Here is a 115,343-nt window from a genome sequence, read left to right as displayed (position 1 = left end):
TTGATGGCCAATGTATCGCCCGTAACCTCAGTCCGGGCGGCAGTGCTGACCTGCTGATCCTGACCTGGTTTCTGGCGCAGTTCCCTCATCATTTCCCCCACAAAAATAATAACGGTGTTATTGAACCAATAACAGCTCTAGGAGTATCTCTATGTTGAAGTCGCAAGAGAAAATATGGAAAGCGATAGCGCCTTTTTTGGTGCTGGCCATACTGCTGTTGATCCCAACCCCAGAGGGGATGCCACCACAAGCCTGGCGTTATTTTGCCATTTTTGTCGCGATGATTGTCGGTATGATTTTAGAACCCATCCCAGCGACCGCGATAAGTTTTATTGCAGTGACCATTTGCGTTTTAACCTCTGATTGGGTGCTATTCAGTGCCGCTGAAGTGGCGGACACCAGTTTTAAAGGTGGTAAAGAAGCGCTGAAATGGGGGTTGGCAGGGTTCTCCAGTACCACTGTCTGGCTGGTATTCGGTGCATTTATCTTTGCATTGGGTTATGAAGCCACCGGATTGGGCCGTCGGATAGCCTTGTTTATGGTGAAATTCATGGGCAAACGCACCCTGACTCTTGGTTATGCCATTGTCATAATTGATATTTTGCTAGCACCGTTTACCCCATCGAATACTGCCCGTACCGGTGGCACGGTGTTCCCGGTGGTGAAAAACCTGCCGCCGCTGTTTGACTCTTTTCCTAATGATCCGTCGTCACGGCGTATCGGCGGTTATTTGATGTGGATGATGGTGATCGGAACCAGTATCAGTTCCTCCATGTTTGTGACCGGTGCCGCGCCTAACGTGCTGGGCATTGAATTTGTCAATAAAATAGCCGGTGTTCATATTGGCTGGATGCAGTGGTTCCTGGCATTCCTGCCGGTCGGGTTAATCTTACTGATTGTCGCTCCGTGGCTCTCTTATGTGCTGTATAAGCCGGGCGTGACCAAAAGTAATGAAGTGGCTGCTTGGGCGCAAACGGCGTTGACAGAAATGGGGGCGCTAACCCGTAAAGAGATGATATTGATAGGGTTGGTACTACTCAGCCTGTGCTTGTGGGTATTTGGCGGCGCATTCATTGATGCTACCGCTGTAGGTTTATTAGCGGTATCCCTGATGTTAGCGCTGCATGTAGTGTCGTGGAAAGATATCACTAAATACTCCAGTGCCTGGAATACGCTGGTTAATCTGGCAACTTTGGTTGTTATGGCAAATGGTTTGACCCGTTCCGGATTTATCGACTGGTTTGCCAACACCATGAGCACCCATCTGGATGGCTTCTCACCGAACATGACTGTCGTGGCGCTGGTGTTGGTGTTCTATTTCTCCCATTATCTGTTTGCCAGCCTGTCAGCGCATACCGCAACCATGCTGCCAGTCATCCTGGCGGTAGGGAAAGGGCTGAGTGGCGTGCCAATGGAGCATCTCTCCATGCTACTGGTGTTATCCATCGGGATTATGGGGGTTCTAACGCCATATGCCACCGGGCCGGGTGTGATTATTTACGGCTGCGGCTACGTGAAATCAAAAGATTACTGGCGTTTAGGTGGGATCATGGGGGTACTCTATATCTCCATGTTACTGCTGGTGGGCTGGCCAATCATGAGCTTGTGGTATTGATCCAAAGGCAGTAATAAGGAGGCGGGCCGGTCAGCGGCCCAACTCATCAGTAGCGGGTGAAATGCCTTTCGATATTGTGATGAGATGGCTTAACAACTACTATGAAAGGCGATTAATTAAGATAATTAGGATAGCGCGTGACGCCGGTATTTATCCGTAACTTTACCTTTGCAGCACTGCCCGCCAACGGTTTAAATCATCAACCGCCATTTCATGGGCTTTTAGCAAAATGTGATTTTGATATCAATGAATACCGGGATGAGCTGTTTGCCGTTTATGGCATTCACTTTCCTGGTCGTTTGCAAAAAACGGTCACTAAACGGCGGGCCGAATATCTGGCGGGGCGTTTTGTTGCCCGTCAGGTATTAAATTTATTGGCGGTTCGCGATTATCCGTTAACCAATGGTGTGGATCGTGCCCCTGTGTGGCCGGCGGGCTTAATTGGCAGTATCAGCCATAATAGCCAGCGTGCTATATGTGCCGCCCAAATTATCACACCGGCAATGGAGTGTTCAGTTGAACCCCGCAGCATGCATGGTCTTGGTTTGGATATTGAGGCCCTGATTGCAGTCGAAAGAGCGAAAGATTTGTGGCCCGGTATCCTCAGTGAGGATGAATATCGTCGCTTACAAGAAGGGCCGTTGCCCTTTAATCAGTTACTGACGCTGGCTTTTTCAGCCAAAGAAAGCTTGTTTAAAGCGATATATCCACAGCTAGGGCGCTACTTTGATTTTCTTGAAGCACGTTTTTTGAGCTATTCACTTACCTCAGGATATTTCGAATTACAGCTATTACGTGAACTGAGTGATGATTTCCCCGCAGGGCGCTGCTTCACCGGCTGCTTCAGTATGAGTGAGGGTGATATCCAGACATTTATCGCCTATTAGTCTGTTGGATTACAGCATTTTTCATCATTTTCATCTTTTTAAATTGGAAACTTTCACGGAGATAAGCTAAATATTTTGCTACCGACTCTGTTTATTTGATAGGACATCATGAAATATATAGTGCTATTGATTTTCATCTTGTGCGTAGCCTATGTGCATTTTCGTGGGAGAGTTCGTTATCCGTTCTGGCGTCAACTCTCAGATCATTCAACATTTGTTTCACCAATCAATGTCTTTATGTATCTCTTTTCGCGCACCCCCACGACGCCCTATTTAAAGCCGGAGCTTTTCCCTGAATTGGAGTTACTGCGTGAGAACTGGCAGCAAATCAAGGATGAGGGCAAAGCGTTGATGGAGGTTCAGCAAATTAAAGCATCGGATAAATATAATGATGCCGGTTTTAACTCTTTTTTTAAAACTTGGCTGGAAACGATTCTATCTGAAATGGTATGAAGACAGCCATCCATCAGCCATGACACTTTGTCCTTATACCACAGAGCTATTACGCGGATTACCGTCAGTCAAAGCCGCGATGTTTGCCGAATTACCCGATGGTAGCCGTTTGCCACGGCACCGTGACCCCTATGCTGGCTCACTGCGTTATCATCTTGGTCTTATCACACCGAATGATGACCGCTGTTTTATTGATGTGGATGGCACTCCCTATAGCTGGCGTGATGGTGACGGGGTATTGTTCGACGAAACATATATTCACTATGCAGAAAATCAGAGTGGTCAAGACCGACTTATCTTGTTTTGTGATATTGAACGGCCAATGCGTTATCGATGGGCTCAAGGCGTTAACCATTGGTTGGGGCGCAATCTCATGAGCGCTGCCACTGCACCAAACGAAGAAGGGGATCGTACCGGTGGTGTTAATCGGGCATTTAAATACATCTATGCGGTGCGTAAGGTGGGTAAACGGCTAAAAGCCTGGAACCGTAGGATTTATTATCTGATTAAATGGTTATTATTTGGTGGTATCGCCGCGGTGATTTTTTATGCGCTGTGAAGCCTGATGAGTAAAAATAGATTTTCAAATAGCGAGAAGCCCGCTTAAATTCCCTCCAGCGGGTTTTTTATGCACTAATACCGCCTGCTGTTGTGGGCTGAGTTCGACCACACAACCTCTGCTTCTAACAAGCTCTTCTTTTCTGGTAAAAAATCAAAATATTAATTAATTTTTTAATTTCATTAAATTAATTTCTTGGAATTAAAATGTCGATTTCATCACAAAAAAAAGAAAAACTCTTTCAGTAATTATTTTTTGATAATTAATGAGTAATCATACAATTACCATTGTAATATCCTTTTTATTCAATGTGTTATCTTATTTTTATACTATATAAAATAAGATTACTGATTTTTTAATTTTTCTTTTAATGAAATTTTAATATTAAAATGTGATCGTTATGGAATTTTAATTTCAACTTAGGTGGTATGTTGTTTATCGATAGGTTACATGTCTGTGTGCTGCCAGTTCTGGATAGGCAAAGGCAGATAGCGAATCATTCATTGATAGCCTTTTTCGTATTTTCAGGAAGGCAGAATGAGTAAGTCAGGGCGGTATTGGCTAGCAGCGGTAAGTTTAGTTTAAGAATAATGTTAGAGGAGGACGCCAGATAACCACAATTTAATAAGGAATTTAGCATCACACTCTGTAATAAAGTTTATTTGGCTTCAACAACTGCATTTATTTAATGAATAAATCAGAGTGTCAAAAAGTTCTTCATCACTGCACTGTTTTAGGTGGCGGAGAGTTGCTTTTTTTTACCCCTTTTTGGCATTAAATGGATAATCAAAATAAAAAGGTAACGCTATGTCGTTAATGATGAATCTCAATGTGCAGCAGAGAAAACGATTACATCAAATAACATTAGTCGCTACATTTGGTGGCTTGCTTTTTGGTTATGATACGGGTGTTATTAATGGTGCTTTTTCATCACTGAAAGAGAATATGGCGCTGACACCCATGACCGTAGGACTGGTAATGAGTGTGCTCTTGGTCGGAGCCGCTATTGGTAGTATTTTTGGCGGGAAACTGGCTGACTTTTTTGGTCGCAGAAAATATTTACTCTATCTCTCCTTTGTTTTCTTTTTTGGCGCATTATTATGTGCGATCTCGCCTAATATCACCTGTCTCTTGATTGCACGATTTATACTTGGCTATGCCGTGGGCGGGGCATCAGTCACGGCACCCACGTTTATATCTGAAGTTGCGCCAACTGAGATGCGGGGCAAGCTGACAGGATTGAACGAAGTGGCTATCGTCATTGGCCAATTAGCTGCATTTGCCGTAAATGCTGTCATCGGTATTGTCTGGGGGCACTTACCCGAAGTCTGGCGTTATATGTTATTAGTTCAGACTATCCCGGCAATTTGCTTGTTAGTTGGAATGTGGCGTTCGCCAGAAAGCCCCCGTTGGTTGGTCAGCAAGAATCGTCGAGAAGAAGCCTTAGCTATTTTAAAACAAATTCGGCCTGAGCATCGTGCTATTAAAGAATTTGAAGATATCGTGACGTTAATTGATATAGAAAATGAAAAGAAATTGTACGCTAAGAATGACTTGGCTATTATTTTCCAAACGCCTTGGATCTTAAAATTAATCTTGGTAGGCATAGTCTGGGCTGCATTGCAGCAAACTACCGGGGTTAACGTTATCATGTATTATGGTACGGAAATTCTCAATGCCGCAGGGTTCTCTGAGAGAATGTCACTGATATGTAATGTACTAAATGGCGTCTTTTCTGTCGGTGGTATGGTGGTTGGTGTTATGTTCTTGGTTGATCGTTTTAAACGAAAGACACTGATTATTTATGGTTTTGCTCTGATGGCAACACTACATCTGATTATTGCTGGTGCAGATTATTACTTGGTTGGTGAAGTCAAGGCTACGGTCATTTGGTTGCTGGGGGCATTATTTGTTGGTGTGATGCAAGGGACAATGGGCTTTCTGACCTGGGTCGTATTGGCTGAACTTTTCCCCTTGAAAATTCGTGGGTTATCTATGGGGATCTCGGTATTCTTCATGTGGATCATGAATGCGATTGTCAGCTATTTATTTCCGGTGCTTCAGGCGAAACTAGGCTTGGGGCCTGTCTTCCTGATATTTGCGCTCATCAATTACCTGGCGATAATATTTGTTGTCACCGCTTTACCAGAAACATCCAATAAATCATTAGAGCAATTAGAAGAAGAACTGTCTGCGGGGAATTCATAACATCATATGCGATAACATAAGTTATATCGCAAAGGGGACAGGCAATGATAGATACTATAACTGTTGAAAACCTACACTTAGGATGTCAGGCAAAAAACAAGGCTGACGTTTTATCTATGGTAGGCAAAGAGTTCAAGGCGAAAGGTTATATCAGCCAAGACTGCGTCTCATTTCTCAATGAGAGAGAGCAACAAGTCTCTACATTCTTGGGAAATGGTATTACCTTGCCCCATCTTCCTAAATCAGCCACAAACATTATCCTTAAAACAGGTGTTGAGATTTTTCAATTCCCTGACGGCGTCATCTGGGATAGAAGCAACGTGATGTTTATTGCTATCGGGGTTATTGCTAAAGAAAAAGAGCATATTGATGTACTAAAAGATATTGCGTCGATTTTTAGCGATGAAATCATCGCAAATGCACTGTCATTAATCTCAAGCAAACAGGATTTCCTGCGTATTCTGAATCGTAAGTAGTGATGGATGATGAAATAACAAGAAAGCCGCTTAAGTTTCCTTAAGCGGCTTTCTTTAATTTGGCTCCTCTGACTGGACTCGAACCAGTGACATACGGATTAACAGTCCGCCGTTCTACCAACTGAACTACAGAGGAATTGTTCCAACGGGGCGCATGATATCCAGCACGCCGGATACTGTCAACGCTAAATTAGGCTATTATGTTTGACTGCTCATCATCTGAACAGATGTGCTAAAAATAACGACATAAACCGAGTGAATCCAAGAGATCCTATTATTTATCGGTGCGTTCTAGTCGCAAGCCCCCTGGCAATTAATCAAGCCGTTATGTATTTTTAAAATTTTAACTCTCCGCCAGTTGAGTCTCCAGGCGTTTTAATCTGGTTAACGGGTCCTGACGGTAGAATGCGCAAAAATGTTGATAAACAGTAGGGAAGCGACCCTCCAATAATTCTGGTGCGCTGAAAAAATACTCTGAGAGTACGGCAAAACATTCAGCCGGATCACTAGCAGCGTAGGCATCCATGCTAGCCCCGTCGATACCGACTAAATCTATCTCATCTTGAATAGAGTCCATCGCCTTATGCAGGTCATATTCCCATGCGGCCACATCGCGCATGGCAATAGGGGGAACTCCATTTGAATTACCGCCATTGCGCATATCCAGCTTATGAGCCGCTTCATGAATGACCAAATTAAATCCCGATAAATCAAAAGAGTCTTGAATATCTTGCCAATTCAGAACGATCGGCCCTTGTTCCCAACTTTGGCCCGATTGTATGCTTTGACCAGAATGCACCAGCCCAAGGTCATCTTGCCAATCATCTTCCACGACAAATGGCGACGGGTAAATAAGCACTTCATGGAAACCATCCAACCACCTGGCACCCAACTCCATAACAGGCAGAGCAAAGAGTAGCGTGAGCCGAGCTTGCATTAATGGGGTCAATTCCAACCCTTGCAAAGGCACGAAACGCTTTTGTTGCAGTAACTGGCTGGCAACAGAGACAAGGCGTTGCAGTTCCTGCTCATTCAATGGAGCCAATAGCGGTATATTCAGGGCTTCCTGCCACTGTGCCAGTATTTCTGCTTGCGGTTGATTTGCTTTCCACAGCCACTTAATCATCAGGTTGCTCACAAAGTGATAATTCGAACGTCTAAAGCAGGAAGGTGTGGCTGCCAACATGCCGCAAAAGAGGGTATGTTGGCAACCATTATCATCGATATTTGCCGCACGGTTTAATGAGGCGGCCTTTAACCGTGGAGGGAGTAACCTCTTTGAGAATGGAATCCTCTCTACATCATTATTCAAGCACTTATAGGAAATTCTTTCAACGATCCCTATCACATTTGGTATTTGCCAGCCCTTTGAATGCAGGCGATTATCACCAGTGACATAGCTTCTTCGATTGTAATGTTGGTGACACTGTAGAAGGTATATGGAGTACGGCCTTTTTCTGACGATGGCATAGATACTATTGTCAGGTGTCATTGGATTATCCGAACCAATACCTGTTGGATGAACTATCGTGCCGCCGTGGGCAGCATTCTAATTTGTTGGAACCACTAAACGGTGATGCATGACGGGGAAAATGTTTAGCCGTAAATTAGGTGTTCATGTTGAAGTATATTGATTTTTATGTGTATTCGTAGAAGGACAAAGTAAACATGAATTAACCTTAATAAACATCCCATATTATAAAAAGGATGATGACACAATTATGTTAATTAACATGCTTACTATTAGTTTGGTTGTCATTTGCTGGGCAGAAAATAAGAATATGCTTAGATTATAAGTATCAATATTAATATTTCTTTGTATTTTTATTTTGATGTTTTTTTAATTGTATGATTTATAGGCTTTTTTTATATCTTTTCCTGTGGGGGAAAAGAAATAAACGTTTTTCCTTATGATTATCTCACCATATAAACTGCTTTTTTATGTAAAAAACACGACTTATAGATGATATTTAGCTTAAAAAACATATCATTTTCATACCTTAATCTTGTTTTCGTAGGAATATTCCTACCCCAAGTCAGCCTGTGTTCTGATATACAGTTAAGTTAATAAGATGTTTAATCGCCGCATAAATTTTGAATTCATTTTTTTTATTTTTTGTTAATAAATTGTGGTTGAATTCAATTTCCGGACTTAGTTTCTGGCCCATAAAAAATCTCTTTTTACTCAGTGATAAATATTTTATATAAGGATTATTAAATGAAAAAGCAACTGGCTAAAATTACTGTATTGTCTTCTTTAATTTTAGGTATTAACGTTGCCAATGCAGCAGCACCAACCGCAGAATTAAAAGTAACGGGTACTTTGACAGTGCCAAGCTGCACCGTTGTTGCTCCAGCGAATGGTGTTTATGATATCGGTAAACTCTCTTCTTCTTTAGTTAAGTCAGGTACAGCGACTACTGTGTTGGCCCCGATCACCAAGTCTTGGACAGTAAACTGTGACGCCGATACTTACCTGAACTTTACTCCGGTAGATAACCGCGCAGCAACGTCGAGCGCAGTTGCTACGACTAACTTCGGTTTAGGGACTGTGAATACTACCGGTAAAATCGGTTACTACACAGCACAAATCAAGAATGGTAATGTTGATGGTAAAGCATCTAGCTTATTTACCTCTGCAACATCAACATTTACTTTGACCCCAACTGCGAACCTGACAACCGGTATGCGTACTGGCTGGTCTTCCGCGGCCAATACGCAGAGTACGGGTAAAATATTTACTGCTGATATCACTGTAACACCTGTTTTGGCCGGCACGACCACGATGGCCGGTCCGATCACTGAAGACGCAGAGATCGATGGTTCAATGACGATGAACTTTGCATTCGGTATCTAATGACTGCATGGTTTTTTTAACTAAAGAGCGTCATTTTTTAGTGATAAATTAATGCGCTCTTTGGTTCATGTCTGGCAATATTTATGAATGAATGCTGGCGATACTAATATATTGGGTTTATTTCTCATTTTATGAAAAAATATATTATCAATTTAACTGCATTGACATCTTTATTTTTGACCATTGTCGCGGTTCAGGCAGCTCCCCCTTCTGCGGAATTAAAAGTGAAAGGGAAGATTGGTGTGCCTAGTTGTATTGTGGTTTCACCTGATAATGGTATTTATAATTTAGGACAGATTTCTTCAACACAGGTAAAGCCAGGTACTACAGTGAATACTTTACCCAGTATGACGAAAACTTGGACAGTCAATTGTGACGCAGTAACCTATTTAAGCTACACCAGCGTTGATAATCGGTTGACTTCTGTCAGTGATACATCGACTGCTCGTAACTATGGGCTGGGTAATGTTAATCGAACAGGTAAAATTGGTTTTTATACCGCTATCATAAGTAATCCCTCTGTTGATGGACAAAGCTCTTCACTGTATTACGCTCAGGGAAGTGGTGCCGGAACAGCAAATACCAGTGCATATTTAGTTACGGGCTATCGTTACGGTTGGTCTAATTCTACGGCTGTTGCTACCGCAGGAAAGACATTCAATGCTGATATTACTGTTGCGCCAGTATTGGCCGGAACAACCACAATGAATGGGCCTATTACCGAAGATACCAATATTGACGGTTCTCTGACTATGAATTTTGCTTTTGGCATATAGCTATATGCCTCAATAAGGCAAGGGTGGTCATTTTACAATAATCTTCCGCATTGCTTTGCCCATAAAAATCCTAGAACAAGCTATTGTATATGACCTCATGGCGAGAATAGATATTGCGGTAATCATGTGTAGCATACGTTATTGCTGATAAATAAACCGCTAGCCTTTTTTCCAGGGAATCGCTGTGAACGTCCGTCGTAATTACTTTCAGTTTACAGCACTCATCTTATCTATTTTTCCTATGGCGGTCTTCCCCGCGATAAAAGATAATGCAGTTGCTTTTGACGTGAAGACACTGGAAGCATTAGGTTACTCCGCTGAATTAGCAGACTTTTTCAGTAGCAGTGATAAATTTCTACCCGGCCAACATGATGTCACTATTATCATCAATGCCAGTAAGACCTATCGTGTTGAAGCTACATTCGACAGCGAGGGTAAATTGTGTGCAGATAAAAAATTACTGATGTCATTAAAGTTACACGCTAAAGATAGCGATGATAGTTGCAAGAATATTGAGACTCTGTGGCCAGGAGTGGTTGTCAATTTATTCCCCGGTCAATTTCGTGTGGAATTAACATTGCCGCAAGAAGCTTTTGATCCTGAAATAGAGGGTGAGGATTATCAGCGGGGTGGTCATGCATTATTACTTAACTATAATATGTTCGGTCAACGCATCGAAAGTAACAGCAATGATGTTAACCTTTTTCAAGGGCAATTCGAGCCTGGCATTAATTTCAATAATTGGGTGCTGCGAAATAGGGGTTCCTACACTTATAACCAAGGGATTAGTCAGTATGATAATCAAGAAACCTATGCATTACGTTCTATCGAATCACTAAAATCTGTAGTTCAGTTGGGTGAGTTTGGTTTAGTCGGTGATACATTTTCGGGGCTGCCGGTTTCGGGTATTCAGTTGTATTCTGATAATGCACAACTTAATAATACTCAGTTAATCGTCCCGATTGAGGGGATTGCCAATACTAACGCCACTATCGAAATTCGCCAGCGTGGGAGGGTTATTTATCGTACCGTGGTGGCACCAGGCCCTTTTTCATTATCTAATATTAGTAATTTCTCCAGTGGTGTGGTCACGGATGTTGATGTTATTGAAGAGGATGGTACCCAGCAGCACTTTACCGTTTCAAATGCACTCGATCCTAATGTTGATCAACAGGCGAGTACTTATCAATTGGTGGTAGGCCGTTATCGCGATACTTTGGCTAATGGCAACGGTCAGTCACCACTATTAGCATCAGGTGAAATGTCGCTCAATCCGGCGAATGCTTTTCGTCTGACCACTGCCGGGCTACTTTCCACTGATTATCAAAATATCAGTATCCAGAATCTCTATAGTGGTTTAAATAATGCCTGGTTTTCAGCCGCGGCAAGTTATACCAATACCCAGGATGTTGGGCAGGGATACCAATTTTCAGTTCAAAATCAATTAGCAATCAATGGTAATTTAAGTGCGTCATTATCATCGGTATATAATTCGGCCAATTATTGGTCACCGGATAATGCCTTGAGCAGTGGAAATAATTTAAATGACCTGATGCATGGCAAATTAAAGAACTCAACCTCGGCTGCGGTAACTTGGGCGCATCCACGTTGGGGCGCATTTTCCTACGTATTGTCTAATACTATGTATTATCAAGCGGCAGACAGTGTTTCTCATACATTTTCAGCCAGTGAACAATTTGGTCGGGTAACGACCACGCTAAGTTTTCAATCCAATTCACAAGGGAATAATACGCTGTATGCCAGTATCAGTTTGCCTTTGGGGCGAGGGTCTTTAAGTGGTCGTATGCAACGCAATAACGGTAATATGACACTGGGTAGCACTTATCAAAGCGCTTGGGGTGACAACAAAGGTTACTCGGTGGGTATCACAGGTAGCGATAGCCAACGGCGTATCAACGGCACTGTGAATATAAAAACTGCCTATTCACAATTAGCAGGTGGCCTTTCTCAGGCGACCAACAATAGTCGCTCCGCGTATCTTTCATCTAGTGGTTCCGTGGCTTATGCAAATAGCACCTTTGCCACCTCGTCGTCAGCGATTGGCGATACTTTTGCTGTGGTGAACGTGCCAAACCAATCGAATTTACGTATTTCTTCGCCGAGCAGTGGTATGGCGATTACCGATTACGCAGGAACGGCATTGCTGCCTTCGGTGATGCCATACACGGCTTCGAAAGCCCAAATAAGTACCCAAACATTGCCGCTAAATATTCGTCTAAACAGTACCAGTGCAGATTTAATGATGACGCGTGGCACCGTAGCAACACGTAATTTTGAAGCGACGGAAACTCGGCAATTGCTGCTGACTATTCGCGATAGCCAAGGGAAAATGATTCCGATTGGTGCCAACGTTCTTGATGAAAAAGGCAATTTTCAGGGGACAATTATTGGTGATGGGAATTTTATGCTCGAAAATAAGGCTATTGGCATGACGCTACGTATCAAGCCTGCTAACAGTAGTGAGTGTGTCGTTAATTATCGCGAACCAGAAAAATTTGCCCCGGATACGTTATATGAGGCCGTTGATGGGGTTTGTCAGTGAATAATCCGTTAATGACAACGGTAAGAAATGCAGTAAATATCTTCTGAATATAGGATCTATTATGCACAATATGATGAGTAGTAATTGCACAACGTCTGCATCCACAACGTTGCTTAGTCGTATTAAAAAGGTAATGGTTTTTAATCTATGGCTACTATTGAGTTGCTGGACAACAACGTCTTATGCTTCTTTTAAATTAGAAAGTACTTCTGTTATTTTGAAAGAGAGTGAGGGTCGCACCAGTTTCACTATTGATAATACTTCTGGCAATCCAATTCTGCTGGTGACTAAAGTGGTTGATTTGGATGGTAATGCATTGAGCAAACAAATTCTTATTTCTCCTCCAGTGACTCGCATTGAAGCTGGGCAGAGCCAGCAGGTTAACTTTGTCTTAAAGAAAGGCACGGTGCTTGATACGGAGGTGCTGCTAAAAGCGTCATTTGAAGGGGTTGAGCAGGTTCAGGGGAACGCGACTGTGATGCCTATTCGCCAGGAAATAGGATTTCTTATTCAACCGAATGCAGTGCCACAAATAAAAACGCCGTGGCAAGAGTTGGTTTTTTCAGTTTCAGGAAATAACCTGATCATCAAAAACCCGAGCAAACATGTGGTTCGCTTAGGGCCTCAGGTGATTTTAGTGCCGGGAAATGAAGTAGTGGCTTTAGGTAATCCGTATATTTTGCCAGGTGTTAGCAAACAATTCCCAATTAAGTCGTCACCAAGTTCTGTTAACGTCACACCACTGAGCCGTTATGGTTTCGTACAAGCAGAAGTAGCGATGCCTGTTACGGACTAATGCTATTTAGAAACCGCCATATATGCCGTATCTAAATATGTAGGATAATATCTACTTCTTCTCGTGCAATAGTCGAAGGCCCATCGCTCTTACATGGATAGGGCTTCATCATGGGAATATCCGTCGTGGTACTTTAGTGCGTTCCAACTGTGGTTGGTATTGGTGGACGCACCTTTGACGAACTTAATATTTACGCGTTAAAAAACGAAAGCAGGTTTTCACCGCCTGCTTTTTGAATTCAATTTAGAGGGTAGGTTCTTGATTTCCTATTTGTGTGACGACCAGTTCCACCTGCTGCTGCTGTAATAACTCAGCCAATTGCAGCGGTGGAGCAATGTCGGTAAACAGTGCTGTGGCTTTCGCGACATTACCAATCTCCACTGCCGCTGATGCATGGAACTTAGTATGGTCTGCTGCCAGAAAGATATGGCGGGTATGAGCCATCATCGCTTTCACCACCGTGGCCTCATTGACATCAAATTCCAGTAAACTGCCATCAGTATCAATGGCCCCCATACTGGTAATCAGGTAATCAGCACGAAATCCCTCAACAAAGGAAACGGCACTGGGGCCAATGATGCCACCATTATTTGGCCGTAATGTACCGCCCGGAACCATTACCTCAAAATCGGTATTTTTATACAGGATATGTGCAACCCGAAGGCTGTTAGTAATAATCCGTAGATGGCTGTGATTCATTAGCGCGCGAGCAATGTGTTCAACCGTGGTGCCGATGGTGATAAATACCGTTGAACGATCGGGAATGTAATCGGCAATCGCTTCGGCAATGGCCATTTTTTCTGTGGTATAAGAGAGTTCCCGCTGTTCAAAGGCCGTATTCACCACACTGGAAGCGCGGCCTGCACCACCGTGATGGCGTGTAATCAGCCCTTGCTCGCTGAGCTTACGGATATCACGACGCACCGTTTGAGTCGAAACATCCAGCAATTGTGCCAGTTCATCAATATTCATATAGCCGCGGCTGGCGATCAGCTGAATCAGTTGATCGTGGCGCGGGTTCCCGGTCAGTTCTGTCAGACTCATGCTTAGCTCTCTTTAATTCGTCATACCATTGTCTATTTTATACATATTGCGCCAGGAAAGAGTCAGTTTGATCACAATCAGGTATTCCAGCCCTTCCGCCGGGGCGTGTACATTTTAAGGCGGCAACCGCATTAGCATAGTTTACTGCACAGTTTATACCGTGCTTTTTACTGAGTGCCACCGCCAATGCGCCATGAAAAACATCCCCGGCACCGGTGGTATCGACGACTTTTACCTCAAAACCCGCTTGATGTTGCAGCTGTCCATTCTCCAACCAGTAGCAGCCCCTTTTGCCACAGGTGACATAGACATGTCCGTTTGTGTCACTTTTCGCCCTCACCAGAGCGGATGTAATATTATTATCACCGGTCATTCGGCGTAAGCCGGGTTCAGAAAATGCCACATGGTCAGCCAGGGCCACCAAAGGGCGGATATCCTGTGGCGTGACATCGGCATCAAGCAAGGTTGTTACACCCGCCTGGCGTGCTAAGGTAAATGCGGTTAACGCACCCTGATGCCAACGAACATCAGCTAATACGGTGTCATATTGTCTAAAATCGATCTCCGCTAACCACTGTGCATCTTCTGGTAAATCAGGGCTTGGATAGTTGATGATGATGCGTTCCCCCTGACTGTCGACCAGCACCGCAGACTGCGATGAGCCAGCACCACAATAGCGGCGACTCAGCGCGGTGTTTACGCCATAACTTTCCAGTTCCTCCAGCAAGCTATTGCCAGTGGCGTCATCACCTACGCGGCCAATAAAATCAACCTTTGCTCCCAACCGCGCAGCCGCAACAGCGGCCGTTGCCGCTGGCCCTCCACCAATTTCACGATAATCACGCGCCACATATTTCCCTCCACCGTTGGGCAGCGCTGTCAGGTAATAGAGCCGGTCTTGGACCGTAATGCCTACACATGCAATTCGGGTCATGGTCTGAGTTCCTTGTTTAGCCCAAAAGGGGCTACTGATCACGATGTGACCATTTTAATTCGTTCAAATGTTAAAAGAGTGACACATGTCAATTTTTTGACTATAAATTACAAATACGATCAAAAACAATCAAAAAAGTTCAGATCTTTAACTAGAAAATGACATCAGGTGACAGGAGAGACTAATGGCACAAGTAGCATTTATCGGATTAGGGCAAATGGGGACTCCTATGGCCCGTAATCTGATTAAACATGGGCATCAGTTGAATGTTTTCGATATTAGCCTCGCCGCCGTCGCGGAATTAGTTGCTCTGGGCGCGACGGGTTGCCAGAACGCAGCACTGGCCGCTGAGGGGGCGGAGTTTGTTATCACCATGCTACCGAATGGCGATTTGGTACGTGAGGTGCTGTTTGCACCCGATGGCGTTTGCCGCAGCTTGTCGCCCAAGGCATTGGTGATTGATATGTCTACCATTCATCCATTGCAAACGGACCGGCTGATACAAGATATGCAGAGCAACGGGTTCAGCTTTATGGATGCCCCGGTGGGGCGCACTTCAGATCATGCTCAGGCTGGCACACTGCTGATTCTGGCAGGCGGCACGCCACAGCAGGTAGAACGGGCAACGCCGTTACTGATGGCGATGGGAACAGAGCTTATCAACGCAGGCGGGCCGGGGATGGGGATCCGCGTCAAGTTAATCAATAACTACATGAGTATTGCGCTCAATGCACTTTCAGCTGAGGCCGCAGTGCTGTGCGAAGCGCTGGGCTTGTCGTTTGATGTTGCGCTGCAAGTGATGAGTGGAACACCCGCAGGTAAAGGACATTTCACCACAACCTGGCCGAACAAAGTGCTGAAAGGAGATTTAACACCGGCGTTCATGATTGATTTGGCCCACAAAGATTTGGGGATAGCCCTTGATGTGGCGAACCAATTACACGTCACCATGCCAATGGGGGCCGCATCTCGCGAAGTCTACAGCCAGGCCAGAGCCAGTGGACGTGGGCGTCAGGACTGGAGTGCGATTTTACAACAGGTACGCTGCCAGTCCGGTTTACCTGAAACCAAATGATTTCTATTCATTCATTGATGATTAAGCGCCTGATACGCAGTGCGCCATAGGGAGAGAACATGTCTTATGTATCCGGTAATACTTTGATTCAACACGCATGGCAGCACGGCTATGCCATCGGTGCGTTCAGCGTCCATAACGCAGAAACCATCCGTGCGATCTTACTGGCCGCCGAAGAGGAACAGGCTCCGGTGATGCTGCAAATTGGCCAAAAAGTCATCAGCGTTATGGGGCTAAAACCGATGAAAGAGATGATCGATGCGTTTATGCATGACATCACTGTGCCCGTCTGTATTCACCTTGATCACAGCCGCAGTTTTGAACAGACCATGGAGGCGGTTCAGGCGGGTTTTCAGTCAGTGATGTTCGACGGCTCTCATCTTTCATTTGATGAAAATGTGCGTATTACCCGTGCGGTGGCTGATGTCGCCCACGCGCTGAATCTCGGCGTTGAAGGTGAGATAGGCAAGATAGGCGGTACTGAAGATGACATTTCAGTTGACGAAAAAGATGCCTTGATCACCAGTTGCGCCGAAGCACTTAAGTTCTCTGAACTCACGACAGTTGACTATCTGGCAGTGTCGATCGGTACTGCACATGGGATGTATAAGCAGGAGCCGAAGCTGGCGTTTGAGCGTTTGCAGGAGATGCGTGAAATTGTCAAAAAACCGATTGTTCTGCATGGGGGGTCTGGTGTGCCAGATGAGCAAATCCGCCGCGCCATTACGCTGGGTGTAGCGAAGGTCAATGTTGATACCGAATTGCGTCAGGCTTTCACCCAAGGGGTGAGTGAGGTGCTGGCCGCATCGCCGGATGAGTATGTACTGGCCGTTTCGTTGGGGCGCGGGCGCGATGTCATGCAGCAAAAAGTCATTGAAAAAATTCGCTTATTTGGCAGTCAAGGCCAGGCCGCCGCTTTCGTAGGTTAATGTGGCATATCTGTCGTACGGCATGGCTTTCTAACACTGAACGGGTAAGAGAACTGCCGTACGAAATACAAGGAAAAGGTCATGACAACAATTAAACGCCAGCCGTTTGGCGAGCATCAGGGGCAGGAAGTTTCACTATTTACCCTGACCAATAGCCGTGGCATCCGGCTTTGCGTTACTGATTACGGCTGCATCATTACTCAGCTTTGGGTGCCAGACCGCAACGGGCAGCTGGACGATATCGTAATGGGATTTGATGATTTGAAATCCTATCAGGACGGTCATCCATTTTTTGGTGCTATTGCCGGGCGCTGTGCTAACCGTATCGCCGGTGGACGTTTCAAGATTGACGGGCAGGAGTCTGTGCTGGCAACCAATGAACTGCCTACCGGCCAGCATTTGCATGGGGGTATTCGCGGATTTGATAAATATGTCTGGCAAGCACAGGAAGATGGTGATGGCATTATTTTCAGTCGCACCTCGCTGGATGGTGAAGAGGGTTATCCGGGCAATTTGCAGGTGCGCCATCGGATTGGCCTGACCGATGCCAACGTGCTGAGGTTCAGTTTTGAGGCAGAAACCGATAAGCCGACAGTCGTTAACCTGGTGAATCACAGTCACTACAACCTGAGTGGTCATACCCACCTGATTCATGATCAGCAGTTGAAAATCGACGCAGATTTTATGACGCCGGTGGATGGTGCCAGCATGTTGCCGACAGGGGAGATTAGCCGTGTTGCCGGAACCGCGTTTGATTTCCGCAATGCCCGTCGCTTAGGGGATGCCATGCAGCAGCGTCCAGCGCAGGATTTTGACGTGAATTATGTTTTGAGAAAAAACAATTTATCACCGAACAGCAACCTCGATCTGCAACCTGCGGCCACACTTATCTGCCCACACTCTGGCCGGGTAATGGATGTTTGTACTACGCAGCCAGGTATTCAGTTTTACAACGCATTCAAACTTTCCAACAAAGTGTGGAACGGTAAAGCAGGGCATCGCTATCGAGCGTTCTCGGGAGTCTGTCTGGAAACTCAAGCCTTTCCTGACAGCATTCACTATGGCCATTTTCCTGAAGTCATTCTGCGGCCAGGGCAAAAATACCAAAGCTGTACTGAGCACTGTTTTAGTGTTGTCGCTTGAGCTGCGCCAATCCGTAAGTTATTAAATTCACTGGAAGCAATATGATGAATAAAAAAGCAAAAGTGGGTGTATTGGCCTTAGGCCGAAATACTTTTGATGTGCCGTATGCAGAGGAAATGCTCGCTCAGGCGTGGAAAACGCTGAGTGCAATGGACATCGAATTGATTGGGCAACCCGCGCTGCAATTTGATGCTGAATCAGCATTACAAGCCTTGCCCGCGTTGAAGCAGGCTAATCTTGATTTACTGCTAATTTTACAGGTGACGTTTACCGATGCCTCATTGACCTGTGAAGTGGTGCGTGATTTTCCAGTGCCGACTGCCATGTGGTCGTTCCCCGAAGCGCGCACTGGGGGGCGTTTACGGTTGAATTCATTCTGCGGCGTTAACCTGGCATGTCATGCTTTGAGTCGGGAAAATATCAAGCTCCAAACCATTCATGGCCTGCCAGATGATGCCCGCGTGGTAAGTGAACTACAGCAACTGGCGCAGGCGGCGGCTATCGTCAATCGTTTTAAACAGGCCAAAGTAATGGTGATTGGCGATCATCCGCTGGGTTTTGATGCTTGTAATTACAACCAACAACAATTGACCCAACACTTGGGGTTAGTGTTGTTCGCCAGCCGGTGTCGGAATTTATCGATGAAGTCAAAGCATTACCGGATAGCGTAGCCGATGCGCCGTATCAACGCCGAGCCAAAGATTTCCCAAATTTGGCTGAAATGGATCAAACAGCCACCCGTAAAACGCTGAAAGTCTACTCAGCCCTACGTGAAAAAGCTCAATTAGAAGGTTACTCCGGTATTGCTGTTCGCTGCTGGCCGGACTTTTTCACCGATTATGGCTGCGCTGCTTGCGGTGCATTGGCGTTGATGAACGAAGATAAAGTGCCATGTGGTTGTGAGGCAGATATGTTTGGCGTGCTCTCGTCATTAATGGCGCAATGGGCCTCGGGCAATGCGGCGTTCAATACCGATCTGGTGGATATCGATCCGGTATCCAATAGTGTGGTGTTCTGGCATTGCGGCCAGGCACCGATTGAAATGGCTGATCGTGATGGGCCGGTCCAGGCCACCATCCACTCCAATCGTAAGTTACCCCTACTTTCTGAATTTGCCCTCAAACCCGGTCGTATCACCTTATGCCGCATTACGCAGGGTGAGGGCAAACTGCGCCTGATGCTGGCCGGCGGGGAGATGATCAAAGCACCGCTGGCGTTCTCGGGAACTGCCGGAACCGCTCGGTTAGATATCGATGCTGACTGCTATCGCCAACGCTTGCTGGATGCCGGTATGGAGCACCACACCTCATTGGTCTACGGTGACCACCGTCCATTGCTGCGAAAAGTCGCTCAGTTGCTCGGCCTTGAGGTGATCGAACTGACCTGATATTACCGCGTTTTGCGGGCCACATGTTCTGATAAATAGGTATCTGGATGATGTCGGATACCGTAGCAAAATCAACAGCATTTACATTATTTTGGGGTTTTATTATGACTTATCAATCTGACATTCTGCCGGGGTTGGAGTTGGCTGAGCACGATGGTGGTTTCACCCTTTCTTTCAAACAGCGTTTATTGCTGCAACATAGCGCACAGGCACCGTGCCTGTGGATTGGCCGTGGCAAAGCCGATATCGACATGTTTCGGGGTAATTTCAGTGTCAAAGATTGTCTGAGCGAAAAACTGGCGCTAACGGATACCGTTATCACCCCGCAGGGGCGTGGTTGGGATATCCACTTTAGCCGTGGTGACGTGGCGCAAACCACGCTGCATATTACCGGTGATGCGGCAGGGCGGCTGGAGATGACGCTCAGTAATAGCGATAAAGAGAATAACAGAATGTGGTTGCGTCTGGCTGCACAGCAGGAAGACCATATTTACGGCTGTGGTGAGCAGTTTTCCTATTTCAATCTGCGTGGGAAGCCTTTCCCCTTGTGGACCAGCGAGCAGGGGGTTGGCCGTAACAAACAAAGCTATGTTACCTGGCAGGCCGATTGCAAAGAAAACGCCGGTGGCGATTATTACTGGACATTCTTCCCACAACCGACATTTGTCAGCAGCCAAAAATATTACTGCCACGTTGATAACAGTTGTTACATGAATTTCGATTTTTCGTCGCCGGATTACCATGAACTGGCGATTTGGCAAGACAGCGCCGTGCTGCGTTTTGAGTGCGCTGACAGCTATATCCGTCTGTTGGAAAAACTGACAGCATTACTGGGCCGCCAGCCCGAACTGCCGGATTGGGTGTATGACGGGGTGATTCTGGGGATTCAGGGCGGTACTGAGGTGTGCCAAAAAAAAACTGGATGTGATGCGTGAACATGGTGTGAAAGTCAGCGGTATTTGGGCACAAGACTGGGAAGGTCGTCGCATTACTTCCTTTGGTAAGCGCCTGATGTGGAACTGGCGCTGGGATAGCGAGCTGTACCCAGCACTGGATAAACGTATTGCGCAGTGGAAGAACGAAGGGGTGCGTTTCCTGGGTTATATCAATCCGTATGTTGCCATTGAAAAAGAGCTGTACGCCGAAGCCGCAGAAAAGGGTTATCTAACCAAAGACTACAACGGCAACGATTACCAGGTGGAGTTTGGTGAATTCTATGCCGGAGTTGTTGATCTCACCAAACCGGCCGCCTACGACTGGTATAAAGACGTCATTAAAAAGAATCTGATTGAGTTTGGGCTTGATGGCTGGATGGCTGACTTTGGTGAATACCTGCCGACCGATACCGTGATGGACAACGGTGTTGATGCAGAAATTATGCATAACGCCTGGCCTGCTCTGTGGGCTAAGTGTAACTACGATGCGTTAACCGAAACCGGTAAATTGGGCGAAATACTGTTCTTTATGCGTGCAGGTTATACCGGTAGCCAAAAGTACTCGGTGATGATGTGGGCCGGTGACCAAAACGTCGATTGGAGCCTTGATGATGGTTTGGCGTCAGTGATACCCGCAGCGTTATCACTGGCCATGACTGGCCACGGCCTGCATCACAGTGATATCGGCGGCTATACCACCTTATTTGACATGAAACGTAGTAAAGAGCTGTTGATGCGTTGGTGTGAATTTTGTGCTTTTACCCCGTTAATGCGCACCCACGAAGGTAATCGCCCGGATGATAACTGGCAGTTTGACGGTGATATCGACACGATTCGCCAGTTTGCCCGCATGACCCATGTGTTTGCCGCGCTGAAGCCTTATATCAGACAGGCGGTGTCACTGAATTCACAATCTGGTTTACCCGTGATGCGCCCGCTATTCCTGCATTACGAAAATGACGCTCACACTTATCACCTGAAATATCAGTACTTGTTTGGCCGTGATCTGTTGGTCGCTCCGGTATATGAAGAGGGCCGTACTGACTGGACGTTGTATCTGCCAGAAGATAACTGGATAAATCTGTGGACCGGCGAACCACACGGTGGCGGGGGGGAAGTAACGCTACCGGCCCCAATAGGGAGGCCACCAGTATTCTATCGTGCGAGCAGTGAATGGGCTGAATTGTTTGCATCATTACGGGCGTTATAACACAGGGCGAAGACCTGCCTGTCGGTGGGTCTTTCAGGAGAATTACCATGAGTGAAGTACACCAAAACCCGGTCAAGTTGACCCTTCCTATGCGCGAAAAGTTCGCTTATGGGATGGGGGATGTCGGCTCTAACCTGCTGTTATGTGTGGGTACGTTGTATTTGCTGAAGTTTTATACCGATGTGCTGGAGATCCCAGCAGCCTGGGGGGGGGTGGATCTTTCTCATCTCGCGCTTTTTTACGGCTTTTACTGATATCGGTACCGGCGTGATGCTAGATAATCGTCGTAATATTGGGCTAAAAGGCAAGTTTCGCCCGTTTATTCTCTATGCATCAATGCCTGTTGCCTTGCTGGTGGTCGCCAACTTTATCGGCACCTCCTTTAGCATTACTGGTAAAACTATTACAGCAACACTGATCTTTATGACGTTTGGTTTGTTCTTCAGCATGATGAATTGTTCTTACGGCGCAATGGTTCCGGCGATGACCAAAAACCCGCAAGAGCGCGCTCAGCTTGCCGCATGGCGTCAGGGAGGGGCAACCATCGGATTGCTGTTGTGTACAGTCGGTTTTGTACCTATTTTGTCGCTGTTTGAAGGGCAGGCGCAGACTGGCTACCTGGTGGCTGCAGCTATCTTTGCCTTTGTCGGTATGTTGTGCATGTGGTGGTGTTATTCCGGCGTTAAAGAACGTTATGTTGAACTGCCAAAACCGGGTGTGCCGAAACCTGGGCTGTTGCAATCATTCAAAGCTATTACGGGTAATAAGCCGTTGTTTGTTCTCTGTATTGCCAACTTGTGCACGCTGGCAGGTTTCAATATCAAACTGGCAATTCAGATTTATTACACCCAATACGTGCTGAACGACGTCACTCTATTGTCTTATATGGGTTTTTTCAGCATGGGGTGTATTCTGCTTGGGGTATTGCTGGTGCCGACAGCCGTGAAGCGTTTTGGTAAGAAAAACGTCTATCTTGGGGGGCTGGGTTTGTGGATGTTGGGCGATGCTATGAACTATATGTGGGGGAGCACGTCGACTTTATTTGTTTTGTTCTCTTGCCTGGCATTCTTTGGCACCGCGTTCGTTAACAGCCTGAACTGGGCGCTGGTATCTGATACCGTAGAATATGGCGAGTGGAAAACGGGTGTTCGTTCAGAAGGAACGGTATACACCGGCTTTACTTTCTTTCGTAAGATCTCTCAGGGATTAGCTGGTTTCTTCCCAGGTGTGATGCTGGCTTATATTGGCTATGTGCCTAATGTGGCTCAAGGAGAAAGAACACTTGAAGGTTTAACGCAATTAATCTTCTTGTATCCGTGTGGGCTGGCTATCCTGACGGCGCTGACAATGGGCTTTTTCTACCATCTGACCGAGAAAAGTTACATTAAAATTGTCACCGAACTGGAGGCGCGTAAACGCGATGTCAGCCCGGTGGTATAAAGTCACAATATAAATAATAACGGTTAATTAATAAGACTGAACCCTACATCCCGCTTATGGCAGGCTCTGGACGCAGAATTAAATTGCACCGGAGGTAAGCGGGTTAACAATAAAAAGGACCTGTCAGATGCAACATTCAACTAACCAGAACCCAGTGACACGCAGATTACCGCTACGGGAAAAAATAGCCTATGGAATGGGGGATTTTGGTTCCAATCTGATGCTATGTATCGGGACGCTGTATTTGCTGAAGTTCTATACCGATATTCTGGGGCTTCCGGCCATTTACGGTGGCATTATTTTCTTAATTGCCAAGTTTTTTACTGCTTTTACCGATATGTTGACCGGCGTACTGTTGGATTCCCGCCGTAATATTGGTGTGAAAGGTAAGTTCCGTCCATTTATTTTATATGCCTCTTTGCCGGTGGCCTTATTGGCAGTGGCTAATTTTCTCAATACGGGTTTTAGCCTGAATATTAAAACCGTACTGGCGACGCTACTGTTTATGTTATTTGGCCTATTTTACAGCTTAATGAACTGCTCGTATGGCGCTATGGTTCCCGCGATGACCAAAAACCCTAATGAACGAGCGCATCTTGCCGCCTGGCGTCAGGGCGGAGCCACTGTAGGCTTATTATTGTGTACTGTCGCCTTTATGCCGATCCAATTGCTATTTACTTCTGCGCCAGAGAGGGGGTATCTGGTGGCGGCGCTGATATTTGTTACTTTCGGTTTGCTCTGCATGTGGTTGTGCTATTCCGGTGTCAAAGAGCGTTATGTAGAGCCGATGCCGGCACACCATAAACCGGGTATTTTCAAATCCTTCTGCGCCATATTTAAAAACCCACCGTTATTAGTTCTGTGTATTGCTAACCTGTGTACGCTGGCTGCGTTCAATATCAAACTGGCCATTCAGGTTTATTATACTCAATATGTATTACAGGATATTAATTTACTGTCCTATATGGGTTTTTTAGTATGGGTTGTATTTTGATTGGGGTGTTTCTGGTTCCAACAGCAGTGAAGTTTTTCGGTAAAAAAACCGTTTACCTCAGTGGGTTAATGTTATGGATCTTAGGCGATGTGCTCAATTATGTCTGGGGCAGCAGTTCGGTAACGTTTGTGGCATTCTCCTGTATGGCCTTCTTCGGGACTGCATTTGTGAATAGCCTGAATTGGGCGTTAGTTTCCGATACAGTGGATTACGGTGAATGGAAAACTGGCATTCGCGCTGAAGGATCGGTATATACCGGTTATACCTTCTCACGCAAGATTTCTGCTGCATTGGCCGGGTTTCTTCCGGGGATTATGTTGACTCAGATTGGCTATATTCCCAATGTGGCACAATCTGCATCGGTACTAGAGGGGTTACGTCAGTTAATATTTATCTACCCTTGTGCTTTGGCAATGATTGCAGCCGTAACGATGGGACTATTCTATAAGCTCAATGAGCAACGGTTTGTGAGAATAATTGCCGAACTGAATCTGCGAAAAACAGAAATACCGGGATGATAAGCGGTATAGCAAGTATGATTTATTTGCGTGGTAGCAAGATTAAAGACTGACATGAATTAATTCTGATTGTGCTATTTCTCTGCTGGTGATTTATGGCGGATATATAGCCATGATGATTGTTTGTCAATTTTTCATTATGTAATAAAAATAAAAAACTTAATTTATTATTATAAATAGGGATTGCCATGAATAAATATAATTCAGTTGTTTTAATTACCTCGTTGATTACCTCTGCTAGTGCATTTTCTGGCAGACCCTATCTTGAAACAAGGGAAGCTTATAACACGGCCTCGGATCAACATGAAATCATTTTACGCGGAGGCTACAATTTCGACAATGGTTCGGGTCTGATGTATACCAATGCTTATAATGCCGGTAAGATGGACCAATTAAAACACAGCTACAATGAGCTGGAAGGTTGGTATCCTCTTTTTCGCCTGACGGATAAACTCACGATTACCCCCGGTGGATTAATTAACTCAAATAGTACCGGTTCCGGTGGTGCGGCTTATATAGATCTTAATTATAAATTTTTGCCAGTTTTCAATTTGACAAGCCGTTACCGTTATAATCATCATAACTATGAGTCAAAGGATATCAATGGCTATTATGCCCACAATGATACCCACGAATTTGCCATGTACTGGAACTTCAAACTGACGGATGTACTGTCATACACCTTTGAACCACATTACTTCGTTCGGGTGAATGATTTTCACAGTCGAAATGGCAAAAGCGCACATTGGGAAATTACCAATAAATTCAGTTATAAGATGGACACTCACTGGATGCCATATATTGAATTACAATGGTTGGATCGCTGGAATGAATACAATAGTGAACAGTACCGTTTTCGCTTAGGGCTGCGTTATACGTTCTAATATAAGATACTAATATGCAGCGATAAAAGAGACGGCACCTTCGGTACCGTCTTGAAAAATCATAAATTAAGAGGTTAACGGCCTTTTTTCTTACTCAAAATTTTCAGTAAGGCACCCACGGCACAACCAATAACAACCCCCAGTATTACCCATTCAGTAAATGACATAATCAGACCTTTTCGTTTGTTTGGGCTGATTATATAAATTATTCCCCACTTGTCCATGCAGGGGGTAATCTTCACCTATAGTTTTGCTAACATCTCACGCGTGACTAACACAATGCCATTCTCTGAACGATAGAAGCGGCGTGCGTCCTCGTCTGCATTTTCACCAATCACCATACCTTCGGGAATTTTGCTGGCGCGATCAATAACGCAACGCTGTAGGCGACATGAGCGGCCAACCTCGACATCAGGAAGCAATACGCAGGAATCAATATTGCAAAATGAGTTGACTCGCACTCGGGAGAATAGCACTGAATTGACCACGACCGACCCGGATATAACACAACCACCAGAGACCAATGTATTCATTGTCATCCCGTGGCTACCAGATCTGTCTTGAACAAATTTTGCCGGTGGGAGTGGTTCGGCATAAGTTCGGATTGGCCAGTGAGGATCATACATATCTAACTCTGGCGTGATAGCAGCCTGATCGAGGTTAGCTTGCCAATAAGCATCCAATGTACCTACATCACGCCAATAATCAGGGGCATCGGGTGAGGTGGAAACACAAGAGAGCGAGAACGGATGTGCCCAAACATAGCCTTGTTCAGTGATCTTCGGCAAGATATCTTTGCCAAAATCGTGGCTGCTGTTCTCATCGATATGATCATTTGTGAGTAATTCGAACAGGAATTCAGCGTTAAAAACATAAATCCCCATACTGGCCAGGCTGCGATCTGGTTTACCGGGCAGCGTTGGTGGCTCTTGCGGTTTCTCCCAAAACATCTTCACTTGCAGCTCTTCGGAAACCTCCATCACGCCGAAGGCATGAGCGTCCTCTTTCGGCACCTCAATACAGGCTACGGTGCAGGCCGCACCGCTTTCCGAATGGTCTAATAGTATGCGTGAGTAATCCATTTTATAGATATGATCCCCGGCCAAAATCACAATATATTCAGCTTTATAGCGGCGGATAATATCCAAATTTTGAAAAACAGCATCGGCGGTGCCGGTATACCAGTGCTCTCGCCCTTGGCGCTGTTGCGCGGGTAATAAATCAACAAACTCATTCATTTCTTCGCTAAGAAATGACCAGCCATGTTGAATATGTTGTACCAAAGTATGAGATTGATACTGCGTAATTACCCCGATACGGCGGATGCCTGAGTTGAGGCAATTAGATAATGCGAAGTCGATAATGCGGTATTTTCCGCCGAAGTGAACGGCGGGTTTCGCCCTGACGGATGTAAGATCTTTAAGACGTGAGCCACGACCACCTGCAAGAATCAGTGCTACGGCTTTGTTTGGAAGTTGTCTTGCCGACATGGCTCTGTCGATATCGCCTGTTTTCCGCATGTCAGACTCCTTATGATTTATATGTATAGCCGTCGAATTAACGAGCTACACTCAACAATCCTAATATGACAAAGGCTTTCCGATGAGTAACCGGAGGGGATTTCTGCGTTATACCTCCTTATATGTATAAATGCTGTTAATACCATAATCGGCCAAATGCCAATCTCACAATGAGAAGAGAATCAAGTTTAGTGCAATTTATACTGTTTTTTGTCGATCAACCGCATGAGGAGGGATATTTTGCCGGGTTCGTTAAATATGTTAACCGCATAACTTTTTTCTGCTGCCATCTGACGGTTTGTTATTTCTGTGCATTGTTGGCCTAACGTTCGTCGACCATACTCGAACAGGTGAAAATATTGGCAGTTTTAATGAGGACATAAAATTATGACAGTATTAAAGAACAGCCTACAACTTTCTGGGCTGGTGTTGATGTTGAGCGGTTTCACAGTGACGGCGGCCCCACAACCAGCCGGTTATACCTTAGAGCGGGTGGTTATCTTGAGTCGTCACGGTGTGCGCTCTCCGACCAAACAAACTCAGTTGATGAATGACGTCACACCGGATAAGTGGCCGCAATGGCCGGTAAAAGCAGGGTATTTAACGCCTCGCGGCGCGCAATTAGTGACGCTGATGGGGCAGTTCTACGGTGACTACTTTCGTAGCAAAGGGTTATTGCTTGCGGGCTGCCCGGCAGAGGGCGTTATCTATGCACAGGCAGATATTGATCAACGAACCCGCTTGACGGGGCAGGCATTTCTTGATGGCGTGGCTCCTGATTGCGGTCTGAAAGTACATTATCAAGCAGATTTGAAAAAAACAGACCCATTGTTCCATCCGGTTGAAGCCGGTGTATGCAAATTAGATGCTGTGCAAACTCAGAAAGCCGTTGAAGAGCATCTTGGTGGGCCGTTAAGTTCGCTGGGGGAGCGCTATACCAAACCTTTTGCTCAAATGGGCGAGGTGCTGAATTTCGCGAAGTCACCTTATTGCAAGACACGGCAACAGAATGACAAAACCTGTGATTTTGCCCATTTTGCCGCGAATGAAATTAAGGTTAATAAAGAGGGGAGTAAAGTGTCGCTCAACGGCCCACTCGCCTTATCATCGACATTGGGTGAAATCTTTTTACTGCAAAACGCGCAAAACATGCCAAATGTGGCCTGGAATAGGCTGAGTGGAACAGAGAATTGGGCCTCACTTCTGTCGCTTCACAATGTGCAATTTGATTTAATGGCAAAAACGCCGTATATCGCCCGCCATAAAGGGACGCCACTGTTACAACAGATTGATGCAGCCTTAACGCTCCAACCTGACGCACTTGGGCAAACGTTGCCGCTATCGCCGCAAAGCCGGGTGCTATTCATTGGCGGCCATGATACCAATATCGCAAATATTGCAGGCATGTTGGGTGCCAGCTGGCAACTGCCGCAGCAACCGGATAATACCCCACCCGGTGGTGGTTTAGTGTTTGAGTTATGGCAGAATCCCGATAATCATCAGCGTTATGTCGCGGTGAAAATGTTCTACCAAACAATGGATCAGTTGCGAAAGGCAGAGATGTTGGATTTGAAGAACAATCCAGCCGGCATGATTTCAGTTGCTGTTGAGGGTTGTGAAAACAGTGGCGATGACAAACTGTGCCAGCTTGATACCTTCCAGAAGAAAGTTGCTCAGGTCATTGAGCCGGCTTGCCATATTTAGGGGGAGAGTATCCGGCTGACAGGAATGCCAGCCGGATATATAAAGCGTATTATTAGGTAATATATATGATTAAGCTAAATAGGCCGGGCGTAAATAACTTAGCCGGAGTGCTGTTATTGACAACCCGCTAATAGTAATAACAAGCTAACCCCGGCAAGTAAATGGCAAGATTATAAAATAATGTTATTTGCAGACAGAATATATTGATGAACAGACAATTAACCTAATCTGACCAAGTCAAAAGGAACATAGCGTTCACCGGTATGTTGCAACTCAACAACTTTTGCACGTTCAGCCTGAACAGGGGCCAGCCCTTGTGCATGGATAGCCTTGGCAACATCAACCTCCCCGGTTTGTGCAACCATGACACGTTTCCCTGGGATAATCTGGTTTCTATTTCTGTCATAGACTTTAACCATATTAACCTCCAATGATAGGTGCTATTTCACTCGGGGGAAATAATATTAATTTTTATATCGGTGATCAAGATGCTGCGTTAATTTTTTAGGCGGTTAAGCATACAAATAGTTTGGCAGGACAATCAAGTCTCATCAGAGAAACCCGCTGATGCAGCGGGTTAGATCGCCAATAATACCTTCGTCGTTATATCAGCGTTTTATTTGTCAATGTTTCCAATATTTTTAGCGGTGAATGTTGGGGGTTTTTCATTCCATCAACTGGTAGTAGGAAGGTCTGCTCTAACATAAACTGCCCCCCCATTGCGGCGTGAGGTGTTTGATCAGAAAAACAGATCCAGCTACTGCCGGAGGGAAAATCAATTGCCTGTTGCAGCCCGTTTTGCTGATAATCCAAATCTGATTTCATTTTATCATGCAACTGAAGCATCAGATGATCGTAATGGCTGCGGCGGCGCTTGGTAATACCGAGCTTATGTTGCAACCAACTACTGAGGGGGGAATAGCGCTCAAGTTGCGGCAAATAACGGCGGGCGAGCTGAGTAAAGTCTTCACCTACGCGCCATGCGCGAGGTTCGCCATACGGATTTATATTGGTAAATATGCGAATGATACGTTCACCGTAGTTGGGCCGAGAGGGAAACGCATCAACATGCAGGCGACTATCATCTTTTCTCCATGAGGTTTTGTCGCGCCAGGCTGTCACCGGGTGTAATCTGAGGCTATTGGTCGGGCTGCGCAGTACGGTGGTATATTCTGGCAGTAATTGCTTCACCAGGCTGAGGCAGCTCTGGTAATAACGCTCGAGTAACTGGCGGATTAACACAACTTTGCTTTCGTCTGTGATACCCGTTAGTACGCCTTCTAATGGTTTGAAGCTGATATTTTTGCGCTTTACGTCAACCAGTGTCGGGTCAAGCAGTTGCTTCTCCTGCTCACTCAGCCCAAAACAGAGATGCGGCAAAAAGAGTACCTTACCTTGCTCCAGTGGCTCAATAGCACTCAGATTGCCTGTTTCAATCTTGCTCCAACTGTCGTAGGGCAGCGTTTGAATCAACGAGTCTTCTGGCATCTGATTTAGGATATGGGTACTCATTGTGGGTCCATTTTAAATATCTATATAATTAGGTTAATGATAACTCTTTATTATAGGTAAAGTGAGCTTCATCACACAGATTTTAACTTTTTGTACTCTTTGTTGGCTGCACTAACGGGGGCAAGCGCCTTGTAACAGGCGACTTTTTGACAATCGAGGTATGGGTTTCCGCTTGTTCTGCCCAGCGGTCAATGATTGTATCTAATTGTTCTATCGAGTGAATATAGAGGCGACAGATAAAACAATCATCACCAGTCACCTTGTCGCACTCAATGCATTCCGGTGTTTCCTGAATGATTTTCTCTACTTTATTCAGCATTCCTACTAAGGGCGTGACGCGAACAATGGCTTGTAAGCTATAACCGAAAGCTTGGGGATCTAAATCCAGGGTGTAGCTGCGGATAATACTGTGCTCTTCAAGACGACGCAGGCGTTCAGACGTGCTGGGGGAGGAGAGGTTTACCTGCTGAGATAATTCTTTCAGTGAGACTCGTGCGTTCCCCACTAAAATTGCAATCAGTTGCTCATCAATTTTATCCATGACTACCCGCCTCTTATAATTAGGTTAAGCAGTGGATTATAGACAAAAATCTAATACGTTGGCGGTATCTGCCTAACAATTTCTATCTATCAGATAAATCGGCCCACCAGATTTAGTTTTACGGTGGGCGTGAAGAGAGCGATAACGGGGATTATCTGAGGGCAGAAGTGCTGGCAAGTGGTGCATTAGCACTGGGTTCACTGATGTGTTGTGACTTTTTTGGCAGGTAGGCCAAGTCGTAAACATCATAGAAATCTATTTCGCCTTTGTTATTAATTATATGTTTAAAACGAAGTTTAAAGTCATCACTGATATTTTTATTATTTAATATTTCGTCAATTGCCTGAGTCGATAACGCACGACTAAAGAACCACTCCCCGTTGTAGCAAACACGTAAATCAAGAATACCTATATCTTCAAACTTAAATATCGGCTTGATTTCCATCATTAAAATGGTAGACATCAGTGCAAAGAAAACGGTAAAGGCAATCATATAGCCAGAACCGAAATAGGGCGTTAAGTACATTAAGACCAAGACAAAAACATAGGAAATCAACATCGCCAGACACAGGTAGGGATGTTTGTAGACAAAATCGCTGTTAAATTTTAACCGACCGTCTCTTTTTTCTTTTAGATTTATCCGTGCGATATCGTCGATTAATATTTTTTTAATTATGTCCATAATTATGACCTTGTGATTAATGACTTATTCAAATTAAACCATTACGGCTTGTTATAGATTAGCATGGAAGGCTGAATTCAAAGTATATCAGTTTAATAAATTAGTTAGCTAAACTGTTATAGGTTGTGGTGAGTTTCTATACCATAATACTATTATGTTATAGCTGAATCTGGGGGCAATGTGAATGTCTGCTATGGTCCATCCGGTGAGATAATGCTGCTTACGCATTTTTTTTCACCGGATGAAGGGGGATAGTGATTATCTTATAACGATTAATTTTACCGCTATTAGCTATTAGCTATTAGCTATTAGCTATTAGCTATTAGCTATTACAGCTATTAACGGCGCTAAACTGTCAGAACAATCTTGCCGATATGCGTGCTGCTTTCCATCAATTCGTGAGCTTTTGACACCTGCTCCAACGGGAAGGTGCGGAAGATTTGTGGTTTCATTTTACTCTCGCCCAATAGCGGCCACACTTGTTGCTCCAACTCTCTGGCAATCAATGCTTTTTCCGCAACACTGCGCGAACGTAATGTGGAGCCTGTATGTGTCAGGCGTTTTAACAACAGCAGCATAAGGTTAAGATCTTTAGCATTGCCATTCTGTGTGCCAATTTGAACAATGCGGCCATTCATGGCTGCCGCCTCGTAATTTCGCGCGACATAATCACCGGCAATTAAATCGACAATAACATCCACGCCTTTGCCGGCGGTGGCGCGTTTAGTTTCAGCCACAAAGTCGTGGGTGTGATAATTAATGGCAACATCAGCCCCCAGCGACAGGCAGGCCTGACGCTTCTCCTCCGACCCAACAGTCACGATAACCATCTTTGCGCCAAATGCCTTACTCAGTAAGGTGGCCGTTGTCCCTATGCCAGAAGACCCACCATGAATTAACACGGTTTCACCGGCGGTAAGATGCCCACGTTGGAACAGGTTGGCCCAAACCGTAAAGAATGTTTCCGGTAAGGCCGCGGCTTCTATGGCAGTAAGCCCGGCGGGAATTCGTAAGGCATTTGTTTCGTGTATCGCGCAAAACTGTGCATAACCGCCTCCGGCGATCAATCCACACACTTTATCACCGATTTTAAAGCGGCTGACATCTGCGGCCATCGCGACAACTTCACCGGCGACTTCTAATCCTGGGATATCTGATGCCCCTGGTGGCGGTGCATAATGACCACGGCGTTGCATGACATCGGGGCGGTTAACGCCGGCGGCTGAAACTTTAACCAGAATTTCGCTGGCGGCAGGCATCGGTGTTGGGCGAGTTACTGCGCTTAAGACTTCAGGCCCACCAAACTGGCTGATTTCTATCGCGACCATATTCGCCGGGAGATGAGTTAACGATGTCATAATATTCCTCTTATCGCGTGGCGGTGCTCAATCAGACACAATGCTGATGACTGAGTCAGTATCTTAGTCTGGTAAGCGAAACAATTCATGGTGTGAATGTGCGTAAGCTGCGGGAAAGGGCAGTCTGTAAGAACTGTGAGAGGCTAAAAAAAAGCGCCCAACAGTGTGGGCGCGGAAATTTTGCAAAAGAATAATGCATGTATGGCTTACTTGCATTTGACAATCAAGACTAAGAGAGACTTGGGGCACATTGATTGTATGAATATTCTATTTTTATCGATATAGGTATAAATCCGAAATTGCGTTAAGCCATTATAGTTATGTATCAATATGTTACTTATAATTCATTTCAGCTTTTGTATTGCCAGCATACCTGATACTGATAAATCTCATTGGTCAGCAGAGCGTCAGTATGGACACTGGGGCTCCATGAATCGTCACCACCGACCCCCATATGGAAGCCATCAATGTTCAACCAGGTGCCTTGTTCTGGTTTTAGCTGATGTTGGTGGCTGGTGTTCATCAATTGCTGGGTGCTGTAACGACCTATCCCGAAATGGAACTGGCCTGTTATTGCCCAGTGGCCATAATGCATCGCGTGGGTTCCGCAACGTAAGCCATTCTCGCTGGGGAATGTATATGGTGTATGCATTTTCTCCAGCGATTGTTTCCAATGACTGTACTGTGCTGCAAGCTGGCGGTCAGGGTAGTTCTCATGCGGCCCCATCCCTAACCAGCTCACGTCAGAATTGACCTCAGATAATTGGCAACACATGCCTATTCTGGCCGGTGCAGGCAGTGACGTTGCCACTTGTACATTGACATCAATGGTCATGCGGCCTTGATTATCAAAGGAGTACAACCAGCGGCTACGCAGCAGTTCCTGTTGCTCAAATTCATAACAGTACTCGGCACGAATTTGGATTGACTGAGATAACGTATCAGCCTGTAAAGCGGCACAACGCGGTGCTAATTGATACATACCGGCTTTTTTCCAGCGTTCAACCCAGGCATGGGGATCGATATGCGTTGCTTCACTGATACCGATATCATTATCGAGCGGTGCGCGAACAAACTGATCTTGTAATGGGCTGATTAGCAGCGCTTTGTCGCCCACCCACCATTGTTCTAGCAAGCCACTCTGGCGACTAAAGTGCCAGCGCTGGTGCTGATGAGACACAATAATCGTACTTTCATTGTGATGCAGTTGCAGCTCATTGTGCTCTTCTGCCGGGTTACGTTGTGTTATCGGTGAACGCAGTGGCTGAGGTAAACGCCACTGATGCCAGGCGCACCGATGATTAGCCGCTGACCAAGGCGTCTCTTCAGCCTGCCTTACTTCAACGTTCAGCCATAAGTGGCCTGATTTGTTGAGTGAGGGTAAGTGCTCTGCCAGCAAGTAACTTTGTGAGCTTTCAGGAGCGAGTTTCAGTGGCAGGTTACCCTCCAACACGGATTCACCATCTTGTTCAATTTGCCAATACAAATGCTCATTGTCGCTGCTTCTAAATAGATATTCGCTGGTTACCTTTATCTGCAACGGGGCGGTACTGAGCAACTCGAACTGGAAGAATTGTTGTGCACACTGCGCTTCATATAAGCTCGGGTGTGGGCTACGATCGGGGAAGACCAATCCGTTCATACAGAATTGGCGGTCGTTAGGGCTATCGCCAAAATCACCACCATAGGCCCAATGAGGCTGGCCATTATCATCTTGGCGCGTCAGGCTTTGGTCGACCCAATCCCAAACAAACCCCCCTTGTAGACGTGGATATTGGCGAAACGCTTGCCAGTAACGGGCAAAACCGCCAAAACTGTTGCCCATCGCATGAGCGTACTCACATAAAATCAGCGGGCGTGATTCATTAGGTAGACCAATCCACTTTTTAATCGACCACTTTGGAACCGCCGGGAATGGCTGGTCTTCATCAACGCGGGCATACATCGGGCAAACGATATCGGTTGCTGGGGTATTCGCGCCGCCGCCTTCGTATTGCACCGGGCGCGTTGGATCGGTCGATTTAATCCAACGGTAAAGGGCATCATGGGTTGCACCGTGACCAGATTCATTGCCCAATGACCAGATAATGATACAAGGATGGTTACGATCCCGCTGCACCATGCGCGTGACCCGCTCACTGAACGCAGAAAACCACTGCGGATCGTCAGCCAACCGACTCATGGGTTGCATACCGTGCGTTTCAATATTCGCTTCATCAATAACATACAGGCCATATTGGTCGCACAGCCGGTACCATAAAGGGTGGTTTGGGTAGTGAGAACAGCGCACGGCATTAAAATTATGCTGTTTCATCAACATGATATCTTGCATCATGCTCGCTTTATCTACTGTCTGGCCTGTTTGTGGATGATGCTCGTGACGGTTTACCCCTCTTATCAAAACGGCTTTACCATTAACTTTAAGTAAACCCTGATCAATTACCACCTGACGAAAACCGACATCATAAGCCTCCGCTTCCATTAATTCTTGTCGCTCATTGAGCAGCGAAATGACGGCGCGATAGAGTGTCGGTTGCTCGGCGCTCCATAATTGTGGCTGGGTGATTCGCAGCTTCAGGCAGGTACGGTCGCTATAGTGGCCCCGCTCATCAATGGTATCCGTCCCAAGAGGTTGTTGCAGGCTACCCACTAACTCATTTGCCAACCAAAGCTCGAGGCGAATCTGATAGGTGGCGGTAATTAGTGGGTTATTGATATTCAGAAGGGGGATATTAACCGATGCCATTACCGCTAAATTAGCCGAACTGAATTCCGGAGATAAATGTGTTGTGACGTGAATGTCACGTAAATGAATATCTGGCTTATGCAGCAAACTGACATCGCGGAAAATGCCGCTCATGCGCCACATGTCCTGATCTTCCAGATAACTGCCATCACTCCAGCGCAACACCAAAACCGCAAGACGGTTATTCCCAACCTGCAAATGAGGGGTAAGATCAAACTCGGCCGGCAGGCGGCTGTCTTGTGAGTAACCCACCCATTTCCCGTTACACCACAGATAAAACGCCGAACTGACACCATCAAAAACAATGCGCGTTTGACCTGAGGCTAGCCAATCGGGTTGCAGCGTGAATTCACGCGAATAGCAGCCGGTCGGGTTCTGTTGTGGCACCCGCGGCGGATCAACCGGGATAGGGTACTGCACATTGGTATAAATTGGCGTGTCGTAACCATGCAGTTGCCAGTTGGCGGGAACCGGTATCGTTTGCGCTTCAGCCAAGTCCTGCTCAACCCAGTGGTCGGGCACTAATTCAGGTTGTGTGAAGTAGCTAAATAACCATGGACCGTTGAGTGGTTGCTGCTGTGCTGAGAGAGCATCTCGTTGGGCGTCTGTGGCATGACGCCAACTGTGAAAAGGCGGGTGTGCTTCGAGACGATGATAGTGCGTCACTTGCGGATTCTCCCAATCGCGGCGAGATAAAATGTGCGATAGGGGCAGGGCAGTCTGTTGTTGTGCCTTTAGTTGTGACGTCATGATGCGGCCTTATTGCTAAGATGACTGGTAAAACTGTGGTCGCGACATACTCGCGCTACACGCCATAAATTAATTTACAGTAATCCTGCTGATTATTCGGCATAAAAATGTGAAGCAAGTGTATAATAAGTAGCTTTTTTGGTTTCTTTTTAGGCATGAGGACCAGAATCTTCTGTTTGCTCGCTAAAAAGAGTTGCTATTAAAAGCCGGTCATGAGTTAATGCGTCTCGGCCTGTGGTACAGACCTATTTATGCACGACATCTTGAGTAAAGTGGTTCATATTTAAAGCGTTATCGTTGATAGCTCTTCACTGACGAATTTCCTTCATAGTGCCTCCATAAGTAACGACTGATAACCGGCTATAACACGCCCATGGTGGCAAAATTTTTTAATAAAGGAAATACACATGTCTAACATGATGAAAGGTCAAGTAAAGTGGTTCAACGAGTCTAAAGGCTTCGGTTTCATCACTCCAGCTGATGGCAGCAAAGACGTGTTCGTTCACTTCTCTGCAATCCAAGATCAAGGCTTCAAGACCCTGGCTGAAGGCCAGAATGTACAGTTCTCTATCGAGAACGGTGCTAAAGGTCCGTCTGCAGCAAACGTAACTGCAATCTAATTGGCCCTTGGCTGATTATAAAAAAACCCGCTAAGGCGGGTTTTTTACTTTGTACAATAAGCTAAATCTAAAACGCCTCCTCTCTTAGCCTTGTAACGCTCCATTGTCACTGCCCTCTTAGGTAAAAAATCCTTTTTTGCTCCCTGATATTTGTTCTAAGAAGTATGTCGTTATCGCTACGTAAACCTTATCATTCTCACCTAATTCTGTACTACACTAGCAGCATTAATTGATTTAAAGGTAATAGCATGAAAGTTAATGATCGGGTGACCGTAAAAACCGACGGCGGCCCTCGGCGCGAAGGGGTTGTTTTAGAGGTAGAACAGTTTAGCGAGGGTGTCATGTATTTGGTTTCATTGGAGGATTATCCGGCAGGGGTCTGGTTCTTTAATGAAATTGATAGCCATGATGGCACCTTTGTTGAACCACTACACAAGTAGCACTCATTCCTCCCTCGGTTTGTGCACAACCTAGCGCATTACATTGCCTTTTGTACTGAAATAAAACCGGAGGATGGTTTTCACTTTATCCTCCGGTTCTGCCTGGTACTCTTTCAATTTAGCTGGACTGATTTTTTGTTAACTCAGAACTTTTCCCAATTGAATGAATCATCATCTGTCTTCTTATTCACGCTGGTACTTTTCAGTTTGGTTGATTGTTTAACCGTTGGCGCAGGGCGATGGCCGTTTAGACGAAATACTGCGACAGCCTGAGTCAGTATTTCACCTTGTTGTTCCAAAGAGGCCGCCGCCGCTGAAGCTTCCTGAACCAAAGAGGCATTTTGTTGCGTAACGTCATCCATTTCAGATATTGCTTGCGCAACCTGGCTGATACCACGACTCTGCTCATCGGATGCTGATGCTATTTCGCCCATAATATCAGTAACATGAATAACAGCCGTCACGATCTCATTCATTGTTTTACCGGCATCTGAAACCAAAATGGAGCCATCACCAATGAGGTCAACTGACGCTTCAATCAAAGATTCGATCTCTTTGGCGGCATCTGCGCTGCGCTGTGCCAGATTGCGCACTTCACTGGCCACAACCGCGAATCCACGCCCTTGCTCACCGGCTCTTGCTGCCTCTACCGCTGCATTCAGTGCCAGGATATTTGTTTGAAAAGCGATGCTATTGATAACATTGGTGATTTCAGCAATTTTCATTGAACTGAGAGAGATTTTGTCCATCGTGCTGATAACATCATTCACAATATCGCCCCCTTGAACCGCTTTGCCTGACGCATTGGCTGCGAGTTGGCTGGCGTGATGGGCATTTTCAGCGTTCTGCTTCACGGTCGCGGTCAATTGTTCCATGCTGGCGGCAGTTTGCTCCAGTGCTGCCGCTTGTTGTTCGGTGCGAGCAGAAAGGTCGGTATTGCCTAATGCTATTTCGCTGGACCCCTTATAGATAGATTCAGCACTGCTACGAACGGCTTCAACCGTGGTAGATAAAGAGTCTTGCATCTGCTGAATGTTCTTACCTAACACCCCAATTTCATTACGACCAAATGAGCCGCAGGCTTGTGTCAGGTCACCTTGAGCAATGCGCTGAATGCGTTCAACCAACCAATTAATCGGGTTGATAATAACTTTACTGATCACCAAAAAGGCAATGGCCGTCAGTACGATAGCCAGAATAAAGGCACTGCCCATCAGAATATAACCGAGGCGTGCTTCCTGTTGTGCGGTCTGATTAATCAGATTAGCTTGTTCAGTACGATATTTTACCGCTTTCAGCAATGGTTCATCATAAGCCTCATCCAGCGGATTGAGTTTTTCTGCCTCAAGTGAGATAACTTCTTCGAAATGGCCTTCTTTAGTCGATGCGAGCATGGGTTTTATCCCATCATCACGATACTGCTCGTAGGCTTTTTTCAGTGGGACATCCAAAGCGGTGTCAGTTTCAGATTTAATAGGGCGGTTATAGTAGAGATCAAACATTTGTTGTGACTGTGCAATGCGTTCTGCTGCATTTTTCAAACCCTGTTGATAACCGGTAGTGTCACCAATACGTGCGGATGATGCAGCCTGAATCAAGATCAGGCGGGCTGTGCGCAGATGATTTGAACTGTTAGACAGCCCCAAACGGATGTCCAGTTCTTGCGTCGCTTGCGCCAGTGATTGGTTACTCTGTTTTAAAAAGTAGCCAGAGGTACCGATTGCTGCGGCAAATAACAGCAGTATTCCCGCCAATATAGCGATAAACAAAGTAACCAGACGCAGGTTATTAACAAATAATACTTTCGTATTATTAGGCTCTGGGGCTATTTTTATGTCCAATGGCTGATGCGTACTTCCACTTTTCATTGTTAGTTCCGTTTCTATAATCGCTGGAGGAAAATTCCTTGTCTGACGGGTATCGTTAGGTAAAGTTAATCCACCTCTTATCTTAAATTTTCTTAACAATCCTTTAAGAATCTATCGGCAACGGTCCTAAAATAGTTAGGGTTATAAATGAGATCTCAGTCGCAATTTGGCTTAATGATTCACTCTATTTCTGTAATTACGTCAATGACTTGATATGAGTCGTTGCCGACAGCGCGTGTGGTGGCAATATTTACTGCTGCTGTTGGGTAGAGAAGGGAAGTTAGGTACACCAACACGGATTAGCTCAATAGATTACGATATCTTTTTCTGCTGCAACGATGGCATTAGTATGGCTTGATGAGATGATCCTTTGGCTGCGGCAAACGCAATTTGGTTTGCTTAAGGCATCGATGGTAATGCCAATTATTTTGACTATATATTCCTATGGTTAATACTATTATTTAATTTGTCCTCGCTGGTTTAAGCTTTGTTTAGAAATATAACCTTTACATAATTATCACTCGCAATTATACTCTTGAAAAATTTCGGTGGAGAAACTAATGGACACGCAAAGTACTAGTCAAATAAGCAAGGCAAGCTAACCGATCTTTCTTCTGATTTGTTGCTTGCCGAAAAATGGCGGGCAGCACCCTCTCTTATTCCCTGAGTTGTGCAACCCCAAATGACGATTTAACTCGATAATCATTTATCGAGGGTGTTAATTTGGAATTTTATTATGTTATTTAACAGCCACGCACTATTTCCTCCAGATAGCCACACTGGTTATTGCTGAGTAATACCCTAGGGTATATAGCTCGGCACAATTACCTGTGTGCTAAATAGCACATGATTATTCTACCAATGATTATTTCATGGAGAGAATCATGGCATTAACTCCTTTTGTTGTGAATTTATTACTGGCGATGTGCTTGGGCGCATTAATTGGTGCCGAAAGACAATGGCGTCAGCGTATGGCGGGTTTGCGCACTAATGCATTAGTTGCTACCGGTGCCGCCGTCTTTATTCTTAGCTCTTATGCGACATCACCCGATAGCCCCGGTCGCATTGCTGCACAAGTTGTCTCTGGTATTGGCTTTCTGGGGGCCGGTGTCATTATGCGTGAGGGCATGAATATCCGCGGTCTTAATACGGCAGCTACGCTGTGGTGTTCTGCGGGTATTGGTGTGCTTTGCGGCCTTGGCTTGTATTGGAATGCGGTGGTTGCGACCGGTGTCATCCTGTGTGCCAATATATTATTACGTGAGGCTGCGCAGCGTATTAATATGCAGCCGCAGCAGCAAGCGGTGGATTTAGAAGTGCGTTATCGGATTCAGGTTACTTGTGGTGCCGAAGATGAAGTATTGGTCCGTACTCTAATATTACAAGCGCTAAATGGTATGGCATTACGGCTACAGTCACTCTGTAGTGCTGATATTGCCCGGCCAGGGCAATTGGAAGTCTGCGCTGAAATAATGGCGACACCAGCAGCACAAAAAGAAATTGAAAATATTGTTTGTCGCGTGAGTTTGGAACGCAGTGTTAGTGCTATTCATTGGCGTATTGCGTCTGAACTGCCTGTTTGACGGAGAATAAAATAGAGTACGAAAGTACTGTTCTATTTAATCGTAATTTTATTAGGTTATTTAAAATAACACTAACCCTTGTGGTAGTAAGGAGTTGTTATGGACGAGCACCCCGGAGTTAAGTTAACTAGCTGCTGCTAATTAAATATAATATTGGCAGCGCAATGATAGTTCAGCACATTTACCTCTCAATAATAGAGCGGGTAAGTCCTGTGCGTTTAGAATTAAAAGAGAAGCGTTATGACCAAATTTAAAAAAACAGGAACCAGCCACAGCAATAATAAAAAGCCTTTTGTTATTGCGCGGGAGGCTAAAAATAGTCTGGATCAAACATTATCCAAACTGAATGCGAATTTAACCGGGCTGACAGAAGAAGATGCCAGAGAGCGGTTGGAGTTATACGGAATTAACGAAGTTGCTCATGAGAAAGCGCCGCCCGCACTGATCCAGCTTCTGGCGGCATTTAATAATCCTTTTATTTTTGTGTTAATGATTTTAGCGGCGATCAGTTTCTTTACTGATTATTGGTTACCGCTACAGAAAGGTGAAGAAACAGACTTGGTTGGCGTTAGCATTATTGTGACGATGGTGCTAATCAGTGGGCTGCTGCGTTTTTGGCAAGAATACCGGACGAATAAAGCGGCAGAAGCGCTAAAATCAATGGTACGCACCACCGCAACAGTACTGCGTCGTAGTAGCTACAGCGCCCAACCGGTCAAACAAGAAATAGCCATTAAGGAGTTGGTGCCGGGCGATATCATTCTGTTATCCGCCGGGGATATGATCCCTGCGGATTTACGCTTGATTAAATCCAGAGATTTATTTATCAGCCAGGCTATCCTGACCGGGGAAGCCATCCCGATCGAAAAGTATGATGCAATGGCTTCTATCAGCCACAAATCAGTCGATGGGGTGGCCAATAGTGAAAGTGAATTACTTGAGTTATCGAATATTTGCCTAATGGGAACCAACGTGGCCAGCGGAACCGCGATGGCAGTGGTGGTCGCCACGGGTGGGCATACTTATTTCGGGTCGCTTGCTAAGTCCATTGTCGGCAACCGCGCTCAAACCGCATTTGACCGTGGTGTTAACAGCGTTAGTTGGTTATTGATTCGTTTCATGTTGGTGATGGTACCAATTGTATTACTGATTAATGGTTTCACTAAAGGGGATTGGACTGAAGCGGCATTGTTTGCACTGGCGGTTGCCGTTGGGCTGACACCAGAAATGCTACCGATGATTGTAAGTTCCAATCTGGCCAAAGGTGCCATTGCGATGTCACGGCGAAAAGTTGTGGTTAAGCGGCTGAACGCAATACAGAACTTTGGTGCTATGGATGTGCTGTGTACAGATAAGACCGGCACCTTGACCCAAGATCGCATCATTCTGGAACACCATATAGACGTCTTTGGTAGTAATGACAGCACGGTGTTACAACTTGCGTGGCTGAATAGTTATCATCAAAGCGGTATGCGCAATCTGATGGATCAAGCGGTTATTAAATTCAGCCGTGGTAAACCAGAAATTGATGCCTTACGTAGCTTTAATAAAGTCGATGAGCTACCGTTTGATTTCATCCGTCGCCGTCTGTCTATTGTGGTAAAAGATGAGCATCAGCACCAACGGCTAATCTGTAAAGGTGCCGTGGAGGAGATGCTCAGTACCTGTACCCATGTGCGTGAAGGTGATGAAATATACCCACTGGATGACGCCCGTCGCGCTGCATTACTGGCACTTTCTACCCAATATAATGAAGACGGTTTTCGTGTCCTGTTACTTGCCACCCGCGAGTTGGGCACTGAGCTGAGTAAATTGCCGTTAAATATTGGCGATGAGCGTGATTTGGTAGTTCAGGGCTTGCTGACTTTCCTTGACCCACCTAAAGAGAGTGCTGAAGAAGCTATTGCTGCATTGCGGGAAAATGGTGTCGCAATAAAAGTCCTGACCGGTGATAACCCGGTAATTACGGCGAAAATTTGCCGTGATGTAGGGCTTGAACCGGGCGAACCGCTGAGTGGACGTGATATCGAAATCATGGATGACGAGACGCTGGCACGCGAAGTCGAGTTGCGCACAGTGTTTACCAAACTGACTCCGATGCAGAAATCGCGCGTGTTGAAAATGTTGCAAAGCAATGGTCATACGGTCGGTTTCCTCGGGGACGGTATTAATGATGCTCCGGCGTTACGTGATGCAGATGTGGGGATCTCGGTCGATACTGGCACCGATATAGCCAAAGAGTCTGCGGATATTATTTTGTTGGAAAAAAATCTGATGGTGTTGGAAGAGGGGGTCATTATTGGCCGTGAAACCTTCGGTAATATCATCAAATATCTGAATATGACTGCCAGTTCTAACTTCGGTAACGTATTTTCAGTGCTGGTTGCCAGTGCATTTATACCGTTTTTACCGATGCTAGCTATCCACTTGCTGCTACAAAATCTGATGTATGACATTTCGCAGCTTTCCCTGCCGTGGGATAAAATGGACAAAGAGTTTTTACGTAAACCACGTAAGTGGGATTCCAAAAACATTGGCCGTTTTATGCTCTGGATCGGGCCGACCTCCTCAATTTTTGATATTACGACATTCGCTTTGATGTGGTTCGTGTTTGCCGCCAACAGTGTTGAACATCAGGCTTTGTTCCAATCAGGTTGGTTTATTGAAGGATTGCTGTCGCAGACGCTGGTGGTTCATATGCTTCGAACGCAAAAAATTCCGTTTATTCAAAGTACCGCAGCATTACCCGTGCTATTAACCACTGGGGTGATTATGGCGATTGGTATTTATATACCGTTCTCTCCATTAGGTACTTTAGTCGGATTGGTACCACTGCCGTGGGAATATTTCCCGTGGTTGGCCGGCACGCTGGTGAGCTACTGTATCGTTGCGCAACTGATGAAACAGTTTTACATCCGCCGTTTCGGTAAGTGGTTCTAACAGTTTCATTTATACCGATATAACATCAGTTGATAAAGCGCTATCCGGGGTCAGTTGACCCCGGAATCACAAGTGCTATTCGTTACTTACCCGAATGACCAGTTTGCCAAAATTCTTGCCCTCAAGCAGGCCGATAAAGGCTTGCGGTGCATTCTCCAATCCTTCCACCAGATCTTCGCGGAATTTGATTTTCCCCTGATCAACCCACTGCGTCATTTGTTGTAGGAAATCATCATAATGGTGGCCGTAGTCATCAAAGATGATGAAGCCCTGCATACGGATACGTTTGCGCAAAATAATGCTTTGCAGCAATGGCAAGCGGTCTGGCCCGTCGGGAAGTCCAGTGTCGTTATAACGTGCAATCAAACCACAGACAGGAATCCGGGCGCGTGGGTTGAGTAATGGCAATACTGCGTCGAATACTGCACCACCGACATTCTCATAATAAATATCAATTCCCGCTGCGCAGGCTGTTGCCAGTTGTTGGGTAAAATCGGTTGACCGATGGTCGATACAAGCGTCGAAACCCAATTCTTCCACCACATAACGGCATTTTTCCGTGCCGCCCGCAATCCCGATGACTTTACACCCTTTCAGTTTACCCATTTGGCCCACCACAGAACCGACGGCCCCACTTGCGGCTGCGACAACCAATGTCTCTCCTGCTTTAGGTTGACCGATATCCAACAACCCCATATAAGCGGTAAAACCGGGCATTCCCAGTACACCCAAAGCCCGTGATGGGTGGGATAGTTGTGGGCCAAGATTGCGGATACCCGAACCCTCTGAAAGTGCATAATCTTGCCAGCCACTCCCGGCCAGCACCCAATCACCCACCTGAAAATCAGGATGACGGGAAGCTTCAACCCGCGCAACTACCGCTCCAACCATCACTTCACCAATCTCAACGGGAGCCGCATAGGAGGGGGCATCACTCATCCGGCCACGCATATAAGGGTCAAGAGACAGATATCGGGTTCGAAGTAATATCTGACCGGCATCCGGTTGTGGAATAGGTTGGCTATCCAGGGTGAAGTTTTCACAACTTGGTGTGCCGTGTGGACGCGAGGCTAACAGAATTCGGCGATTGGTTGTTTTATCTTGAGGCATCAGATTCCCTTAGTTGTTTATTGAGTTAAAGGCCTATGTGTGATGAAAAGAAGGTGCGGAGTAAAAATGATAAATCGCAGTGCTATAAGACCAACTGACATATTAATGTAGAAAATAATAGTAGAACTCTGCGTAAAGGCTTCAGCTAATAGTGCTCACAGAGAACAACCACGATTTTTTCTCAGACAGATTTTTGAACGATGGAAAAGATGATCGCGGATTACAGTGGGACGATAAGCACATCCACCATGCTGGCGTTAATCAATCGGGCGGCGGAACAAGAAAACTTGTTCATTAGGTGGGTGCTGTGATTGCCACAAATCACCAGATCAATATGCTGCTGTTTGCAAATGTAAGCCATGCTATCGGCAAACTCGCCATGAACGATATTTTTGTGCTCAATTGGGTAACTGGCGTTGACTTCCAACTCTTCCATAAATAGTTGAGCCTCTTCCTGGATCACTGCGCGAAGGTCGCCGAGCATAGGGGCTGCATAGCTATTGTACATTTCGGGTTCAGTCGTCAGCGTAATTAAAGAAATTACGCCATTGTATGGTTGAACAATGGAAACGGCTTTATTAACCAGTTTTTGGCTATCAGGCGAAAGGGCAACGGCGACCAATACATTTCTATATCCCATGATTTGGCTCCCATAAGCACAACTTTTAAAGAAAGGTTAGGGGATTGCACCATTTATAAATGAGATATCAGTCACAACTTAACATTGGCTAAAAAAGAATACGATTTACAGCAATTAGTTAGTGAGAGTGTCGGTAACTTCGCGCCTGCTATGAGTTATTTTATAAACATTATTAATTATTATCACATACATTTCATTTACAATTTTTTGAGGTTTTAGGGATATGAATCCATGCTGAAAAAGAACTATCGGAAAGATATGTAGTGTAGGTTGAGTGAAATATAGAGTTACCTTTATTGCCTTTTTTAATACGTTCTGGGGTTCTCTATAAAGATAAATAGTGATCAGATTAATTATTAGTCGCTAAAAGAGTATTTTTAATCTGCATAAATATTCGTAGAAATAAAATAGTTATATTACGTTATTATATGGTTATTAAGTAATGACAGCAGCATTCAGGCGTTAGTATGGATAATTTTAGGTTATGACAGATTTTTGTTCTGCTATTTTGGTTTAGGAATGCATTTGTTCGAATTGATCTCAAAATGATAAGAATTAGGCCGATATAGATAGCTTTTTAGCTACTTTCTGACTTATGGTTGTTTTTTGAACTTACAAGTGGATGGTAAGTGATCAAAAGTAACGGGGTGAAACAACTTTATATTTTATCTTTGTGATACGCGTCACATTACATTTAAAATGAATAGCTAGTTACGTTGTATGTGCTAACGATTCGGGAGTAGAGTTGGGCCTCTTTAGGAATAATCCTAATGCTTTGTAAGTAAAGTTTTATGTCGAAGGCGAGCGATTAGATCAACGTAAAATGTACAACAGCCATACCTCTTGACATGTTATTTCATACCGGAATGGTATTTTTTGTAACCTAACGCAACTAGGCTGTAATTACCTTGAGTTTTATAGGTTCAAATTAACTGTATAACGGGAAGGATCCCAGGTCTTGGGTGATGAATTCTATCATCCAACTTATGTTTTAAAACATAATCAGTCGGGATGTGTAAGATGAGTACATCTGAATTACTCAAACATATTTATGATATTAATTTATCGTATTTGCTATTAGCACAACGGTTAATTAACGATGAAAAGGCCTCTGCGATGTTTCGCTTAGGTATTACGGATGCAATGGCCGATGCATTATCACAGTTAACTTTGCCGCAAATAGTGAAATTAGCAGAAACTAACCAATTGGTCTGCCATTTCCGTTTCAGCGATCATAATACTATCCATCATTTGACGAAAGAATCTCGCGTGGATGACTTACAGCAAATCCATACCGGTATTTTATTGTCTAGTCACTTACTCCACGAACTATCGTTAAAAGACGGTAGTTCACCTAAAAAAAGAGCATGACTAATGGCTGAGAAAAGTATTGTTCAGGAAGCCAAAGACATTCATTTGGCGATGGAGTTAATTACTTTAGGTGCGCGTCTGCAGATGCTTGAGAGCGAAACGCAACTCAGCCGAGGCCGTCTGATTAAGCTTTATAAAGAGCTAAGAGGCAGTCCGCCACCTAAGGGAATGCTACCATTTTCGACAGATTGGTTTATGACTTGGGAACAAAATATTCACTCATCGATGTTTTATAACGCCTATAGCATCTTGCTAAAAAGCGGTCAATGCACCGGTGTCGAAGCGGTAGTTAAGGCTTATCGTCTTTATTTGGAACAGTGTCCTGAGCAGTCCGGAGTGCCGCCATTACTGGCGTTGACCCGTGCCTGGACGCTGGTTCGCTTCGTTGACAGTGGCATGTTGCAACTTTCTGGTTGCAGTTGCTGTGGTGGTACTTTTATCACTCATGCACACCAACCGCGTAACAGTTTTATTTGTAGTCTTTGCCAACCACCTTCCCGCGCAGTAAAAAAACGTAAACTTTCCCCGCAACCTGCCGATATTACTTCACAACTGCTGGATGAGCAGGTTAGACGCGCAGTTTGAGTTTATTTGAGTTATCAGAATTTTTGGCTACAGCATCGGTATGGATACCGTTGCTGTAATGTTCTAAGACAACTCATTGCCCTCAAAGGGTGCTAACGCCTCACCTTCCACCCACACACTTTGCTAAGGATGTCGCGTGTTAGTTATTTTGGGTTATATCGTGGTCTTAGGTGCGGTTTTCGGTGGCTACATGATTGTCGGCGGCCACCTTGGTGCACTTTATCAACCCGCTGAATTTTTAATTATCGGCGGAGCGGGGATTGGCGCATTTATTGTGGGTAATAACGGCAAAGCGATAAAAGCCACAATGAAAGCCATGCCAAAATTGATGCATCGCTCTAAATATAACAAAGTTCTTTATATGGATTTAATGGCGCTGCTTTATCGCTTATTAGCAAAATCTCGCCAACAGGGAATGTTGTCATTGGAGCGCGATATAGAAAATCCACTGGAAAGTGAAATTTTTTCTAATTATCCACGAATTTTGGCCGATAAGTTATTAGTGGAGTTTATTACCGATTATTTACGGTTAATTGTCAGCGGGAATATGAATGCTTTTGAAATTGAAGCATTGATGGATGAAGAAATAGAAACACATGAACAAGAGTGTGAAGTTCCTGCGGGTAGTTTGGCAATGGTCGGCGATTCTCTTCCCGCATTCGGTATCGTGGCTGCGGTAATGGGGGTGGTTCATGCCCTTGCATCTGCGGATCGGCCTGCGGCCGAACTTGGAGCGTTGATTGCTCATGCGATGGTGGGGACGTTCCTGGGTATTTTGCTGGCATATGGATTCATTTCACCTTTGGCGACATTACTGCGCCAACAAAGTGCTGAAACCACGAAAATGATGCAATGCATCAAGGTGACTTTGCTGTCCAGTTTGAATGGGTACGCGCCACAAATCGCGGTGGAGTTTGGTCGTAAAACACTCTATACCACAGAGCGTCCGTCGTTCATTGAGCTCGAAGAGCATGTGCGCAGAGTGAAATCACCTGCACCGCAAGCGACAGAAGAGGACGCATGAAGCATCAGAACCACCCCGTTATTCTGGTCAAAAAGCGAAAAGCCAAGCATGGCGCGGGTCATCACGGTGGTTCATGGAAAATCGCTTACGCTGACTTTATGACCGCGATGATGGCTTTCTTTCTGGTGATGTGGTTGCTATCGGTTTCCAGCCCACAGCAGTTGACGCAAATTGCAGAATATTTTCGTACACCGCTGAAAGTGGCCTTAACCAGTGGTGATAAGAGCAGTGATAGTACCAGCGTCATTCCCGGTGGTGGTGATGACCCGACGCAACAAATAGGCGAAGTGCGCAAGCATATCGATTCGGAAGAAAGCAGGAAAGAAGAGTACCGACTCAATAAATTACGGGAAAAACTGGACCAATTGATCGAATCTGACCCAAGACTGAAAGCATTACGGCCACATCTGTTGATTAACATGATGGATGAGGGGCTAAGGATTCAAATAATTGATAGTCAGAACCGGCCGATGTTCAAGATGGGGAGCGCTCAAGTTGAGCCTTATATGCGCGATATCTTACGCGCTATCGCCCCGATTCTTAACGACATACCGAACAAGATCAGTTTATCAGGCCACACCGATGACTTGCCATATGCCACTGGTGAGCGAGGTTACAGCAACTGGGAGCTATCGGCTGACCGGGCCAATGCCTCACGACGTGAGTTACTGGCGGGTGGGTTGGACGATGGAAAAGTTTTACGCGTGGTGGGTATGGCCTCAACAATGCGACTAAAAGAACAAACATCGGACGACCCGGTCAACCGTCGTATCAGTATTTTAGTCCTCAATAAGCAAACCCAACACGATATTGAGCACGAGAATCTGGATAACAAAGCATTGGATATCGAAAAAGCGGCAAGTCTAAAGCAGCTTGATACCAGTGCTAGTGCGCCAGCTGTGGCATCACCAACCGAACAACCTGCTACGGTTGCACCAGTAGCGGTGGCTCCAGCGCCGGCCGTACCGGTAGCTGCCGGTTCAGCAACGGCAGTAGCGGTTGATGCGGTAAAAACAGCATCACCAGTGGTCACTGATGAACCGGTGAAACCAGCGCTACCGTCTGCAACAGTAACGCAGATACAACAATCGAGCACGGTGATTATTACCTCAGCGCCCCGACCAACGACATCGTTGCCAGCGGCACCTGCAAGTGATACTCCGGTCTCTCCGACAAGCCGCGACGCACAGTAGAGGTGACACCGTGAGCATGGATATTACCGCGTTTTATCAGACATTTTTTGATGAAGCAGACGAATTGCTGGCAGATATGGAACAGCATCTGTTATTGCTGGACCCGCTGGCTCCTGATAATGAACAACTCAATGCCATTTTTCGTGCTGCTCATTCGATCAAAGGTGGCGCAGCAACGTTTGGTTTTACGGTATTACAAGAGACAACCCATCTGTTGGAAAACCTGTTGGACGGTGCCCGCCGCGACGAAATGCGCCTGAGCACTGATATCATCAACCTGTTTTTGGAAACGAAAGATATTATGCAAGAACAGTTGGACGCCTATAAAACCGCTCAGGAACCCAATACGGAAAACTTTGAGTATATCTGTCAGGCATTACGGCAACTGGCGCTTGAAGCTTTAAAGCAACAAGAGGCTGCTACTCAGGTATCAGAATTAGCCAACGGCACGCCGCTATCTGCTGATACAAAAGTTACCGGTAAGTCCCCGGCGCTGGTTCAAGGCGGAATGCGCATCCTTCTGTCTGGCTTGAAAGAACAAGAAATCCCGTTAATGCTGGAAGAGTTGGGCAATCTGGGAGAAGTGAAAGATCCTCACCAGGGCAGCGATAGCCTTGAAGCGACCTTGATTACCTCTGTCAGTGAAGACGATATCAGCGCGGTATTGTGCTTTGTGCTGGAACCTGAGCAAATCACTTTCATTCAGGCCGATACAGGAAAACAGGCGGACATTGAACCGATTGTGACACCGGTCATCGCAACGCCAATGCCCGCCATCCCCACCGCCGTTACTACTATGTCGAGCAGTGCGGAATACGTAAAACCTAAAGCAAAAGCCAGCGAATCTACCAGTATTAGAGTTGCCGTTGAGAAAGTTGACCAACTCATCAATCTGGTTGGTGAATTAGTGATCACCCAATCTATGCTTGCTCAACGCTCCAGTTCACTGGATCCGGTGATTAACGGTGATTTGCTCAACAGCATGGGGCAATTGGAACGTAATGCACGCGACTTGCAAGAGTCAGTGATGTCGATTCGTATGATGCCAATGGAATATGTGTTCAGTCGTTTCCCGCGTCTGGCTCGTGATTTGGCCAGCAAGCTTAATAAGCAGGTTGAACTGACCCTATTAGGCAGTTCAACCGAACTGGATAAAAGCCTGATTGAACGCATCATCGATCCCCTAACGCATCTGGTGCGTAACAGCCTTGACCACGGTATTGAAAGCCCGGAAACCCGCATCGCTGCCGGTAAACAACCCATCGGTAACCTGACACTGTCCGCAGAACATCAGGGCGGCAACATTTGTATCGAAGTGCTTGATGATGGGGCGGGGCTTAACCGGCAAAAAATTCTGGCAAAAGCGCAATCTCAGGGGATGGCAGTCAATGATCATATGAGCGACGAAGATGTCGGGATGCTGATTTTTGCACCGGGCTTCTCCACCGCTGAACAGGTGACCGACGTTTCTGGCCGCGGTGTTGGGATGGATGTGGTTAAACGTAATATTCAAGAGATGGGCGGCCATGTGCAGGTCAGCTTCCAGGCAGGTTTGGGGACTTCTATTCGTATCCTGCTGCCATTGACGCTGGCTATTCTTGATGGGATGTCCGTAAAAGTCAGTGACGAGGTATTCATCTTGCCATTGAATGCCGTGATGGAGTCACTGCAACCATTGGCAGAAGATCTCCATCCGTTAGCCGGCGGTGAACGAGTGCTGCAAGTGCGCGGTGAATACCTGCCATTGGTCGAGTTGTACCGGGTGTTTGATGTTGAAAACGCAAAAACTGAAGCCACTCAGGGTATCGTTGTGATACTGCAAAGTGCCGGACGCCGCTACGCATTGTTGGTAGACCAATTGATTGGTCAACATCAGGTGGTAGTGAAAAATCTGGAAAGTAACTACCGGAAAGTACCGGGTATTTCCGCCGCGACCATATTGGGAGATGGCAGTGTGGCACTCATTGTTGATGTGTCAGCGTTACAGGCATTAAACCGGGAAAAGCGTGTTGTGGCGGATGATGTTGTCGCAGCATAGCCGATGCACCTGTATAAAACCCGTATAAAACCCGTATAAAACCCGTATAAAAACAGGTATGGGGGCAAAACCTGTCCTCAGCCTTAAAAACAAACATAAACACAACCTATTGATTTAAGGGTGAAAACATGGCAGGACTAGCAACCGTCACGAAGCTGGCTGGCGAAACGGTAGGACAAGAGTTCCTGATTTTTACACTGGGCGATGAAGAATACGGCATCGATATTCTGAAAGTACAAGAGATCCGTGGTTATGACCAGGTAACGCGTATTGCTAATACTCCATCGTTCATCAAGGGCGTGACTAATTTACGCGGTGTCATTGTTCCCATTATTGATTTACGTGTCAAATTTGCACAACAAGGCGTCACTTATAACGAAAATACAGTGGTGATCGTGTTGAATTTAGAGCAGCGCGTCGTGGGCATTGTGGTTGATGGCGTATCTGATGTGCTGTCATTAACCAATGAACAAATTCGCCCAGCACCTGAGTTCGCCGTGACGCTGGCGACAGAATATCTAACGGGTCTAGGCTCGCTTGGCGAACGTATGTTGATTTTGGTCGATATCGAGAAGTTGCTGAGTAGTGAAGAGATGTCGTTGATTGATGCCGTGGCAAAGGGTTAGGGTGCTCAGATTTCAGTTAATGATAATCTTGGTTGAACCCATATCATCAGACCTCCGATAAGCGCCATCGGAGGTCTGTCGTAAAGGTAAAATATATCCATAGCCCTGCATATTTTGATTTAGAATTATCGCGTTAATGGTGTATGAATTATTTTAATAAGGCCCGCATAAAAATTTCCCTGCGCATTTAATTTTAAGTATTCATTTGGTTTTATTTGTTTTGCTTCACTTGTCGTTTTTAAAAACTGACTTGTGATGGTTCCTGGTTTAGTAAGTTGACGGCCTTGGTTGATCCCAGCAAATTGAGTTCCAAAACGATTTGTTACTGAATTTACTCTCTCTTTTAATGACTCAGATGTTTTTTGTCCTTCTGTACTGCGACGGTTATGGGAGATAGTCGGTGCGGTATATGCTTTAAAAAACATGGATTTCCCCTCTATTCTTTGAAAAAAGACTTTACTATCAGCCACGATAGTAAAGTGGTTTGCAGATGGGGGGTATCAAAAAGCGCATCACTTCCGGGGTTCCGGGTTGCCTATCCTCATAATACAAACTGAATTAACGTCCCATATCAAAATAAGCCAGAACCGCTAAACAGGTTCCTCAAAATGCCAATATCGGGTATCGCCTGGCTAAAATAATCCCTCTCTTCGGTAAAGTTCCTCGATTTGATGCCGATAATACTAGTAATTGGCGTCTGGTATTTGGCGCACTCGTATTTTGACGTACTTATGAAGGGATAACATGTTCAAGCGTATGAAAGTGGTCACCAGTTTGCTGCTGGTGTTAGTGCTATTTGGTGCCTTGCAATTGGTTTCTGGCGGACTTTTCTTCAACTCGTTGAAAAATGACAAAGAAAACTTTGCTGTTTTGCAAGTTATCCGTCAGCAACAGTCGGTTTTGAATGAGAGTTGGGTAAGTCTGCTGCAAACACGCAATACACTAAACCGTGCTGGTATCCGTTACATGATGGATGTGAACCATACCGGCAGTGGCCCTACGGTCAATGATCTTTTAGCATCAGCCAAAGGGACATTAGGTGTGGCGGCAGAGCGGTTTAAAAGTTACGAACAGATCCCGTTGGATAGCCAACAGAATCCGGATTCTGCACAAAAATTAAAACAAACGTATGATCAATACTTCGGCGCACTGACCGAACTTATCCAGTTGATGGAAGCGGGCAAGATCAATGAATTCTTTGACCAGCCAACCTCCAGTTTTCAAAATGCTTTCGAGAAAGATTACAACACTTATCTAGTACAAAATGACCGCCTGTATGCCTCCGCCGTTGAAGACAGTAACCAATCCTTTAGCTTTGCGATGGGGGTGATTATTGCTGTCCTGATCGCAGTAACCACCGTGATCGTGATTGTGTGGCTGGGGATGCAGCGCATCCTAATTAACCCGCTAAAACACTTGATTGGACAGATCAAACATATCGCCAATGGTGATTTAACCCAGAACATTGAAGTGCATAGTCACAACGAAATGGGCACCTTGGCTGCCAGCTTGAAACATATGCAAGCTGAATTGATAACGACGGTCAGTCATGTGCGTTTAGGTGCGGATGCTATCTACAGTGGCGCGTCAGAAATTGCAGCGGGAAACAATGATTTGTCTGCCCGCACGGAGCAGCAGGCCGCATCATTGGAAGAAACGGCTGCCAGTATGGAGCAGTTGACCGCCACAGTGAAACAAAATGCTGAGAATGCGCGTCAGGCCAGCCAATTGGCCTTGAGCGCTTCAGAAACGGCACAGAAAGGTGGCAAGGTCGTGGCGAATGTGGTTCAGACCATGCACGACATTGCTGGAAGTTCACAGAAGATTGCCGACATTACCAGCGTAATCGACGGTATTGCGTTTCAAACGAACATTCTGGCATTGAATGCTGCGGTGGAAGCTGCGCGTGCTGGCGAGCAGGGCCGTGGCTTTGCGGTGGTCGCCGGTGAAGTGCGTAATCTGGCGCAACGCAGCGCGCAGGCAGCAAAAGAGATCAAAGGGCTGATTGAAGACTCAGTCAACCGTGTAGACATGGGATCAGTGCTGGTTGAAAGTGCCGGTGAAACGATGGGCGATATTGTAAGTGCAGTAACCCGCGTGACTGACATTATGGGCGAAATCGCATCCGCCTCCGATGAACAAAGTCGCGGTATCGATCAAGTGGGTCAGGCGGTAACGGAAATGGACCGTGTGACACAACAAAATGCTTCATTGGTGGAAGAATCAGCCTCTGCCGCCGCCGCACTGGAAGAACAAGCCAGTATGTTGACCCAATCCATGTCCGTATTTGTTCTGCGTATGGATAACGGTAATTCCACAAAAGATGTCAGAAAAACAAAGCAGCCGGCACAGGACTTGAACATCACGGCTAAAAAAATACTGGGAAGTGACCTGCAAGACAATTGGGAAACCTTCTAGTCCCCTACAACCCTTCATACTTGAAATTGCAGGGGTGTTAGCTGCGCTCACTCACCCGAATCACTTGACTGCGTAAGCTCATCGGGATTCGTTTGCTGGCTGCCTACCTGCAACTCCAATTATTTTGGGTGGAAAAAAATAGATAAAGCCGGCCAATGAGCCGGCTGAGAAGAGGTTACGATGTTTGGCCGAATCCGGATTTCTACCAGCTTTTTCCTGTTACTGATGTTTATTTGCTCTATACAGTTAATCTCAAGTGGTCTGTCATTTACGGCGTTTCGCTCAGACTATCAAAATTTAAACCGTGTGGATCTGAGCAGTCAGCAACGGGATGCATTAAGTCTCAGTTGGGTATCCTTGCTTCAGGCGCGTAATACCTTAAATCGAGCGGGGACTCGCTCGGCTCTCAAAGTCCCACAGGAGCAAGTCAATGCATTAATGGGCAACGCACGTAGCTCATTACAGAAAGCAGATCTCTATTTTAATCAGTTCCTGGCTGTGCCGCGCCTTGATGCGAGCGATACCGGCGCAGAAATGCTGGAGGCTACCCAAAACAGTTATCAGAACTTACGTACTTCGTTACGACAATTAATCGATTTTCTGGAAGCCGGTAATCTACAAGGTTTCATGGATCAACCTACCCAGAAAACGCAGGACTTGTTCGAAGCTGATTTTGTGCAGTATTTGCAGTATGCCAATGATGTCATAGCCAAAGCAGGTACTCAGAACCAGCAGGCTTATCATCTCTCCATGTGGATATTTGGTGGCGCGATTCTGATGGTGATAGTGATGGCCATTTCATCTCTTATTTGGTTGCGTAATATGTTTATGAAACCACTGACGACGATGGGGCAGCACTTTGATCGCATAGCACAAGGGGACTTGTCAGGCAGGATCTCGGTGTCAGGCCGTAATGAAATTAGTCAACTGTTTGCCAGTTTGCACATTATGCAGCAGTCGCTGATTACCACGGTCAGCCATGTGCGTGACGGTACCGAATCCATGCTTACCGGCATCCAGGAAATTTCGGCCGGTAACAATGACTTATCAGCAAGAACCGAGCAACAGGCAGCGTCATTGGAACAAACAGCGGCCAGCATGGAACAACTGACGGCTACGGTAAAACAGAATGCCGACAACGCCCGGCAGGCAACACTGTTGGCAAAAGATGCGTCAGGTACCGCCGCACGAGGCGGGGAGCTGACGAGCAGTGTAGTGACAACTATGCATGATATCGCCACCAGTTCGCAGAAAATTGGCGCTATTACCAGTGTTATTGACGGTATTGCCTTTCAAACCAATATTCTGGCACTGAATGCGGCGGTTGAAGCTGCCCGCGCTGGCGAACAGGGCCGGGGCTTCGCGGTGGTCGCCGGTGAAGTGCGTAATTTGGCACAGCGCAGTGCGCAGGCGGCAAAAGAGATTAAAGGGTTGATCGATGAATCGGTCAGCCGTGTTCGCCAGGGCTCCACACTGGTTGAAAATGCGGGTACTACCATGGAAGAGATTGTTCGCTCAGTGACTCGGGTTACCGACATTATGGGTGAAATCGCTTCCGCTTCGGATGAGCAAAGCCGGGGCATTGAGCAGGTTTCACTCGCAGTAACTCAGATGGATCAGGTCACTCAGCAAAACGCCGCATTAGTGGAAGAGGCTGCGGCTGCGGCCAACGCATTAGAGGAGCAGGCAAGTATGCTCTCCGATGCAGTGTCCGTTTTTCGTTTGGAGCAGGATAGCGACAGCGGTGAGGGGCAGGCGGCAGATGGCAGAGATAAGCAACGGGTTGTAAAAGCAACTGCCTCAAAGGAAAACCCAGATTGTCAAACGGCGTAACGAAGGCTTTGCAGTGGGGTGAGGGCGGATGAAACCATCATCGATGAAACAATCATCTTTAAATCTGGCTCCCCAGCCATCACCCCAAGAGTCAGGTTCGATACTGACCCAGATGGTTCAACGGCTGCCGCTGTCGGATGTCCACTTCCGGCGTATCTGCCAACTTATTTATCAACGGGCCGGCATCGTTCTGGCCGATCACAAGCGGGAAATGGTCTATAACCGGCTAGTTCGGCGGCTAAGATTGCTGGGCATTAACGATTTTGGTCAGTATCTGGCATTGCTGGAATCTGATCCGAATGGTGCGGAGTGGCAGGCATTTGTGAATGCATTAACCACTAACCTGACGGCATTTTTCCGTGAGGCGCACCATTTTCCGATTTTGGCTGAACATGCACGTCAGCGGTCGGGAACGTATTCTGTCTGGAGCACCGCTGCATCTACCGGTGAGGAGCCTTACTCCATCGCCATGACTCTGAGTAATGCGTTGGGGAATCGGGCCGGATCTTGTCAGGTATCGGCCAGTGATATTGATACTCAGGTACTGGAAAAAGCCACCAGTGGCGTGTATCGGCAGGATGAGTTGCGTTCGTTATCGGCACAGCAGATGCAACGTTATTTTCTGCGTGGTACTGGTCCGCATCATGGCATGGTGCGGGTGCGGCCAGAGCTTGCCAATATGATTCAGTTCCAGCAACTCAATCTGTTGGCACCAGAGTGGGCATTACCGGGGCAGTTTGACGCTATTTTTTGCCGTAATGTGATGATTTATTTTGATAAAGAGACGCAGGAACGCATTCTTCGTCGCTTTGTCCCTTTACTAAAACCTGGCGGTCTGATGTTTGCAGGCCACTCGGAGAATTTCAGTCAAATCAGTCGGGAATTTTATTTGCGCGGGCAGACCGTTTATGGACTGACCAAGGAGAGGTGATGAGTAAAATCAGAGTATTGTGCGTTGATGATTCTGCACTGATGCGTCAGCTAATGACTGAGATTATCAACAGTCACCCGGATATGGAGATGGTTGCTGCGGCACCGGACCCGCTGGTTGCCCGTGATTTAATTAAAAAATTCAACCCGCAGGTTTTGACCCTCGATGTTGAAATGCCACGGATGGATGGGCTGGATTTTCTCGAAAAGTTGATGCGCTTACGGCCAATGCCGGTGGTGATGGTTTCATCATTAACCGGTAAGAACTCTGAGATAACCATGCGTGCGCTGGAATTGGGGGCAATCGATTTTGTCACCAAACCTCAGTTGGGTATTCGGGAAGGGATGCTGGCATACAGCGAGTTAATTGCGGAGAAAATCCGCACCGCAGCCAAAGCCCGATTACCGCAGCGCGGCCCAGAACATGCACCGGTTATGCTTAGTCATACGCCGCTGCTCAGTAGTGAAAAGTTAATTGCAATTGGTGCCTCTACCGGGGGGACTGAAGCGATACGTATGGTGTTGCAGCCGTTGCCGCCAACCAGCCCGGCGCTACTGATTACTCAGCATATGCCGCCAGGTTTTACCCGTTCTTTTGCAGAACGGCTTAATAAGCTGTGTCAAATCACCGTCAAAGAGGCAGAAGACGGTGAACGTGTATTGCCGGGACATGCCTATATAGCACCAGGGGATCGGCATATGGAACTGGCTCGCAGTGGGGCGAACTATCAAGTGCGCATTCACGACGGGCCTGCGGTTAATCGCCATCGCCCCTCAGTGGATGTTCTTTTCCGCTCAGTTGCACAATACGCTGGGCGTAATGCGGTTGGTGTGATTCTGACGGGAATGGGCAATGACGGTGCGGCGGGCCTGCTGGAAATGCATCGGGCGGGCGCTTATACCATTGCGCAAAACGAGGCCAGTTGTGTGGTCTTCGGGATGCCACGCGAAGCTATAGGTATGGGCGGTGTGAATGAAGTTCTGGAGTTGAATCAGATAAGTCAGCGTATGTTGGCACAGATAAGCAGCGGCCAAGCCTTGCGAATCTAGTCCCCTGAATCCTTGACTTACAGCGGTGTTAGCAGCGCGCACTTACCTGAATCACTTACTTACGTAAGCTTATCGGGATTTGTTTGCTTGTTCCCTTGCTGTAACACCAATGTCTTTGGGGCGAAATTTTCCGGTGTAAATCGGGCGTGGTATTTAATCGCTCAGCGGTGAGCAACAAACCTTAGGAGTTGGTATGGCGGATAAGAATCTCAGATTTTTGGTGGTAGACGATTTTTCGACCATGCGTCGTATTGTCCGAAACCTGCTTAAAGAGCTGGGTTTTAACAATGTGGAAGAGGCCGAAGATGGCGTAGACGCATTGAATAAATTACGTGCGGGTGGTTTTGATTTTGTGGTTTCAGATTGGAACATGCCAAATATGGATGGCCTGGATCTGTTGAAAACTATCCGTGCCGATGGTGCTCTTGGCTCTTTACCGGTGTTGATGGTGACTGCCGAAGCTAAAAAAGAGAATATCATCGCAGCAGCACAAGCCGGTGCCAGTGGTTATGTAGTGAAACCTTTCACTGCCGCTACCTTGGAAGAGAAACTCAATAAGATTTTTGAAAAGTTGGGTATGTAAGGAGGCGAGATGAGTAACCATCAAATGCCCGCAACAGATGCGGCATCAGCCAGCGATATCATAAGCCGCATTGGTCAACTGACGCGGATGTTACGCGACAGTTTGCGCGAGTTAGGGCTGGATCAGGCGATTGCGCAAGCAGCAGAAGCGATTCCAGATGCGCGTGACCGCCTGGATTATGTCGTTCATATGACGGCCCAGGCTGCTGAAAGGGCACTAAATTGCGTTGAAGCGGCGCAACCGCGCCAAAATGAGTTAGAATCATCGGCAAAGGCGCTTACTGTTCGCTGGGATGAATGGTTCGCCAACCCAATCGAGTTATCAGATGCCCGCTCGCTGGTGAGCGACACGCGTGAATATCTGGATGTGGTGCCACAACATACCTCATTTACCAATGCGCAATTGTTAGAAATCATGATGGCGCAGGATTTCCAGGACCTTACCGGTCAGGTTATCAAGCGCATGATGGACGTGGTGCAAGAGATTGAGAAGCAACTATTGATGGTGCTGATGGAGAATATTCCAGATATGCCAGCAAAACCGCAAAAACCGGCAGACAGTTTACTCAATGGGCCACAACTGGATAAAAATGGTGCTGGCGTTATTGCCAACCAGGATCAGGTTGATGATTTGCTCGACAGTTTGGGTTTCTAAGCTGACAGTCACTTATAAAGTGCAGATGAGGAACCCCTCATCTGCCATTATCATCTTGATTTATTTATCTTTTCGATAAGCTCGTTTGATTTAAGTTGTTCTTAGCCCTCTCAAACCACATCGCTGTCATCTTTTTTCCATTCTCTGCCTGACTTATTTTATATAACACTCAACCTGTCTATTTCCTCAACAGGGGCATTTAAATGTCGACCAAGGCCGGTTATCCATTGTCAACTAACGGCACTCATTCGTGAAATAACCGCCTAATTGTCGCTTTGTTCCAACCATAGACTTGATGAATATTTGTCATCCTAGACAACAATTTTGTTATTTACTCATTTTCCGACATGGAAGCGCTCACGCTGAACAGTAACATTTACGCCAACAGAGGCCATTGCTGTGGCTGAAGATAGCGATGCAGAAAAAAGCGAGGAACCCACAGCACATAAGCTGGAAAAGGCTCGCGAAAAAGGACAGATCCCGCGCTCGCGTGAATTGACATCGATGCTGATGCTCGGAGCCGGTTTGGCTATCTTGTGGATATCCGGTGAGTCGATGGCGCGCCAGTTGGCCGCCATGATTTCCCAAGGACTGCATTTTGATCACGCCATGGTCAGTGATGATAAGCAAATGTTGCGGCAAGCCGCCATGCTATTAAAGCAAGCTGTTATGGCTTTACTACCGGTCTTTGCGGGATTGGTTATTGTGGCATTGGCAGTACCGATGCTACTGGGTGGCGTGCTATTTAGCGGCGAATCCTTCAAGTTTGACCTGCAACGCATGAGTCCTCTGGCCGGGCTAAAGCGGATGTTTTCCTCACAATCACTGGCTGAACTATTAAAGGCTATCCTCAAAGCGACGCTGGTCGGTTGGGTTACAGGGTTATTCCTTTGGCACAACTGGCCACAAATGATGCGGCTGATTTCCGCACCACCTATTGCCGCATTGAGCGATGCGCTTAATTTGATTATTTTTTGCGGATTTGTGGTGGTCTTAGGGCTACTACCGATGGTTGGTTTTGACGTATTTTACCAGATAACCAGCCATATCAAAAAGTTACGTATGACCAAACAAGAGATACGTGATGAATTTAAAGATCAAGAAGGGGATCCGCACGTCAAAGGACGTATCCGCCAGCAGCAACGGGCAATGGCTCGTCGCCGTATGATGGCTGATGTGCCCAAAGCCGATGTGATAGTCACCAACCCGACTCACTATGCGGTGGCATTGCAATATAACGAATCGAAAATGAGTGCGCCAAAAGTGCTGGCAAAAGGCGCGGGCGCGGTAGCACTGCGTATTCGTGAGCTGGGTGCCGAGCACCGTATTCCTTTATTAGAAGCCCCCCCACTGGCGCGGGCGTTATTCCGCCACAGTGAGGTCGGGCAACATATTCCTGCCACCCTTTATGCGGCGGTCGCCGAGGTCCTTGCCTGGGTTTATCAGTTGAAACGCTGGAAGCGGGAAGGCGGGCTGGTACCGAAAAAACCTGAACATCTGCCGGTGCCGGAAGCATTGGATTTTGCAACAGAGAGTGAGACTGACTAATGGCTAATTTGGCTGCCCTGCTACGTTTACCGAGCAATTTCAAAGATACGCAGTGGCAAATCCTCGCAGGACCGATCCTGATCCTGATGATTTTGTCGATGATGGTATTGCCACTGCCTCCCTTCGCGCTGGATTTGCTATTTACCTTTAATATCGCACTTTCCATCATGGTGCTATTGGTCGCCATGTTTACCCAGCGCACGCTGGATTTCGCGGCTTTCCCCACTATTTTGCTGTTTTCTACATTGCTGCGTTTATCGCTCAACGTTGCATCCACCCGTATCATTTTGATGGATGGTCACACCGGAGCCGCTGCTGCTGGACGGGTTGTCGAAGCTTTCGGCCACTTCCTGGTTGGGGGCAACTTTGCTATCGGCATTGTGGTGTTCATCATTTTGGTGATCATCAACTTTATGGTGATTACCAAAGGGGCTGGGCGTATTGCCGAAGTGGGGGCGCGCTTCGTATTGGATGGGATGCCCGGTAAACAGATGGCGATTGATGCTGACCTGAATGCCGGACTGATTGGCGAAGATGAAGCGAAAAAGCGCCGTTCAGATGTGACACAAGAAGCTGACTTCTACGGTTCGATGGACGGTGCCAGTAAGTTTGTGCGTGGTGACGCGGTCGCCGGATTGCTTATCATGGTAATAAACGTGGTCGGCGGCTTGTTGGTCGGGGTGATTCAGCATGGCATGGCGCTAGGACATGCCGCTGAAACCTATACCTTGCTGACCATCGGTGACGGCCTGGTCGCCCAAATCCCCGCGCTGGTTATCTCAACTGCCGCCGGTGTGATAGTGACCCGCGTTAGTACCGATCAGGATGTCGGTCAGCAGATGGTGACTCAGCTATTTAACAACCCGCGAGTGATGGTCTTGAGCGCCAGCGTGCTGGGTCTGCTGGGTATGGTTCCAGGGATGCCTAACTTTGTCTTCTTGCTGTTCACCGCCGCACTGCTGGCATTAGCCTGGCGTTTACGCGGCAAACAAATGCAGCAACCTGTCGCTGAGCAAGCGCCGGTCGTCCAAGACCAACAACAGGCCGCAGAAGCGACCTGGTCAGATGTGCAACTGGAAGATCCTCTTGGAATGGAGGTGGGTTACCGGCTGATTCCAATGGTTGATTTTCAGCAAAATGGTGAGTTGCTGGGGCGTATTCGCAGTATTCGCAAGAAGTTTGCTCAGGAAATGGGGTATCTGCCGCCAGTGGTGCATATTCGCGACAATTTGGAGCTGCCACCGGCGAGTTATCGGATATTGATGAAAGGGGTTGAAATCGGCAGTGGCGAGGCTCATCCAGGGCGCTGGCTGGCGATTAACCCCGGTAATGCCGCCGGAACACTGCCCGGTGAAACAACCCATGATCCTGCCTTTGGCCTGGCAGCGGTATGGATTGAAAGCGCCTTACGTGAGCAGGCGCAGATTCAGGGCTTTACGGTGGTTGAGGCCAGCACGGTGGTGGCAACGCATTTGAATCACTTGATTAGCCAGTATGCCAGTGAGTTGTTTGGTCGTCAGGAGACGCAGCAACTGCTGGACAGGGTTACCCAGGAAATGCCTAAGCTGACCGAAGATTTCGTCCCCGGCGTGGTGACACTCACTATCTTGCATAAGGTACTGCAAAATCTGCTGATGGAACGCGTTTCGATTCGCGATATGCGCACCATTATCGAGACATTGGCTGAACATGCGCCTAATCAAACGGACCCCTATGAATTAACCGCAGTGGTGCGGGTGGCATTAGGGCGCTCGATTGCCCAGCAGTGGTTCCCTGGCAGCGGTGAAATTCAGGTTATCGGGCTGGATGCAGCATTGGAGCGTCTATTATTACAGGCGTTGCAAGGCGGTGGCGGGTTAGAACCGGGTTTGGCAGACCGGCTACTGGAGCAATCCAAACAAGCGCTACAGCGGCAGGAAATGCTAGGCGCACCACCGGTATTACTGGTTAACCATGCATTGCGGGCGTTACTGGCGCGTTTCCTGCGTCGTAGTTTACCGCAGATGGTGGTGCTATCTAATCTGGAAATTGGCGATAACCGCCAGATCCGCATGACTTCAACGATAGGCGCCGCCTGATGCTGATTCGCCCCTTGGCTTTTGTGATTGGTGTGTTGCCATTATTTGCCTGTGCGGTGTCCGGCACTTGGGTGGCGGACGGTATTGGTGTCACGCAGAGCCTACGCGGAGTGGTGACCTCATCGGCAGCGCTGCAATCGCCGGTTGCACTGGCCGATAAAGATGCGCGGATCGTTTCGATAGGATGGCGCTACCAGCTCATGTCAGCAGCGCCAAATGGTTTGGAAGTGAGGCTCTGTACGTCAACCCGTTGTATGCCTCTTGACGGGGGGAGTGGACAGAGCAGTATGCTGGCAGGTGAAGCCGCCGCGAATCAACTGTTCTTTGTTTATTTCATTGCGGGCAAAGGCAGGGTGAATCCACCGCTGCAAGTGATCAGCAACCAAGTGCTGGTCAACTATCGCTAAAACCATACAAATGGGTAATAGCAAGTGATACAGAAATAGACCGGCTGTTCGGCCGCATCATCGGCCCGTGCTGTTTGACTGATTGAGAGTGCTATCGCACTACAAAAAAACCATCCCAATAGGATACTTACACGCTGTTTTTTCATTTATCCTCTTTGTAACCAAGCGTTGTTGCCTGGTTTCAGCAGACTAACGCATTACAAGCAAACAGAAAAAACCATTTTGTGAATGGGTAGGAAGCATTGGTGTGGTGATTGAATTAGACGAAACTGGGGTACCAAGCGGATATAATCCCCGGCAGTGCGGCGGGTTATATCCGTAGGGATAGTCTGTTAAATCCCAATCTTACGGCCCAGCAAACTGGCACCTTTGGATTGGCCATCGGGGCCATACAGTGATTGGCCATGACGGGTGTTCAAGACAGCCAGAGCCTGAGTGTTATGCTCAATGTGCTGTTGTAGCAACAATCCATTATGTAAGTTGCCGTAGTGCAATTCTTCGGCTAATTGCAAAATACGTTGCCAGCGTTCGGCTAATGCCGCGGCTTGGTTGTAAGGTGCTTGTACATTGATTGCTGCTTGCGTGGTGAGTCGGGCCTGATCCAGATAAGCCAGCGTGGCTAAGATTGAGCTTTTTTGCTCCGTAACACCTTGTAGTACCACGCCTTGAATCCGGCCAGAGCACAGTAACTGCTGTTCTTGTGCCACCACGGTTTTCAGTGATTCGAGCAGTTCCAGCTGCTGGTCCAGATTGGTCTGTAATCTTTCCACCACCACGTATCCTTTTATGTTTACGGCGAGCTATTTGTTGCAACTAACTGTTCTTGAGGTCATCCGCCACATTTTTTAACAAGGCATCGGCAATTTTACCGGTGTCCATCGTCAATTGACCGGAGCGAATGGCCTGTTTTAAGGTTTCTACGCGTTCAACGTTGATGTCCTGGCTGCCCGGTTGCATCAGCTTCGCCTGCGCATCACTCAATTTAACCTCGGTACCACTGACGGGGGTTTTTGTCTGGGTTGCCGGTTTGCGCGTTTGTTGCGCGATGTCACTGGTTTCCCGTGGCTGCACTTGTGTTACCGGTAATAGCGGCTGAGTGCGATCAATACTCATGGTGTTGCTCCCTTTATAGCGGGATTGACGTTTATCGACCCGCAAGACTTTTATCTTTCAGTAAAAGAATGGCGGGATTGTCACTTTTTACCCGCAGATAACTGCATAACAGTGTTATCGGCACCGGTTAAAAAAACTTTAATCACTATAACATTATCTGAATCGTACCATTGTCGGCCACAGTTCCACTGACGATTTGCCCAGACGCCATGCGTACCCGGACACTATCTTGCACCGCTGCGTTGTTCATGGCCTTGCCTGTGCTGTTAATATTGAACCCTTCGCCCTGCGCTAATATTTGTACATCCTGCCCGGCTTTAATTACCCACAGGCGGCGTAACATATTGCGCGTTAGCGGTTGCCCGGCATTAATTTGCCGCAAGCTAACCGCACCCTGTGCAAAGTGTGTGTCGAGCAGCGCACCCGGCGGCAGGGTATCGAGGCGGCCTTGTTTCATTTCAATATCCGGCATACTAATTTTCTCACCCGCAGCCAGCCGCCGAGTGGCAACGGCATAACGCCCACTGACTTGCACCTGGGTTTGAATAAAGCGCCGTTGGCCATTACAACGAACCGACAAACTGACATTCCCCCAAGGGCGGGAATGGGTTGGCAGGGTGATGTCAGGCATCCCACATTGTGGCCATTGGCTTTGGGGCGTTTTGATAATAACTGCGACCTGACTTTCTTTATCGGGATATTGCTGCTGGAAAAATTGATTTACCTGTACAGATAGATCTGCGGCTAAAGCCTGATGGATGAAGGCCTGACTGGCAAGTAGCAGCCCAAGAGCCAATGTCATGACACTATTACTTTTCATTATCATCAGTTTTCTTTTTGCCCCCGCTATTGGCTAAACCCTCGATCCTGCTAAAGACGGCTATTACCTCTTCTGCACACTAGTGTACCTGTACCTCGCTAAGGTTAAGGGAACAAATAGCGACGCATTTTGCCCTTATTCTGGCGATAGGCTTACCTATACGGCGTTTATGCTGTCGACTCCAAATTCTAACCTTGCGGGGGGACTATGCTCGACAAACTGGACGGTGCTCTGCGTTTTCAACAAGAGGCGCTTAACTTGCGCTCTCAACGCCAGGAAGTCCTGTCATCCAATATTGCAAATGCGGATACACCCGGCTTTCAGGCACGCGATATCGATTTCTCCAGCCAACTGAAAAAAGTGATGGAGCAAGGGCGAGTCAATGGTACTGGGGTATCGCTCAGTTTAACGTCAGCTCGACATATCCCGGCAAGTACGGTTCAACCGCCGGATCTGGACTTGTTATTCCGCGTACCAGACCAACCGGCGATGGATGGTAATACGGTTGATATGGACCGCGAACGTACCAACTTTGCCGATAACAGCCTGAAATATCAGACCAGCCTGACCGTTCTTGGCAGTCAGATCAAAGGGATGATGTCAGTGTTACAACAAGGATAAACGTATGTCTTTACTGAATATTTTTGATATTGCCGGTTCTGCATTATCGGCTCAATCGCAGCGGTTGAACGTCAGCGCCAGTAACATGGCCAATGCCGAAAGTGTGACCGGCCCGGATGGTCAGCCTTATCGTGCCAAGCAAGTGGTGTTTCAGGTTGCCGCTCAGGCGGGGCAGGAGACCGGCGGTGTTCGTGTGTCTCAAATCGTTGATGATCCGGCACCGGACCGTTTGGTGTTCCAGCCGGGTAACCCGCTGGCTGATGCCAAGGGCTATGTACGTATGCCTAACGTTGATGTAACCGGTGAAATGATTAACACCATTTCTGCTTCACGCAGTTATCAGGCCAACGTTGAAGTTCTGAATACTACAAAATCCTTGATGCTTAAGACGCTGACACTGGGTCAATAACAGGAGCCTGCATAGATGGCCATTACCAATTCCCTGACCAATAGCGATTACGGTATTAACAGTACTGCCGGCACCAGCTCTACCTCTGGTAGTGGCAGTACCAGTCAGGATCTGCAAAACAGCTTTTTGACCTTGCTGGTGGCGCAGTTGAAAAACCAGGACCCGACTAATCCAATGCAAAACAACGAATTGACTACGCAATTAGCGCAGATCAATACCGTGAGTGGCATTGAAAAACTGAATACCACTCTGGGTTCAATTTCCGGCCAGATTGATAGCAGCCAGTCGCTGCAAGCCAGTAGTTTGATTGGTCACGGCGTGATGATACCGGGTACGGCAATATTTACCGGCAGCAAAGATGGCACGGTGACTACCACGCCATTCGGCCTTGAGCTGGAACGTCCTGCCGATAAAGTCACCGCGACTATCAGTGACGGCAATGGTCAGGTGGTGCGTACCATTGATATCGGTAGCCTAACAGCGGGCGTGCACTCATTTACCTGGGATGGCTCACTGGACGCGGGTGGCAATGCTCCAGATGGCGCTTACACAGTAAGCATTGCCGCCAGCAATGGTGGTGAATCGTTGGTGGCAACGCCGCTGAGCTATGCCGTGGTCAATGGTGTAACCCGTGGTAGCGATGGCTCCAAGTTAGATCTCGGTCTGGCTGGCACCATCACTATGGATAAAGTGCGGCAGATTTTGTAATTCAGTGATGGCACTTATGAGTCATCACTGACGTGGTAAGCGAACCGTGTGGTGAGCCATTCAGATGTAATGGCTGGCTTCAAATTTTAAAAATAGCGTTTGATATCTTATCAATACGTCAGGTCTGTAATGGACCCCCGAATCTAACGGAGAAGAAAATGGGCTTTTCTCAAGCTGTCAGCGGTTTGAACGCAGCATCCAGTAATTTGGATGTGATCGGTAACAACATCGCCAACTCGGCGACATCAGGTTTTAAAGCCGGCTCAGTTTCTTTTGCCGATATGTTTGCGGGTTCCCAAACCGGTATGGGCGTGAAGGTTGCCGGGATTACTCAGGACTTCAATGACGGTACCCCAACCACCACCAACCGCCGTTTGGATCTGGCTATCAGCCAGAACGGTTTCTTCCGTATGCAAGACAGCAGCGGCGGTGTTTACTTTGCCCGTAACGGCCAGTTCAAACTCGATGAAAACCGCAATATCGTCAACATGCAAGGCTTGAGTTTGACCGGTTATCCGGCAACCGGTACCCCACCAACCGTTCAGCAAGGCGCGAATCCGGTGCCGCTATCTATTCCACAGGACATGATCACGGCCAAAGCAACCACATCAGGCAACATGGTCGCTAACCTGACCTCTACCCATAAAGTGATTACCGACGCATTCGACCCGCAAAAGCCAGATACCTACAGCTTTGTTAATAATATGACTACGTTTGATAGCTTGGGTAACCGCCACGATATCAATGTGTATTTTGTTAAGACCGCTGAAGATTCCACCGGTGGTAACACCTGGACGGTGTATACCAAAGACAGCAGCGCGACACTGAAAGATGTCACTAAGCCATATGATCCAACTGATCCGGCCGCCGCATCAGCGCGTGGCACAATGGTATTTGATACCAATGGTGCGCTGAAAAGTGTGACCCCAACCGGCAGTACTACCAGCACCACCGACTTCAATATGACTATCCCGATGGGTGTGGTTAATGGTGCTCCGGCACAAACCTTTGATCTGAATGTGGCGGGCAGCAAACAGCAGAACACCGGTACTGACAGTATCACGGCACAAAACCAGACGGGCTATGCCGCAGGGGAGTTCACCGGTTTCCAGGTCAATAAAGACGGTTCCGTGGTAGGAACATACTCCAACCAACAAACCCAGTTACTAGGTCAGATAGTACTGGTCAACTTCTCTAACCCTGAAGGCTTGGCCTCTCAAGGCGATAACGTCTGGAAAGAAACCCAGTCATCCGGTAACCCAATCCTTGGGACGGCGGGCGGTGGTGGTTTTGGCTCATTGACCAGTGGTGCGTTGGAATCCTCTAACGTGGATTTGAGCAAAGAACTGGTAAACATGATTGTGGCGCAGCGTAACTATCAGTCTAACGCGCAAACCATCAAAACCCAGGATCAGATCTTACAAACTCTGGTTAACCTGCGTTAATCAAACTGACGGGGCTAGCTCATGGATCACGCAATATACACCGCAATGGGGGCTGCCCGGCAGTCACTGGAAAAGCAGGCGGTTACGGCGAATAACCTGGCTAATGTGGCAACGCCAGGATTTCGCGCACAGCTAACTGCGATGCGAGCAATACCTATTGATGGACCGAGCTTGATGACCCGCACGATGGTCGCCGCATCGACGCCCGGTGTCAATATCAGTCAGGGTACGATGAACTACAGTGGCCGCCCATTGGATGTCGCCTTGCAGCAAGATGGCTATCTGGCAGTGCAACTGCCCGATGGCACTGAAGCCTATACCCGTAACGGTAACATTCAGATTTCATCCAATGGGCAAATGACGGTGCAGGGCTATCCGCTGATGGGGGATAACGGCCCGATTGAAGTGCCACCGCAGGCCGCGGTCACCATTGCCGCCGATGGCACTATCTCAGCACTCAACGCTGGCGACTCACCCAATACCATTGCTCAGCTTGGTCAGATCAAACGGGTCAAGGCGACGGCGGGTGAAGTGATGCATGGTGATGATGGGTTGTTCCATTTAACACCGGCAACACAACAGGCGCGTGGCGCGCAACTGGCAAATGATCCGCTGATCAAGATAATGCCGGGAGTGTTGGAGGGCAGCAACGTGAAAGCGGTTGAAGCCATGACAGACATGATTGCCAATGCCCGCAGTTTCGAAATGCAGATGAAAGTCATTCACAGCGTGGATGAAAACGAACAGCGCGCTAATCAGCTGTTAGCAATGGGTTAAGCGCGCAGGCGCAGAGGAATAAACTGATGATCCCATCATTATGGATTGCCAAAACCGGTTTGGATGCACAACAAACCAATATGGACGTCATCGCCAACAACCTGGCGAACGTCAGTACCAATGGTTTTAAACGCCAGCGGGCGGTTTTTGAAGATTTACTGTACCAAACCATGCGCCAACCGGGGGCGCAATCCTCCGAGCAAACTACCTTGCCATCTGGCTTACAGATTGGTACCGGGGTTCGCCCGGTGGCGACCGAGCGTTTGCACAGCCAGGGTAATCTGTCCAAAACGGATAACTCGAAAGATATCGCAATTAAAGGCGAAGGGTTCTTTCAGGTGCAAATGCCCGATGGCACCAATGCTTATACCCGTGATGGCTCTTTTCAGGTTGACCAAAACGGCCAGTTAGTGACATCAGGCGGTTTTCAGATTCAACCGGCGATCACCATTCCAGCGAATGCGCTGAAAATGACAGTGGGGCGTGACGGGATAGTCAGTGTCACTTTACCGGGGCAAACCGCCACCCAGCAGGTTGGGCAACTTACCCTCACCACATTCATTAACAACAGTGGGCTGGAAAGTGTCGGTGAGAACTTATATCAGGAAACCGCCAGCTCTGGTGCGCCGAACGAAACCACGCCAGGTCTGAACGGCGGTGGCTTGCTGTATCAAGGCTATGTTGAAACCTCTAACGTCAATGTGGCGGAAGAGTTAGTTAACATGATCCAGACGCAGCGAGCCTATGAAATCAACAGTAAAGCAGTTTCAACCTCAGATCAGATGTTGCAAAAACTGACTCAACTGTAAATCCGCTTTCAGGGGGCAATTTAGCCCCCTGACGGCCACAGAATAATGCGTATTTGAGGCTGGCTATCGCGGCCTCCAACAGGTTACAGGACTGATAATCAGAGATGGACAGAAAGCCGCTGCGCAAATCAGGTGAATTGAAATGGATCTGTATGCCGTTGACGGCGATGCTGCTCAATGGTTGCGCGTATATTCCGCATAAACCTCTGGTGGAAGGCACCACCTCAGCACAGCCCGCCCCCGCCAGTGCGCCATTGCCAAATGGTTCTATTTTTCAGGCAGCTCAGCCGATGAACTATGGTTATCAGCCTTTATTTGAAGACCGCCGCCCACGTAATATCGGTGACACGTTAACCATCACTTTGCAGGAAAACGTCAGTGCCAGCAAAAGCTCTTCAGCCAATGCCAGCCGCAATGGTTCCAGCAAATTTGGTGTGGCGACCACGCCGCGTTATCTGGAAGGATTATTGGGTAATGCGCGTGCTGATATGGATATCTCTGGTGACAATACCTTTGGTGGCAAGGGTGGCGCGAATGCCAACAACACGTTCAGCGGTACCATTACCGTGACCGTCGATCAGGTGCTGGCTAACGGCAACCTGCATGTGGTCGGTGAGAAACAGATTGCAATCAATCAGGGAACCGAATTCATCCGCTTCTCTGGGGTAGTTAACCCACGCACCATCAGCGGCAGCAATACCGTTACCTCAACCCAGGTTGCGGATGCACGTATCGAGTATGTGGGTAATGGTTATATCAATGAAGCGCAAACCATGGGCTGGTTACAGCGGTTCTTCCTTAATATCTCACCGTACTAAGAGGCCCAATGATGCGCAAACAGTCACTCTTCATTTTATGTATTACCTTGATTTCGCTGGTATGGATGCCGGCGAAAGCCGAGCGTATCCGCGATTTGGTGACCGTTCAGGGTGTGCGGGATAACGCGTTGATCGGTTATGGCCTGGTGGTCGGGCTGGATGGTTCTGGCGACCAGACCATGCAAACGCCGTTTACCACGCAAAGTCTGAGCAACATGTTGTCGCAACTGGGGATTACTGTGCCGCCGGGCACCAATATGCAGTTGAAAAATGTGGCTGCGGTGATGGTGACGGCCAAATTACCACCATTCTCCCGCGCCGGGCAGACCATTGATATTGTGGTTTCTTCAATGGGTAACGCTAAAAGTATTCGCGGCGGCACATTGCTGATGACCCCATTGAAAGGGGTGGATAATCAGGTCTATGCCCTGGCTCAGGGGAACGTGTTGGTGGGCGGTGCCGGTGCTTCATCGGGGGGGAGCAGTGTTCAGGTAAACCAATTAACCGGCGGGCGGATCAGCGGTGGGGCCACCATTGAGCGTGAATTGCCAACTACTTTTGGTACCGATGGCGTGATTAATCTGCAACTGAATAATGAAGATTTCACCCTGGCGCAGCAGGTGAGTGATGCCATTAACCGTCAGCGTGGATTTGGCTCCGCCACGGCGCTCGATGCGCGAACTATTCAGGTGCGGGTTCCGCGTGGTAACAGTTCTCAGGTGCGTTTCCTGGCTGATATCCAAAATATCCCGGTGAATGTCGATGCCGGTGATGCCAAGGTGATTATCAACTCCCGCACCGGTTCGGTAGTGATGAACCGCAACGTGGTATTGGATTCCTGTGCCGTGGCGCAAGGGAATCTCTCCGTGGTGGTGGATAAACAAAATACTGTCAGTCAGCCAGATACGCCATTTGGTGGTGGCCAGACCGTGGTGACACCTAATACCCAGATTTCGGTACAGCAGCAAGGTGGTGTGCTACAGCGGGTTAATGCCAGCCCGAACCTGAACAATGTCGTTCGCGCATTAAATTCACTGGGGGCAACGCCGATCGATCTGATGTCCATTTTGCAAGCGATGCAAAGTGCCGGCTGCTTACGGGCTAAATTGGAGATTATCTGATGAGTGATTTGATGGCTATGTCCGGGGCGGCTTATGACGCCCAATCACTGAATTCACTAAAGCGCGATGCTGCCATCGATCCACAGGGCAATCTGAAGCGGGTTGCCCAGCAGGTGGAGGGGATGTTTGTGCAGATGATGCTGAAAAGTATGCGCTCCGCGTTGCCGCAAGATGGGGTGATGAACAGTGAGCAGACCAAACTTTACACCTCGATGTACGATCAACAAATTGCGCAGCAGATGTCGGCTAAAGGATTAGGGCTGGCCGACATGATGGTTGAACAGCTCTCCGGTACCACCTCGCCGAGCGAAACCGCAGGTACGGTGCCAATGATGCTGGATAACGACGTGCTGCAAACGCTACCGGCACAGGCGCTGGCACAAATGGTACGTCGCGCCATGCCGACACCGCCAGCCAACAACTCAGCGTCATTGCCACAAGGCACCGGTAATTTCGTGGCGCGGATGTCTATTCCGGCGCAAATTGCCAGCCAGCAAAGCGGCATTCCTCATCAATTGATTGTGGCTCAGGCGGCACTGGAGTCGGGCTGGGGTCAGCGCGAAATTCCGACGGCCGACGGCAAAACCAGTTACAACGTCTTTGGCATCAAAGCGGGTAGCAACTGGGATGGGCCAGTCAGCGAAATTACTACCACCGAATATGAACAGGGTGTGGCGAAGAAAACCAAAGCTCGCTTCCGGGTATATGGCTCTTACGTGGAGGCGGTGAGTGATTATGTCAAATTACTGACACAAAACCCACGCTACGCCAATGTTGCTGCCGCCCAAAGCCCTGAACAAGGCGCTCATGCTTTGCAACGTGCCGGTTATGCGACTGATCCGCAATATGCCCAAAAACTGGTGAGTGTCATTCAGCAAATGAAGAATGCCGGCGAACAGGCGGTAAAAGCCTACAGCAGCGATTTGGGTGATCTCTTCTAATGGGTTATTTTGGGATTGGGCAGTATTCGGTCTGCAAAATCTCCAATATCTATTGGTGAGGGGAGGATAGGCAGAAGAGTAAAGCGTCCGCGCCAGGGAAGGGTTTACGGCGTCTTTATGATCTGCCTGTCCTCACTGTAACGTGCGCGACTTTATTCATTGGTTTTACTGGCAATAACACCCATATTTTCACTCAAGTTTTCTAAATTCGGGCCGATAATACCCAAAGTAATTGGAGTTGTAGCACGGCAGCAAACGAGCGAATCCCGCTGAGCTGACATCAGTCAGTGATTCGGGTGAGAGAGAGCAGCTAACATAGCTACGGCTTCAAGTAAGAAGGGTATAGATAGGCTGTGCGGGGGCTTAGGTTTCCTCAGGCAGTATCCCAATATTAATTAATGCAGGCGCTGCGTTGCTCGTCGTCTGCGGTAAAAGGATTTCTTTATGTCCAACAGTTTAATGAATACTGCGATGAGTGGTCTGAGCGCCGCGCAATATGCCCTGAGCACCGTCAGTAATAACATCACCAACTTTCAGGTGGCGGGTTACAACCGTCAGAACGCTATTTTTGCCCAAAATGGCGGAACGCTAAGTCCGGCCGGTTTTCTGGGTAACGGCGTGACGATTACCGGTGTTAATCGTGAATATAACGCCTTTATTACTAACCAGTTACGTTCTTCACAAACGCAAAGCAGCGGGTTGACTACCTATTATCAGCAAATTTCGCAAATTGATAACTTGCTGTCAAATAGCTCAAACAACCTCTCTACCACCATGCAGGGTTTTTTCAGTAACCTGCAAAATCTGGTAAGTAATGCCGGTGATGACGCTGCCCGTAAAACGGTGTTGGGTAAAGGCGAAGGTCTGGTTAATCAGTTCCAGAATGCAGACAAATATCTGCGTGATATGGATGTTGGTGTAAACCAAAAAATCACCGAAAGCGCAACGCAAATCAATAACTATGCTGAGCAAATCGCTAAGTTGAATGACCAAATTACCCGCCTACGGGGTAGCAGTGGCAGCGAGCCGAATGCGTTACTTGACCAGCGCGATCAACTGGTAACAGAACTGAACCAGATTGTCGGCGTGACGGTGACTCAGCAAGATGGCGATGCTTATAACGTCTCTTTTGCCGGGGGGCTGTCACTGGTACAAGGGCCGAATGCGTATAAAGTTGAAGCTATTCCGTCCAGCGGGGATGCGACCCGTTTAACCCTTGGCTACAAATATGGTAGCGGCGATACACTCGAAGTCGATGAACGCCGCCTGACGAACGGTAGCCTTGGTGGTACCTTGAAATTCCGCAGTGAAGCCCTGGACAGTGCCCGTAATCAATTGGGGCAACTGGCACTGGTAATGGCTGACAGCTTCAACACCCAGCATAAAGTCGGGTTTGATGCTAATGGCGATGCCGGTACTGATTTCTTCAGTTTTTCCGACCCGACCACGCTGAAAAATGCCCGCAATCAGGGTGATGCCGGTTTGAGTGTGTCTTACACTGACACCTCAAAGGTGAAGGCCAGCGATTACAGCGTTGAGTTTGACGGCACTAATTGGCAGGTTACCCGCTTATCTGATAATACCAAAGTGCCAGCGAACCCTGTACTTGATGGCAGTGGTAAAACCACCGGTCTAAGCTTTGATGGCGTGGCGGTCAGCATCGATAACGGCACTGTTGGCCCGCAGGCAAAAGACAAATTCACCGTGAAAACGGTATCTAACGTAGCGGCCAATTTGCAGGTTGCTATTTCTGACTCCAGCAAGATTGCGGCTGCGGGAACCAAAGATGGCGGTGCCAGCGATAATACTAACGCACAAGCGTTATTAGATCTGCAAACCAAGAAACTGGTGGATGGCAAAGCGACACTCTCGGGTGCCTATGCCGGTTTAGTCAGTAACGTCGGTAACCAGACCGCTACTGCGAAAACCAACAGCACGGCGCAGGCTAATATCGTCAAACAGTTGACCGCCGAGCAGCAATCTATTTCTGGGGTAAACCTGGATGAAGAGTACGGCGATTTGCAGCGTTTCCAGCAATATTATCTGGCGAATGCGCAGGTTATTCAAACTGCCTCGACGCTATTTAATGCGCTTCTGGGTCTGCGTGGTTAAGTGATTACCTGCGGTTATTTGTCGTGCCGTAACTTATTTTATATCGAGTTAAGCCCGTATTATTGTTGAGAGACATTCGCGGGCTTGGCAATTGCTAAAAGGAACTGACATCGTGCGCTTAAGTACCAGCATGTTGTATCAGCAAAATATGCAGGGCGTGACTAACGCCCAATCACTTTGGATGCAGTCGGGCCAACAACTTTCTACGGGTAAGCGCGTCGTCAACCCATCGGATGACCCGATGTCCGCTTCTCAGGCCGTTATGGTATCGCAAGCTGAGTCAGAAAATAGCCAATACGCACTCGCACGCAGCTTTGCACGCCAGAGTTCATCATTGGAAACAACGGTTTTGGCACAAGCTACCAGTACCATTCAGTCGATTCAAAGTATTATTATCAGTGCTAAAAGTGACATATTGAGTGACGATGATCGCGCTTCTTATGCCACTCAGTTACAGGGTTTGAAAGACCAGTTAGTCAATCAGGCTAACACCACTGATGGCAACGGTCGTTACATCTTTGGTGGCTTCAAAAGTGACAAGCCTCCTTTTGCGGTCAGCGCAACTGGTGCGGTAACTTATCAAGGTGGCGATGTAGCGATTGAACAAAAAAGTGGATGCCAATCGCTCAATTACGGTTGGGCATACCGGTTCCAGTGTTTTTATGGCTCTGACCAGTAACGCAAAACCAGAGCCTGATGACGCGATGGGGACACCGGTTGCCTCTGAAGCTAATATCTTCAATACCATTGATACCGTGTTGAACTCGCTGAAGGTGCCTTTGCAGGGTGCAACAGATGCAGTTAAAGATCAGGCCAATGCGGATATGGACAAAGGTATCCGCGGGATGGCTAACTCATTGAATAATGTCTTGTCTGTGCAGGCAGAAATTGGTACTCAACTACAAGAACTGGATAATCTGGACAGTTTGGGCAGTGACCGCACGCTTATCAATAAACAACGATTAAGCGATTTGGTGGATGTCGATTGGACTGCGACCATCTCATCCTATGTGATGCAGCAGGCGGCGTTACAGGCCTCGTATACCACGTTCACCAATATGCAGGGCTTGTCGCTGTTCCAACTGAATAAGTAACTCGTCTATGGCCCGTAGGCTTGCCCTGCGGGTTGTATCCCCTCAATAGCGTTAACCCGCCATACCACTCAACACCCCAGCCAGCCGGTCAAAAATTTCGCCGAATAAATGTTCTGCGAAGGGGGCCAGCAGCGGCATCATTAATCCCATTGAAATAATACCAATGGTTAAGGTGAGCGGGAAACCTATCACGAACACCGAGAGTTGTGGTGTCATGCGGTTGAGCATCCCTAACGCCATATTCAGGGTTAGCAGCAGGGTTATCATTGGCAACGCCAACATTAGCCCGCTCATAAAGATTAAAGAACCGACTTGAGTTAATGCCAGAAAACCGTTGCCATTGAGGGGTTCTAATTGAATAGGGATCGTATGAAAACTGTCTGCCAGCAATGAAATTAACCATAAGTGGCCATCAAAGGATAAGAACAGCAGCATTGCCAGTAAGTTAAGGAGTCGTGCCAGTACCGGCATATTCGGGCCGCCGGAGGGGTCGAAGAAGGTCGCAAAGGATAATCCCATCTGCAAACCAATCACTTCACCGGCCAGGCGGATCGCGGCAAAGGCAAATTGCATGGTCAGGCCAATCGCAACACCAATAAGCACTTGTTGGCCAGCAACCCAGATTGCGCCAATGGAGGCGATAGGAATATTGACTGGCGGCAGGGAGGGAGCAATCAGAAAGGTAATCAATACGCCTAAGCCGATCTTAACTTTGCGGTTTATCTGCTTCTCATTCAATATCGGTGCCGTGCTGATCAGCGCCAGTACGCGGATAAGTGGCCAGAAGTACTGGCTGACCAATGCGCTAAGTTGAGTGGTATCAATAGATAACATGTTTAACCAATCAACGTGGGCAGGCTGGTAAACAGATTACGCATGTAGTCCAGAATTAGATTTAGCATCCACGGGCCGGCAATCACCATTGTGGTAAAAACCGCCAGTATTTTGGGGATAAATGACAGCGTCATTTCGTTGATCTGGGTGGCGGCCTGTAACAGACTGACAATCAGGCCGCTTATCAGTGCGGCTAATAACAAGGGTGCCGCCAGAGCAAGGGCGATTTTCATTGCCTCAACGCCGAGGGCCATTACTGATTCAGGTGTCATGACAGTCTACCTTAGCTATAAAAACTCTGTGCCAGAGAACCCAGTAGCAACTGCCAACCATCAACCAGGACAAATAGCATTAGCTTGAAGGGCAGCGAAATACTGGCCGGGGGCACCATCATCATCCCCAATGCCATTAGCACGCTGGCTACCACCAGATCGATAATCAGGAAGGGAATAAACACGGTAAAACCGATTTGGAAGGCGGTTTTTAGCTCGCTGGTGACATAAGCAGGTAGCAGAATGCGCATCGGTACCACCTCCGGCCCTTCCAATGGCGGCAGATTGGCTAGACGGGCGTACAGGGCTAGATCAGATTCACGCGTTTGGCGCAGCATAAATTCACGCAACGGTTGCGCGCCTTTATCTATTGCCACTTCCATGCTTATTTTGTCCTGACTGAATGGCAGATAAGCATCCTGATACACCTTGTCAAACACCGGTGACATAATAAAAAAGGTCAGAAATAGCGTCAGACCGAGCATCACCTGATTCGGTGGAGCAGAAGGGGTGCCCAAGGCGTTGCGCAGCAAGCCAAGCACGATAATGATGCGGGTAAAACTGGTCATCATCAGCAAAGCGGCGGGCAGGAAGCTCAGCGTGGTGATAAAAACCAGCGTTTGCACCGGTAAAGACCAGCTTTGGCCACCGTTTGCCAGTGGCTGGCTGATAATGCCGGGCAATTGAGCCAAGGCCGCCGGAGAGCAGAGTAGGGTGAGCAGCAGCAAAGAGACTTTATTTATGAGTGGACGTAAAGACATCATGCTGATTTTTCCGGATGTTTCAGGATTTTGTTCAGTAACTGGCGGAAATCAGCCGGTTTTGTGCCGCCTACCGACAGCGGATTATCTGTCTCTTCGACCGGCGGGCGCACCAGCGTGTGCAGTGGTGTAACTTGTTGTGCGGTAACACCCAGCACCAGCCAGGTATTATCCACTTCGACAATGACCACCCGCTCACGCTGGCCAACCTGACAACTGGCGCGTACATTCAATAGCTTGCTGTTACGTGCCTGCGGCGCAAAACCTAAACGGCGCACCAGCCAGGCGGCGCACAGAATGAGCAGTAAGATCCCCCCCAGCACACTGCCTACTTGCGTTAAAACACTACCGGCAGGCATCGCAGCAGGGGCTGATTGCACCGCAATACCAGGGTGGCTGGCGGCAAAGCCGGTTGTCGGTGTTTGCTGTAGGGCGGCGGTTGTCTCTGCCACCGAGCTAACAGGCTGTATCTCAGCGCTCATTAGCGGCTCAGGCGACGCATACGTTCGGACGGTGTAATAATGTCTGTGATGCGCACGCCGTATTTGTCAGCGACTACCACCACTTCACCTTGAGCAATCAGATAACCGTTAATCAGAATATCCAGTGGCTCACCCGCCAGGCCATCAAGGGAGACTACCGAACCTTGGGACAGGCGCAGTAACTCTTTAATGGTCATTTTGGTGCGACCCAGTTCAACGGTCAGCTTTACCGGGATATCCAGAATTAAATCGATATCTTGCAGGTTACCCAGTGCGTCCGGCGCTTCCAGCGATTTGAATACGCCTTCGGTTGTGGCCGCTGGTTTCTCTGCTGCCTGCTGCTCATCAAACGCATCAGCCCACAGGGAGTCAACGGATTCCTTTCCATCACCAGACGGAAGCTTAGGGTCACTCATTGGGCTGTTCCTCATTCAGAGCATTCAAAATAGGGTTAATCAAATGTTCAACTCGCAGGGCATATTGTCCGTTTAATGTCCCGTACTGACTGGTCAGTACCGGTACGCCGTCGACATGGCCAATCAGTCGATCCGGTTTATCTATCGGTAACACATCACCCGGTTGTAGCTTTAGGATCTGCGACAGGCGCAGGGGGATATCGACGAAATTTGCCACCAACTCCAGCTCGGAATGCTGCACCTGTTTAACCAGCGTTTCACGCCAGTGGCTATCTTCCTGACGCGAGTTTTCCAGCGGCGGATTGGTTAGCAATTCACGCAACGGTTCTATCATGGCGAACGGAATACAGATGTTGAACTCGCCGCTCAACGCCCCGATCTCCACCTGAAAAGGGGTCGTGACCACGATATCGTTGGGGGAGGTGGTGATATTGGTGAATTTCACCTGTATTTCAGAACGGACATATTCCACATCAATTTTATAGATAGGCGCCCAGGCATCACGGTAGGCATCCAGCGCCAGCCGTAACATACGGTTAATCACGCGTTGTTCGGTGTGGGTAAACTCACGGCCTTCCACTTTTGTCGGGAAGCGACCATCGCCGCCAAACAGGTTATCAACCGCAATAAACACCAGGCTTGGGGCGAAAACGAACAACGCCGTTCCCCGTAGCGGTTTGAGGTGAATCAGGTTGAGATTGGTCGGTACGGGCAGATTGCGGGCAAAGTCATGATATGGCTGAATTTTTATCGGGCCAACGGTGATGTCTGGACTGCGGCGCAACAGGTTAAACAGCCCCATGCGGAACTGACGGGCAAACCGTTCATTGATGATCTCCAGCGCATGTAGGCGCTCGCGCACTACACGTCGCTGGGTGGTCGGATCGTAAGGTTTAACGTCTGTTTCATTACCGGCCACCGCCACTGGCTCTTCGCCACCGCTATCACCGTTTAACAGTGCGTCAATCTCTGCTTGTGAAAGAATGCTATCGCCCATAATGATTATCGCAGTATAAATGCGGTAAACAGCACATCGCTGATTACCTGATTAGGTTGACCTTTAACCATTGGCGGGCTAAGTACGTTTTTAATTTCAGCCACTAAGCGCTGTTTGCCTTCCTCATTAGAGAGACTATCGGCTGACTGACGGGAAAGCAGCAATAGCAAGCGGCTGCGTACTTCGGGCAGGTAGTCGTTGAGTTTGGCGCGCGTGGTATCATCTGGCAGCCTTAACGTTAATCCGATATAAAGCACGCGATCCAGATTGTTATCTGGTGTGATCAGGTTGACCGTAAAGGTTTCCAACGGCATAAATACCGGGATAACAGGAACAGCTTTCGCTGTGGTGGGTTTACTCTTATTGAGAACCCACCAGCTATAACCGCCGCCCGCACTGGCTGCGACCGCAACCAGCACCAGCAGAATCACCCAAATCGAACTTTTACGCTTGGCCGGGAAGGTATTATCAGACATGGAGAAGACAAATTCCTGTTTCGGTATCAAACCGGTGAATCACGATAATATCTTGGGGCAACTTACCCCAAGGTATCCGAATTATTACTGACGATTATCCCGCGTATCTTCAATGCCAATAGGCAGAATAGGCGGAGAAAAACGGCCCAACTTGCCCGTTTGTCCTTTTTTGGCGAGAATCACCTCAATATTAGGCGAAAATATCAACGCCCCCATTGCCGTTAGCTAATGACTGCAACGCCGCAGGGGTGACCAATGGCGTTGAGGCGAGCGAGTCAGCGGTTGCCAATTCGCCATAAGCTGGCTGCCGGCCGGAGGCAAAGCCTTGCTGATTCTGCTGGTTTTGCTGTTGCGCCTGCTGCCATTGGCCTTCGCTACCAACGCTGCTTTGACCCAATTGAATTCCACTTTCGGCCAACGCACTGCGTAAGCTCGGCATTGCGGCCTCAAGTGCAGCACGCACCTGACTGTGTGCTGAGGCAAAATGCAATTGTGCCTGGTTATCGTCCATTTTCAGGCTGATCTGCAATGCCCCCAACTCTTGCGGATGCAGGCGTAATTCGGCATTTTGCTGGCCATTACGACTGAACATCACCACCTGTTGATTCAGTGATTGCTGCCACTCCTGACTACCCAATTGCGCACTTAAATGACCGCTGACCGGTGCACTGACCAACGAACTCGTCGTCGCAGGCATCACCAGGCTGGAAACCGGCGGCAGAGAGGGGGTGATCGTCGTTGATGTTAAAAGTGTTTTATCGGCACTGGCTCCGCTGAGGGCGTTTTCTACCTGCGCGGTCAACGGGGTTGCTTTGGCGGTGATACTGCTATCGACATCTTGTGCATTCAAACGCAGCAACTTATCTTGTGCGGTTGTTTTGGTTTTAGCCGAGATACCCGGTAGCAAGTCACTGCCTGCTGTGGTTTTATCACTCTTTACATTGCCCACGGTGCTGCCAATCAGTGCCGCCAGGCCTTTGTCCTGCGAGGTTAGTCCGACCAGTGTAGCCGCATCTTGTTGGGTACTGCCTGCATTGCTCAGGTTGCTGCTATCCGCTATTGCAGTTTTTTGCCCACGGCTGGCGCTGCCAAGCGTGGTGGCAACCTGATGCGGTAGCATTGCCAGCAAGGTTTGCAATGCGCTAAGAGAGGTACTATCGCTGGTTTTATCTGAGGCACTATCATCTTTGACGGTGGTTTTTTTTACTATCCGCCGTGTCACCAGTTTGCCCTGCATGGGTCAGACCGGCAGGCAGGGTGGCGCTGATGTCGCCTAGCGCGGCCAATAACTGATTTAGTTTGCTGCTACCGGTGGTTGATTTCCCACCATCATCATCAGCAGTGATATCGGTTGTTGCTGCCAAAGAGGACTTCAGCGTCGAGGCATCCAGCGCCGTTAACTCTTTGCCTAACTGGTCACCCAATAATCGGGCAAAATCGGCGGGCAAGCCTGCATCGGTGAACAATGCGGCAATAGATGAAGACGATGCACCTTCAGTTTCACTGGTGGTCACCGTGGCAGGCAATAGGGACAGATTCATTAATTAGGACTCCTTTGTGAGGCGCGCTGAGCGAACTCATCCATCAATTTTTGATCCAAACGGTTTTCAAGCAGGCGCTGTGAGGTGTCAGCCCGTTCCTGCAAGGTTTCAAACGCATTCAACCGCTGCTGCTTTTCTTGCCAATGCTTCACTGCCTGTTCAACTTTGTCATTCCACTGCGCCAACTGAGTACGGTGTTGGTCGATAGCCAGTTCTAATGTCTGGATAAACTGCTGATAATTCTGCCAACTGGACGATGCCATGCCGTTGCTTAGTGTGTCATTTAACCGCATCCGGTACTCATCCTGATAAGTCAGTAACATCGTCAGTTGCTGTTCAGCATTTTGGTACGAGAGGCGTACCTGCCCCAATCGGGTGCTCGCTTGTTCGACCCCCTTCTGGGCCAGTTCGCACAAGGTGACGAGAGGTGATTGACTTTTCATCGTATTATTCCTATGACAAAGTGCAGCATTCCGAGTACCGGCTATCATCTTGATTCCGGTTTATTAGCCAGGAAACAGGCTTTTCAGGTGCTGGCAGGCATCGTCGTAGCTGCTGCGCTCAAACATGCCTTGCTGCAAGAAGATCTCCATTTGTGGATAGAGGGCGATTGCCTTGTCCAATAATGGGTCACTACCGGCGGCATAGGCTCCGACGCTCACCAGATCGCGGTTACGCTGGAAACTTGCCAGCAGTTGTTTAAATTGGCGAACCTGGCTGTAATGGTTTTCATCTATCAGTGAGGTCATGGCACGGCTGATGGAGGCTTCAATATCGATGGCCGGATAGTGGCCGGATTCGGCCAGACGGCGGGACAACACCACATGCCCGTCAAGGATGGCGCGCGCTGAGTCAGCAATCGGGTCTTGTTGATCATCGCCCTCAGTCAGTACCGTATAAAATGCCGTAATCGAACCGCCACCGGAGACGCCATTACCCGCTCGTTCAACCAGTGCCGGTAATTTGGCAAATACGGAGGGCGGGTAACCTTTGGTGGCTGGAGGCTCACCGATCGCCAGTGCTATCTCACGTTGTGCCATCGCATAGCGGGTAAGGGAGTCCATGATCAGCAGCACATGTTGGCCACGATCGCGAAAATCTTCGGCAATCCGCGTGGCATAAGCCGCACCCTGCATACGCAGTAACGGCGATACGTCAGCTGGAGCCGCGATGACGACGGAGCGTGCACGCCCCTCAGCACCTAAAATATTCTCGATAAAATCTTTGACTTCACGACCACGTTCACCAATCAGGCCAACCACAATCACATCGGCTTTGGTGTAACGGGCCATCATCCCCAACAGCACACTCTTACCGACACCGGAGCCGGCGAACAACCCCATACGCTGTCCGCGCCCCACTGTGAGCAGGGCGTTAATGGTGCGCACGCCAACATCTAATACCTGCTCGATAGCGGTACGCTGTAATGGGTTAATTGGTGGAGTGATGAGCGGTGCACGATAGCCGGTTTCAGGTGCCGGTAGGCCGTCGAGGGGTTTGGCGCTGCCATCCAGTACCCTGCCGAGAAGTTCCGGGCCGAGGGGCAATTGTTTGCTGGCAGAAGTACCGCCGGAAGTGATCCGCGCATAGACTCTGGCTCCGGGTACAATGCCTTCTACCTCTTCTAATGGCATCAGAAACAGGCGTTGACCATTAAAACCGACCACCTCACTTTCAACTTCCTGCACTTCGCCGCCATCATGACGTTCAATCAGGCACGTCGCCCCCAGTGGCAGTTGCAGGCCGGTGGCCTCCAGAACCAAGCCGGTGGCGCGGGTCAAACGCCCGTAACGGCGGATGGTGGTTGATTGACTGATGCGTTCCTCGAATTTATCCAGAGAAGAAAGCCAGCGGCCAAGGCGAATGGTCATCATAATTCTCCTGGTGCCGCCAAGCGGCACAGTTCATGCCAACGGGTTGCCAGGCTGGCATCCAGGTCACCTTCCTCAGCACTGACTTTGCAGCCGCCCGCATGAACCTGGCTGTCACCCAATAAGCGCCAGCCATGCAGGCTCAAGGTCGAGCCTAAGCGTTGTTCAACCACGGCTAAATCATTCGGATTCACCCGTAATTGCGGCTTACCGGCAAACATGGGTTCCTGCTGAAGCATTTGCTGGATTTGCGCTAGCAACGCCGTGCCATCACAAATCGCCGGTTGCCCCAGAATCTGCTTCGCTGCCGCCAGCGCCATTTGCATCAAACGTGAGGCGATAACACTGTCCAGCGCATCAAGGGTGTTTTGGAAATCTTCCACCATGAGTTGCCAGTGGGCGGTCATCGGTGCCAAATCTTTCTGAGCATCGGCCAGTGCCTGCTGATGGCCTTCGGCCAGACCGGTTTGGTAGCCTTTATCCAGCCCCTCTTGCAGCCCTTTGGCAAAACCTTGCTGACGGCCCTGTTTCTCTGCTTCAAGTTGCAAATTGACCAACACTTGATGCTCATCAACGTCGGTGGGAGTCGCGTTAGCATCCACCTCATCGGTAAACAACATACTGAGGTCCGGCGCAGAAATTTGTGTCGGCGTCTCAGATGGGCTGGCAAAATCGTTGAGTGACCACGGTTGCCAGGGCAGGGCGTTAATCCCATCAGACATAGATATCCTCGCCACCACCAATTACTATCTCGCCACTTTCCGCCAGACGACGGACGATAAGCAAGATGGCTTTCTGTTCGTTTTCGACCAGCGACATACGTACCGGCCCACGGGTTGCCAAATCGTCGCGCAAGATTTCCGCTGCACGCAGTGACATATTGCTGAGGAAACGCTCGCGCAATGCTTGATCGGCACCTTTCAAGGCAATCAGCAGCGATTCGTTGTCGATCTCTTGCAGTAAACGCTGAATACTGCGGTCGTCGACACTGACCAGATTTTCGAACAGGAACATTTCGTCGATGATTTTCTGTGCCAGTTCACCATCGTATTCGCGCATAGCATCCATAACGGTCTCTTCCTGCTGAGTTTTCATCAGGTTGATAATCTCAGCCGCCGTGCGGATACCGCCCATTTTGCTGCGTTTAAGATTCTGACCATCGAGCAGGTTGTTTAACACTTCGGTCAATTCAGCCAGTGCTGCGGGCTGAACACCGCCGAAGGTGGCGATACGCAACATGACATCATTGCGTAACCGTTCATCGAACAGCGCCAGAATATCGGCCGCCTGAGCGCGTTTAAGATGAACCAGAATGGTGGCGATGATCTGCGGATGTTCGTCGCGGATCAGGTCAGCCGCCATCTGTGGCTCCATAAAGTTGAGGGTTTCCATGCCGCTGGTGGTTTCGCGTGATTCGAGAATGTCTTCCAGCAAACTGGAAGCCCGCTCCTCGCCCAGCGCTTTTATCAGCACGGTGCGCAGGTAGTCGCTGGCGTTAACACTCAGTGCTGCGTATTGTTCAGCATCGTCTTCAAATTCAGCTAAGACATCGATCAGTTGCTGATGAGAAACCTGACGCATACTGGCCATAGTGGTACTGAGTTGCTGCACTTCGCGCGAGGATAAGTGCTTGAACACCTCTGCGGCGTGGTCTTCACCCAGGGTCATTAGCATGATGGCGCTTTTTTCAGTTCCGGTCAGGCTCATTGGTCATTACTCATCCATTGACGGATAACCAGCGCAACAACACGAGGGTCTTTATCCGCAAGTTCGCGTATACGCTGGGCCTGAACTTCAGCACTTACTTTTTGCTGATTTTTCTTACGCAGGGCCAGCTCTTCTTTACTCTGTTTCGCTGTTTCAGACGCTGCCGCTGTCTGAACAATGTTATTGACCGATGCCGCGGCATTATCTGCAACTTGCTTCTTGGCTATCATTGGACGAACCAGTTTGCGCCACAAGATCCACGCCACCAGTAGAATCAGCAGATAACGACCCGCATTCAGCAGTTGATCAAAGAATGACGGCTGTTGCCAGAAGGGTAGGGAATGACCACCGGTATCGTCGGATGCGCTAAAGGGCGTATTCACTACATTTAACGTGTCGCCCCGTGTTGTGGAGAAGCCCATTGCTTCACGGGTCAGAGATTCAACCTGTGCCAGTTGATCTTTGGTCAAAGCAATGGGTTTACCGGCTTTATCACTGCCGTAATTGACCACCACGGCCACCGATAAGCGCTGCACCATACCTGCTTGCTGCTGGGTGTGGCGGATAGTGCGGTTGACTTCAAAGTTAGTGGTTTGATCGTGGCGGCTATTGCTTGAGGTCGCACTCGATTTCGCGGCGGTCGTGGTCGCTGGGCGATTAGCGGTATTGGCTGTGTTCGCGGTTGCCCCCGCCGCAGGAGCCGCCTGAGGCGCTTCAATTGGCGCGACGGGTGCAATTGGCGGTTGATTAGATAAGGCTCCCGGCACACCACCGACATTTGTGCCACCTAATTGTTCGCTGGTGCTGACTTGTTGGGAACGAACCGCGCCCTGATTGGCATCTTGGTTGGGTTTGTACTCTTCGTCGGTTTGCTCTCGGTTGGCAAAATCAACTTGAGCGGTGACTTGCGCATGAACATTACCGTTGCCAACCATGGGGGCCAGAATGTTTTCAATCCGGCGTTGGAAACGGTTCTCGACTTCGTTGGTAAACTTAAGCTGCGCGGCATTTAAATCACGGCCTGCGCTATCGGACTGGGTCAGTAAACGGCCCATTTGGTCAACGACGGTCACATTACCTGGCGGCAACCCCGCTACGCTGCTGGAAACCATGTACACGATGGCATTGATTTGGCCATCATCCAAGGCACGGCCGGGTTGCAGGGCGAGGGTTACCGATGCCGTAGGGGATTTTTGTTCACGGACAAACAGTGAGGGTTTTGGCATCGCCAAATGAACCCGCACATTCATCACTGGGCCAAGGGTGCCGATGGTTCGAGATAATTCGCCTTCTAATGCGCGTTGATAGTTGATTTGCTCGCTAAATTGGCTGATGCCAAATTTTTCCTGATCCAGCAATTCAAAACCAACCGCGCCGCCTTTCGGTAAGCCTTGTTGTGCCAAACGCAGGCGGGTTTCATGCACCTTTTCCGCCGGAACCAACAATGCTCCGCCATTATCAGCGAACCGATAAGGAATATTCAGTTGTGTCAGTTGGGTGACAATATCACCCCCGTCACGGTCACTCAGATTGCTATAAAGGACACGGTAGTCCGGGCTTTTAGCCCACAGCATCAATGCAACAATGATAGCGACAGCCGCTGCTGCCGCTATCAGCAGCGGGATCTTGGGATTCGCGCGCAGGCGTGTCAGTGTCGCCGTAAAGGTGTTTTCACGATTTTCACCGCCAGTTATCGAGGCATTCATACACGTCCTTGGCCAAGCTGAACAACGTTTGAGTTAATATTCTTTATGTAAGCAGTGTGTCGAAACAAAGCAGACTCCCAAGTGGCGATGAGCAATAAAACATCAATAGCTGTTCTCCCCTTTTATGGGCAGGCCATTATTTGCTGTAAGTGATGAATTCGATGGCTCAATAAGCCGGTATTTTTGTGTCTAATTAGCCGCTTTAGCACAAAAATGATGTGTTAGGGTGTCATCCTGAAAAAAGTGATATGGCGTCATCGACTGAAATATTCTGAGGGTATGTATGTCTGTTCAAGGTATTGAAGGCGTTTTACAGCAGTTGCAGGTGAGTGCTTTGCAGGCATCAGGTTCGGTAAAAACACTGCCAGCTGAAGCTGGCTTCGCCAGTGAGCTAAAAGCTGCCATTGGCAAAATTAGTGACAATCAGCAACATGCGCGAACTCAAGCGCAGAATTTCACACTAGGCGTACCCGGCGTTGGCCTGAATGATGTGATGGTAGATATGCAGAAGTCATCAGTATCATTGCAACTCGGTATTCAGGTGCGTAATAAGTTGGTTTCTGCCTATCAAGAAGTAATGAATATGGGCGTGTGAATTGACTTATACGGTTTCATGCGACAGCGCCCATAGATACAGCGATGCGGTGGTGCCGTAAGGCGCATAGCGGCGGCGATAGCGCTCAAAACGCTCACGCGGCAGTGTTTTGTGGTGATATAAATTCATCATGCCGCGGCGGATAGCTAAATCCCCCCAACTGACAACATCGGGTCGTGCGAGTGAGGAGATCAACAGCATTTCGGCGGTCCAGATACCGACACCATCAAGGCGTGAAAGCTGGCTAATAACTTCATCATCAGATAGCAGTGAAATAGAGGATAAATCCAGTGAGCCATTAAGCGCAGCATCAGCGGCCCCCTTAATGTAACCGGCCTTTCTCATGGTCATGCCACAACGCTGGATAGCTTCCACTGTTGTTGCTGCAACCGTCATTGGTGTTACCGTGCCCAGTAGTGCTCGCAGGCGTGCATTGACCGTTAGCGCGGCTTTGACCGAGATTTGCTGGTCAATAATATTTCTTATCAGCGCAGAAAACAGGTCACGAGATAACGGGCGCGTTATCATCCCTAGCCGTTCAATCGCTGCCGCCATTTTCTTGTCTCGCTGCTTGAGATGATTTATCTCTGTTTCACCATAGATATAAAACACGCGCTGACTCCAATTTGTATCAGACCGAGTAATAGCTGATTGTGAGTAATAAATCGCCATTCAGCCTAGCCTGAATAACCGCCTATTACCCTCCATTTATTGCGGTTAGAGTAAACTAAGGCAAAGAGATATCCTGATGACCGATCCTCTGTAATAGGGCAGAAACATCAATCGTATCTACTTTATCGGCTTGCAAATGCACGATGGCATATTCATGCCAGATACCGGATTGTAGGAACAAAATAAACAGTTCCCGGTCCAGATGATTCTCATTCACCATATTAACCATAATATTCAATGCGTCAGATAACATTTTCCCCGGCTTATAAGGGCGGTCAGCTGCCGTGAGTGCTTCAAATACATCGGCGATGGCCATCATTCTGACGGGAATACTCATTTGCTTGTAGTTAAGTTGATAGGGATAGCCTTTACCGTCCATACGTTCATGATGCCCACCTGCTATAACCGGCACATTAGACATGGTACGCGGAAACGGCAGTTTTTTTAGCATCACGATAGTTTGCATAATATGTTCGTTAATCTTGTAGCGATCTTCCTCGGTAAGAGTTCCGCGTCGAATACTTAGATTATAGATCTCGCCCCGGTTATAGAGGAACGTAGGTTCCGGAACTTTAAAATCATAATACTCCGGACGTTTATCTTTACTGCTACGGTAAATAATGTGTTCTTCTTTATCTGCCAGCATTGGCTCCTCTACCGGCAGGATAGGGACAGGTTGTCGAGCTTTACGCATACGTTCCTCAGCAGAAATACCAGCCGTATCATCTAATGTTCTGGTCCAATGATAATCCGCAATCTGCTGAATTCGAGCGATTGCCTCATCAGACATAAATTCCCCCCCTACATTACAGTGAGCGATAAAGTAGAAGTCCTCATCTAATTGGCTTAATTCATCATTCAGTTTTTTTTGTGCGGCATCTGGTATATCGGTAGCACTGTAATGACGTAAGAACTCGATTTCTTTTTCGCGTTTTAATACTTCAAACCGCATACGAATTTCATGAATTCTGTCATAGATTAACTCCAGCTTCGTCGATTTATCGACCACAAATTCGGGCGTGGTTATTTTGCCGCAATCATGCAACCAACAAGCCGTATGCAGCTCCTCCCACTCATTTTCGGATAAATCAAAATTGGCAAAAGGCCCCTCTTTGGTATTTACTGCGGCACGAGCGAGCATTTTTGTTATTTCTGGAACACGTTGGCAGTGCCCGCCGGTATAGGCACTCTTGGCATCAATCGCTCCGGCAATCAGTTCTATAAAGGCGTTGAGAAGATTTTTCTGCTCTTGCAATAGCCGTTGGGCTTCGACTGATACGGATAAGCTGCCTACCAAAGCATTAACTAGTTGAATTTTTGAGCGTTCTCGATCGGCATTCAATTCGTAAGGATTGAATAATAGTAAGAAGCCTAATAGCTGGTCATCGTGTGTTTGCATCGGAACAGCCACAAAATGCAGCGGTAAATAGGGCTGTATAAAATCACGCAATTGGCTGAATATATTGTCTTTATTAAGCGTTCCAGTGACGGTTTTGCCTTCTAAGACCGGTTTGAGTGTGGTGGAATTAACTCCCTCAATCAGCAACGAGGACATAGTTGAAACCGGAATATTTTTACCATCCCAGCGAAATGCTGTTGGTGTAAATGTTTCCCCATTCTTATCGGCCAGAAAAATAATCCCACCGGTCATGGCGGCGATATCCGTTGTTTCGTTGAGCAGCCCCTGCATTTGGCGGAAGAAATTACTTTCCGCAGTCAACATATTACCCATTGAAATAAACTGTTTGAGTGTCGACTTCATTTTCGACATTGATTTGTGCAGTTCATCAACCTCTTCAATTACCGAATGTTCTAATTCACGTTCCTCAAAATACAGATTGCTAATGGCATCAGCATCCTGACGTAGGCGAATAAGAGGTTGGGATATTTTTAGTGAAAAATACCAGACTATTGGCAAACTGAGCAGCAAAAGGATAAATGCAATTAAAGTGGAGTGATTGCGGATAGAGTTAGCATCGGCGGTGAGGTAGTCTGCTGGGGTTGCAATCACCAACTGGTATTTATTACTGCTGTTGTTGATATCGACGATTGAACCAAACCATTGCTGGTTTTGTGCTTCAAACATTATGCTACTGCTGTTGTTACTTAGCGCTGCATTATTTTGTGCAGGAACCCTATTTTTGTAGGAATATTATTTTTCGCGTCTAACAAGACCTGTAATACGGGAGATTTCTTGGCTAAACTTGGTTCATTGACCACTGAACTGGCGTTATTTTTTGTTTTTGGCAGACTGGCAATAACCTCACCACGAGAGTTGATAATAATAGCCTGGCTGCCGGGGGGGAGATTTTGTCTGACTAAAAACTGCGACAGTGAAGCCAAAGAAACATCAAGTCCAATAATTGCCTGTTTATTCTCCGCCTGGCGGCTATAAGTAAAGCCAGCTTCACCTGTCCCTTTAAATATATAAATAGGAGAAGTGATAAGTGTGGGACTTGCCGATGCTAAAATAAACCAATCACGACGGCGCGGATCATAGTTGTCGTTATCTCGTGGCATAACTGAGATAACCTGTAACTGGCTAGTGAGATAAATAAATTGCTTATCTGGCAAACTGTCTAAAAAACGATTGCTTTGCACCATCCATGCGGCATTGTCAGGGGCATGGAATAATAAACGGTTATCGTCGGTCAGGCGACGTAGCATAAACATATCACCATTGATGTAAGCACTATACACAGCGCTGGCGTAGTTATTCTGCTTTAAAATCTCAACGAATTTACTAATAAAAGCCATTCGTTGCTCAAGAGTGGTTAGTTCTGTTATCTGCATACTGGCGAGAATATTTACCGACATCATCATTGGGCGGGTGACGGCATCTAACTCGGCAGCAATCGCTGTGCCGGTTTTTTGATACTGACGATTAGTGCTGATCTCAGTCAATTTTGTCAGTTGACTGTGGCCGTAAATAATAATTACCGTGCCGATTGAGACGATCAGCAAAGTAAATAGAGCCGCAATCTGAATATGCAAAGGATAGCGGTTTTTGAGTCCGAACAGGTTACTTAGCATCACAACCTTCCCAGAAGTTTAATATTTATTCTTGTTTAATAGTAGGAGGTACTGGCGTAACTGACATATTGCGCTTATATTCAGTAACTTATGATTAACTAATTGATTTGTAGTATTTTTTAATATCAACGTTCTGTTTTTGGTGGAAAAACCTAATCATCGTTAGAAAAATAAAGGTTTAATGCGCCAAATATCAAAAAGCAGTATTTAGCAGTCCAGAATATTGTTGTTAAAAAGGATATAATGAGCGGAAGAATAAATGTGATGCTTAAGTATCAGGTCGGGATGTCAAAATTCTCGAGCGCAAGGCCAGAGGTGGTCCCACCGTTTTTTGGTGTCAGGAGTATGAAGGCTTGAAAAAGCCATTATAAGAATCAAGTGGTGGATCATTATCCGCAGGTTGTAAGCGGTGATGACCACGAATAGCGGTTGGAGCAAAACCAAACCGCTTACGAAAACGTTCTGCAAAGCGTGAAGAACTCTCGTAACCCACCTGGCTGGCAATCAGTGAAATGGGCCAATCAGTACCTTGTAATAAACGCAACGCACTGGTCATTCGTACGTCGATCATCAAATCACGCAATAATGTATTTTCTGCTGCCAGCTTCCGACGTAATACGACCTCGCTCATCGCCATATACTCTGCTACTTCTGAGGCTGACCATACTTTATGCGGGTCAATAGCCAGACAACGGCGTACTTTTTCACTTAGCGTATTGCTTTCATTTAATATGAATTTGACACCACGTTGTGCCAACCAAAGTAACAGTTCAAGCATTCTATGCCTGATTATTGTAGGTGGAATATTGCCGTTATCTGATATTGCTTTAAAAGTATTCCCGAAAGTATTAATAAACTCGGGTGCCAAATTACGGATCGGCATTACACCCGGAATAAGCTCTAGCCCCGCCGACGCAGGGTGGTTGGCAAAGGTTGCTATCAAACACGGGTCGCAACGAAGTTGGTGGCTAAAGAATAAGCCAGCATCCGATAAGCTATTAATTACGTTAATAGTTTGCCCACTATTTACTGCGACTATCTCACCTGCCTGAATCATGCATTCTTGATTATCCCAGCGGATTACCTTGTGTCCACGGTTAACCATAATGAGCAACGGTTGTTCGACATAAACTGAAGTGAGCAGTAGCTCTGTGTGCTGAATAACATGCGCTGAGCTACCAACACCTGGACAAAATTTAATTGTACGTTCCATCGATATTCATTTCACAGTTTTGGTCTGAGAATATCTTTACGCTTTGAATGGCAGACTAGCAACTTATTTTAATGGAAATTTACCGTAACTGACTATTCTTGCGAAAAAGTATTAGGAGTGAGAATAATAGCCAATGCATGTAATTAGTTCTCAACAAGCCGTCCATATGTAACTATTTATATAACCAGTCGCTACTGTGTTTCACCCAAAAGTAATGCATGGTCAGGGAATTGACCATAGGTATTATTTACCGACTGCTGCCGGGTAGATTGTCCTACCAGTTCACTTAATTCATCCAGGCGGCGTTGTAACAGGCGCTTAATTTCCATTTCATTCTCCAAGATGGCTTTTAACTTATCCCGTAACAACTCTTGCAATACGGAGGATGAACAAGAAGAAATGGTGGTTTTAGCAACACCTTCGATAGCTTTGAGATAAGTCATTTCTAGATCAACCAGCGCATCCCAATTCCCCTCAATTGCCAATGCAAGCATTTGCTCACTGAAAGTCAGGATTTGTTGATATTCGGACAAAAGGTGCTGGTGACGTTCCATTAAATGGGGTCCTAATCAGGTTGATAATTTGGGCCGATCTGCCGCCAGGCATCCGCAATGTTTTCGAGCAGGACAGAAACTTCATTAATAGCCTGTTCGTCATTATGCAAGTTAGCATACAGTAAGCGCCGTGTCATATAGTCATACAATGCTGACAAGTTCTCGGCCAATTCACCACCTTTTTCCATGTCCAGCCCTGCGCTCAGTCCATTATCAATGATATTAATGGCTTTGGACAATGCAGCACCTTTGGCCGGAATATCGCCTTGATTCATCAATATGCGTGCACGAACCAGGGCGCTTTGCGCCCCGTCGAATAACATCACGATCAATTGATGAGGGCTAGCGCTCATTACGCCACTTTCCATTCCTACCTGTGCGTAAGCCTGGACACCTGATCGGTTGTACATGATCTATCCTTTATGAAGAAAATTGCTGAGTTAAGAAATTGCCGGTGTTGGTTAATGAACTCACCAATTTATCCAATTGGGTAAATTGTGCTTTATACCGTTCAATGGTAGCGTTAATGCTGTCAGTGGTCGAGATGACCTGTTTCTCTAATGATTTTAGTGATTTATTGATTCCATCTGTGGCTGTTTTTAATGAGCCTTTAGTGGTATCTAACGCAGTATTGAGCAGATTATCCATTTGAGTTGCAAAACCTGTGGTTTTACCGTCACCGACAAAAAATGCAGTCACGTTATTAGGTTGGTCAGTCAACGCTTTATCAAGTTTTTTGGAATCAATAACTAATTTTCCATCAAGATCTTGAGTAATTCCCATTGCAGCCAGTGTTTTTACATCACCCCCTTGCGCAGAGGCTAACTGACTTTTTAGCTGGGTCTGAATACTGCGTAATGTGCCATCCCCGACCAATGCGCCATTGCTGGTCGATTGATCTTTACCCGGTTCAACTGCGGTATATTTGGTTAAAGAGGCGAACGTTGTTTGTAGTGAGTTATAAGAATCTACGAACGTTTGAATCGCCGCTTTTGTTGCTGTGGAGTCACGCGAGATAGTCAGTTGTTCCGGTTCATCTTTTTTTGTCACCGCTTTCAAGGTTAGAGTTACACCTTGTGGAGCGTCAGTAATGGTGTTGCTTTGGCGGGTAATTGCCACACCATTAACTGTTAATTTTGCATCTTCTGCTTTGACTTTTTGTGTCATAGCACCGCTGCCACCGGTACTGCTCGGTGTGTAATTGAGCAAATTATTTAGGGTGTCATCTCCGCTGACGCTGACTGTCATTTCTGATTTAGTGCCTGTTTCCTTTGACGTTAACGCCAGGTAATAGGTGTCATCATCCGCTTTCATGATACTGGCAGTAACGCTACCTTCTTGCTTATTAATCGCATCGCGAATACCGGTCAACGAGGTCTGTTCACTGGTTAGCTTAACTTCTAATGGCTTGGTTTGACCGGGTTGCTTAATCGTTATGGTACGGCTGTCGTTACCATTACCCAGCTTATCTGTCACGTTTGGAACATCAGTAGAAAGCAGTGATTGCGCTTTGGCCAGGTTAGTTACTTCGATAGTGTAACTCCCTGACGTCGCGCCACTACCGGTAGTCGCTGCAAATGCCGTATTCGTGCTGACCACCGAGGTGGTCGCCAGTGTATCGGCTTTTTTCAGGGCAGCCGATGCAGTTTCTAATTTTGCTAGCGCGCTTTGTAAGACACCGTAAGCGGTGAGTTTACCTTTATAGCTGGTCTGTTGGCTGGTTAGCGGAGTTAAACGAGTCTGTTCTGAGGCACTTAACTTATCCAGTAAAGTGCCTAACTCCATATTTGAACCGATACCCAGAGAACTGATACTTGCCATTTCTAATCCTTAATATTCAAGTGTCGTTACAGGGGTTATCGGCCAAGGAGTTAAAAAGTTTACACATAAAATAGAATTTATGATGGGAAGAATAACGGGGGATAACAGGGGGTTATTTGCCCCATTGAATAGAGTGTTAATTAGAAAAGAGATAAATAATAATTTTAAGGAAATTTAAAAATTATTTGTCGTAATGTCTAAAGGTTCCTTGAAGATCGCCGATACAAGTTGGGACGGTGATGAAGCCGTGGGCAGTAAGCCCAAACCATAACCCAATAAGCATTTAAGGAATATCACTATGGCGGTAATTAACACTAACACCCTGTCTCTGACGACTCAGAACAACATGAATAAATCACAGTCCTCTTTAGGCACCGCCATTGAGCGTTTGTCTTCTGGTCTGCGTATTAACAGTGCAAAAGATGATGCTGCGGGTCAGGCAATCGCTAACCGCTTCACTTCTAACATCAAAGGTCTGACTCAGGCTTCTCGTAACGCAAACGATGGTATCTCTCTGGCGCAGACAACTGAAGGTGCGTTGGGCGAAATCAACAACAACTTACAGCGTGTTCGTGAGCTGAGTGTTCAGGCTGCAACCGGTTCTAACTCATCTTCTGACCTGAAATCAATTCAGGACGAAATTCAACAACGTCTGGACGAAATCGACCGCGTATCTGATCAAACTCAGTTCAACGGCGTGAAAGTTCTGGCTGGCAACAGCAGCATGAAAGTTCAGGTTGGCGCAAATGATGGCGAAACTATCAGCATCAATCTGGAAAAAATCGACTCAAAAAGCCTGGGTCTGCAAGGTTTTAACGTTGATGGCGCTAAACAAGCGACTGTTAACGATCTGACCTCTCAGTTCAAAGCCACCGGGACTAACAACTTTGATGTGGGTGGTGTGGCTTATAATACCGATATCAACAGCGGTGCAGTGACTAAAGCAGGTGCAGCACAGTATATTGATGCAGGTACCGGTGCATTCTCCAGCACTACAACTACCGCTAACGCTGCATCTGCAGCCTATACCACCACAGCAACAGCAGGCGCAGAAGCCACTTCTATCGCTGCCGCGTCAGTTGGTAAAGCGGTTGGTGATAAGTTCACCGCTCAAGGCATGGAATTTACTGTTAAAACTGCGGCTGACGCGAATGGTAACGGTGTATACAGTGCAACTGTTGATGGTAAAAGTGTTGATTTCACAACTTCAGCCAGTACTGCACCTGCCGGTACCGCTGCTGAAGTGAAAACTTCTAGCGCCTTACACACCTCTGTTGTTGGTGGCGGTTTAACCACAAAAGCTGCTGAAAACAACCGCGCAGCAACCTTGGCTGACCTGGATTTACAAGGTGCGGCCAAAACCGGTAGTACCCTGACTGTTAATGGTACCGCGTACACTGCTAACGCTAAAGGTGATGAAATCACCAATGGCGCGGGCAAAACTATGTTCATGTCTCGTACTGCGAACGGCACGACTACCTTGATCAACGAAGATGCGGCTGCATCGCAGAAATCAACTGACAACCAACTGGCTACCGTTGATAAAGCATTGGCACAAGTTGATGCGCTGCGTAGTGGTTTGGGTGCGGTACAAAACCGTTTCGACTCAGCCATCACTAACCTGGGTAACACTATCAACAACCTGACCTCAGCGCGTAGCCGCATTCAGGATGCTGATTATTCTACTGAAGTATCTAACATGAGCCGTGCAAACATCCTGCAACAAGCAGGGACTTCTGTACTGGCTCAGGCTAATCAGGTTCCACAAACTGTTCTGTCACTGCTGCGTTAATTCGCCAGAAACACAACATTATTTCAACCCCGCTTCGGCGGGGTTTTTATATCACTTACCGGAAATAGATAAGAGTGCTATTTCCCGTAGGAATAAGTTTAAGACGGGCGCTAATTGTTTATTTTTATTGGTTTTTAAATCTATTTATCGCTCTGTTTTTTCAATGGCAGCAACGTGTTAACAGTAAAAGTCGCAGGCATAAGCCAAATAGCTGCCATTTTATAGGCCTATTCCGACGATTGTCTGACTGACCTGACAGGATAATGGTACGACTCTCTTACCCTTAGGTGCCTGTCTAGTGAGCGATCTGTATACCGCCGAAGGCGTGATGGACAAAAATTCCCTCTGGCAACGCTATGTTCCTCTGGTTCGCCATGAGGCACTGCGTTTGCAGGTACGCCTGCCCGCCAGCGTGGAGTTGGACGATTTATTGCAGGCTGGGGGAATTGGTCTGCTGAATGCTGTCGAGCGCTACGATGCTTTGCAAGGGACCGCGTTTACCACTTATGCGGTACAGCGTATACGGGGGGCGATGTTGGATGAACTGCGTAGCCGGGATTGGGCACCGCGCAGTGTGCGCCGTAATGCGCGTGAAGTCGCGACAGCGATGCAAAAGGTTGAACAGCGGGTAGGGCGTCCTGCGACCGAACAAGAAGTGGCGCAAACCCTTGACATCGAGCTGTCTGAGTATCGCCAGATCCTGTTGGACACCAACAATAGCCAGCTTTTCTCTTATGACGAATGGCGTGAAGAGCATGGTGAAAGTGTCGAACCCCTGCTGGAAGGGCACGAGGATGCCAATCCATTACAACACTTGTTGGAAGGAAATCTGCGCCAGCGCGTGATTGACGCGATCGAGGCTTTACCGGACCGCGAAAAGATGGTGTTAACGCTGTATTACCAGGAAGAGCTGAATCTGAAAGAAATTGGAGCGGTGCTTGATGTGGGAGAATCCCGCGTTAGCCAGCTTCATAGTCAGGCGATAAAACGCTTGCGTGCCCGCCTGAATAACGACTCTTAATTCATTTTCGCTCAGTGATATCACACTGTTTTACTTTATTAATGTAGGTCTTCTTATGCCAGGGATTCAGTTAAAAAAGCGGCCATTAAGCCGTTATTTAAAAGATTTTAAGCACGGCCAAACACATTGTTCGCATTGTCATAAACAACTCGATCGGATGGCGCTGGTATTCCGAGGACAAATCATTAATAAAGAAGCTATTGCCGGTATGGACCAGCCTATCGACGATCAGGTGTGGTTAAAGCTTCAGGATGAACTGACAGCATTATGTCGTTTTTGTAGCGAAATATATTGCAATAGCGCACCCGGCTATTTCGACATTATGGCGTTCAAACAGTACCTATTTGAGCAAACTGAGATGAGTCATAGTACGGTGCGTGAATATGTGGTTCGTTTGCGTCGTTTAGATGAAATGCTGGTAGCAACGAATTATCCGGCAGAAAAGTTTGCCAGCGAAACCATGCATCAGCGTATTATTGATGAATTACCTAATGCGGCACATAATAATTACCGTATAGCCTTGCGTAAATATGACCAATATCTGGCCTGGCAAAAGAGTTATTGATCTCTGCGATACACACAGCAAACGTTAAGATAACGCTCAGAATTTTGTCAAAAGTGCCCCTGCGACAGTATTCGACTTTTGCAGTCTCACTCCTACGCCCGGCAACGCTTTCCCTCTGCTGGGCGTTTTATTCTCTCTCTCTATATATAATTAAGCGATTCCCCTGCGCTATTGACTACTCACATCTATAATAAAATCAGTGATTATTCAGGATACATCTGATAAACCTATGTAATAGATGTAATTCAATAATTGTTTGGGGGACGGGTGACGTTTCAACACAAATTAGCGCAATTTCCGCGATTGGATCTGGTCGGTAATACAACACCGCTGGAAAAACTGTCCCGACTCTCTGACTTTTTGGGGCGTGAAATTTATATTAAACGTGACGACGTAACGCCTTTGGCGCTGGGTGGCAATAAGCTGCGTAAGCTTGAGTTTTTAGCCGCCGATGCTTTGTGTCACGGAGCTGACATGCTCGTTACCGCCGGGGCAATTCAATCTAATCATGTGCGGCAAACCGCAGCAGTAGCAGCAAAGTTGGGGCTGCATTGTGTTGCTCTGCTTGAGAATCCTATTGGCACCAAGCAGGATAATTATCTGACTAATGGCAATCGATTACTGTTGGATTTATTCAATGTCAAAGTGGTGATGTGTGATGAATTACATGATCCGAATGCGCAGTTGGCTGAGCAGGCTACCAGAATGGAGGCTCAAGGGTTCCGCCCCTACGTGATACCGGTGGGGGGATCTAATGCGTTGGGTGCGTTGGGCTATGTGCAATGCGCATTGGAGATAGCCGCTCAATCAACAGGGAGAGTTACTTTTAGCTCTGTTGTTGTTGCCTCTGGCAGTGCGGGAACCCACGCCGGATTAGCGGTAGGTCTACAACAGCTACTACCCGATGCTGAATTGATAGGTGTTACCGTATCGCGTAACGCTGATGAACAGCGGCCTAAGGTCGTTCATATTCAACAAGAATTGGCAGCATCTTTAGGCATTAGCGAGCAGCAGGCAGAGATAGCCTTGTGGGATGACTATTTCGCGCCGCAATACGGGATGCCCAATAAAGAAGGGTTGGCAGCTATAAAACTTCTGGCGCAGCAGGAAGGCGTATTGTTAGACCCGGTTTATACCGGTAAGGCAATGGCTGGTTTGCTTGACGGCATCAGCCAGCAAAAATTCCGTGATAACGGCCCGATTCTGTTTATCCATACTGGTGGTGCGCCGGCATTATTTGCTTACCACCCTCATGTGTAACCTTTAACGATTGCTTATTCCATTTATAGCTATCGTTATTAGTTTATATTCCTTTATTCCATTAACAGCACTGTTAAAGTGCTGAATATCAAAAGATAAACATGACAGTCGGGGTATTTATGAGTTTTTCAATGGTACGGCGCAAGGCCGCTCTGGGCATGATGGCGCTTACATTGGCGGCAGGTCTGAACGTGAAATCTTATGCTGCGGATTCTCTGCTGGGTCAGGTCAAAGAACGCGGAACCCTGATTGTTGGATTGGAGGGAACTTATCCGCCATTCAGCTTTCAGGGCGAGGATGGGAAACTCACTGGTTTTGAAGTGGATTTTGCCAATGAACTGGCCGAACATATGGGCGTCAAAGTAAAACTGGCCCCAACAAAGTGGGATGGCATGTTGGCTTCGCTGGAGTCAAAACGCATTGATGTGGCGATTAATCAGGTCACTATCTCTGATGAACGTAAGAAAAAGTATGATTTCTCAACGCCTTATACCATTTCAGGTATTCAGGTGCTGACCAAAAAAGGTAATGAAGGTAGATTCACCAAACCGGAAGACTTGGAAGGTAAAAAGGTGGGCGTTGGTTTGGGCAGTAACTATGAGCAATGGTTACGGGCTAACCTGAAAGGTGTTGATATTCGTACCTATGATGATGACCCAACCAAGTATCAGGATCTGCGTGTTGGCCGCACCGACGCTATTCTGGTTGACCGTTTAGCCGCATTAGATCTGGTGAAGAAAACTCACGATACCCTTGCGGTGGCCGGCCCCGCGTTTGCGCGTCAGGAGTCTGGTGTGGCATTGCGTAAGAATAACCCTGAGCTGTTAGCCGCAATCAACAAGGCTATCGCTGAAATGCAACAAGATGGGACGTTGGCCAAGATCTCAGAGAAATACTTTGGTGCGGACGTAACTAAATAATGCAAGAAAGTATCCAATTGGTGCTGGATTCAGCACCATTTTTATTGAAAGGTGCCTGGTTTACCCTTCAACTGAGTCTGGGCGGGATGTTTTTTGGCCTGGCACTGGGCTTTATGCTGGCGATGATGCGCTTATCCCGCTTCTTGCCGTTTTCACTTCTCTCCCGCTTTTATGTCTCAATTTTTCGTGGCACTCCGTTGATTGCTCAGCTTTTTATGATCTACTACGGCTTACCGCAATTTGGCATAGAACTGGACCCAATGCCCGCGGCACTGATCGGTTTATCACTTAATACGGCGGCATACACGTCAGAAACATTGCGTGCAGCAATTTCATCTATCGAGAAAGGGCAGTGGGAAGCCGCCGCCAGCATCGGGATGACACGCTGGCAGACACTCTATCGGGTGATATTACCGCAAGCGGGGCGCACGGCTTTACCGCCACTGGGTAACAGTTTTATTGGTCTGGTAAAAGATACCTCGCTGGCAGCGACCATTCAGGTACCTGAGCTTTTCCGTCAGGCGCAATTGGTCACATCGCGCACGTTGGAGGTATTCACGATGTATCTGGCCGCATCGCTGATTTATTGGGTCATGGCGACGTTGTTGTCAGCATTGCAAAACCGCCTCGAAGCGCATGTTAATCGTCAGGATCAGGAGTAGCCATGAGTGCCATCGACGTTAAGAAATTGACCAAACAGTTTAAAGGTCAGCAGGTACTGCACGGCATCTCACTTGAAGTTAACAGCGGCGAAGTGGTGGCGATCATCGGCCCTAGTGGTTCGGGCAAGACGACGTTGTTGCGTAGTATTAATCTGCTGGAGATCCCTGATTCAGGGATTATTCGCGTTGGTGATATTGAGATTGATAGCAGTAAACCCATTAGCAAACAGCAACGTCAGGTGCGTGCACTGCGACAACAAGTGGGATTCGTTTTCCAAAGCTTCAATTTATTTCCACATCGTTCGGTGTTGGAAAATATCATTGAAGGGCCGGTTATTGTTAAAGGTGAGAAACGTGCTTTAGCTGAAAAACGCGCCCGTGAGTTGTTAGCAAAAGTAGGGCTGAGCGGCAAGGAGGATGCTTATCCGCGCCGTTTGTCCGGTGGTCAGCAGCAGCGGGTAGCGATAGCACGGGCATTGGCGATGCAACCACAGGTAATTTTGTTTGATGAGCCAACGTCAGCCCTGGACCCTGAGTTGGTGGGTGAGGTACTGAGTACCATCCGAGCCTTGGCTGAAGAGAAACGCACCATGGTCATTGTCACTCATGAGATGAGCTTTGCTCGCGATGTCGCCGACAGAGCCATTTTTATGGATCATGGGCGCATCGTAGAGCAAGGCCCGGCAAAGGAGCTGTTTGCCCATCCGCAGCATGATCGCACCAAACAGTTTCTTGATAAGTTTTTAAATAACCGCTAGCCAGATAATTTATTTCGACATGATAATGAGTTAGCTCATGAGTGGATCAAAAGTACGTGGGTAATATTGCGAGAAGGTATCAGAAGAAAAACGCTGTTTTTCAGTTTTACATGGGGGGGAATGCGAGTGGTATCGCATCATTTCTGGCGTATTATTTCCAGCGTTTAAGCAAAAAATAAGACCCCGAAGGGTCTTATAGGATAGGTCTTAGTGGTAAAGCTGGCGGATTAACCGATGGTCATCAGGCTGGCGTTACCCCCTGCTGCTGCCGTATTCACGCTAAGCGAATGCTCAATCAGCAGACGTTCCAGCAGAATGTTGGTTTCACCGCGTGCAAAACCTTGCACCGAGACGATTGGCCCGTCAATTTGCGCAATTTGCTCACACAAAATCCGCAGTTGATCGGCATCACCATGATAGATAACCGCATCAAAACTGATATTGGCCGCTTGCCAATCATTGGTCAGAGTAATACGCGATTGCACCGCCTTAGGTAATTTGCGGAACAACTCTTTTTGTACGTCATTTTCCAGCCATAAAACCTGACTGCCGATTGCCAACACCGCAGCCAACTGAGTCAGTGCATCCGCTTCAGTATCCGCCAGACAAAAAACTTGTTCACGCGGCAGCAGGGCATAGGTGTTACGTTCGCCCGTCGGCCCTGGAAGTAGCCGAACGGTGCCGCTCTGAGCATATGTGGCGTAACGCTGTGCTCGCTGAGTCAACTCGTTATCTTGCTGTTTCTCTGCCCATTGAACCAGTTCACGATGCGCAGTCAGCAGCGCCTCGCGGCCCGCAACATGCTGTACCTGTGCGTTATCCTGCTGCACCAGCGTGTTGGTCACGGCATCTTCCGGGCGACTGCACAGAAGACGATATAGATAGAGTGGGCCACCCGCTTTCGGCCCAGTGCCGGATAAACCTTCGCCGCCAAAAGGTTGCACACCTACGACGGCACCCACCATATTACGGTTGACGTAAAGGTTGCCTACTTTGGCTTTTCCGGTGACACGCGCGATAGTTTCATCAATACGGGTGTGAATACCTAAGGTCAAACCATAACCCGATGCGTTGATTTGATCGATTAAAGCCTCAAGATTTTGGCGTTGGAAACGGACAACATGTAGCACTGGGCCAAAGATCTCTTTTTGCAGTTCATCAAAGCTGTCCAGCTCAATTAACGTTGGTTTGATGAAAGTACCGCGCTGCCACTCTTTTTCATCCAAACCATTGGCTCGGGCCGCCTGATAAACTTTGCGCCCCTTGGCGCGCATCGCCTGGATATGGCGCTCAATACCCGCTTTAGCATCGGCATCAATCACCGGCCCAATATCGGTAGATAAGCGCTCTGGATTGCCCATACGACATTCGGCCATTGCGCCACGTAACATTTTCAGGGTGTGTTCGGCCACATCATCCTGAATACAGAGAATACGCAGAGCAGAGCAGCGTTGACCCGCGCTGTCAAACGCTGACGCGACAACGTCGGTTACCACCTGTTCCGTTAATGCTGATGAGTCAACAATCATGGCATTCAGACCACCGGTTTCGGCAATCAGTGGTGTCGGGCGGCCTTGAGGATCGAGTCGACCTGCGATACTACGTTGCAAAATAGTGGCGACTTCGGTTGAACCGGTAAACATCACGCCGCGGACACGGACATCATTAACCAGAGTTGCGCCGACGGTATCCCCCTGGCCTGGCAACAGTTGTAGAACACCGGCTGGGATGCCCGCTTCCAGCAAAATACGAACGGCTTGCGCGGCAATCAGCGGTGTTTGCTCTGCGGGTTTGGCCAACACACTATTACCGGCCGCCAGCGCTGCCGCAACCTGACCGGTAAATATCGCCAGCGGGAAGTTCCACGGGCTGATACACACCACCGGACCGAGTGGACGGTGGCTATCATTGGCGAAGTTATCGCGCACTATTCCTGCATAATAATTTAGGAAATCAACGGCTTCACGCACCTCTGCGATAGCATTACTGAAGGTTTTCCCGGCTTCACGTACCAGAATACCCATCAGCGTTTGCATTTGGCTTTCCATCAGCTCGGCTGCGCGGACCAATATGGCAGCACGTTCAACCGGTGGTGTGGCAAACCAGATAGCACCTGCGCTGGCGGCCGCATCTAATGCACGGCTGACTTCAGCCTCTGTTGCCTCGCGGACATAACCGACGATATCACTAGGTTCTGCGGGGTTAATAACGGGTTTTTCTACGCCGCTATCAAGATAGGCATCGATAAGAGGTTCGGCCCGCCACATTTGACTGGCGCTGGTCAGCAGCGCGCTGGAGAGTGAGGCCAAACGGTGTTCGTTGGCCAGATCAAGCCCGCTTGAGTTAGCGCGTTCTTTACCATATAACTCACGAGGCAAGGGAATACGTGGGTGGGGCAACCCTAATTGGCCTTCACTTGCCGCCATCGCCTCTACAGCACTCACCGGATCAGCTACCAGCTCATCGAGCGGTAATGTGGCATCGGCAATACGGTTTACAAACGAGGTATTCGCACCGTTCTCAAGCAGGCGGCGCACCAGATACGCCAGCAAGGTTTCGTGAGTACCGACTGGGGCGTAAATGCGGCATGGGCGGTTCAGCTTGCCATCGGCAACTTTTCCCACAACCTGCTCGTAGAGCGGTTCACCCATACCATGCAGACACTGGAATTCATATTGGCCGGGATAGTAATTGTGGCCAGCAAGGTGATAAATCGCCGAGAGTGTATGGGCATTGTGGGTGGCAAATTGCGGATAAATCAGGTTAGGTACCGCCAGTAATTTACGCGCGCAGGCCAGATAAGAGACATCGGTATACACTTTGCGGGTATAGACCGGGTAACCTTCTAATCCATCGACTTGGGCGCGTTTGATTTCGCTATCCCAGTATGCCCCTTTGACCAGACGAATCATTAGGCGGCGACGACTGCGCTGCGCCATATCAATCACGGCATCAATGGTGAACGGGCAGCGTTTCTGGTAAGCCTGAATAACAAAGCCAATACCATTCCAACCCGCTAACTTTGGCTCAAAGCAGAGTTTTTCCAGCAAGTCGAGGGAGATTTCCAGCCGATCAGCTTCTTCTGCATCAATATTAATACCGATATCATACTGACGGGCTTGCAAGGTCAGTGACAATAAACGTGGATAAAGCTCATCCATTACCCGCTCATACTGCGCGCGGCTATAGCGCGGGTGCAGGGCGGATAACTTGATAGAGATCCCCGGCCCCTCATAGATACCACGGCCATTTGAGGCTTTGCCGATAGCATGAATAGCTTGTTGGTAGGAGAGCAGATAAGCCTGCGCATCGGCCTCCGTCAATGCGGCTTCACCCAGCATGTCATATGAGTAACGGAACCCAGTATTTTCCAGTTTTCGGGCATTAGCCAACGCTTCAGCAATGGTTTCACCGGTGACAAACTGTTCCCCCATCAGACGCATTGCCATATCCACGCCTTTGCGGATCAGCGGCTCGCCACCTTTACCAATAATACGGTTCAGTGAACTGGAGAGTTTGGTTTCATTATGGGTAGACACCAAATGACCGGTAAATAGCAAGCCCCAGGTTGCAGCATTGACAAACATTGACGGGCTGCGGCCCAGGTGGGCGTGCCAGTTGCCGTTGCTAATCTTATCGCGGATAAGCGCATCGCGGGTTGGCTTATCTGGAATACGCAATAGTGCTTCGGCCAAACACATCAAAGCCACGCCTTCCTGTGAAGAAAGGGAGAATTCTTGTAGCAAGCCTTGCACCATGCCCGCACGGCCATTAGCGCTTTTCTGATTACGCAGTTTCTCCGCAATGGAATAGGCCAACTTATGGGTTGCCAGTGCCACATCTTCTGGCAGCCGGGCTTGTTCCAATAACATTGGAATAGCTTCAGTTTCCGGGCGGCGGTAGGCCGCAGTGATAGCAGCACGGATAACCGACTGAGGTAGAACTTGTTCTGCAAAATCAAGGAATGGCTGGTGGGTGCTTTCATCAGTTTGCGGCATAATATCGTCCGCTTCTTGGATAGCGGCGCTATTAACTAGCGGAAGTTCCGGTATTTCACTGTTGGTTTCCAGCCGTTCCAAATAGTTAAAAATAGCCTGCTTAATTAGCCAGTGCGGTGTGCGGTCAATTTTTTGTGCTGCGCCCTTGATGCGATCGCGTGTCGCTTCGTCAAGTTTTACACCCATCGTAGTGCTGCCCATACTGTCCGGCTCCTTTATTTTAATAAGGGAAGTTATCGTTTCAATCCTGACAATATTAGCCATGTTGCAACTTTGTGCAACCGTGTTAAATAAGTCATGTGAGTGAAGTGTGAATTCAGTCTTGTTTTTAACAATTCACTCGGTCATGGCGGGGGCTGAATATTATGTGTAGTAAGCATTATTGCTAACAATGGCAGGTGGAGTCAGGTATTAACCTAAGGTGCAACTCATTTTGTAATGGAAGGTGTAACTTTTTACGGTGCGTAATGTGATGCAGGGTGAGTTTTTTGTAAAATATTTGTTGAAGTTGTTGTGGTAAGTGAAAGGAGTCCTCTAGGATAGCAATCGTGAGATATCCATTCGCTTGCGAATAGTTGTTATGGATAGTTCACCTGTTGCTAATTATTCTTCTCTGGTGTAATTCAGTGTCACGTTCCGACAGGGGAGCCAGAGGTGGGCATAAAATCGCCTTAGCGAAAACGACTAAAAATAGCGAAATGTATTAAAACGATAATACGCACTATGGAGATACTTCATGATGATGAATACACCAATGTTGGTGACTTTTTTAATTTACATTTTTGGCATGATATTAATTGGCCTAATGGCTTACCGGGCAACCAATAACTTTGATGATTATATTTTGGGCGGACGAAGTTTAGGCAGTGTGGTTACCGCATTATCTGCCGGGGCTTCTGATATGAGTGGTTGGCTATTAATGGGGTTACCGGGCGCTATTTTCCTCTCCGGTATTTCCGAAAGCTGGATAGCTATTGGTCTGGTCATTGGCGCTTATTTTAACTGGAAACTGGTTGCTGGCCGTCTACGGGTTCATACCGAGGCCAATAATAATGCCTTGACCCTGCCTGATTATTTTACCAGCCGTTTTGAAGACAAGAGTAAATTACTGCGGGTAATATCGGCGGTGGTCATTTTAGTGTTCTTTACTATTTATTGTGCTTCAGGGATTGTCGCCGGTGCGCGTCTATTCGAAAGCACTTTTGGCCTCAGTTATGGCACGGCCTTATGGGCGGGTGCTGCGGCAACGATTGCTTATACCTTTATTGGTGGTTTCCTCGCAGTCAGTTGGACGGATACTGTGCAGGCGACTTTAATGATTTTTGCCCTGATCCTGACACCGATTATTGTTATTTTGGCGGTGGGTGGCATCGATACTTCGATGATGGTGATTACCGCTAAAAACCCGGCAAATGTCGATATGTTTAAAGGGCTTAATCTGGTTGCGATCCTCTCGCTGCTTGGCTGGGGCTTGGGTTATTTTGGACAACCGCATATCCTGGCTCGCTTTATGGCGGCAGACTCGCACCGGACTATCCGTAGCGCGCGCCGCATCAGTATGACCTGGATGATTCTTTGTCTGGCAGGGACTATCGCGGTGGGCTTCTTCGGTATTGCTTACTTTGAAAATCATCCAGAACAGGCGGGAAATGTCACTCAAAATGGCGAGAGAGTATTCATTGAATTAGCCAAATTACTGTTCAATCCGTGGATCGCCGGTATTTTGCTTTCAGCTATTTTGGCTGCGGTCATGAGCACTCTAAGCTGCCAGTTACTGGTGTGCTCAAGTGCACTAACGGAAGATTTGTACAAAGCTTTCCTGCGTAAAAAAGCCAGCCAAAAAGAGTTAGTGTGGGTTGGGCGTGTGATGGTGCTGTTGGTGGCGTTGATTGCCATTGCGCTGGCGGCAGACCCAAACAACCGGGTCTTGGGCTTGGTAAGCTATGCATGGGCGGGCTTTGGTGCTGCATTTGGCCCGGTGGTATTAATTTCAGTTATGTGGCCACGCATGACCCGTAACGGTGCGCTGGCTGGGATGTTGATTGGGGCTATCACGGTTATCGTCTGGAAACAGTATGCGTGGCTGGATTTGTACGAGATTATCCCAGGCTTCCTGTTTGCCAGTATTGCCATTGTGGTCGTTAGCCTAATGGGCAGCACGCCGAGCAAGACAATTACTGAACGTTTCCGTCAAGCAGAAGCTGAATTCAAGACGGTATAATCCCGCGACGGGGTTTACTTAATTAAACGTACTCGCGCTAATCATGGCCTCCTGTCACGCAGGAGGCTATTTTTTAGTTGAAATTGTTTATTGTCGGTGGCTGTTTTCGCAGAAAAATAGATTTTGCAGTAAATCCTATCTCAATGAATTATCTTGTTATTTAACTGGGCAGAAACAACTTGCCACAGTTTTGTTAACAATATTCTTATTCCGCCTCTTGAATTTCTTTTGCTTAGAATGATAATCACTATCGTTTTTAGTTTTACTTTTCTTTACGTAAATTGACGCTATCTATCATTACACATTTATACCCATATCCACCGCAGGGGTGTTCAGCATGTTTGTCCCATTTCTTATTATGTTTCGTGAAGGGCTGGAAGCCGCGCTGATTGTTAGCCTGATCGCCAGTTACCTTAAACGTACTCAACGCGGTCAATGGATGGGCGCTGTATGGATTGGTGTCGTGACAGCCGCAGTGCTTTGCCTGGCTATCGGCATTTTTATCAATGAAACCACCGGCGAGTTCCGCAGAAACAGCAAGAGCTGTTTGAAGGCATTATTGCGGTGGTGGCAGTTTGCATTTTAACTTATATGGTTTTCTGGATGCGCAAAGTATCCAGGTCAGTCAAAGTCCATCTGGAAGGGGCGATTGACCATGCATTAAGTTCTGGCCGCGGTCAGGGCTGGGCATTGGTGGCAATGGTCTTTTTTGCTGTAGCCCGTGAAGGGCTTGAGTCAGTTTTCTTCTTACTGGCGGCTTTCCAGCAGGATGTTGGAATTGGCGCACCGATCGGTGCAATACTGGGGCTGAGCTGCGCCATTCTGGTCGGTATGGCCATCTACTGGGGCGGTATTAAGCTGCACCTGGCTAAATTCTTTAAATGGACCAGTCTGTTTATCTTGTTTGTCGCTGCTGGCCTGGCTGCCGGGGCGATCAGAGCCTTCCATGAAGCAGGTTTGTGGAACCATTTCCAAGACATTGCTTTCAATCTGACGGCGGTACTCTCCACCCATTCACTGCTTGGCACCTTCCTTGAGGGCATGTTTGGCTATCAGGAAGCGCCGACAGTCAGTGAAGTCGCGGTTTACTCTATCTATCTGATTCCGGCATTGATTTTCTTTTTCCTTCCACCACGCACCACGGCGGCCTCAACCTCATCTGTTGCGCAGAAAACTAACCAATAATTCAGGGATTTTCACATGTCTAACCGGTTCTTCCGTCGCACTGCCTTACACGCCGCGCTGTTGGCTCTGCCTGCTGTGGCTATCAACGCACAAGCGGCTGATATTCCACAAGTTAAAATTACCGTTAATGATAAGCAATGTGAACCAATGATGTTGTCCATTCCTGCCGGTAAAACCCAGTTTATTGTGCACAATGCCAGCCAAAAGGGGCTGGAGTGGGAAATCCTCAAAGGGGTGATGGTGGTTGAGGAGCGTGAGAATATCGCGCCGGGCTTTACCCAGAAAATGACCGCCAATTTGGAACCGGGTGAATACGATATGACGTGCGGCTTACTGAGCAATCCAAAAGGGACGCTGACCGTCACTGCGGTGGGCGATCACACGGCGGTAAAACCAGATGCGATGGCACTGGTTGGGCCGATTGCTGAGTATAAAGTCTATGTAACACAAGAAGTCACTCAGTTGGTGACCCAAACCAAAGCTTTTACTGATGCAATCAAAAACGGTGATCTGGCATTGGCGCGCAAGTTGTATGCACCAACGCGTCAGCACTATGAGCGTATTGAGCCGATCGCCGAATTGTTCTCAGATTTGGATGGTAGCATTGATGCCCGTGAAGACGATTTTGAGCAGAAAGCGGCTGATCCGAAATTTACCGGATTCCACCGTTTAGAGAAAATCCTGTTTGGTGATAACACCACCAAAGGCGCGGATAAATTCGCCGACCAACTGTATCAGGACACGCGAGAACTGCAAAAACGTATTACTCACCTGACATTCGCACCGAATAAAGTGGTAGGTGGGGCCGCCGGTCTGATTGAGGAAGTTGCCGCCAGCAAAATTAGCGGTGAAGAAGACCGCTATAGCCGCACTGACCTGTGGGATTTTCAGGCTAACGTCGATGGCGCACAGAAAATTGTTAATCTGCTGTGGCCATTACTGGAAAAAGCCGATAAGCCGTTGTTGGATAAAATTGATGCCAACTTTAAAACGGTTGATAGCGTGCTGGCGAAATACCGTACCAAAGAGGGCTATGAATCCTACGAGAAGTTAACCGATGCTGACCGTAATGCCATGAAAGGGCCGATTACAGCGCTGGCGGAAGACCTGGCTCAACTGCGTGGTGTATTAGGTCTGGATTAAGGTTGGTTAAGATGAATAAGAAAACCGGCCCGCAATACGGGCCGTATCCACAGGATAATGGGGCGGCTTTGCCGTCCCGGCGGCGTTTACTGCTCGGTATGGGCATGATGAGTGGGGCATTGGCGCTCGGCGGGGCAAAAATAGCTCGCGCGGCGGATTGCACTGCACCCGAATCTGCACCCGTGCAAGATGAGCGCTGGCAGAAACACCCTTTTTACGGCCCGCATCAGGCTGGGGTATTAACCTCGCAGCAGGCGGCGATGATGTTGGTGGCTTTTGATGTTTTGGCCACAGACAAAGCGGCTCTGACGCGTTTATTCAAACTGCTGACTGAGCGACTGGCCTTTCTGACGCGTGGTGGTCATGCGCCCGCGGTAGATGCCAAGTTACCGCCGCTGGATTCCGGGATTATGGGGCCGGAAATTTATCCCGATAACCTGACCATCACGGTTTCTGTCGGTGACTCGTTGTTTGACGAGCGTTTTGGTTTACAGGGGCAAAAACCACTGCGGCTACAGAAAATGACCCGCTTTCCCAATGATTCACTGGATGCTGGTTTATGTCATGGTGATATCTTGCTACAAATCTGTGCCAACACCAATGAAACCGTCATTCATGCGCTGCGCGATATTATTAAGCACACGCCGGACTTACTTAGCGTGCGCTGGAAGCGCGAAGGCTTTATTTCTGCTCACGCAGCTCGCAGTAAAGGCAAAGAGACGCCGATCAACTTGTTGGGTTTTAAAGACGGTACTGCCAACCCTAAAACCAGCAATAAGCCGCTGATCAATCAAGTGGTCTGGGTTCAGAAAAATGCCGGAGAACCAGATTGGGCCGTGGGCGGTAGTTATCAGGCTGCACGGATTATTCGCTTTAAAGTTGAGTTTTGGGACCGCACGCCATTACAGGAGCAGCAAACCATTTTTGGCCGCGATAAGCACAGCGGCGCGCCATTGGGGATGGTTTATGAACATGATGAGCCAGATTATGCCCAAGACCCTGACGGCAAAGTCATTAAAATGGATGCGCATATTCGTTTGGCAAACCCACGGACGGCAGAAACCCAGAATAACCTGATGTTACGTCGTGGTTACAGTTACTCATTAGGCGTTTCAAATTCGGGACAACTGGATATGGGGTTGTTGTTTGTCTGCTACCAGTCTGATTTGGAAACAGCATTCCTGGCGGTGCAAAACCGCCTCAATGGTGAGGCGCTGGAAGAGTATGTTAAACCGATCGGCGGGGGATACTTCTTCGTCTTACCGGGTGTGGTGGATGCCAACCACTATTTAGCACAAAGGCTACTTGAATCCTGAGCTTGAAATCAAGCACCACTTTAGTGGTGCTTTTCATGATAATTCAACGGGTTAATTTAGCGGTAATCTTCGCCACATGCTCGCCCTGGAAACGGGCGATGGCGAGTTCCTCAGCGCTTGGCTGGCGAGAACCATCACCACCTGCAATCGTGGTAGCCCCGTAAGGAGTGCCGCCGCGCGTCTGCGAAACATCGAACAATTCTTTAGCGCCATAGCCGATAGGCACAATAATAAAACCGTGGTGTGCCAGTGTCGTCCAGGTGGAGGTAATAGTGTGTTCCTGGCCACCGCCAGTACCGGTTGAGGCAAATACGCTGGCGACTTTACCGAACAATGCGCCAGACGCCCATAAACCACCGGTTTGGTCAAGAAAAGTGCGCATCTGCCCGGCCATATTACCAAAGCGGGTTGGGGTGCCGAAAATGATACCATCGTAGTCAGCCAGTTCCTTTGGGGTGGCGACTGGCGCTTGTTGGTGGGTTTTACCGCCTGCATTAGCGAAAGCCTCCGGTGGCATGGTTTCCGGCACCCGCTTGATGGTCACTTCAACGCCGCTGACTTTTTTTGCACCCTCGGCAATGGCCCCGGCCAGTGTTTCGATATGCCCATACATGGAATAGTAAAGCACTAAAATTTTCGCCATCTCGCGATACTCCAATCAGATTTATTGAATAATGCTGATGATGTCATCATAGTTGCTGTTAATGACACCTATTAACCATACGCCAATACGCTCAGGCTGCAACTTTAGCTGTACCCAAAGTTAACCCTTTAGCGGCTGTTTTTAAAGGTATCCTCCACCGCTGTTGTTCTTTCACAATAATAGGGTGAGCTGTGGTTAATACTATTCCTGATAGCTAAATGCTACTTGCTTAATATGTATTGAGTTTGGTGTCGGTTAATGCTGTTTGGTTAGCAAAATAGGCGTCAGAGAAACGCTGACGCCGTAACATTTAATGATTATTACTATCGTACAAACGGGTTCTGCGTTTCTTTAAAATAAAATAACCGATGCTCAGAATGACAAACCACAGCGGCGTTACAATCAGCGCCTGGCGGGTATCACTTTCAAGGGTTAATAGCACCAATACAAAAGCGAAGAATGCCATGCAGAGCCAAGACATAAAAATCCCAGCGGGCATTTTGTAGATGGATTTTTTATGTAACGCAGGGCGTCTTTTGCGATACACCAAATAAGAGCAAAGGATGATGGTCCAGACGAACATAAACAGAATCGCCGAAACGGTGGTGACCAACGTAAATACGGTCATCACGTTCGGAATGAGATAAATCAGTACCACGCCGCCCAACAAGCAGATACACGAAAATGTCAGGCCGGAGGCGGGAACCGAGCGGCGTGATAGTTTACCAAACTGCTTTGGTGCATCACCTTCTTTTGCCAAACCGAACAACATACGGCTGGTGGAGAACACTCCGCTGTTAGCTGAGGATGCCGCAGAAGTTAAAACCACAAAGTTAATTACGCTCGCCGCTGCGGGCAGTCCAACCAGAACGAACAACTCGACAAACGGGCTTTTATCCGCAACAACAGAACCCCACGGCGTTACCGACATAATCATAATCAATGAGAAAACATAGAACATAATAATGCGGATAGGGATGGAATTGATTGCGCGTGGTAATACCACCTCAGGATCTTTGGTTTCCGCGGCGGTAGTCCCAACTAATTCAATACCCACAAAGGCAAAAACAGCAATCTGGAAACCAGCAAAGAAGCCGCTGATGCCTTTCGGGAACATTCCGCCATCATTCCATAAATGCGTAAATGATGCGGTTACCCCCGATGGTGACTGATAACTCATTAAGACCATGGTCAAGCCGGCAAAAATCAGAGCGACAATTGCCACAATTTTGATCATGGCAAACCAGAACTCCATTTCGCCGAACATTTTTACGGTTGCCAAATTCAACGACAGCAGCAGCAAAACGACTAATAATGAGGCCACCCATTGGGAGAATCCAGGGAACCAGAACTGCGCATAAGCGGTAATGGCGACAACATCGGCAATGCCGGTGATGACCCAACAAAACCAATATGTCCAGCCAGTGAAAAAACCGGCCCAGGGGCCAAGCAGGTCGGCGGCAAAGTCACTGAATGATTTATATTTTAAATTCGAGAGCAGCAGTTCACCCATGGCCCGCATCACGAAAAACAGCATAAAACCGATTATCATATAAACGAAAATAATCGACGGCCCGGCAAGGCTGATGGTTTTGCCTGATCCCATAAACAACCCGGTACCTATGGCACCGCCAATAGCAATCAATTGGATATGGCGGTTGGAGAGACTCCGTTGCAGGTGCTCTTCAGGTTCCGGCAACGATTCTGCCACTATCTTGGATTGGTCTACCATCTTTCCCATTCCCTCTTCCTGTATTTGTGAGATTTTGAGCTCTATGCTGGCTCTTTGGTCTTAACTTGTCTGTCTGGTTTTTCTATGCATTAATAATAACTTGCCAATCATTTAATACCTTAGTAACAATAATTACACAATACTCTCGCTTTTCCACCGTTTATATTTCATCCGCTGGATTTTGTTAAGTTCATCACAGTATAAGGAATTACAACATGAACTTACATAACTAACAATAAACGCAAATACTAGATGAATAATTAATCCATCGCAGTGGATATAACACCGTACAAAAAAGAAAAATCCGATGAAAGGTTTGACAGCAGGGGCTAACAGGAGAATAATTATCCCCG

Annotated in this window: 93 protein-coding genes, 1 tRNA gene and 8 pseudogenes (1 of these 102 running past the window's edge); 62 read left to right on the top strand and 40 right to left on the bottom strand. The window is 47.6% G+C overall.

Going from position 1 to position 115,343, the window contains the following annotated elements; translation table 11 throughout:
- From citG to YALDO0001_RS06375, 6 genes and pseudogenes are all read left to right on the top strand, one after another.
- Nucleotides 1-158: the 3' end of a triphosphoribosyl-dephospho-CoA synthase CitG gene (gene citG / locus YALDO0001_RS06400; RefSeq protein ID WP_042839498.1), read on the top strand. 832 nt of this gene lie to the left of the window's left edge; only the last 158 of its 990 coding nucleotides appear in the window; the start codon falls outside the window, past its left edge; its stop codon occupies nt 156-158.
- Nucleotides 152-1,615: an anion permease gene (locus tag YALDO0001_RS06395; RefSeq protein WP_042545611.1), complete on the top strand. Its 1,464-nt coding sequence runs from the start codon at nt 152-154 to the stop codon at nt 1,613-1,615. Before citG ends, YALDO0001_RS06395 begins: the two co-directional genes overlap by 7 nt.
- Before the next feature lie 137 nt (nt 1,616-1,752).
- A complete protein-coding gene (locus tag YALDO0001_RS06390) occupies nt 1,753-2,502 on the top strand; it encodes a 4'-phosphopantetheinyl transferase family protein (protein ID WP_004701076.1) in 750 nt (249 codons plus the stop codon).
- A gap of 108 nt (nt 2,503-2,610) precedes the next feature.
- A pseudogene (gene lpxO, locus YALDO0001_RS06385) lies at nt 2,611-3,514 on the top strand (lipid A hydroxylase LpxO).
- Nucleotides 3,515-4,321: 807 nt separating this feature from the next.
- Nucleotides 4,322-5,722 (top strand): sugar porter family MFS transporter, encoded by a 1,401-nt coding sequence (locus YALDO0001_RS06380; protein WP_004701071.1) that lies wholly within the window; start codon nt 4,322-4,324, stop codon nt 5,720-5,722.
- A gap of 44 nt (nt 5,723-5,766) precedes the next feature.
- Complete coding sequence (locus YALDO0001_RS06375; RefSeq protein ID WP_042545615.1) at nt 5,767-6,198, top strand: PTS mannitol transporter subunit IIA; 432 nt, start codon at nt 5,767-5,769, stop codon at nt 6,196-6,198.
- 60 nt (nt 6,199-6,258) lie between these two features.
- On the opposite strand, the gene YALDO0001_RS06370 is transcribed toward YALDO0001_RS06375, so the two are convergent.
- Nucleotides 6,259-6,334: transfer RNA gene (locus YALDO0001_RS06370), tRNA-Asn, on the bottom strand.
- Nucleotides 6,335-6,541: 207 nt separating this feature from the next.
- Complete coding sequence (mtfA, locus tag YALDO0001_RS06365; RefSeq protein ID WP_042545616.1) at nt 6,542-7,324, bottom strand: DgsA anti-repressor MtfA; 783 nt, start codon at nt 7,322-7,324, stop codon at nt 6,542-6,544.
- 1,092 nt (nt 7,325-8,416) lie between these two features.
- Between mtfA and YALDO0001_RS06360 the strand changes: the two genes are divergently transcribed.
- The 4 genes from YALDO0001_RS06360 to YALDO0001_RS06345 all read left to right on the top strand — a co-directional run bounded on the left by YALDO0001_RS06360 (nt 8,417) and on the right by YALDO0001_RS06345 (nt 13,190).
- Nucleotides 8,417-9,055, top strand: a complete 639-nt coding sequence (locus YALDO0001_RS06360) for a DUF1120 domain-containing protein (protein WP_004701065.1) — start codon at nt 8,417-8,419, stop codon at nt 9,053-9,055.
- Nucleotides 9,056-9,186: 131 nt separating this feature from the next.
- The gene (locus YALDO0001_RS06355; protein WP_004701063.1) at nt 9,187-9,831 is read left to right on the top strand and encodes a DUF1120 domain-containing protein; all 645 of its coding nucleotides are present in this window, start codon (nt 9,187-9,189) and stop codon (nt 9,829-9,831) included.
- 241 nt (nt 9,832-10,072) lie between these two features.
- On the top strand, nt 10,073-12,394 hold the full coding sequence (locus YALDO0001_RS06350; RefSeq protein ID WP_004701061.1) for a fimbria/pilus outer membrane usher protein: 2,322 nt from the start codon (nt 10,073-10,075) through the stop codon (nt 12,392-12,394).
- Nucleotides 12,395-12,455: 61 nt separating this feature from the next.
- Entirely contained in the window at nt 12,456-13,190 is a 735-nt protein-coding gene (locus YALDO0001_RS06345; protein WP_042839496.1) for a fimbria/pilus chaperone family protein, read from the top strand.
- Between the two features lie 243 nt (nt 13,191-13,433).
- Here the strand turns inward: YALDO0001_RS06345 and YALDO0001_RS06340 are convergent, their stop codons facing one another.
- Both YALDO0001_RS06340 and YALDO0001_RS06335 read right to left on the bottom strand, forming a co-directional pair.
- Nucleotides 13,434-14,234, bottom strand: a complete 801-nt coding sequence (locus YALDO0001_RS06340; RefSeq protein WP_004701058.1) for a DeoR/GlpR family DNA-binding transcription regulator — start codon at nt 14,232-14,234, stop codon at nt 13,434-13,436.
- A gap of 37 nt (nt 14,235-14,271) precedes the next feature.
- Entirely contained in the window at nt 14,272-15,168 is an 897-nt protein-coding gene (locus YALDO0001_RS06335; RefSeq protein ID WP_042839495.1) for a PfkB family carbohydrate kinase, read from the bottom strand.
- A gap of 184 nt (nt 15,169-15,352) precedes the next feature.
- Between YALDO0001_RS06335 and yihU the strand changes: the two genes are divergently transcribed.
- The 9 genes and pseudogenes from yihU to ompL all read left to right on the top strand — a co-directional run bounded on the left by yihU (nt 15,353) and on the right by ompL (nt 25,683).
- Entirely contained in the window at nt 15,353-16,243 is an 891-nt protein-coding gene (gene yihU / locus YALDO0001_RS06330; protein ID WP_004701053.1) for a sulfolactaldehyde 3-reductase, read from the top strand.
- A gap of 59 nt (nt 16,244-16,302) precedes the next feature.
- On the top strand, nt 16,303-17,172 hold the full coding sequence (locus YALDO0001_RS06325; protein WP_004701052.1) for a class II fructose-bisphosphate aldolase: 870 nt from the start codon (nt 16,303-16,305) through the stop codon (nt 17,170-17,172).
- 81 nt (nt 17,173-17,253) lie between these two features.
- Nucleotides 17,254-18,315: an aldose epimerase family protein gene (locus YALDO0001_RS06320; RefSeq protein ID WP_004701050.1), complete on the top strand. Its 1,062-nt coding sequence runs from the start codon at nt 17,254-17,256 to the stop codon at nt 18,313-18,315.
- Between the two features lie 41 nt (nt 18,316-18,356).
- Nucleotides 18,357-18,986 (top strand): hypothetical protein, encoded by a 630-nt coding sequence (locus YALDO0001_RS21795; RefSeq protein ID WP_004701048.1) that lies wholly within the window; start codon nt 18,357-18,359, stop codon nt 18,984-18,986.
- Complete coding sequence (locus YALDO0001_RS21790) at nt 18,941-19,702, top strand: hypothetical protein (protein ID WP_252830388.1); 762 nt, start codon at nt 18,941-18,943, stop codon at nt 19,700-19,702. Before YALDO0001_RS21795 ends, YALDO0001_RS21790 begins: the two co-directional genes overlap by 46 nt.
- Before the next feature lie 104 nt (nt 19,703-19,806).
- Nucleotides 19,807-21,847, top strand: a pseudogene (locus YALDO0001_RS06310) (alpha-glucosidase).
- Nucleotides 21,848-21,894: 47 nt separating this feature from the next.
- Nucleotides 21,895-23,287 (top strand): annotated as a pseudogene (locus tag YALDO0001_RS06305) (MFS transporter).
- Between the two features lie 127 nt (nt 23,288-23,414).
- A pseudogene (locus tag YALDO0001_RS06300) lies at nt 23,415-24,799 on the top strand (MFS transporter).
- A gap of 188 nt (nt 24,800-24,987) precedes the next feature.
- Nucleotides 24,988-25,683, top strand: a complete 696-nt coding sequence (gene ompL / locus YALDO0001_RS06295; RefSeq protein ID WP_004701034.1) for a porin OmpL — start codon at nt 24,988-24,990, stop codon at nt 25,681-25,683.
- 242 nt (nt 25,684-25,925) lie between these two features.
- Here the strand turns inward: ompL and glgC are convergent, their stop codons facing one another.
- Nucleotides 25,926-27,203: a glucose-1-phosphate adenylyltransferase gene (gene glgC, locus YALDO0001_RS06290; protein WP_042839494.1), complete on the bottom strand. Its 1,278-nt coding sequence runs from the start codon at nt 27,201-27,203 to the stop codon at nt 25,926-25,928.
- A 387-nt stretch (nt 27,204-27,590) separates the two neighbouring features.
- Here glgC and YALDO0001_RS06285 point away from each other — a divergent pair, with 387 nt between their 5' ends.
- Nucleotides 27,591-28,907: an AppA family phytase/histidine-type acid phosphatase gene (locus tag YALDO0001_RS06285; RefSeq protein WP_004701026.1), complete on the top strand. Its 1,317-nt coding sequence runs from the start codon at nt 27,591-27,593 to the stop codon at nt 28,905-28,907.
- A gap of 218 nt (nt 28,908-29,125) precedes the next feature.
- On the opposite strand, the gene ydfZ is transcribed toward YALDO0001_RS06285, so the two are convergent.
- From ydfZ to YALDO0001_RS06255, 6 genes are all read right to left on the bottom strand, one after another.
- Complete coding sequence (gene ydfZ / locus YALDO0001_RS06280; RefSeq protein ID WP_004701024.1) at nt 29,126-29,326, bottom strand: putative selenium delivery protein YdfZ; 201 nt, start codon at nt 29,324-29,326, stop codon at nt 29,126-29,128.
- Nucleotides 29,327-29,510: 184 nt separating this feature from the next.
- Complete coding sequence (gene kdoO, locus YALDO0001_RS06275) at nt 29,511-30,419, bottom strand: Kdo hydroxylase KdoO (protein ID WP_004701022.1); 909 nt, start codon at nt 30,417-30,419, stop codon at nt 29,511-29,513.
- A gap of 82 nt (nt 30,420-30,501) precedes the next feature.
- A complete protein-coding gene (locus tag YALDO0001_RS06270; protein WP_004701020.1) occupies nt 30,502-30,960 on the bottom strand; it encodes an Lrp/AsnC family transcriptional regulator in 459 nt (152 codons plus the stop codon).
- Nucleotides 30,961-31,111: 151 nt separating this feature from the next.
- On the bottom strand, nt 31,112-31,642 hold the full coding sequence (locus YALDO0001_RS06265) for a YlaC family protein (protein WP_004701018.1): 531 nt from the start codon (nt 31,640-31,642) through the stop codon (nt 31,112-31,114).
- Between the two features lie 347 nt (nt 31,643-31,989).
- Nucleotides 31,990-33,000: an NAD(P)H-quinone oxidoreductase gene (locus YALDO0001_RS06260; RefSeq protein ID WP_042839493.1), complete on the bottom strand. Its 1,011-nt coding sequence runs from the start codon at nt 32,998-33,000 to the stop codon at nt 31,990-31,992.
- A gap of 349 nt (nt 33,001-33,349) precedes the next feature.
- On the bottom strand, nt 33,350-36,496 hold the full coding sequence (locus tag YALDO0001_RS06255) for a beta-galactosidase (RefSeq protein WP_042839492.1): 3,147 nt from the start codon (nt 36,494-36,496) through the stop codon (nt 33,350-33,352).
- Nucleotides 36,497-36,903: 407 nt separating this feature from the next.
- Between YALDO0001_RS06255 and cspE the strand changes: the two genes are divergently transcribed.
- Both cspE and dsrB read left to right on the top strand, forming a co-directional pair.
- The gene (cspE, locus tag YALDO0001_RS06250; RefSeq protein ID WP_002210893.1) at nt 36,904-37,116 is read left to right on the top strand and encodes a transcription antiterminator/RNA stability regulator CspE; all 213 of its coding nucleotides are present in this window, start codon (nt 36,904-36,906) and stop codon (nt 37,114-37,116) included.
- 248 nt (nt 37,117-37,364) lie between these two features.
- Nucleotides 37,365-37,556, top strand: a complete 192-nt coding sequence (gene dsrB / locus YALDO0001_RS06245) for a protein DsrB (RefSeq protein ID WP_004701013.1) — start codon at nt 37,365-37,367, stop codon at nt 37,554-37,556.
- A 143-nt stretch (nt 37,557-37,699) separates the two neighbouring features.
- On the opposite strand, the gene YALDO0001_RS06240 is transcribed toward dsrB, so the two are convergent.
- Nucleotides 37,700-39,424, bottom strand: a complete 1,725-nt coding sequence (locus tag YALDO0001_RS06240) for a methyl-accepting chemotaxis protein (RefSeq protein ID WP_004701011.1) — start codon at nt 39,422-39,424, stop codon at nt 37,700-37,702.
- A gap of 884 nt (nt 39,425-40,308) precedes the next feature.
- On the opposite strand from YALDO0001_RS06240, the gene YALDO0001_RS06235 reads away from it, so the two are divergent.
- Nucleotides 40,309-41,007 (top strand): MgtC family protein, encoded by a 699-nt coding sequence (locus YALDO0001_RS06235; protein WP_004701006.1) that lies wholly within the window; start codon nt 40,309-40,311, stop codon nt 41,005-41,007.
- 240 nt (nt 41,008-41,247) lie between these two features.
- Entirely contained in the window at nt 41,248-43,947 is a 2,700-nt protein-coding gene (gene mgtA, locus YALDO0001_RS06230; RefSeq protein WP_004701004.1) for a magnesium-translocating P-type ATPase, read from the top strand.
- A 75-nt stretch (nt 43,948-44,022) separates the two neighbouring features.
- On the opposite strand, the gene curA is transcribed toward mgtA, so the two are convergent.
- Both curA and uspC read right to left on the bottom strand, forming a co-directional pair.
- On the bottom strand, nt 44,023-45,057 hold the full coding sequence (curA, locus tag YALDO0001_RS06225; RefSeq protein WP_004701002.1) for an NADPH-dependent curcumin/dihydrocurcumin reductase: 1,035 nt from the start codon (nt 45,055-45,057) through the stop codon (nt 44,023-44,025).
- A 220-nt stretch (nt 45,058-45,277) separates the two neighbouring features.
- Nucleotides 45,278-45,697, bottom strand: a complete 420-nt coding sequence (uspC, locus tag YALDO0001_RS06220; protein ID WP_004701001.1) for a universal stress protein UspC — start codon at nt 45,695-45,697, stop codon at nt 45,278-45,280.
- Between the two features lie 1,020 nt (nt 45,698-46,717).
- Between uspC and flhD the strand changes: the two genes are divergently transcribed.
- From flhD to cheW, 6 genes are all read left to right on the top strand, one after another.
- Nucleotides 46,718-47,068 (top strand): flagellar transcriptional regulator FlhD, encoded by a 351-nt coding sequence (gene flhD / locus YALDO0001_RS06215; protein ID WP_004700998.1) that lies wholly within the window; start codon nt 46,718-46,720, stop codon nt 47,066-47,068.
- A gap of 3 nt (nt 47,069-47,071) precedes the next feature.
- Entirely contained in the window at nt 47,072-47,653 is a 582-nt protein-coding gene (gene flhC, locus YALDO0001_RS06210) for a flagellar transcriptional regulator FlhC (protein WP_004700996.1), read from the top strand.
- A gap of 136 nt (nt 47,654-47,789) precedes the next feature.
- Nucleotides 47,790-48,677, top strand: coding sequence for a flagellar motor stator protein MotA (gene motA / locus YALDO0001_RS06205; RefSeq protein ID WP_004700993.1), 888 nt, complete (start codon nt 47,790-47,792; stop codon nt 48,675-48,677).
- Complete coding sequence (motB, locus tag YALDO0001_RS06200; RefSeq protein WP_042839491.1) at nt 48,674-49,870, top strand: flagellar motor protein MotB; 1,197 nt, start codon at nt 48,674-48,676, stop codon at nt 49,868-49,870. Before motA ends, motB begins: the two co-directional genes overlap by 4 nt.
- Before the next feature lie 16 nt (nt 49,871-49,886).
- Nucleotides 49,887-51,908: a chemotaxis protein CheA gene (cheA, locus tag YALDO0001_RS06195; protein ID WP_004700990.1), complete on the top strand. Its 2,022-nt coding sequence runs from the start codon at nt 49,887-49,889 to the stop codon at nt 51,906-51,908.
- 128 nt (nt 51,909-52,036) lie between these two features.
- Entirely contained in the window at nt 52,037-52,534 is a 498-nt protein-coding gene (cheW, locus tag YALDO0001_RS06190) for a chemotaxis protein CheW (protein ID WP_004700989.1), read from the top strand.
- Between the two features lie 125 nt (nt 52,535-52,659).
- Here cheW and YALDO0001_RS06185 read toward each other — a convergent pair whose 3' ends face one another.
- A complete protein-coding gene (locus tag YALDO0001_RS06185) occupies nt 52,660-52,959 on the bottom strand; it encodes a hypothetical protein (protein WP_042839490.1) in 300 nt (99 codons plus the stop codon).
- Between the two features lie 319 nt (nt 52,960-53,278).
- On the opposite strand from YALDO0001_RS06185, the gene YALDO0001_RS06180 reads away from it, so the two are divergent.
- The 9 genes from YALDO0001_RS06180 (at nt 53,279) to YALDO0001_RS06140 (ending at nt 64,035) form a co-directional block, all read left to right on the top strand.
- Nucleotides 53,279-54,952, top strand: coding sequence for a methyl-accepting chemotaxis protein (locus YALDO0001_RS06180; protein ID WP_042839488.1), 1,674 nt, complete (start codon nt 53,279-53,281; stop codon nt 54,950-54,952).
- A gap of 180 nt (nt 54,953-55,132) precedes the next feature.
- Nucleotides 55,133-56,785 (top strand): methyl-accepting chemotaxis protein, encoded by a 1,653-nt coding sequence (locus YALDO0001_RS06175; protein WP_004700985.1) that lies wholly within the window; start codon nt 55,133-55,135, stop codon nt 56,783-56,785.
- A gap of 112 nt (nt 56,786-56,897) precedes the next feature.
- Complete coding sequence (gene cheR, locus YALDO0001_RS06170) at nt 56,898-57,716, top strand: protein-glutamate O-methyltransferase CheR (protein ID WP_042548437.1); 819 nt, start codon at nt 56,898-56,900, stop codon at nt 57,714-57,716.
- Entirely contained in the window at nt 57,716-58,765 is a 1,050-nt protein-coding gene (locus YALDO0001_RS06165; RefSeq protein WP_004700983.1) for a protein-glutamate methylesterase/protein-glutamine glutaminase, read from the top strand. Before cheR ends, YALDO0001_RS06165 begins: the two co-directional genes overlap by 1 nt.
- A 193-nt stretch (nt 58,766-58,958) precedes the next feature.
- Complete coding sequence (gene cheY, locus YALDO0001_RS06160) at nt 58,959-59,348, top strand: chemotaxis response regulator CheY (protein ID WP_004700981.1); 390 nt, start codon at nt 58,959-58,961, stop codon at nt 59,346-59,348.
- A 9-nt stretch (nt 59,349-59,357) separates the two neighbouring features.
- Entirely contained in the window at nt 59,358-60,002 is a 645-nt protein-coding gene (gene cheZ, locus YALDO0001_RS06155; protein WP_004700978.1) for a protein phosphatase CheZ, read from the top strand.
- 399 nt (nt 60,003-60,401) lie between these two features.
- The gene (flhB, locus tag YALDO0001_RS06150; protein WP_042545643.1) at nt 60,402-61,550 is read left to right on the top strand and encodes a flagellar biosynthesis protein FlhB; all 1,149 of its coding nucleotides are present in this window, start codon (nt 60,402-60,404) and stop codon (nt 61,548-61,550) included.
- Complete coding sequence (gene flhA / locus YALDO0001_RS06145) at nt 61,550-63,628, top strand: flagellar biosynthesis protein FlhA (protein ID WP_004700977.1); 2,079 nt, start codon at nt 61,550-61,552, stop codon at nt 63,626-63,628. Before flhB ends, flhA begins: the two co-directional genes overlap by 1 nt.
- The gene (locus YALDO0001_RS06140) at nt 63,628-64,035 is read left to right on the top strand and encodes a flagellar protein FlhE (RefSeq protein ID WP_042545644.1); all 408 of its coding nucleotides are present in this window, start codon (nt 63,628-63,630) and stop codon (nt 64,033-64,035) included. The genes flhA and YALDO0001_RS06140 overlap by 1 nt, the downstream gene beginning before the upstream one ends.
- 332 nt (nt 64,036-64,367) lie before the next feature.
- Here YALDO0001_RS06140 and YALDO0001_RS06135 read toward each other — a convergent pair whose 3' ends face one another.
- The 3 genes from YALDO0001_RS06135 to flgA form a co-directional block, all read right to left on the bottom strand.
- Nucleotides 64,368-64,808, bottom strand: coding sequence for a flagella synthesis protein FlgN (locus YALDO0001_RS06135; protein WP_042839487.1), 441 nt, complete (start codon nt 64,806-64,808; stop codon nt 64,368-64,370).
- 40 nt (nt 64,809-64,848) lie between these two features.
- A complete protein-coding gene (gene flgM, locus YALDO0001_RS06130; protein ID WP_042545646.1) occupies nt 64,849-65,148 on the bottom strand; it encodes a flagellar biosynthesis anti-sigma factor FlgM in 300 nt (99 codons plus the stop codon).
- A gap of 145 nt (nt 65,149-65,293) precedes the next feature.
- Entirely contained in the window at nt 65,294-65,974 is a 681-nt protein-coding gene (gene flgA, locus YALDO0001_RS06125; protein WP_004700971.1) for a flagellar basal body P-ring formation chaperone FlgA, read from the bottom strand.
- Between the two features lie 201 nt (nt 65,975-66,175).
- On the opposite strand from flgA, the gene flgB reads away from it, so the two are divergent.
- The 11 genes and pseudogenes from flgB (at nt 66,176) to flgL (ending at nt 76,823) form a co-directional block, all read left to right on the top strand.
- Nucleotides 66,176-66,589, top strand: coding sequence for a flagellar basal body rod protein FlgB (gene flgB / locus YALDO0001_RS06120; RefSeq protein ID WP_004700969.1), 414 nt, complete (start codon nt 66,176-66,178; stop codon nt 66,587-66,589).
- Between the two features lie 4 nt (nt 66,590-66,593).
- Nucleotides 66,594-66,998 carry a flagellar basal body rod protein FlgC gene (gene flgC, locus YALDO0001_RS06115; protein WP_004700967.1) on the top strand — a complete coding sequence of 135 codons (405 nt, stop codon included), beginning with the start codon at nt 66,594-66,596 and terminating at the stop codon, nt 66,996-66,998.
- A gap of 15 nt (nt 66,999-67,013) precedes the next feature.
- Complete coding sequence (flgD, locus tag YALDO0001_RS06110; RefSeq protein ID WP_004700965.1) at nt 67,014-67,706, top strand: flagellar hook assembly protein FlgD; 693 nt, start codon at nt 67,014-67,016, stop codon at nt 67,704-67,706.
- A gap of 158 nt (nt 67,707-67,864) precedes the next feature.
- Nucleotides 67,865-69,151 (top strand): flagellar hook protein FlgE, encoded by a 1,287-nt coding sequence (flgE, locus tag YALDO0001_RS06105; protein WP_004700963.1) that lies wholly within the window; start codon nt 67,865-67,867, stop codon nt 69,149-69,151.
- A 21-nt stretch (nt 69,152-69,172) separates the two neighbouring features.
- The gene (locus YALDO0001_RS06100; RefSeq protein WP_004700958.1) at nt 69,173-69,928 is read left to right on the top strand and encodes a flagellar basal body rod protein FlgF; all 756 of its coding nucleotides are present in this window, start codon (nt 69,173-69,175) and stop codon (nt 69,926-69,928) included.
- 26 nt (nt 69,929-69,954) lie between these two features.
- On the top strand, nt 69,955-70,737 hold the full coding sequence (flgG, locus tag YALDO0001_RS06095) for a flagellar basal-body rod protein FlgG (protein ID WP_004700956.1): 783 nt from the start codon (nt 69,955-69,957) through the stop codon (nt 70,735-70,737).
- A 104-nt stretch (nt 70,738-70,841) separates the two neighbouring features.
- Nucleotides 70,842-71,555: a flagellar basal body L-ring protein FlgH gene (gene flgH, locus YALDO0001_RS06090; protein WP_004700954.1), complete on the top strand. Its 714-nt coding sequence runs from the start codon at nt 70,842-70,844 to the stop codon at nt 71,553-71,555.
- Between the two features lie 11 nt (nt 71,556-71,566).
- On the top strand, nt 71,567-72,676 hold the full coding sequence (locus tag YALDO0001_RS06085; RefSeq protein WP_042839486.1) for a flagellar basal body P-ring protein FlgI: 1,110 nt from the start codon (nt 71,567-71,569) through the stop codon (nt 72,674-72,676).
- On the top strand, nt 72,676-73,617 hold the full coding sequence (gene flgJ, locus YALDO0001_RS06080) for a flagellar assembly peptidoglycan hydrolase FlgJ (protein WP_042839485.1): 942 nt from the start codon (nt 72,676-72,678) through the stop codon (nt 73,615-73,617). The genes YALDO0001_RS06085 and flgJ overlap by 1 nt, the downstream gene beginning before the upstream one ends.
- Before the next feature lie 444 nt (nt 73,618-74,061).
- Nucleotides 74,062-75,729: a flagellar hook-associated protein FlgK gene (flgK, locus tag YALDO0001_RS06070; protein ID WP_004700948.1), complete on the top strand. Its 1,668-nt coding sequence runs from the start codon at nt 74,062-74,064 to the stop codon at nt 75,727-75,729.
- Nucleotides 75,730-75,841: 112 nt separating this feature from the next.
- Nucleotides 75,842-76,823, top strand: a pseudogene (flgL, locus tag YALDO0001_RS06065) (flagellar hook-associated protein FlgL).
- Nucleotides 76,824-76,874: 51 nt separating this feature from the next.
- Here the strand turns inward: flgL and fliR are convergent.
- From fliR to fliF, 13 genes and pseudogenes are all read right to left on the bottom strand, one after another.
- A complete protein-coding gene (gene fliR / locus YALDO0001_RS06060) occupies nt 76,875-77,657 on the bottom strand; it encodes a flagellar biosynthetic protein FliR (RefSeq protein ID WP_004700942.1) in 783 nt (260 codons plus the stop codon).
- Nucleotides 77,658-77,659: 2 nt separating this feature from the next.
- Nucleotides 77,660-77,929, bottom strand: coding sequence for a flagellar biosynthesis protein FliQ (fliQ, locus tag YALDO0001_RS06055; RefSeq protein WP_004700941.1), 270 nt, complete (start codon nt 77,927-77,929; stop codon nt 77,660-77,662).
- An 11-nt stretch (nt 77,930-77,940) separates the two neighbouring features.
- A complete protein-coding gene (fliP, locus tag YALDO0001_RS06050; RefSeq protein ID WP_042839484.1) occupies nt 77,941-78,693 on the bottom strand; it encodes a flagellar type III secretion system pore protein FliP in 753 nt (250 codons plus the stop codon).
- Complete coding sequence (gene fliO / locus YALDO0001_RS06045; RefSeq protein ID WP_042545657.1) at nt 78,690-79,172, bottom strand: flagellar biosynthetic protein FliO; 483 nt, start codon at nt 79,170-79,172, stop codon at nt 78,690-78,692. Before fliO ends, fliP begins: the two co-directional genes overlap by 4 nt.
- Nucleotides 79,172-79,588, bottom strand: coding sequence for a flagellar motor switch protein FliN (gene fliN, locus YALDO0001_RS06040; protein WP_042839483.1), 417 nt, complete (start codon nt 79,586-79,588; stop codon nt 79,172-79,174). The genes fliO and fliN overlap by 1 nt, the downstream gene beginning before the upstream one ends.
- Nucleotides 79,581-80,585, bottom strand: coding sequence for a flagellar motor switch protein FliM (gene fliM / locus YALDO0001_RS06035; RefSeq protein ID WP_004700939.1), 1,005 nt, complete (start codon nt 80,583-80,585; stop codon nt 79,581-79,583). Before fliM ends, fliN begins: the two co-directional genes overlap by 8 nt.
- A gap of 5 nt (nt 80,586-80,590) precedes the next feature.
- Entirely contained in the window at nt 80,591-81,061 is a 471-nt protein-coding gene (fliL, locus tag YALDO0001_RS06030) for a flagellar basal body-associated protein FliL (RefSeq protein ID WP_004700936.1), read from the bottom strand.
- 190 nt (nt 81,062-81,251) lie between these two features.
- Nucleotides 81,252-82,602 (bottom strand): annotated as a pseudogene (locus tag YALDO0001_RS21785) (flagellar hook-length control protein FliK).
- On the bottom strand, nt 82,602-83,045 hold the full coding sequence (gene fliJ, locus YALDO0001_RS06020) for a flagellar export protein FliJ (protein ID WP_004700933.1): 444 nt from the start codon (nt 83,043-83,045) through the stop codon (nt 82,602-82,604). The pseudogene YALDO0001_RS21785 and the gene fliJ overlap by 1 nt, the downstream one beginning before the upstream one ends.
- A 63-nt stretch (nt 83,046-83,108) precedes the next feature.
- Nucleotides 83,109-84,473 (bottom strand): flagellar protein export ATPase FliI, encoded by a 1,365-nt coding sequence (gene fliI / locus YALDO0001_RS06015; RefSeq protein ID WP_004700931.1) that lies wholly within the window; start codon nt 84,471-84,473, stop codon nt 83,109-83,111.
- The gene (gene fliH, locus YALDO0001_RS06010) at nt 84,473-85,195 is read right to left on the bottom strand and encodes a flagellar assembly protein FliH (RefSeq protein WP_042545661.1); all 723 of its coding nucleotides are present in this window, start codon (nt 85,193-85,195) and stop codon (nt 84,473-84,475) included. Before fliH ends, fliI begins: the two co-directional genes overlap by 1 nt.
- Nucleotides 85,188-86,180, bottom strand: coding sequence for a flagellar motor switch protein FliG (fliG, locus tag YALDO0001_RS06005; protein ID WP_042839482.1), 993 nt, complete (start codon nt 86,178-86,180; stop codon nt 85,188-85,190). Before fliG ends, fliH begins: the two co-directional genes overlap by 8 nt.
- The gene (gene fliF, locus YALDO0001_RS06000; RefSeq protein WP_004700927.1) at nt 86,177-87,886 is read right to left on the bottom strand and encodes a flagellar basal-body MS-ring/collar protein FliF; all 1,710 of its coding nucleotides are present in this window, start codon (nt 87,884-87,886) and stop codon (nt 86,177-86,179) included. Before fliF ends, fliG begins: the two co-directional genes overlap by 4 nt.
- A gap of 283 nt (nt 87,887-88,169) precedes the next feature.
- Between fliF and fliE the strand changes: the two genes are divergently transcribed.
- The gene (gene fliE / locus YALDO0001_RS05995) at nt 88,170-88,481 is read left to right on the top strand and encodes a flagellar hook-basal body complex protein FliE (RefSeq protein WP_004700926.1); all 312 of its coding nucleotides are present in this window, start codon (nt 88,170-88,172) and stop codon (nt 88,479-88,481) included.
- Nucleotides 88,482-88,487: 6 nt separating this feature from the next.
- Here fliE and YALDO0001_RS05990 read toward each other — a convergent pair whose 3' ends face one another.
- The 6 genes and pseudogenes from YALDO0001_RS05990 to fliD all read right to left on the bottom strand — a co-directional run bounded on the left by YALDO0001_RS05990 (nt 88,488) and on the right by fliD (nt 95,774).
- Nucleotides 88,488-89,093, bottom strand: coding sequence for a DNA-3-methyladenine glycosylase family protein (locus tag YALDO0001_RS05990; RefSeq protein ID WP_004700924.1), 606 nt, complete (start codon nt 89,091-89,093; stop codon nt 88,488-88,490).
- A gap of 115 nt (nt 89,094-89,208) precedes the next feature.
- A pseudogene (locus YALDO0001_RS05985) lies at nt 89,209-92,186 on the bottom strand (HD domain-containing phosphohydrolase).
- A 337-nt stretch (nt 92,187-92,523) separates the two neighbouring features.
- Nucleotides 92,524-93,399 carry a helix-turn-helix transcriptional regulator gene (locus YALDO0001_RS05980; RefSeq protein ID WP_042839481.1) on the bottom strand — a complete coding sequence of 292 codons (876 nt, stop codon included), beginning with the start codon at nt 93,397-93,399 and terminating at the stop codon, nt 92,524-92,526.
- Nucleotides 93,400-93,590: 191 nt separating this feature from the next.
- Nucleotides 93,591-93,953 carry a flagella biosynthesis regulatory protein FliT gene (fliT, locus tag YALDO0001_RS05975; protein ID WP_004700916.1) on the bottom strand — a complete coding sequence of 121 codons (363 nt, stop codon included), beginning with the start codon at nt 93,951-93,953 and terminating at the stop codon, nt 93,591-93,593.
- Between the two features lie 11 nt (nt 93,954-93,964).
- On the bottom strand, nt 93,965-94,363 hold the full coding sequence (fliS, locus tag YALDO0001_RS05970; RefSeq protein ID WP_042545666.1) for a flagellar export chaperone FliS: 399 nt from the start codon (nt 94,361-94,363) through the stop codon (nt 93,965-93,967).
- Between the two features lie 10 nt (nt 94,364-94,373).
- Nucleotides 94,374-95,774: a flagellar filament capping protein FliD gene (gene fliD, locus YALDO0001_RS05965; protein ID WP_004700911.1), complete on the bottom strand. Its 1,401-nt coding sequence runs from the start codon at nt 95,772-95,774 to the stop codon at nt 94,374-94,376.
- Between the two features lie 298 nt (nt 95,775-96,072).
- Here fliD and YALDO0001_RS05960 point away from each other — a divergent pair, with 298 nt between their 5' ends.
- The 7 genes from YALDO0001_RS05960 to tcyN all read left to right on the top strand — a co-directional run bounded on the left by YALDO0001_RS05960 (nt 96,073) and on the right by tcyN (nt 102,752).
- Nucleotides 96,073-97,566, top strand: coding sequence for a flagellin N-terminal helical domain-containing protein (locus YALDO0001_RS05960; protein WP_004700909.1), 1,494 nt, complete (start codon nt 96,073-96,075; stop codon nt 97,564-97,566).
- Nucleotides 97,567-97,864: 298 nt separating this feature from the next.
- Nucleotides 97,865-98,587, top strand: a complete 723-nt coding sequence (locus YALDO0001_RS05955) for an RNA polymerase sigma factor FliA (protein ID WP_004700907.1) — start codon at nt 97,865-97,867, stop codon at nt 98,585-98,587.
- 55 nt (nt 98,588-98,642) lie between these two features.
- The gene (gene fliZ / locus YALDO0001_RS05950) at nt 98,643-99,152 is read left to right on the top strand and encodes a flagella biosynthesis regulatory protein FliZ (protein ID WP_004700905.1); all 510 of its coding nucleotides are present in this window, start codon (nt 98,643-98,645) and stop codon (nt 99,150-99,152) included.
- Nucleotides 99,153-99,419: 267 nt separating this feature from the next.
- On the top strand, nt 99,420-100,412 hold the full coding sequence (locus tag YALDO0001_RS05945) for a D-cysteine desulfhydrase (RefSeq protein WP_042839480.1): 993 nt from the start codon (nt 99,420-99,422) through the stop codon (nt 100,410-100,412).
- Between the two features lie 119 nt (nt 100,413-100,531).
- Nucleotides 100,532-101,332, top strand: a complete 801-nt coding sequence (tcyJ, locus tag YALDO0001_RS05940; RefSeq protein ID WP_042839479.1) for a cystine ABC transporter substrate-binding protein — start codon at nt 100,532-100,534, stop codon at nt 101,330-101,332.
- Nucleotides 101,332-101,994, top strand: coding sequence for a cystine ABC transporter permease (gene tcyL, locus YALDO0001_RS05935; RefSeq protein WP_042545669.1), 663 nt, complete (start codon nt 101,332-101,334; stop codon nt 101,992-101,994). Before tcyJ ends, tcyL begins: the two co-directional genes overlap by 1 nt.
- Before the next feature lie 2 nt (nt 101,995-101,996).
- A complete protein-coding gene (gene tcyN / locus YALDO0001_RS05930; protein ID WP_004700900.1) occupies nt 101,997-102,752 on the top strand; it encodes an L-cystine ABC transporter ATP-binding protein TcyN in 756 nt (251 codons plus the stop codon).
- Between the two features lie 227 nt (nt 102,753-102,979).
- Here the strand turns inward: tcyN and putA are convergent, their stop codons facing one another.
- A complete protein-coding gene (putA, locus tag YALDO0001_RS05925) occupies nt 102,980-106,951 on the bottom strand; it encodes a trifunctional transcriptional regulator/proline dehydrogenase/L-glutamate gamma-semialdehyde dehydrogenase (RefSeq protein WP_042839478.1) in 3,972 nt (1,323 codons plus the stop codon).
- A gap of 535 nt (nt 106,952-107,486) precedes the next feature.
- On the opposite strand from putA, the gene putP reads away from it, so the two are divergent.
- The 4 genes and pseudogenes from putP to efeB all read left to right on the top strand — a co-directional run bounded on the left by putP (nt 107,487) and on the right by efeB (nt 112,615).
- Complete coding sequence (gene putP, locus YALDO0001_RS05920; RefSeq protein WP_004700895.1) at nt 107,487-108,971, top strand: sodium/proline symporter PutP; 1,485 nt, start codon at nt 107,487-107,489, stop codon at nt 108,969-108,971.
- Between the two features lie 337 nt (nt 108,972-109,308).
- Nucleotides 109,309-110,156 (top strand): annotated as a pseudogene (gene efeU, locus YALDO0001_RS05915) (iron uptake transporter permease EfeU).
- Between the two features lie 15 nt (nt 110,157-110,171).
- On the top strand, nt 110,172-111,299 hold the full coding sequence (gene efeO, locus YALDO0001_RS05910) for an iron uptake system protein EfeO (RefSeq protein WP_004700890.1): 1,128 nt from the start codon (nt 110,172-110,174) through the stop codon (nt 111,297-111,299).
- Nucleotides 111,300-111,310: 11 nt separating this feature from the next.
- Nucleotides 111,311-112,615, top strand: a complete 1,305-nt coding sequence (efeB, locus tag YALDO0001_RS05905) for an iron uptake transporter deferrochelatase/peroxidase subunit (RefSeq protein WP_004700888.1) — start codon at nt 111,311-111,313, stop codon at nt 112,613-112,615.
- Between the two features lie 43 nt (nt 112,616-112,658).
- Here the strand turns inward: efeB and wrbA are convergent, their stop codons facing one another.
- Together wrbA and cycA are read right to left on the bottom strand one after the other, a co-directional pair.
- Nucleotides 112,659-113,258, bottom strand: coding sequence for an NAD(P)H:quinone oxidoreductase (wrbA, locus tag YALDO0001_RS05900; RefSeq protein ID WP_004700886.1), 600 nt, complete (start codon nt 113,256-113,258; stop codon nt 112,659-112,661).
- Nucleotides 113,259-113,568: 310 nt separating this feature from the next.
- Entirely contained in the window at nt 113,569-114,990 is a 1,422-nt protein-coding gene (gene cycA / locus YALDO0001_RS05895) for a D-serine/D-alanine/glycine transporter (RefSeq protein ID WP_004700884.1), read from the bottom strand.
- Nucleotides 114,991-115,343: the final 353 nt, after the last annotated feature.

The sequence above is a fragment of the Yersinia aldovae ATCC 35236 genome (assembly GCF_000173735.1).
GTDB lineage: Bacteria > Pseudomonadota > Gammaproteobacteria > Enterobacterales > Enterobacteriaceae > Yersinia > Yersinia aldovae.
The sequence above is the reverse complement of the archived record's forward strand: the minus strand, read 5'-3'. Positions and strand labels throughout refer to the sequence as shown.

Excerpts from the sequence above, each read along its gene's own strand:
- YALDO0001_RS06395 (WP_042545611.1), top strand. The coding sequence starts at position 152 with ATGTTGAAGTCGCAAGAGAAAATATGGAAAGCGATAGCGCCTTTTTTG.
- YALDO0001_RS06380 (WP_004701071.1), top strand. The coding sequence starts at position 4,322 with ATGTCGTTAATGATGAATCTCAATGTGCAGCAGAGAAAACGATTACAT.
- YALDO0001_RS06375 (WP_042545615.1), top strand. The coding sequence starts at position 5,767 with ATGATAGATACTATAACTGTTGAAAACCTACACTTAGGATGTCAGGCA.
- mtfA (WP_042545616.1), bottom strand. The coding sequence starts at position 7,324 with ATGATTAAGTGGCTGTGGAAAGCAAATCAACCGCAAGCAGAAATACTG.
- YALDO0001_RS06360 (WP_004701065.1), top strand. The coding sequence starts at position 8,417 with ATGAAAAAGCAACTGGCTAAAATTACTGTATTGTCTTCTTTAATTTTA.
- YALDO0001_RS06355 (WP_004701063.1), top strand. The coding sequence starts at position 9,187 with ATGAAAAAATATATTATCAATTTAACTGCATTGACATCTTTATTTTTG.
- YALDO0001_RS06350 (WP_004701061.1), top strand. The coding sequence starts at position 10,073 with ATGGCGGTCTTCCCCGCGATAAAAGATAATGCAGTTGCTTTTGACGTG.
- YALDO0001_RS06345 (WP_042839496.1), top strand. The coding sequence starts at position 12,456 with ATGCACAATATGATGAGTAGTAATTGCACAACGTCTGCATCCACAACG.
- YALDO0001_RS06340 (WP_004701058.1), bottom strand. The coding sequence starts at position 14,234 with ATGAGTCTGACAGAACTGACCGGGAACCCGCGCCACGATCAACTGATT.
- YALDO0001_RS06335 (WP_042839495.1), bottom strand. The coding sequence starts at position 15,168 with ATGACCCGAATTGCATGTGTAGGCATTACGGTCCAAGACCGGCTCTAT.
- yihU (WP_004701053.1), top strand. The coding sequence starts at position 15,353 with ATGGCACAAGTAGCATTTATCGGATTAGGGCAAATGGGGACTCCTATG.
- YALDO0001_RS06325 (WP_004701052.1), top strand. The coding sequence starts at position 16,303 with ATGTCTTATGTATCCGGTAATACTTTGATTCAACACGCATGGCAGCAC.
- YALDO0001_RS06320 (WP_004701050.1), top strand. The coding sequence starts at position 17,254 with ATGACAACAATTAAACGCCAGCCGTTTGGCGAGCATCAGGGGCAGGAA.
- YALDO0001_RS21795 (WP_004701048.1), top strand. The coding sequence starts at position 18,357 with ATGATGAATAAAAAAGCAAAAGTGGGTGTATTGGCCTTAGGCCGAAAT.
- ompL (WP_004701034.1), top strand. The coding sequence starts at position 24,988 with ATGAATAAATATAATTCAGTTGTTTTAATTACCTCGTTGATTACCTCT.
- glgC (WP_042839494.1), bottom strand. The coding sequence starts at position 27,203 with ATGCGGAAAACAGGCGATATCGACAGAGCCATGTCGGCAAGACAACTT.
- YALDO0001_RS06285 (WP_004701026.1), top strand. The coding sequence starts at position 27,591 with ATGACAGTATTAAAGAACAGCCTACAACTTTCTGGGCTGGTGTTGATG.
- ydfZ (WP_004701024.1), bottom strand. The coding sequence starts at position 29,326 with ATGGTTAAAGTCTATGACAGAAATAGAAACCAGATTATCCCAGGGAAA.
- kdoO (WP_004701022.1), bottom strand. The coding sequence starts at position 30,419 with ATGAGTACCCATATCCTAAATCAGATGCCAGAAGACTCGTTGATTCAA.
- YALDO0001_RS06270 (WP_004701020.1), bottom strand. The coding sequence starts at position 30,960 with ATGGATAAAATTGATGAGCAACTGATTGCAATTTTAGTGGGGAACGCA.
- YALDO0001_RS06265 (WP_004701018.1), bottom strand. The coding sequence starts at position 31,642 with ATGGACATAATTAAAAAAATATTAATCGACGATATCGCACGGATAAAT.
- YALDO0001_RS06260 (WP_042839493.1), bottom strand. The coding sequence starts at position 33,000 with ATGACATCGTTAACTCATCTCCCGGCGAATATGGTCGCGATAGAAATC.
- YALDO0001_RS06255 (WP_042839492.1), bottom strand. The coding sequence starts at position 36,496 with ATGACGTCACAACTAAAGGCACAACAACAGACTGCCCTGCCCCTATCG.
- cspE (WP_002210893.1), top strand. The coding sequence starts at position 36,904 with ATGTCTAACATGATGAAAGGTCAAGTAAAGTGGTTCAACGAGTCTAAA.
- dsrB (WP_004701013.1), top strand. The coding sequence starts at position 37,365 with ATGAAAGTTAATGATCGGGTGACCGTAAAAACCGACGGCGGCCCTCGG.
- YALDO0001_RS06240 (WP_004701011.1), bottom strand. The coding sequence starts at position 39,424 with ATGAAAAGTGGAAGTACGCATCAGCCATTGGACATAAAAATAGCCCCA.
- YALDO0001_RS06235 (WP_004701006.1), top strand. The coding sequence starts at position 40,309 with ATGGCATTAACTCCTTTTGTTGTGAATTTATTACTGGCGATGTGCTTG.
- mgtA (WP_004701004.1), top strand. The coding sequence starts at position 41,248 with ATGACCAAATTTAAAAAAACAGGAACCAGCCACAGCAATAATAAAAAG.
- curA (WP_004701002.1), bottom strand. The coding sequence starts at position 45,057 with ATGCCTCAAGATAAAACAACCAATCGCCGAATTCTGTTAGCCTCGCGT.
- uspC (WP_004701001.1), bottom strand. The coding sequence starts at position 45,697 with ATGGGATATAGAAATGTATTGGTCGCCGTTGCCCTTTCGCCTGATAGC.
- flhD (WP_004700998.1), top strand. The coding sequence starts at position 46,718 with ATGAGTACATCTGAATTACTCAAACATATTTATGATATTAATTTATCG.
- flhC (WP_004700996.1), top strand. The coding sequence starts at position 47,072 with ATGGCTGAGAAAAGTATTGTTCAGGAAGCCAAAGACATTCATTTGGCG.
- motB (WP_042839491.1), top strand. The coding sequence starts at position 48,674 with ATGAAGCATCAGAACCACCCCGTTATTCTGGTCAAAAAGCGAAAAGCC.
- cheA (WP_004700990.1), top strand. The coding sequence starts at position 49,887 with ATGGATATTACCGCGTTTTATCAGACATTTTTTGATGAAGCAGACGAA.
- cheW (WP_004700989.1), top strand. The coding sequence starts at position 52,037 with ATGGCAGGACTAGCAACCGTCACGAAGCTGGCTGGCGAAACGGTAGGA.
- YALDO0001_RS06185 (WP_042839490.1), bottom strand. The coding sequence starts at position 52,959 with ATGTTTTTTAAAGCATATACCGCACCGACTATCTCCCATAACCGTCGC.
- YALDO0001_RS06180 (WP_042839488.1), top strand. The coding sequence starts at position 53,279 with ATGTTCAAGCGTATGAAAGTGGTCACCAGTTTGCTGCTGGTGTTAGTG.
- YALDO0001_RS06175 (WP_004700985.1), top strand. The coding sequence starts at position 55,133 with ATGTTTGGCCGAATCCGGATTTCTACCAGCTTTTTCCTGTTACTGATG.
- cheR (WP_042548437.1), top strand. The coding sequence starts at position 56,898 with ATGGTTCAACGGCTGCCGCTGTCGGATGTCCACTTCCGGCGTATCTGC.
- YALDO0001_RS06165 (WP_004700983.1), top strand. The coding sequence starts at position 57,716 with ATGAGTAAAATCAGAGTATTGTGCGTTGATGATTCTGCACTGATGCGT.
- cheY (WP_004700981.1), top strand. The coding sequence starts at position 58,959 with ATGGCGGATAAGAATCTCAGATTTTTGGTGGTAGACGATTTTTCGACC.
- cheZ (WP_004700978.1), top strand. The coding sequence starts at position 59,358 with ATGAGTAACCATCAAATGCCCGCAACAGATGCGGCATCAGCCAGCGAT.
- flhA (WP_004700977.1), top strand. The coding sequence starts at position 61,550 with ATGGCTAATTTGGCTGCCCTGCTACGTTTACCGAGCAATTTCAAAGAT.
- YALDO0001_RS06140 (WP_042545644.1), top strand. The coding sequence starts at position 63,628 with ATGCTGATTCGCCCCTTGGCTTTTGTGATTGGTGTGTTGCCATTATTT.
- flgM (WP_042545646.1), bottom strand. The coding sequence starts at position 65,148 with ATGAGTATTGATCGCACTCAGCCGCTATTACCGGTAACACAAGTGCAG.
- flgA (WP_004700971.1), bottom strand. The coding sequence starts at position 65,974 with ATGATAATGAAAAGTAATAGTGTCATGACATTGGCTCTTGGGCTGCTA.
- flgB (WP_004700969.1), top strand. The coding sequence starts at position 66,176 with ATGCTCGACAAACTGGACGGTGCTCTGCGTTTTCAACAAGAGGCGCTT.
- flgC (WP_004700967.1), top strand. The coding sequence starts at position 66,594 with ATGTCTTTACTGAATATTTTTGATATTGCCGGTTCTGCATTATCGGCT.
- flgD (WP_004700965.1), top strand. The coding sequence starts at position 67,014 with ATGGCCATTACCAATTCCCTGACCAATAGCGATTACGGTATTAACAGT.
- flgE (WP_004700963.1), top strand. The coding sequence starts at position 67,865 with ATGGGCTTTTCTCAAGCTGTCAGCGGTTTGAACGCAGCATCCAGTAAT.
- YALDO0001_RS06100 (WP_004700958.1), top strand. The coding sequence starts at position 69,173 with ATGGATCACGCAATATACACCGCAATGGGGGCTGCCCGGCAGTCACTG.
- flgG (WP_004700956.1), top strand. The coding sequence starts at position 69,955 with ATGATCCCATCATTATGGATTGCCAAAACCGGTTTGGATGCACAACAA.
- flgH (WP_004700954.1), top strand. The coding sequence starts at position 70,842 with ATGGACAGAAAGCCGCTGCGCAAATCAGGTGAATTGAAATGGATCTGT.
- YALDO0001_RS06085 (WP_042839486.1), top strand. The coding sequence starts at position 71,567 with ATGCGCAAACAGTCACTCTTCATTTTATGTATTACCTTGATTTCGCTG.
- flgJ (WP_042839485.1), top strand. The coding sequence starts at position 72,676 with ATGAGTGATTTGATGGCTATGTCCGGGGCGGCTTATGACGCCCAATCA.
- flgK (WP_004700948.1), top strand. The coding sequence starts at position 74,062 with ATGTCCAACAGTTTAATGAATACTGCGATGAGTGGTCTGAGCGCCGCG.
- fliR (WP_004700942.1), bottom strand. The coding sequence starts at position 77,657 with ATGTTATCTATTGATACCACTCAACTTAGCGCATTGGTCAGCCAGTAC.
- fliQ (WP_004700941.1), bottom strand. The coding sequence starts at position 77,929 with ATGACACCTGAATCAGTAATGGCCCTCGGCGTTGAGGCAATGAAAATC.
- fliP (WP_042839484.1), bottom strand. The coding sequence starts at position 78,693 with ATGATGTCTTTACGTCCACTCATAAATAAAGTCTCTTTGCTGCTGCTC.
- fliO (WP_042545657.1), bottom strand. The coding sequence starts at position 79,172 with ATGAGCGCTGAGATACAGCCTGTTAGCTCGGTGGCAGAGACAACCGCC.
- fliN (WP_042839483.1), bottom strand. The coding sequence starts at position 79,588 with ATGAGTGACCCTAAGCTTCCGTCTGGTGATGGAAAGGAATCCGTTGAC.
- fliM (WP_004700939.1), bottom strand. The coding sequence starts at position 80,585 with ATGGGCGATAGCATTCTTTCACAAGCAGAGATTGACGCACTGTTAAAC.
- fliL (WP_004700936.1), bottom strand. The coding sequence starts at position 81,061 with ATGTCTGATAATACCTTCCCGGCCAAGCGTAAAAGTTCGATTTGGGTG.
- fliJ (WP_004700933.1), bottom strand. The coding sequence starts at position 83,045 with ATGAAAAGTCAATCACCTCTCGTCACCTTGTGCGAACTGGCCCAGAAG.
- fliI (WP_004700931.1), bottom strand. The coding sequence starts at position 84,473 with ATGACCATTCGCCTTGGCCGCTGGCTTTCTTCTCTGGATAAATTCGAG.
- fliH (WP_042545661.1), bottom strand. The coding sequence starts at position 85,195 with ATGTCTGATGGGATTAACGCCCTGCCCTGGCAACCGTGGTCACTCAAC.
- fliG (WP_042839482.1), bottom strand. The coding sequence starts at position 86,180 with ATGAGCCTGACCGGAACTGAAAAAAGCGCCATCATGCTAATGACCCTG.
- fliF (WP_004700927.1), bottom strand. The coding sequence starts at position 87,886 with ATGAATGCCTCGATAACTGGCGGTGAAAATCGTGAAAACACCTTTACG.
- fliE (WP_004700926.1), top strand. The coding sequence starts at position 88,170 with ATGTCTGTTCAAGGTATTGAAGGCGTTTTACAGCAGTTGCAGGTGAGT.
- YALDO0001_RS05980 (WP_042839481.1), bottom strand. The coding sequence starts at position 93,399 with ATGGAACGTACAATTAAATTTTGTCCAGGTGTTGGTAGCTCAGCGCAT.
- fliT (WP_004700916.1), bottom strand. The coding sequence starts at position 93,953 with ATGGAACGTCACCAGCACCTTTTGTCCGAATATCAACAAATCCTGACT.
- fliS (WP_042545666.1), bottom strand. The coding sequence starts at position 94,363 with ATGTACAACCGATCAGGTGTCCAGGCTTACGCACAGGTAGGAATGGAA.
- fliD (WP_004700911.1), bottom strand. The coding sequence starts at position 95,774 with ATGGCAAGTATCAGTTCTCTGGGTATCGGTTCAAATATGGAGTTAGGC.
- YALDO0001_RS05960 (WP_004700909.1), top strand. The coding sequence starts at position 96,073 with ATGGCGGTAATTAACACTAACACCCTGTCTCTGACGACTCAGAACAAC.
- fliZ (WP_004700905.1), top strand. The coding sequence starts at position 98,643 with ATGCCAGGGATTCAGTTAAAAAAGCGGCCATTAAGCCGTTATTTAAAA.
- tcyJ (WP_042839479.1), top strand. The coding sequence starts at position 100,532 with ATGAGTTTTTCAATGGTACGGCGCAAGGCCGCTCTGGGCATGATGGCG.
- tcyL (WP_042545669.1), top strand. The coding sequence starts at position 101,332 with ATGCAAGAAAGTATCCAATTGGTGCTGGATTCAGCACCATTTTTATTG.
- tcyN (WP_004700900.1), top strand. The coding sequence starts at position 101,997 with ATGAGTGCCATCGACGTTAAGAAATTGACCAAACAGTTTAAAGGTCAG.
- putA (WP_042839478.1), bottom strand. The coding sequence starts at position 106,951 with ATGGGCAGCACTACGATGGGTGTAAAACTTGACGAAGCGACACGCGAT.
- putP (WP_004700895.1), top strand. The coding sequence starts at position 107,487 with ATGATGATGAATACACCAATGTTGGTGACTTTTTTAATTTACATTTTT.
- efeO (WP_004700890.1), top strand. The coding sequence starts at position 110,172 with ATGTCTAACCGGTTCTTCCGTCGCACTGCCTTACACGCCGCGCTGTTG.
- efeB (WP_004700888.1), top strand. The coding sequence starts at position 111,311 with ATGAATAAGAAAACCGGCCCGCAATACGGGCCGTATCCACAGGATAAT.
- wrbA (WP_004700886.1), bottom strand. The coding sequence starts at position 113,258 with ATGGCGAAAATTTTAGTGCTTTACTATTCCATGTATGGGCATATCGAA.
- cycA (WP_004700884.1), bottom strand. The coding sequence starts at position 114,990 with ATGGTAGACCAATCCAAGATAGTGGCAGAATCGTTGCCGGAACCTGAA.